Source organism: Arcicella sp. GW821-FHT09D11, assembly GCF_059416265.1.
The window spans coordinates 267399-382741 of record NZ_JBWKOV010000001.1; the positions used below are offsets into that span (position 1 = coordinate 267399).

The 115343-nt window shown below is 35.1% G+C and carries 95 protein-coding genes and 2 tRNA genes (2 of these 97 cut by a window edge); 42 read left to right on the top strand and 55 right to left on the bottom strand.

The window, feature by feature from the left end; genetic code table 11:
- Positions 1-2403, bottom strand: the 5' portion of a protein-coding gene (locus AC07N0_RS01015; RefSeq protein ID WP_492800372.1) for a SusC/RagA family TonB-linked outer membrane protein. Its footprint begins 678 nt before the window's first position; 2403 of the gene's 3081 nt are visible here — the first part of the coding sequence; it begins with the start codon at positions 2401-2403; its stop codon lies beyond the left edge, outside the window.
- Positions 2404-3057: 654 nt separating this feature from the next.
- Between AC07N0_RS01015 and AC07N0_RS01020 the strand changes: the two genes are divergently transcribed.
- Both AC07N0_RS01020 and AC07N0_RS01025 read left to right on the top strand, forming a co-directional pair.
- The gene (locus tag AC07N0_RS01020) at positions 3058-4290 is read left to right on the top strand and encodes an ROK family protein (RefSeq protein ID WP_494587785.1); all 1233 of its coding nucleotides are present in this window, start codon (positions 3058-3060) and stop codon (positions 4288-4290) included.
- Between the two features lie 264 nt (positions 4291-4554).
- Positions 4555-5088, top strand: coding sequence for a hypothetical protein (locus AC07N0_RS01025; protein ID WP_492800374.1), 534 nt, complete (start codon positions 4555-4557; stop codon positions 5086-5088).
- Between the two features lie 83 nt (positions 5089-5171).
- Here the strand turns inward: AC07N0_RS01025 and AC07N0_RS01030 are convergent, their stop codons facing one another.
- On the bottom strand, positions 5172-6044 hold the full coding sequence (locus AC07N0_RS01030) for an AraC family transcriptional regulator (RefSeq protein WP_494587786.1): 873 nt from the start codon (positions 6042-6044) through the stop codon (positions 5172-5174).
- Positions 6045-6167: 123 nt separating this feature from the next.
- Between AC07N0_RS01030 and AC07N0_RS01035 the strand changes: the two genes are divergently transcribed.
- The 3 genes from AC07N0_RS01035 (at position 6168) to AC07N0_RS01045 (ending at position 10004) form a co-directional block, all read left to right on the top strand.
- Complete coding sequence (locus AC07N0_RS01035; protein WP_494587787.1) at positions 6168-7364, top strand: MFS transporter; 1197 nt, start codon at positions 6168-6170, stop codon at positions 7362-7364.
- 242 nt (positions 7365-7606) lie between these two features.
- Positions 7607-8074 (top strand): MarR family winged helix-turn-helix transcriptional regulator, encoded by a 468-nt coding sequence (locus tag AC07N0_RS01040; RefSeq protein ID WP_492800377.1) that lies wholly within the window; start codon positions 7607-7609, stop codon positions 8072-8074.
- Between the two features lie 130 nt (positions 8075-8204).
- Positions 8205-10004, top strand: coding sequence for an acyl-CoA dehydrogenase FadE (locus AC07N0_RS01045; protein ID WP_494587788.1), 1800 nt, complete (start codon positions 8205-8207; stop codon positions 10002-10004).
- 70 nt (positions 10005-10074) lie between these two features.
- Here AC07N0_RS01045 and rplS read toward each other — a convergent pair whose 3' ends face one another.
- The gene (gene rplS, locus AC07N0_RS01050; RefSeq protein WP_309914035.1) at positions 10075-10434 is read right to left on the bottom strand and encodes a 50S ribosomal protein L19; all 360 of its coding nucleotides are present in this window, start codon (positions 10432-10434) and stop codon (positions 10075-10077) included.
- A gap of 376 nt (positions 10435-10810) precedes the next feature.
- On the bottom strand, positions 10811-11893 hold the full coding sequence (gene fbaA, locus AC07N0_RS01055) for a class II fructose-bisphosphate aldolase (protein WP_492800379.1): 1083 nt from the start codon (positions 11891-11893) through the stop codon (positions 10811-10813).
- 310 nt (positions 11894-12203) lie between these two features.
- On the opposite strand from fbaA, the gene AC07N0_RS01060 reads away from it, so the two are divergent.
- Positions 12204-12773 carry a hypothetical protein gene (locus AC07N0_RS01060; protein ID WP_494587789.1) on the top strand — a complete coding sequence of 190 codons (570 nt, stop codon included), beginning with the start codon at positions 12204-12206 and terminating at the stop codon, positions 12771-12773.
- On the opposite strand, the gene AC07N0_RS01065 is transcribed toward AC07N0_RS01060, so the two are convergent.
- Together AC07N0_RS01065 and AC07N0_RS01070 are read right to left on the bottom strand one after the other, a co-directional pair.
- Positions 12757-13665 (bottom strand): sugar phosphate isomerase/epimerase family protein, encoded by a 909-nt coding sequence (locus tag AC07N0_RS01065; RefSeq protein WP_494587790.1) that lies wholly within the window; start codon positions 13663-13665, stop codon positions 12757-12759. The genes AC07N0_RS01060 and AC07N0_RS01065 overlap by 17 nt on opposite strands.
- A gap of 156 nt (positions 13666-13821) precedes the next feature.
- Entirely contained in the window at positions 13822-15537 is a 1716-nt protein-coding gene (locus AC07N0_RS01070; RefSeq protein WP_494587791.1) for a GMC oxidoreductase, read from the bottom strand.
- A 273-nt stretch (positions 15538-15810) separates the two neighbouring features.
- Here AC07N0_RS01070 and AC07N0_RS01075 point away from each other — a divergent pair, with 273 nt between their 5' ends.
- The 7 genes from AC07N0_RS01075 (at position 15811) to AC07N0_RS01105 (ending at position 31149) form a co-directional block, all read left to right on the top strand.
- Positions 15811-17571 carry a T9SS type B sorting domain-containing protein gene (locus AC07N0_RS01075; RefSeq protein WP_494587792.1) on the top strand — a complete coding sequence of 587 codons (1761 nt, stop codon included), beginning with the start codon at positions 15811-15813 and terminating at the stop codon, positions 17569-17571.
- Between the two features lie 274 nt (positions 17572-17845).
- On the top strand, positions 17846-18937 hold the full coding sequence (locus tag AC07N0_RS01080; protein WP_494587793.1) for a carbohydrate-binding family 9-like protein: 1092 nt from the start codon (positions 17846-17848) through the stop codon (positions 18935-18937).
- A 30-nt stretch (positions 18938-18967) separates the two neighbouring features.
- On the top strand, positions 18968-20047 hold the full coding sequence (locus AC07N0_RS01085; RefSeq protein ID WP_492800385.1) for a family 10 glycosylhydrolase: 1080 nt from the start codon (positions 18968-18970) through the stop codon (positions 20045-20047).
- 508 nt (positions 20048-20555) lie between these two features.
- On the top strand, positions 20556-23213 hold the full coding sequence (locus tag AC07N0_RS01090) for a sensor histidine kinase (protein WP_492800386.1): 2658 nt from the start codon (positions 20556-20558) through the stop codon (positions 23211-23213).
- 405 nt (positions 23214-23618) lie between these two features.
- Positions 23619-27044 (top strand): sensor histidine kinase, encoded by a 3426-nt coding sequence (locus AC07N0_RS01095; protein WP_494587794.1) that lies wholly within the window; start codon positions 23619-23621, stop codon positions 27042-27044.
- Positions 27045-27133: 89 nt separating this feature from the next.
- Positions 27134-27508, top strand: coding sequence for a response regulator (locus tag AC07N0_RS01100; protein WP_492800388.1), 375 nt, complete (start codon positions 27134-27136; stop codon positions 27506-27508).
- 89 nt (positions 27509-27597) lie between these two features.
- Positions 27598-31149: a PAS domain S-box protein gene (locus AC07N0_RS01105; protein WP_494587795.1), complete on the top strand. Its 3552-nt coding sequence runs from the start codon at positions 27598-27600 to the stop codon at positions 31147-31149.
- 3 nt (positions 31150-31152) lie between these two features.
- Here AC07N0_RS01105 and AC07N0_RS01110 read toward each other — a convergent pair whose 3' ends face one another.
- The 4 genes from AC07N0_RS01110 to greA form a co-directional block, all read right to left on the bottom strand.
- A complete protein-coding gene (locus AC07N0_RS01110; protein ID WP_492800390.1) occupies positions 31153-32244 on the bottom strand; it encodes a hybrid sensor histidine kinase/response regulator in 1092 nt (363 codons plus the stop codon).
- Between the two features lie 334 nt (positions 32245-32578).
- On the bottom strand, positions 32579-32983 hold the full coding sequence (locus AC07N0_RS01115; RefSeq protein WP_492800391.1) for a response regulator: 405 nt from the start codon (positions 32981-32983) through the stop codon (positions 32579-32581).
- 427 nt (positions 32984-33410) lie between these two features.
- Positions 33411-35486 carry a BatA domain-containing protein gene (locus tag AC07N0_RS01120; RefSeq protein WP_494587796.1) on the bottom strand — a complete coding sequence of 692 codons (2076 nt, stop codon included), beginning with the start codon at positions 35484-35486 and terminating at the stop codon, positions 33411-33413.
- 172 nt (positions 35487-35658) lie between these two features.
- Positions 35659-36132, bottom strand: a complete 474-nt coding sequence (greA, locus tag AC07N0_RS01125) for a transcription elongation factor GreA (RefSeq protein WP_492800393.1) — start codon at positions 36130-36132, stop codon at positions 35659-35661.
- A gap of 507 nt (positions 36133-36639) precedes the next feature.
- Between greA and fmt the strand changes: the two genes are divergently transcribed.
- Positions 36640-37554, top strand: a complete 915-nt coding sequence (gene fmt / locus AC07N0_RS01130) for a methionyl-tRNA formyltransferase (RefSeq protein ID WP_494587797.1) — start codon at positions 36640-36642, stop codon at positions 37552-37554.
- Between the two features lie 169 nt (positions 37555-37723).
- Here fmt and AC07N0_RS01135 read toward each other — a convergent pair whose 3' ends face one another.
- Together AC07N0_RS01135 and AC07N0_RS01140 are read right to left on the bottom strand one after the other, a co-directional pair.
- Positions 37724-38164: a hypothetical protein gene (locus tag AC07N0_RS01135; RefSeq protein WP_494587798.1), complete on the bottom strand. Its 441-nt coding sequence runs from the start codon at positions 38162-38164 to the stop codon at positions 37724-37726.
- A 12-nt stretch (positions 38165-38176) separates the two neighbouring features.
- On the bottom strand, positions 38177-39397 hold the full coding sequence (locus AC07N0_RS01140; protein ID WP_494587799.1) for a sulfite oxidase: 1221 nt from the start codon (positions 39395-39397) through the stop codon (positions 38177-38179).
- A gap of 190 nt (positions 39398-39587) precedes the next feature.
- On the opposite strand from AC07N0_RS01140, the gene AC07N0_RS01145 reads away from it, so the two are divergent.
- Positions 39588-40421, top strand: coding sequence for a fumarylacetoacetate hydrolase family protein (locus tag AC07N0_RS01145; protein ID WP_494587800.1), 834 nt, complete (start codon positions 39588-39590; stop codon positions 40419-40421).
- A gap of 135 nt (positions 40422-40556) precedes the next feature.
- On the top strand, positions 40557-41120 hold the full coding sequence (locus AC07N0_RS01150) for a hypothetical protein (RefSeq protein ID WP_494587801.1): 564 nt from the start codon (positions 40557-40559) through the stop codon (positions 41118-41120).
- Positions 41121-41167: 47 nt separating this feature from the next.
- Here AC07N0_RS01150 and AC07N0_RS01155 read toward each other — a convergent pair whose 3' ends face one another.
- The 9 genes from AC07N0_RS01155 to AC07N0_RS01195 all read right to left on the bottom strand — a co-directional run bounded on the left by AC07N0_RS01155 (position 41168) and on the right by AC07N0_RS01195 (position 48773).
- Positions 41168-41707, bottom strand: a complete 540-nt coding sequence (locus AC07N0_RS01155; protein ID WP_494587802.1) for a DNA polymerase III subunit psi — start codon at positions 41705-41707, stop codon at positions 41168-41170.
- A gap of 12 nt (positions 41708-41719) precedes the next feature.
- Positions 41720-42442: an alpha/beta fold hydrolase gene (locus AC07N0_RS01160; RefSeq protein WP_492800403.1), complete on the bottom strand. Its 723-nt coding sequence runs from the start codon at positions 42440-42442 to the stop codon at positions 41720-41722.
- A 41-nt stretch (positions 42443-42483) separates the two neighbouring features.
- Positions 42484-43833 carry an ethanolamine permease gene (gene eat / locus AC07N0_RS01165; protein ID WP_494587803.1) on the bottom strand — a complete coding sequence of 450 codons (1350 nt, stop codon included), beginning with the start codon at positions 43831-43833 and terminating at the stop codon, positions 42484-42486.
- Positions 43834-44066: 233 nt separating this feature from the next.
- Positions 44067-45209 carry a cysteine desulfurase family protein gene (locus AC07N0_RS01170; protein ID WP_494587804.1) on the bottom strand — a complete coding sequence of 381 codons (1143 nt, stop codon included), beginning with the start codon at positions 45207-45209 and terminating at the stop codon, positions 44067-44069.
- Between the two features lie 159 nt (positions 45210-45368).
- Entirely contained in the window at positions 45369-46760 is a 1392-nt protein-coding gene (gene glmM, locus AC07N0_RS01175) for a phosphoglucosamine mutase (protein ID WP_494587805.1), read from the bottom strand.
- 215 nt (positions 46761-46975) lie between these two features.
- A tRNA-Gln gene (locus tag AC07N0_RS01180) sits at positions 46976-47046 on the bottom strand.
- A 69-nt stretch (positions 47047-47115) separates the two neighbouring features.
- Positions 47116-47186, bottom strand: a tRNA-Gln gene (locus tag AC07N0_RS01185).
- Positions 47187-47360: 174 nt separating this feature from the next.
- Complete coding sequence (gene fabD, locus AC07N0_RS01190; RefSeq protein WP_494587806.1) at positions 47361-48242, bottom strand: ACP S-malonyltransferase; 882 nt, start codon at positions 48240-48242, stop codon at positions 47361-47363.
- 111 nt (positions 48243-48353) lie between these two features.
- A complete protein-coding gene (locus AC07N0_RS01195; protein ID WP_494587807.1) occupies positions 48354-48773 on the bottom strand; it encodes a thiol-disulfide oxidoreductase DCC family protein in 420 nt (139 codons plus the stop codon).
- Positions 48774-49007: 234 nt separating this feature from the next.
- Between AC07N0_RS01195 and AC07N0_RS01200 the strand changes: the two genes are divergently transcribed.
- The 3 genes from AC07N0_RS01200 to AC07N0_RS01210 all read left to right on the top strand — a co-directional run bounded on the left by AC07N0_RS01200 (position 49008) and on the right by AC07N0_RS01210 (position 51822).
- On the top strand, positions 49008-50102 hold the full coding sequence (locus AC07N0_RS01200; RefSeq protein ID WP_494587808.1) for an MBL fold metallo-hydrolase: 1095 nt from the start codon (positions 49008-49010) through the stop codon (positions 50100-50102).
- A 144-nt stretch (positions 50103-50246) separates the two neighbouring features.
- Positions 50247-50867: a MarC family protein gene (locus tag AC07N0_RS01205; protein WP_492800410.1), complete on the top strand. Its 621-nt coding sequence runs from the start codon at positions 50247-50249 to the stop codon at positions 50865-50867.
- Positions 50868-50892: 25 nt separating this feature from the next.
- A complete protein-coding gene (locus tag AC07N0_RS01210) occupies positions 50893-51822 on the top strand; it encodes a hydroxypyruvate isomerase family protein (protein ID WP_494587809.1) in 930 nt (309 codons plus the stop codon).
- A 76-nt stretch (positions 51823-51898) separates the two neighbouring features.
- Here the strand turns inward: AC07N0_RS01210 and AC07N0_RS01215 are convergent, their stop codons facing one another.
- The 4 genes from AC07N0_RS01215 to aroQ form a co-directional block, all read right to left on the bottom strand.
- Positions 51899-52537 (bottom strand): ribonuclease H1 domain-containing protein, encoded by a 639-nt coding sequence (locus tag AC07N0_RS01215; protein ID WP_494587810.1) that lies wholly within the window; start codon positions 52535-52537, stop codon positions 51899-51901.
- A gap of 34 nt (positions 52538-52571) precedes the next feature.
- Complete coding sequence (locus tag AC07N0_RS01220) at positions 52572-53147, bottom strand: MarC family protein (RefSeq protein ID WP_492800413.1); 576 nt, start codon at positions 53145-53147, stop codon at positions 52572-52574.
- Positions 53148-53152: 5 nt separating this feature from the next.
- Positions 53153-54199: an aminotransferase class V-fold PLP-dependent enzyme gene (locus AC07N0_RS01225; protein ID WP_494587811.1), complete on the bottom strand. Its 1047-nt coding sequence runs from the start codon at positions 54197-54199 to the stop codon at positions 53153-53155.
- A 93-nt stretch (positions 54200-54292) separates the two neighbouring features.
- On the bottom strand, positions 54293-54718 hold the full coding sequence (gene aroQ, locus AC07N0_RS01230) for a type II 3-dehydroquinate dehydratase (RefSeq protein ID WP_494587812.1): 426 nt from the start codon (positions 54716-54718) through the stop codon (positions 54293-54295).
- A 148-nt stretch (positions 54719-54866) separates the two neighbouring features.
- Here aroQ and xerD point away from each other — a divergent pair, with 148 nt between their 5' ends.
- On the top strand, positions 54867-55787 hold the full coding sequence (xerD, locus tag AC07N0_RS01235) for a site-specific tyrosine recombinase XerD (protein WP_492800416.1): 921 nt from the start codon (positions 54867-54869) through the stop codon (positions 55785-55787).
- Here the strand turns inward: xerD and AC07N0_RS01240 are convergent.
- From AC07N0_RS01240 to ade, 11 genes are all read right to left on the bottom strand, one after another.
- Positions 55777-56373 (bottom strand): Crp/Fnr family transcriptional regulator, encoded by a 597-nt coding sequence (locus tag AC07N0_RS01240; protein ID WP_494587813.1) that lies wholly within the window; start codon positions 56371-56373, stop codon positions 55777-55779. The genes xerD and AC07N0_RS01240 overlap by 11 nt on opposite strands.
- A gap of 107 nt (positions 56374-56480) precedes the next feature.
- The gene (locus AC07N0_RS01245) at positions 56481-56684 is read right to left on the bottom strand and encodes a hypothetical protein (protein ID WP_309913921.1); all 204 of its coding nucleotides are present in this window, start codon (positions 56682-56684) and stop codon (positions 56481-56483) included.
- A gap of 192 nt (positions 56685-56876) precedes the next feature.
- The gene (locus AC07N0_RS01250; RefSeq protein WP_492800418.1) at positions 56877-57278 is read right to left on the bottom strand and encodes a hypothetical protein; all 402 of its coding nucleotides are present in this window, start codon (positions 57276-57278) and stop codon (positions 56877-56879) included.
- Between the two features lie 199 nt (positions 57279-57477).
- Positions 57478-58698 (bottom strand): alanine dehydrogenase, encoded by a 1221-nt coding sequence (locus AC07N0_RS01255; protein WP_492800419.1) that lies wholly within the window; start codon positions 58696-58698, stop codon positions 57478-57480.
- 55 nt (positions 58699-58753) lie between these two features.
- A complete protein-coding gene (tsaE, locus tag AC07N0_RS01260; RefSeq protein WP_492800420.1) occupies positions 58754-59197 on the bottom strand; it encodes a tRNA (adenosine(37)-N6)-threonylcarbamoyltransferase complex ATPase subunit type 1 TsaE in 444 nt (147 codons plus the stop codon).
- Positions 59198-59336: 139 nt separating this feature from the next.
- Positions 59337-60257 (bottom strand): sugar phosphate isomerase/epimerase family protein, encoded by a 921-nt coding sequence (locus AC07N0_RS01265; RefSeq protein WP_492800421.1) that lies wholly within the window; start codon positions 60255-60257, stop codon positions 59337-59339.
- A gap of 94 nt (positions 60258-60351) precedes the next feature.
- Positions 60352-62067, bottom strand: coding sequence for a GMC oxidoreductase (locus AC07N0_RS01270; protein WP_494588395.1), 1716 nt, complete (start codon positions 62065-62067; stop codon positions 60352-60354).
- A gap of 103 nt (positions 62068-62170) precedes the next feature.
- Entirely contained in the window at positions 62171-63028 is an 858-nt protein-coding gene (locus tag AC07N0_RS01275; protein WP_492800422.1) for a BT_3987 domain-containing protein, read from the bottom strand.
- A 74-nt stretch (positions 63029-63102) separates the two neighbouring features.
- Positions 63103-64572 (bottom strand): SusD/RagB family nutrient-binding outer membrane lipoprotein, encoded by a 1470-nt coding sequence (locus tag AC07N0_RS01280; RefSeq protein WP_492800423.1) that lies wholly within the window; start codon positions 64570-64572, stop codon positions 63103-63105.
- A gap of 64 nt (positions 64573-64636) precedes the next feature.
- A complete protein-coding gene (locus tag AC07N0_RS01285; RefSeq protein WP_492800424.1) occupies positions 64637-67807 on the bottom strand; it encodes a SusC/RagA family TonB-linked outer membrane protein in 3171 nt (1056 codons plus the stop codon).
- 232 nt (positions 67808-68039) lie between these two features.
- A complete protein-coding gene (gene ade, locus AC07N0_RS01290; RefSeq protein WP_494587814.1) occupies positions 68040-69689 on the bottom strand; it encodes an adenine deaminase in 1650 nt (549 codons plus the stop codon).
- Positions 69690-69896: 207 nt separating this feature from the next.
- On the opposite strand from ade, the gene cmk reads away from it, so the two are divergent.
- The 4 genes from cmk to AC07N0_RS01310 all read left to right on the top strand — a co-directional run bounded on the left by cmk (position 69897) and on the right by AC07N0_RS01310 (position 76699).
- Positions 69897-70580, top strand: a complete 684-nt coding sequence (gene cmk / locus AC07N0_RS01295; RefSeq protein WP_494587815.1) for a (d)CMP kinase — start codon at positions 69897-69899, stop codon at positions 70578-70580.
- 31 nt (positions 70581-70611) lie between these two features.
- The gene (locus AC07N0_RS01300) at positions 70612-71670 is read left to right on the top strand and encodes an NAD(P)/FAD-dependent oxidoreductase (protein WP_494587816.1); all 1059 of its coding nucleotides are present in this window, start codon (positions 70612-70614) and stop codon (positions 71668-71670) included.
- A 107-nt stretch (positions 71671-71777) separates the two neighbouring features.
- Positions 71778-75032, top strand: coding sequence for a hypothetical protein (locus tag AC07N0_RS01305; RefSeq protein WP_494587817.1), 3255 nt, complete (start codon positions 71778-71780; stop codon positions 75030-75032).
- 17 nt (positions 75033-75049) lie between these two features.
- Positions 75050-76699 (top strand): CotH kinase family protein, encoded by a 1650-nt coding sequence (locus AC07N0_RS01310; RefSeq protein WP_494587818.1) that lies wholly within the window; start codon positions 75050-75052, stop codon positions 76697-76699.
- A 10-nt stretch (positions 76700-76709) separates the two neighbouring features.
- Here AC07N0_RS01310 and AC07N0_RS01315 read toward each other — a convergent pair whose 3' ends face one another.
- The 4 genes from AC07N0_RS01315 to AC07N0_RS01330 form a co-directional block, all read right to left on the bottom strand.
- Positions 76710-77222 carry a hypothetical protein gene (locus tag AC07N0_RS01315; RefSeq protein ID WP_494587819.1) on the bottom strand — a complete coding sequence of 171 codons (513 nt, stop codon included), beginning with the start codon at positions 77220-77222 and terminating at the stop codon, positions 76710-76712.
- A 75-nt stretch (positions 77223-77297) separates the two neighbouring features.
- Positions 77298-78035 carry a dioxygenase family protein gene (locus tag AC07N0_RS01320; protein WP_494587820.1) on the bottom strand — a complete coding sequence of 246 codons (738 nt, stop codon included), beginning with the start codon at positions 78033-78035 and terminating at the stop codon, positions 77298-77300.
- Positions 78036-78105: 70 nt separating this feature from the next.
- Positions 78106-78807 carry a pirin family protein gene (locus tag AC07N0_RS01325; protein WP_494587821.1) on the bottom strand — a complete coding sequence of 234 codons (702 nt, stop codon included), beginning with the start codon at positions 78805-78807 and terminating at the stop codon, positions 78106-78108.
- Between the two features lie 70 nt (positions 78808-78877).
- The gene (locus AC07N0_RS01330; protein WP_494587822.1) at positions 78878-79300 is read right to left on the bottom strand and encodes a (4Fe-4S)-binding protein; all 423 of its coding nucleotides are present in this window, start codon (positions 79298-79300) and stop codon (positions 78878-78880) included.
- A 98-nt stretch (positions 79301-79398) separates the two neighbouring features.
- On the opposite strand from AC07N0_RS01330, the gene AC07N0_RS01335 reads away from it, so the two are divergent.
- The 10 genes from AC07N0_RS01335 to AC07N0_RS01380 all read left to right on the top strand — a co-directional run bounded on the left by AC07N0_RS01335 (position 79399) and on the right by AC07N0_RS01380 (position 89779).
- Positions 79399-80673: a glutamate-5-semialdehyde dehydrogenase gene (locus AC07N0_RS01335; protein WP_494587823.1), complete on the top strand. Its 1275-nt coding sequence runs from the start codon at positions 79399-79401 to the stop codon at positions 80671-80673.
- Positions 80674-80714: 41 nt separating this feature from the next.
- Positions 80715-81524, top strand: a complete 810-nt coding sequence (locus AC07N0_RS01340) for an RMD1 family protein (RefSeq protein ID WP_494587824.1) — start codon at positions 80715-80717, stop codon at positions 81522-81524.
- 176 nt (positions 81525-81700) lie between these two features.
- Entirely contained in the window at positions 81701-82315 is a 615-nt protein-coding gene (locus AC07N0_RS01345; RefSeq protein WP_494587825.1) for a porin family protein, read from the top strand.
- Positions 82316-82471: 156 nt separating this feature from the next.
- Positions 82472-84193, top strand: a complete 1722-nt coding sequence (locus AC07N0_RS01350) for a DNA polymerase III subunit gamma/tau (RefSeq protein WP_494587826.1) — start codon at positions 82472-82474, stop codon at positions 84191-84193.
- A gap of 60 nt (positions 84194-84253) precedes the next feature.
- Complete coding sequence (locus AC07N0_RS01355; RefSeq protein WP_494587827.1) at positions 84254-85342, top strand: MBL fold metallo-hydrolase; 1089 nt, start codon at positions 84254-84256, stop codon at positions 85340-85342.
- Positions 85343-85476: 134 nt separating this feature from the next.
- Positions 85477-85860, top strand: a complete 384-nt coding sequence (locus tag AC07N0_RS01360; RefSeq protein WP_309913847.1) for a BlaI/MecI/CopY family transcriptional regulator — start codon at positions 85477-85479, stop codon at positions 85858-85860.
- 177 nt (positions 85861-86037) lie between these two features.
- Complete coding sequence (locus AC07N0_RS01365) at positions 86038-86532, top strand: ExbD/TolR family protein (protein WP_494587828.1); 495 nt, start codon at positions 86038-86040, stop codon at positions 86530-86532.
- Positions 86533-86585: 53 nt separating this feature from the next.
- Complete coding sequence (locus AC07N0_RS01370; RefSeq protein ID WP_494587829.1) at positions 86586-88238, top strand: TonB family protein; 1653 nt, start codon at positions 86586-86588, stop codon at positions 88236-88238.
- Between the two features lie 180 nt (positions 88239-88418).
- Complete coding sequence (locus tag AC07N0_RS01375; protein WP_494587830.1) at positions 88419-89255, top strand: energy transducer TonB; 837 nt, start codon at positions 88419-88421, stop codon at positions 89253-89255.
- Positions 89256-89476: 221 nt separating this feature from the next.
- Complete coding sequence (locus AC07N0_RS01380; protein ID WP_492800442.1) at positions 89477-89779, top strand: isoamylase early set domain-containing protein; 303 nt, start codon at positions 89477-89479, stop codon at positions 89777-89779.
- A 210-nt stretch (positions 89780-89989) separates the two neighbouring features.
- On the opposite strand, the gene AC07N0_RS01385 is transcribed toward AC07N0_RS01380, so the two are convergent.
- Positions 89990-91099, bottom strand: a complete 1110-nt coding sequence (locus AC07N0_RS01385) for an acyltransferase family protein (protein ID WP_494587831.1) — start codon at positions 91097-91099, stop codon at positions 89990-89992.
- A 29-nt stretch (positions 91100-91128) separates the two neighbouring features.
- Complete coding sequence (locus AC07N0_RS01390) at positions 91129-92085, bottom strand: alpha/beta hydrolase (RefSeq protein WP_494587832.1); 957 nt, start codon at positions 92083-92085, stop codon at positions 91129-91131.
- Positions 92086-92202: 117 nt separating this feature from the next.
- Here AC07N0_RS01390 and AC07N0_RS01395 point away from each other — a divergent pair, with 117 nt between their 5' ends.
- The 3 genes from AC07N0_RS01395 to AC07N0_RS01405 are packed head-to-tail and all read left to right on the top strand — an operon-like array spanning position 92203 to position 94549.
- On the top strand, positions 92203-92922 hold the full coding sequence (locus AC07N0_RS01395) for a tRNA1(Val) (adenine(37)-N6)-methyltransferase (protein ID WP_494587833.1): 720 nt from the start codon (positions 92203-92205) through the stop codon (positions 92920-92922).
- Positions 92923-92972: 50 nt separating this feature from the next.
- Positions 92973-93923: a glycosyltransferase family 2 protein gene (locus tag AC07N0_RS01400; RefSeq protein ID WP_494587834.1), complete on the top strand. Its 951-nt coding sequence runs from the start codon at positions 92973-92975 to the stop codon at positions 93921-93923.
- A 56-nt stretch (positions 93924-93979) separates the two neighbouring features.
- On the top strand, positions 93980-94549 hold the full coding sequence (locus AC07N0_RS01405; protein WP_494587835.1) for a hypothetical protein: 570 nt from the start codon (positions 93980-93982) through the stop codon (positions 94547-94549).
- A gap of 123 nt (positions 94550-94672) precedes the next feature.
- On the opposite strand, the gene AC07N0_RS01410 is transcribed toward AC07N0_RS01405, so the two are convergent.
- From AC07N0_RS01410 to AC07N0_RS01445, 8 genes are all read right to left on the bottom strand, one after another.
- Positions 94673-95476: a polysaccharide deacetylase family protein gene (locus AC07N0_RS01410; protein ID WP_494587836.1), complete on the bottom strand. Its 804-nt coding sequence runs from the start codon at positions 95474-95476 to the stop codon at positions 94673-94675.
- Between the two features lie 44 nt (positions 95477-95520).
- Complete coding sequence (locus AC07N0_RS01415; RefSeq protein ID WP_494587837.1) at positions 95521-96360, bottom strand: hypothetical protein; 840 nt, start codon at positions 96358-96360, stop codon at positions 95521-95523.
- 114 nt (positions 96361-96474) lie between these two features.
- Positions 96475-96912, bottom strand: a complete 438-nt coding sequence (locus AC07N0_RS01420) for a GNAT family N-acetyltransferase (RefSeq protein WP_494587838.1) — start codon at positions 96910-96912, stop codon at positions 96475-96477.
- A gap of 122 nt (positions 96913-97034) precedes the next feature.
- A complete protein-coding gene (locus tag AC07N0_RS01425; RefSeq protein WP_492800452.1) occupies positions 97035-97823 on the bottom strand; it encodes a hypothetical protein in 789 nt (262 codons plus the stop codon).
- 398 nt (positions 97824-98221) lie between these two features.
- Positions 98222-99070, bottom strand: coding sequence for a prephenate dehydrogenase (locus tag AC07N0_RS01430; RefSeq protein ID WP_494587839.1), 849 nt, complete (start codon positions 99068-99070; stop codon positions 98222-98224).
- A 158-nt stretch (positions 99071-99228) separates the two neighbouring features.
- Positions 99229-100407, bottom strand: a complete 1179-nt coding sequence (locus AC07N0_RS01435) for a pyridoxal phosphate-dependent aminotransferase (RefSeq protein ID WP_494587840.1) — start codon at positions 100405-100407, stop codon at positions 99229-99231.
- A gap of 224 nt (positions 100408-100631) precedes the next feature.
- The gene (locus tag AC07N0_RS01440; RefSeq protein WP_494587841.1) at positions 100632-101087 is read right to left on the bottom strand and encodes a regulatory protein RecX; all 456 of its coding nucleotides are present in this window, start codon (positions 101085-101087) and stop codon (positions 100632-100634) included.
- Between the two features lie 16 nt (positions 101088-101103).
- Positions 101104-101322 (bottom strand): hypothetical protein, encoded by a 219-nt coding sequence (locus tag AC07N0_RS01445; protein WP_494587842.1) that lies wholly within the window; start codon positions 101320-101322, stop codon positions 101104-101106.
- Positions 101323-101486: 164 nt separating this feature from the next.
- On the opposite strand from AC07N0_RS01445, the gene AC07N0_RS01450 reads away from it, so the two are divergent.
- Together AC07N0_RS01450 and AC07N0_RS01455 are read left to right on the top strand one after the other, a co-directional pair.
- Complete coding sequence (locus AC07N0_RS01450) at positions 101487-103556, top strand: S9 family peptidase (RefSeq protein ID WP_494587844.1); 2070 nt, start codon at positions 101487-101489, stop codon at positions 103554-103556.
- A gap of 74 nt (positions 103557-103630) precedes the next feature.
- On the top strand, positions 103631-104434 hold the full coding sequence (locus tag AC07N0_RS01455; protein WP_494587845.1) for an SDR family oxidoreductase: 804 nt from the start codon (positions 103631-103633) through the stop codon (positions 104432-104434).
- 259 nt (positions 104435-104693) lie between these two features.
- On the opposite strand, the gene AC07N0_RS01460 is transcribed toward AC07N0_RS01455, so the two are convergent.
- Positions 104694-106025, bottom strand: a complete 1332-nt coding sequence (locus AC07N0_RS01460; protein WP_494587846.1) for an amidohydrolase — start codon at positions 106023-106025, stop codon at positions 104694-104696.
- A 406-nt stretch (positions 106026-106431) separates the two neighbouring features.
- Between AC07N0_RS01460 and AC07N0_RS01465 the strand changes: the two genes are divergently transcribed.
- From AC07N0_RS01465 to AC07N0_RS01475, 3 genes are read left to right on the top strand one after another with little or no spacing between them, the layout of a single operon-like run.
- Entirely contained in the window at positions 106432-109485 is a 3054-nt protein-coding gene (locus tag AC07N0_RS01465; protein ID WP_494587847.1) for a SusC/RagA family TonB-linked outer membrane protein, read from the top strand.
- A gap of 50 nt (positions 109486-109535) precedes the next feature.
- Positions 109536-110963 (top strand): RagB/SusD family nutrient uptake outer membrane protein, encoded by a 1428-nt coding sequence (locus tag AC07N0_RS01470; RefSeq protein ID WP_494587848.1) that lies wholly within the window; start codon positions 109536-109538, stop codon positions 110961-110963.
- A gap of 27 nt (positions 110964-110990) precedes the next feature.
- Positions 110991-111467 (top strand): DUF4843 domain-containing protein, encoded by a 477-nt coding sequence (locus tag AC07N0_RS01475; RefSeq protein WP_492800462.1) that lies wholly within the window; start codon positions 110991-110993, stop codon positions 111465-111467.
- 64 nt (positions 111468-111531) lie between these two features.
- Here the strand turns inward: AC07N0_RS01475 and AC07N0_RS01480 are convergent, their stop codons facing one another.
- From AC07N0_RS01480 to AC07N0_RS01495, 4 genes are all read right to left on the bottom strand, one after another.
- Positions 111532-112428, bottom strand: a complete 897-nt coding sequence (locus tag AC07N0_RS01480; RefSeq protein ID WP_494587849.1) for a DUF4349 domain-containing protein — start codon at positions 112426-112428, stop codon at positions 111532-111534.
- 155 nt (positions 112429-112583) lie between these two features.
- Entirely contained in the window at positions 112584-113672 is a 1089-nt protein-coding gene (locus AC07N0_RS01485; protein WP_494587850.1) for a DUF4349 domain-containing protein, read from the bottom strand.
- A 172-nt stretch (positions 113673-113844) separates the two neighbouring features.
- Complete coding sequence (locus tag AC07N0_RS01490; RefSeq protein WP_494587851.1) at positions 113845-114789, bottom strand: 3-oxoacyl-ACP synthase III family protein; 945 nt, start codon at positions 114787-114789, stop codon at positions 113845-113847.
- 358 nt (positions 114790-115147) lie between these two features.
- On the bottom strand, positions 115148-115343 hold the 3' portion of the coding sequence (locus AC07N0_RS01495; RefSeq protein WP_494587852.1) for a DEAD/DEAH box helicase. 1067 nt of this gene lie beyond the right edge of the window; only the last 196 of its 1263 coding nucleotides appear in the window; its start codon lies off the right edge, out of view — the gene reads right to left on this strand; it ends in the stop codon at positions 115148-115150.

Genomic DNA, 115343 nt, shown 5'->3' on the forward strand with positions numbered 1-115343 from the left:
TGACTCATCCATTGAAAGTGTTTTCAAACCAGGAGCAATCGTTACTACTTTATTGTCATTGTATGCTAAGTTGTAACTAACATCCCATTTGAATGAACTTGTTCTTACTGGGTTACCAGTTAATAATACTTCAATACCTTTGTTTTCAACGCGACCTACGTTTAACAATACATCTTGGTAACCACTTGCTGAAGAAACAGAAGCTTTAACAGCATCATTAGTAGTAACACGGTTATATAATGTTAAATCGATTCCTAAACGATTGTTCAAAGTTTTCAACTCAATCCCTAATTCAGATGTAGTAGTAGAGTTTGGTTTTAACGTTGAGTTTGGAATTGTGTTGCTACCGATATTCATCAATGGATATGAGAAATATGGATTTGACTGCAAAGTATATGGTAAGTTCAATGCATATTCTTCAGGATATCCACCACCTACAGTAGCCCAAGAAGCACGTACTTTACCATAAGTCAACCAGTTTGGACGTTCAGCTAAAGCGTCAGAGAATACAAAACCTGTACTTACACCTGGATAGAAGATATTATTGTTCTTAGGATCTAATGTAGAGAACCAGTCGTTACGACCTGTCAATGTTAAGAACAAGATATTTTTGTAACCAAAGTCAGCAGAACCATATACAGAGTTTACAGCACGTTTCTTATATTCATAGTTCCAGTTACTTGAAATCAAGTTACTTGGGAAATAGTTGAATGGAACGTTAAACTGGCTACCGCTAATACCTGTAGATTCATTCGTTCTTAACATCTTGTTACCACCAACAAAAGCGTTAATCGATAGGTTACTGATTTCTTTTTGGAATCCTAAAATCACCTCAGCGTTAGTTTCGATAATTTTACGCTCGCTTTGGCTCATGCTACCAAGTGTGCTATATGCAAGACCAGTAGGCTCTATTTGCCAGAACTTCAATTGGTTATAGTCTGTACCTAAACGACCTTTTGCATAGAAATTATCGTTGAAGTTATAACGTAAGTTAAATGAACCCATGAAACGGTTACGATCATCAGTGTTTTTTACTTTAGTAGTAGCAAAATATGGGTTTTGAGAATACACGTTACTATTCCAAAGTGATTCATAACCACGGCTATCAACACCTGGAGCCAAAGTACGAATATCGATACTTGTAGCCAATAATTGAGCCGCTACGTTAGGGTTTTTAGGAGTATCAGACAAGAATGAACGGTTTTCACCTTTTTCAACGTTGTACTGCACAACACTTTCAAATACAATTTTATCAGAAAGTTTTCCGTTCGTACTCAAGTTAAATGATTTACGTCCGAAAGTAGAGTTAGGAACAACACTTTTTGAATCTGCATTTGACATAGAGAAACGGAAATTCAAATTCTGGCTACCACCCGATACTGCAAGCGTGTTAGAGAATGTACTTCCTACATTGTAGAAGTTTTTGATATTATCTTTTTGAGCTACGTATGGACGAGCAACACCATCAGCTTGGATTACAGAAGAGCCATCTAACTTAGCACCCCATGACATTGTACCAGCATCAATAGCTTCGGCAGCAGTTGTTGGTTTTGCACCACGCGTACCAGAACCATATTGATATTGATAATCAGATAGCTTCAATGGCATTTCAGCAGTATAAGTAGAGTTGAAATCAACACCTAAGCCTTTTTGTCCTTTACCACTTTTAGTAGTAATCAAAATTACACCACTACCAGCACGGAAACCGTATAGGGCAGCAGATGCACCACCTTTTAATACTGTAACAGATTCGATATCATCTGGGTTGATTGAGTTCAAACCGTCACCTGTATCGAAACCACCCCACATACCAGCAGAGTTTACGTTAGAGTTGTCCATAGGGACACCGTTGATTACATACAAAGGTTGGTTGTTACCACCCAAAGAACCGTTACCACGAATGATTACACGGCTAGATCCACCAGGGCCAGTAGCAGTACTCGTAGCATTCACCCCTGCAATTTTACCAGAAAGGGCATTACCAAGGTTTAATTCACGAGCTTGCGTAAATTCGCTACCTTTTAACTCACTTACGGCATAGCCAAGCGCTTTCTTGTCTTTCTGAACACCTAAGGCAGTTACCACTACCTCATCAAGACTTTCAGCCGTAGCTTCTAATACAACATCAACAACAGCGCGGTCTCCAACTTCTACTTCCTTAGTAGCGAATCCTAGCGAGCGAAAAATCAATGTACTACCTTTTGGTACATTGAGCGTATAGTTACCTAAAACATCGGTAACTGTTCCTTTGGCAGTTCCTTTGATAAGGACGTTAACACCTACCAATGGTGATTGACTACTGTCGGTTACTTTACCTTTTATAGCCTGAGCAAAAAGCTGTGAGCTTGAAAAGAGTAGTAATGCAGTAATTAACATAGTAAAATTACTTTTGCATGCTTTCATTTTTTTTAAGATTACAGTGAAAAATAGACTTCTTTAATAAACTTGGCCTAGACCAAAAAAATGTAATAATGACTTTAAGGAGGGAATTGGGTTTTGGAGTACATAACTTTATTTATTAATTAATTTGTTGCTCAATTGATTAGTTTTAGTCACACAGCCCAGCCCACTTTTGTTGTTGAGAAATACTATTTATTTAATTTAAATTAGCACAATTCTCTTTATTTGTAAATAAAATTTATATATATTTAATACATAATAAATTTATTTAAAATATAGATTTTCGACACATAATCTAAAAAGTGAATAAATATAAGAAAATACTATAAGTTCTAACCAAAATAATTGAAAAAAGTAAAAAAAAATGTAAAAATTTCTTTTAATCGGAAACATATTACATAATTTAAGATTATTTTACACCAACTGATAAATTTAGAATTTGGGCAATTAGTAAAAATTATTAAAAAGTATTTAAAAAATAAATTAGGTAAAGGATAGCTCGGTTGTAGAGGAAATTATTTTTTTGTTCTTTTGTAATGAAACCCATTTAACTATCGCTTTTATATCAGATAATTCGTTTTAATATGACTATTTATCGAGATATAAAAGCCAAAGATTGATAACCTTATTTTTCACATAAACTCCATTTATTCAAACATGTCTTTTCCTTCCCTAGAATCTTCTGAGATAGAAGTATTTGATAAAGAGTCCATCGTAGATAAGAAAAAAAATAGCTTAAGACGTAAAATATTACAAGACTTATACTTCAATGGTAATAAAACAATTGCTCAGTTAACTAAAGAGATTCATACCAGTGTTCCCTCTGTTACGGCATTGCTCGAAGAATTGATGGTTGAACGTTGGATTGTTGAAATCGGTCCTGCGGAAGCTCAGTTTGGAAGAAAGCCTATTCTTTATACCTTAAATCCTAAACAACGCTATACTATTATCTTAGATATTGCTATTCATGGTTCTAAAGCAGCCATTATCAATTTGCAAAATCAAGTAGTATTTGAACAAGACATTCATTTTTGTTTAGAAGACAACCCAGCTATCTTAGATAGAATCTGTACTTCTATTGATACCATCTTATTAAAATCTGACATTCAGTTACAGGAAATCATTGGCATTGGCATTTCTATGCCCGGATTGATTAATCCAAACAATGGCTATAATTATACCTACAGAAAAATAAATCCTGAAAACCAATCGCTGGTTGAATGGCTCAAAAACAATTTTTCTATTCCTTTTTACCTTATTAATGATACCCAAGCGACTATCATTGGCGAAAACCAATTTGGATTATCAAAAGGAATGCAAAATGTATTGTCTGTCAACATGGATTGGGGTGGAGTCGGATTAGGTATTGTATTAAATGGAAAAGTATTTCAAGGCTCAACTGGTTTTGCGGGCGAATTAGGACATATCCAAGTAAAGGAAAATGGCGAGTTATGTTCGTGTGGCAAAGTTGGGTGTTTAGATACCCTCACCTCGGCGGCATCATTAATTCGGAGGGTAAAAGAATGTTTAAAAGAAGGAAAAGTTTCCAGACTTGCCAAAGCTAACCTGGCTGATATTGATATTGAATTGGTGATTGAAGTGGCCAATGGTGGCGACGCCTTGGCTATTGATTTACTACATGATATTGGGAAGGAAATGGGTAAGGGCTTATCTATCGCTGTACATTTATTTAATCCAGAAGCTATCGTTATCAATGGTATTCTAGCAAAAGCTGGGCGATTCATCAGTAATCCAATAGAACAAGCTATTAATAAATACTGCTTGGTCGATTTCAAGAGTAATTTAAATATAGAAGTATCGTCTTTGGGTGAATCGGCTCGTTTGTTAGGAACGCAAGTTTATTTAATTGAACACATCTTAGTTTCCTAATCTTTTAATAAAGCTGAGATAGCTTACTATATTATATATAGTAAGGATTCATCATAATAAAAAAATAAACCTCTGCCTTAAAAGTACTGTTATAGCTAATTATTTTTTTGAATTAGTTACCTAAAAATATCATTGTATATCACTAATGTTTATTTTTTTCCGATAGCTCATAATTTTCATATTGATAATGATAGGAAATTTGGAATTTAATTAACTTTTTGATTACTTTTATGGTCACGCCTTTTAACTAATTCACCAGAAGCAATGAAAAAGATTCTGTTCATCATTAGTATCCTATCTCTAACAAGCTGTCAAAAAAACGTTTATTTGACAGGTTCATTAATGCACCAACTTCAAGAGAATGAACTTGACCTTACTAGAATTCAATTTTATAACGACAATCCCCTTTATTTAGAAAGAGAAGTGCCATCATCAGATGCCAATATTAAATCTGGAAAGGTGGTTTTCAAAAATGGAAGATATATCAATAGGATTACACTAGAAAAAAACACGCCCGGTTTAGTGCAAGTAGAAAACAACGGACATTTAATGATTGCCTTTGAAAAAAGTAATGAAGAAAGTTCTTTAAGATTTGGCCCAGTAGCTGGCGAAAAAGGAGAATATTACTATCAATTGGTTGATCCTAATGGCAATCCGATGTTTTCTCGTATAGATTACGAAGGTAGCAAATACCTTGTCGTTTATAAAAAACCAAGGGTACGTATTATGCTTTCAAGAAGCGTTTTTACAAACATGAAAGTAAAAGTACGCAGAATGAAAGGAAACAAGATAAAGTAATAGTATAATCCTCTGATTTTAACAATATAGTTTGAAGAGTAAGCTCCAAAGGCTTGCTCTTTTTATTGATACGACATTGGAATCTACTTTATTAAAGACTTCATCCACATTTGCGGACTTACCCCTTTTGCTTTCTTAAAATACCTATTGAAGTAATTGATATCTACAAAACCACATCTCCATGCGGCTTCATTAATTTTTGTATCAGGGAAAGCATCCAATATAGAGCAGACCATCCCTAAACGATATTCATTAAGATAAGTAGTAAAAGTTTTGCCTGTTTCTTTCTTAAAAAAAGAACAAAAGGCTGCTGGACTCATAGAGGCTATTTCTGAAATCTTTTCTAAGGGGATTTTTTCACGATAGTTTTCCATGATATATTTTACAATGGACTCCATACGCTTCATATTCTTGCTAATACCACTTGACACCTTGTTGTTGGGACCAATTATTAAAAAGTCTTCCTGTTTTTCGAGCAAGCTTATCAGTTTCATCAAGGAAATTAATCTTGAAATATTATCTTCATGATACATTTTTTCTAGTATCACAATTATCTTCTCGGCAGTTTCGCCCACTACCCTCACCGCATGCTGAATAGCCCGTAATTTATTAATCAATGCACCCCATTCACTAAAATAAGCTAGTCCACTGCTTAAAAACGATGGATGAAACTGTACAAACAGTACTTCTCTGGAACCATCAGAATGACAAGTCAAAGGATCGAACATCCAACAGTGCGGCAAGTTAGACGGGGCAAAAATAACCTCTCCTTCATAGAAGGATTCGACAAAGTCGCCCACCATACGGTATCCCGCCCCCTTTTTGACATACAGTATTTCGAGCTCTGGATGAAAATGAAGTGAAATCTCTTGCTTATAATGTTTCTTCGAAGATACATAACGATAGGAAGCCTGAAAATCGGCATCTATTTGTTCAAATTTCACCTTATCAGTCATTGTTAAAGCTTTTATTTAGTAATAATACAAAAATAAGACAATAACTGAGTAATTCAGAACAATTTGAATCGCTATGATTTTGGTTGATTTGCATCCTATTTTAAAATCCTTACTTTAATAAAAATGAAAAAAAATATTTTTGCCCTGTCGATGGGTGCATTTGCTTTTGGAATGGCAGAGTTTCTAATGATGAGTATATTGCCTGATGTGGCTAATGGATTAAACATTTCTATATCCAAAGCTGGCAATCTAATCGCTTCCTACGCGCTTGGGGTATGTGCAGGAGGCCCACTCCTGATTACGATTACCCGTAACCTAAAACTGCGTACTATCTTAATAATACTCCTATCCATTTTTATGCTAGGAAGCTTAATCACCGCTGTAAGCAATTTTTATCTTATCACTATTATTGGGCGATTTGTTTCTGGTTTGCCCCATGGTGCATTTTTTGGTGTAGCAGCTATCGTGGCCAACAAGCTAGTACCCACTGGGAAGGGGACTTCTGCGGTAGCTACAGTCATGATGGGCATGACGGTAGCTAATCTACTCGGCGTTCCTCTGGGCAATGTGATAGGTCATTATATCTCTTGGCGAGTGCTTTTTCTTTCAAACGCTATCTGTGGATTGCTTTCTATTTATTTTATTTATCAATGGATACCCGAACTTCCTGCCCTGCCTAGCACAAGGGTAAGAGAACAGTTTAGGTTTTTAAAAAAACTAAACCCTTGGCTCTTGATTATCATCACTGTTCTTATTAATACTGGTATATTTTCTTGGTACAGTTATATCAATCCTTTTATGACTGATGTAACTAAAATAGATGTAAAATTCATGCCCTTACTGATGGTTTTGTCGGGGGGAAGTATGTGTATTGGAAATTATCTAGGTGGAAGGTTATCAGATAAATTTACGCCCAAAACTACAATCATTTATATGCAAATAGTATTAGCAATAGCATTGGGCATACTATATTTATGGGGTAGTCAGCCAATCGTTTCGTTAATAATGCTGTGTATAGCAGCATCTTGTTTTTTTGGACTTTCTGCGCCTATACAACAACTATTTATCTTGAATTCAAAAGGTGGAGAAATGATGGGAGGAGCTCTGGGTCAGCTTGCTTTCAACTTGGGTAATGCTATCGGAGCAATTGTAGGAGGAATTGCCATCGTCAGAGGTGGAGGAATGGAATACACCGCCTATACTGGAGTAGTTTTTCTAGTAATGGGTATCATCGTGTTCTATATTTTTAAGCGTAGGAATCAAAGCGACTCATACAAAATATCAGAAAATGTAGCGAATGATCACTTTTTGATAAGTTAGTCTTTCTTTTAAAGTTATGCTTGTCCCTTCTTCTATGAAATACGTATTCATGGAAGAAGGGCTTTTTTTTAAAATTGTATCTATATTGATTCATTTTCAAAATTATAATATCAACAAAATGATTAATTTAGTAGTATGCTTGCATAATAATTTTTTCCTTCTCATTTTTACAATATTATGCAAAGCATAACAATAAGTAAATATCCAAAACAGAACCCATTCTTTATAAATAATTAACCAATATGAAAGCAGACAAAACTGTAGATTACCACATCAAATCTGGTTGGCACGCCATTAGCAGGATGTACAATTCATTTGCCGCACCATTCGACATGACGATGGCAATTGGTTATGTATTATTGAATATTGATAAAAAGGGAACTCCTGCGACCAAAATCGCTCCTGCTTTGGGTTTAGAACCCCGTAGTTTAACAAGAATGTTAAAATCTTTAGAGGATAAAAAATGGATAAGAAGAGAAACCGACGAAGAAGATCGTAGGGTAGTAAAAGTGTATCTAACCGAAGAAGGAAAAAGAAAAAGAGATAAAGCACGAGAAGGAGTATTAATTTTCAATAATGCTATTTATGAAAAAATAGGGGCTGAAAAATTGGAGATTTTCTTTGAAGTAATGCAAAAAATAAGTGAAGTAGTAGATATCGATACTGCTGGTTATAAAGCTGATAACATTGGCGAAGATGAGTTTATTTAAAGAATTAGAGAGCACAAAAATAATTTTAAATGTTATGCTTGCATAACATTTTTTTTATTGCTTATCTTTACATAAAATAGTATGTAAGCATCATATTTTAGGCTTTTATTCAGAATAAATTTATAAAGACATGACAATCACAGCTAATAAAGCTTCCATCAAAGGGGGTGAGTTTTTAATTAAAGACATTGACGCTTCGCAAATTTTCATTCCTGAAGATTTTACAGAAGAGCAACAAATGATTGCACAGACTTGCTTGGATTTTCTTCGTACAGAAGTGCATCCACGCCTAGATGATATCGATTATGCCAAAAATACTGATTTAATGGTATCACTAATGGACAAAGCTGGTGAGCTTGGTTTATTAGGGACAGCTATTCCTGAAGAGTATGGCGGATTCGGAATGAATTTTAATACTTCGATGTTGGTCGCTGAGGCTTGCGGAGGTGGACATTCATTTTCGGTAGCTTTATCAGCACATACTGGTATTGGTACATTACCTATTTTATACTACGGAACTGAAGAGCAAAAAACTAAATATTTGCCAAGGTTAGCCTCGGGTGAATGGAAAGCGGCTTACTGTTTAACTGAACCAGATGCGGGCTCTGATGCTAATTCAGGGAAAACAAAAGCTGTGTTATCGGAAGATGGAAAACATTATATCATCAATGGGCAAAAAATGTGGATAACCAATGGTGGCTTTGCCGATTTGTTTATCGTTTTTGCCAAAATTGATAATGATAAAGCTTTAACAGCATTTATTGTTGAAAAAGATTTTGGTGGTATTACGATGAATGAGGAAGAACGCAAGATGGGAATAAAAGGCTCATCTACTCGTCAGATTTTCTTCAATGATTGTAAAGTACCTGTTGAAAATCAGCTATATACGCGTGAAGGTGGATTCAAAATTGCTGTAAATATTCTGAATATTGGTCGTATTAAATTGGCTTCTGCGGTGGTGGGTGCGGCTAAGGGTATTATTGGCAAGGCAGTTAATTATGCCAACGAACGTAAACAATTTGGTACTTCTATCAGCAATTTCGGTGCAATAAAATATAAAATTGCCGAAATGAATGTTAAAATATTTGCTTCTGAATCAGCTTGTTATCGTGCTGGACAAAACATTGATGACGCCATTGAGGATTTATTAGCATCGGGTGTAGAGTCGGCTCAGGCAAAACTAAAAGGTGTTGAGCAATTTGCCATAGAATGCGCTATGTTGAAAGTACATGGGTCGGAAGTATTAGACTATGTTGTTGACGAAGGCGTACAAATTTATGGTGGTATGGGCTTTTCGGCAGAAGCACCGATGGACAGAGCTTACAGAGATTCTAGAATTAATAGGATTTTTGAAGGTACTAACGAAATTAACCGCTTGCTTGCTGTAGGAACAGTTGTGAAACGTGCGATGAAAGGCGAAATCAATTTGATGCCTGCTGCAATGGAAGTTGGCAAAGAAATTATGTCAATTCCAGATTTCAGTGTTTCGGATGACGAAGGTATTTTTGTAGCAGAAAAAAAGGTAATCAAAAATCTGAAAAAGGCCATCTTGATGGTGGCTGGTGCTGCCTTACAGAAATTTATGATGAAGTTTGAACACGAACAAGAAATTATCATGAATTTGGCAGATATGATGATTGAGCTTTACATAGCTGAATCAACATTATTAAGGGTTGAAAAGTTGATTGCTGTGCGTGGAGAAGCTGCGTGTGCTTTACAAAAAGATGCCGCTTTAATTTACTTACACACTGCCGTAGAGAAAACAAATAATGCTGGTAAAGCAGCGATTACAAGTTTTGCTGAAGGCGACGAACTTCGTGTGATGTTGATGGGATTGAAACGTTTTACTAAAATAGAACCTATCAATTTAAAAGAAGCACGCAGAAGAGTTGCAGAAGCGGCTATTGAAAAAAACAGTTATGTATTTTAGTATTTTTTGGTTAGAAACAAAAAGGTCGTTCAATATTGAACGACCTTTTTTTATTGAAAAATCAGTATGATTATTTTTTCTTAACCAATTCTCTAACTTTTGCAGCTCTACCTTGTTTTCCGCGTAGATAGAATAATCTAGCACGACGAACTTTACCTCTACGCAATACTTCGATTTTCTCGATGTTTGGTGATAATAAAGGGAAGATTTTCTCTACACCAATACTGTTTGAAATTTTACGTACTGTAAACATTTCACCAGCACCGCTATTACGACGTTGGATTACAGTTCCTTGGAATACCTGAATACGTTCTTTAGCTCCTTCACGGATTTTGATGTAAACATTGATGGTATCACCTGCTGAAAACTCGGGCAATTCTGCACGGCGTGCAGCATTTTCAGCTTCTACGAATTTAATTAACTCGTTCATTTCTTGATTATTTTGCTGTTAAATTCTTAAATAATTTATCCAAAAGACAACCAGCGGTAACTTTAAAGGTCTGATAAACAATTGCTTGCTTCATACAGATTGCCCAGCCACATAATTGCTCTTTAATTGGGGTGCAAAGTTATGAATATTTTTCTAAATTTCAATAATGAAATTCAAAAATTATCCATAAAAAAAGAGTCAGACTTCATTATGATGAAGTCTGACTCTTTTTTGAGTTTAAGGTTTATGAGTTAAAAGTTTAAAGTACAATAATGCAATAGAATTATTTAATATAGCTTTTCATAAGCTTTAAACTAAATGAATACTAAAACTAAACTTTTCAATCCTAAACTTTAAACTCATGAACTCTAAACTACTATAAATATTGATTAGCATTCGCTGCGTTCAAATCTTCAAAAGCTAATTTCAAACGGCTAACAAAAGTTTCCTCACCTTTACGTAACCATACACGTGGATCGTAATATTTCTTGTTTGGTGAATCTTCGCCTTCTGGGTTACCGATTTGTCCTTGTAAATAACCTTCTTTTGCTTTGTAGTATCCTAAGATACCTTCCCATAATGCCCATTGTAAATCTGTATCAATGTTCATTTTGATAGCTCCATAAGAAAGTGCCTCACGGATTTCTTCACGAGATGAACCTGAACCACCGTGGAATACAAAGTTGATTGGTTTCTCAGCAGTTAAACCATATTTTTCTTTCACAAATTCTTGAGAATTATGAAGAATAACTGGAGATAACTTTACGTTTCCTGGCTTGTAAACACCGTGTACGTTTCCGAAAGCAGCAGCAATCGTGAAACGATGAGAAATTTTGCTCAATTCTTCATAAGCATAAGCTACTTCTGAAGGCTGAGTATATAATTTTGAAGAATCTACGTCTGAATTATCAACGCCATCTTCTTCTCCACCTGTTACCCCTAATTCTATTTCAAGCGTCATGCCTAATTTAGCCATTCTCTCAAGGTATGTTTTACAGATTTCGATGTTCTCTTCGATTGGCTCTTCAGAAAGGTCAATCATGTGTGAAGAAAACAATGGCTTACCATGTAGTTCATAAAACTTCTCGCCAGCGTCTAACAAACCGTCTAACCAAGGTAACAATTTCTTAGCACAGTGGTCAGTGTGTAAAATCACTTGAACACCATAAACCTCTGCTAATTGGTGTACATGATGAGCACCTGAAATAGCACCTGCGATAGAAGCCTCTTGTTTACCGTTTGGTAACGATTTACCTGCATAAAACTGAGCTCCACCATTTGAGAACTGGATGATTACTGGTGAATTTACGGCTTTTGCTGCTTCTAAAACGCCATTTACTGTATCTGTTCCTGTAACGTTTACGGCTGGTAAAGCAAACTGGTGCTTTTTAGCGATTTCGAAGAGCTCTTGCACTGCATCTCCATGCAATACGCCTTTTTGAGAAGATAAACTTGACATAGTTTAATTTTTTCTTGTTAAAAACTTATTTCAACTGATTTTTTGGATAAAAGAACCCAAAAATAATTATTTTAATTGGCTTTCTTAGGTTTTACAGAATAATATTCGGCACTGACCCAATAGACCAAATATTATAAAAACTAATCTAATAACATTTAGACAAAGATACAAATTGAATTTTCGATTTTATAGTTTTCTACTAAGTACTTCATTATCAATTATCAAATGTTAAAAAATCTTAATATTTATCATTTTAAAAATACAAAATCAAGTCGGTCGTTCTCACCAAAACATTAATTGCACACATAATATGAAAACTAATTTTTTACTTATTTTTTTCTTCTTACCATTAACTATTGCATTTGCTCAGAAACCTCCTGAGGCAAAAAAACCTTTTCGTTGTCTTACCCTACAAATGACAGGCAAAACACGCAATATTCATTTTCATGAAGGCAGCGATATTATTTTCAAAACGTTTGGCAATAGGAAAAAGCAACACCTCACAATCGTTCAGTTAAGCGATAGCTCATTTTTTTATTTTCCTTATGAAAACCAACATAGTATTTTTGATCTTCAAGAAATAAAATTCAGGAATATTAAAAAAATATACTCACAAGGGCAAAAACAGCTATTTGCCCTAAAGGGTGTGGGTGCATTGGGCGGAGCAGGCGTTTTTTTATTTTCATTTGATGTACTAAACCAACTCAAGAGCCCTCCTATTGTTATTAATCCCGCTATTGTGGCAATTAGTACAGGCTTTATAGGACTTAGTTTTGTCATCAATAAATTTCAACATCCTGTTTACAAAATTTCAAAACGCCATTATTTACGGTTGTATCATATTGAAAATCCAAAATGGCATACTAAAAGTACTTTTTAATGGCTATCGGAAAATCAGGAATCGCAATTTCTGGTTCTTGAATTTCTGGATGCCACAGTTTTTCCCATTCAAAACTATAATAACCTTTATATCCACCCTTTGTTAATACTTTTATCGCTTCTGCAAGGGGCGTTTCGCCCTTACCCAACAGTACGTATTCTTCTTTGCCATTGACCAAATTGGCATCTTTGATATGCGTATGGCGAATATATTGATGCAATTGTTGGTAAACAAAAGTAGGACTTTCTTTGGTGACAGACCACATATTAAAAATATCCCAAATCATCCCAATATTCGGGTGTTCGGATGCTTTCATTATCTTTAATAGTATATCAGCCTGAATAACTTTCCCGTGAGATTCTAACAGAACAGTAACCGACGAGCCTTTGGCATAGTCGCCAAGTTCCAATAATCCCTTGATGATTAAATCTATCGTTTCGTCATCATTTTGGTCTTTGGGTAAATCATTAGGGAATACCCTTATAAAGGGACAATCTAGCTTTGCAGCTAAATCGATAAATCGTTTAGCATCGTCTAATTGTGCCTTGCGTTTGATAGGATTGGCATGGTGTAATTCCGTAGAAGAACCCAAGTCTATAATTTTCAACTTATTATCAGCAACCTTTCTTTTAGTCGCTGCAATATTTACGGCACTAAACTCAGGGCATTTTGTCAAATCCAATTGCTTTTGAATTCCCCTGATTTCAATACCATCATAGGCATTTTCTACGGCATATTTCAAAATGGTATCAAAAGACCAATTAGGACAGCCTAAGGTTGAAAATGATAATAAGGGTTTAGCTTTCTTGAAATCTAAAGAAACTTCAAGCATAGCCAATCCTGCTATAGCGAGTGAATTAATAAGAAAATCCCGACGGGTATTTGTATTCATAAGTTGTGAATTAGTGAGTTGTGAATTAGTGATTGAGTGATTTTTCAAACTATGAAAGAATTTTCTTATCACAATTCACAACTTGTCATCCCCTAATTTCTTGCGTCTTGTATTTTATGTCTAATTTCTTGCTTCTTACGTCTAATCTCTTGCTTTTCACAATTTTTGAGCTTTCATCTGTTTTACCGCATAATCAACTGCCCTAGCAGTCAGTGCCATATACGTAAGTGATGGATTTTGAGTAGCCGTAGAGGTCATACAAGCGCCATCAGTGACAAATACATTTTTACAAGTATGCAACTGATTCCATTTATTGAGCAACGACGTTTTAGGGTCTTTCCCCATCCTTACTCCGCCCATTTCATGATTCTCTGAACCTGGCATTCTGTGGGTTTCATGCAACTGAATATTACTAAAGCCTGCCTTCGTGTACATTTCGGCAAATTGCTCATGAAAATCCTTCATCATTTTGCGGTCGTTTTCATCAAACTTCACTGATATTCTCAATTGTGGAATCCCATATTTATCTTTCAAATGTGGGTCTAACCTCACTGTACTTTCTTCTTTAGGAATGGTTTCGCCCATCATGTGTGAGCCTATTTTCCACGGTCCTAAATCATTCTTCAACAAGGCACTTTTTAGGTTTTCGCCCATTTCATCAAAAGATTGAATAGGACTTCTAGAAGCAGAAAAGCCAGCAGCATAGCCTCTCAGGAAATCAGTTTCTTGTTTGAATACATTTCTGAACCTTGGTATATAGCTTGAATTTGGTCTGCGACCGTCAGTCGTAGCATCTAACATTCCATCATATTCTGCTGAAATTCTGCCTTGATAGGTATGAAAAGCAATGTATTTACCCAACAGTCCGCTATCATTCCCTAAGCCGTTTGGAAAACGCTTTGAAGTGGAGTTCAATAAAATTAGATTAGAATTGATGGCAGAAGCATTCAAGAAAATGATGTTCGCATAATATTCCGTCATTTCTTGGGTAATAGCGTCAATTACTCTCACCCCTTTGGCTTTTCCTTTTTGCTCATCATAAATAATAGAATGTACGACCGAATGCGGACGAAGCGTAAGATTCCCTGTTTTCTCTGCCCAAGGAATAGTGGAAGCATTACTACTAAAATATCCACCAAACGGACATCCTCTTTCGCATAAAGTACGGTTTTGACATTTCCCCCGTCCTTGCTTTACATAAATCGGCTTGCTTTCGGTAATGTGGGCTGCTCTTCCGATAATTACATGCCTGCTGGTCGCATAGTTTTTAGCCACTTGTTGTTTAAAATGTTTTTCAACACATGACATTTCGTGAGGTGCCAAAAATTCGCCATCTGGTAATTCTGGCAATCCATCTTTATTACCAGTAATACCTGCAAATTTTTCAACATAGCTGTACCAAGGGGCAATATCTGCATAGCGAATGGGCCAATCTACGGCAAATCCATCACGAGCAGGCCCTTCAAAATCAAAGTTGCTCCATCGTTGGGTTTGTCTAGCCCATAAAAGCGACCTCCCTCCTACTTGGTAACCTCGCATCCAAGTAAACGGATCATCTTGAATATATTCTTGTTCTGCATCTTTCACCAAAAAATGTAAAGTACTTTCTCCGAAAATATAATGGTCGCGTGGAATTTTATATTCGTCGTGCAGTGCCAATGGTACTTTCCCATGATGTTCAAACTCCCACGGGTTCATCATTGTAGTTGGATAGTCGGTTACATGTTTTACATCTCTCCCTCGTTCTAAAACCAACGTTTTTAAGCCCTTCTCTGTTAATTCTTTTGCAGCCCACCCTCCACTGATTCCAGAGCCAATTACGATGGCATCAAAAGTTTGTTTTTTATTACTATCAATATTAAAGTATGTCATATTTTAAATTACACTTGATGAGTCTATAGCCTAGAAAGCTAAATTTTTAGTTCAATTACTTAAATTAATCAATAGATTTTTTAACTTTATCCTGATTAGTAAATCTAATTCCTCAATGCAACGCTTTATACTGCTTTACCTGTCTATATAATTACTACACACCAACCCTTTTTATTAAGATTTATACCTCCTCTACAGCTTACATTAATCATCATATTTCTTATAAATTCATGAGTTAGAATTCATGTTGGATTATTTCATAACCTGATTGAAATGCAAAAATTTTTACTTGTCAGCATATTTTTTGTTTTATCAACTATTTGCAGTTTTGCACAAACAGACTGTACAAATATTGGTTTTGAGCTTGGTAATATTAGTGGTTGGACTATTACTTCAGGAACCATCACAGATAATGGCGCAAAGACAGAGTATGGTCCTGAACAATCTGGAGGAATTTATAAGATTACCAGTAGTTCAAGTGGTTTTGACCCTAAAATAACAAATGAAAGAATTGCGATGGTAGCACCGGGCAGTAGCTATTCGATTCAACTAGGTAATACGACTGAGACTAACCCAGGAGGGGTATATCATCGATTAAGAACTTCGTTTATGGTTACGCCAGACAATACTTTGTTTCAATATAAGTTTGCGGTTGTGCTTCAAAACGATAATAATAACCATACCGATGCACAAAAACCAGCCTTCAACATCAGTATTACGGATGAAAACGGAGACCCGCTGACTTGTAGTAATTTTAATATCCAACTTTCAAGGTCTGGAACAGCGTCTAATTTTAGTGTACAAAATTATACAAGTGGGGGTAATATTGAGTATCGTAACTGGACAGTTGGGTCTATTAACTTGTTAAATTATATTGGAAAAAGGATTAATATAGAAGTGACGGCTCATGGTTGTACCAAACAACGACATTTTGGCTATGCTTATTTTGATGCACAATGCTTGAAATCCGAGGTCAAACCTGTTTCTGCCTGTCCAGATGCAGATGGTTATATGGTATTGAGTGCTCCTGATGGGTTTGAAAAATATACTTGGAGTAATGGAGCGACAACACCGTCTATTAGAGTGTTGGCGAAATTAGGCGATAAATATTCTGTAAAAATATTGCCACAGTCTAGCTTAGATGCTTCTTGTGAATTGAATTTAGATTACACCATTAAATACCAACACCCCTATAATACTATTAATGCTACCATTTGTGAAGGGGAAAAATATACGCTAGGAACTGATGTTTACGAGACTAGTGGGACCTACATAAAAAATATACAAAGAACCAATGTCTGCGATAGTACCATCACATTGAACCTTACCGTTACTCCTTTAGCACGAAAGAAACAGGATATTGTCATTTGTGCAGGAACAACTTTCAAAGTTGGTACGGAAGTATATAATACGACGGGGACGTATATCACCAAGATTCCGAGGGCTGGTCAGTGTGATAGTATCGTAACGACAAATCTGAAAGTGATTGACTTTGATGTCACGCTACAAAACAAGGATTTTAATATCCTCTCGGGTGATAGAGTATTACTCAAAGCCATTGTATCCACTACGGGGAATTATTCTTATTTATGGCAACCTGCGACTGATTTAAGCTGTGCTAATTGTGCGGAAACGTGGGCTAGCCCCACATCAACCAGACAATATTCTGTCTATGTAAGTAGTTTAGATGGCAAAGCATGCGAAAAAATAAAAGTAGCCAATATTTCTGTAAGGAGTTGCGGACTGGTTTTTCTACCAGATGCCTTTTCTCCTAATAACGATAATAACAATGATACTTTTTATGCTTTTGCTTCTGGCTGTGTAAAGCAAATAAAAACCATGAAAGTGTTTGACAGATGGGGAGAAGTTATTTTCTGGAAAGAAAACATCGCTCCTTCACAAGCTAGTTACGGGTGGGACGGCACGCATAATGGTTTGCCTTCAGACGCAGGCATATACGCCTATGAGGTAGAGGTAGAACTAAACGACGGCACCACTTATAACAGTCAGGGAAGTATTACGCTATTGCGATAATCGTTTATTGTCAAGAATTAGCAAACACCAACTAATCACCACCAACAAGCAATATAATACCGAATTTGATTTTTAAATTAAACCACACCCTCTTATTTTCTAGTCATTTATGCCTATTTTACTAGTTTATTGAGTATTTATAGGCTTTTCCTTCCCTTATAATTAGTAATTAGAAGTAATTAATCCTTACTTTGTTTAACTAATTATTACAAGCGATGCGTGATTTTGTATATCCAATGAGGAAAATCGCGACAATTATCCAAATTTAAAGTATATGAAAAAATTATTCCTTACTGGAATAATTGGGTTGAAACTGTGCTCTTCGTTCGCCCAAGTTATTCCTGAACCTCTTCAATACCATTGTTTTCGAACTACAGAACCCTTAAAAATTGACGGTAAGCTCTCTGAACCAGCATGGCAAAAAGCTAAGTGGACAAGCCTTTTTGTAGATATTGAAGGAGATAAAAAACCGAACCCTTTGCAAACTACCAGAGCTAAACTTTTATGGGATGATACACATCTTTATATAGCTGCTGAACTGGAAGAAAAAAATATCTGGGCGTATCAAAACAAAAAAGACCAGGTTGTATTTTTAGAAAACGACTTTGAAGTTTTTATTGACCCAGACGGAGATGCCCATAACTACTTTGAATTAGAGATAAACGCTATCAACAATACCTTTGATTTGTTTCTGCCAAAGCCCTATAGAAATGGTGGCAATGCCTTAATCAATTGGGATATTAAACAACTTAAAACGGCGGTAAGCATAGACGGAACGATAAACAATGCTACAGATACGGATAAACGTTGGGTAATAGAAATGGCAATTCCATTTGCTTCAATCAGTTTGGATAATCATTTAAACAAACCTGAAGATTTGTCGATTTGGCGAATAAATTTTTCAAGGGTTGAATGGAATCATGAGGTGCAGGCAGGTAAGTACAGTCGCAAGAAAAAGGAAGATGGTCAAGGTGTGCTTCCAGAATACAATTGGGTTTGGTCGCCACAAGGCAAAATTGATATGCACATGCCCGAAAATTGGGGCTACTTAGTGTTTTCTGATAAAAAAGTAGGAACAGAAGATTTTGATTTCCCTATCCCTGACATTGAGAAGGTAAAGCAAATAGCATGGGATATTTATCATAAACAAAAGGAGTACTTTGCTAAAAATCACCAGTATGCCAAAGAATTGTCACTTTTGGCGATAGACCCTACTGTTTTTAAAACTAGCGAATTAACCCATAGCATCGAAATAGAAGCTACTAGTCAAACTTTTGTGATAACGATTATTGACAAAGCCGAAAACAATAAAATATCCCTCAATCAGGACAGCCTCCTCAAGATAAGCAAATTGAAGTCTTTATAATTGTAACAATCTTCAACAAAAAACAAAGCAATGGAAAAACGTACTTTCTTAAAACAAATGGGCTTAGGAGCATTAGCTGTTGGGCAAAGTGCTAATTTACTGCAAGCACGCCCTTTAGTTCCTGAGAAAAAAAGCACTCAACTAAAAAACTGGGTTTGGATAAACCCTGACCATAAGGAAACAGAAGACGTACTTACTGAACGTTATAAAAAATATAAAGCACATGGCATCACAGGTGTTTTCTTTGAAGCCGACGATGAAAAACATTTTACGATTGCCAAAAAGCAAGGATTGACTACGCATCGCTGGATTTGGACCTTGAATAGAGGCGAAGAAAGTCTTTTGAAGGCCCATCCAGAATGGTATGCTATTAACCGAAAAGGGGAATCGTGTGCGACTAATCCTCCTTATGTCAATTATTACAGATGGCTTTGTCCGTCTCGTCCTGAAGTAAGAGACTATTTGGAGAAAGCTGTTAAAACAGAATTAAGCAAGCCTTATGTAGATGGTATTCACTTAGACTATGTACGTTACTGCGATGTGATTTTAGCAGTAAATTTATGGCAAGTATATGGTATCAAACAAAATCAAGAATTGCCAGAATATGATTTTTGTTATTGTGAAGTTTGTCAGGCTAAGTTCAAAGAATTGAAAGGGATTGATATCAAAACGGTAGAGAATCCTGACCAAAATTTATCTTGGCGTAAATTCAGGTATGATAATGTTACTCGTCTGGTAAATCATTTAGCCAAAACAGCAGCAAGTTTCAAAAAGCCTATTACTGCGGCCGTTTTCCCTACGCCAGAAGTAGCCAAAAGAATTGTAAGACAAGACTGGGTAAACTGGAATCTATCTGCCATCTGTCCAATGATTTACCACAAATTTTATAAAGAAGATGTAAGGTGGATAGGCGACGCCGTAGAAGAAGGCGTAAAGGCATTACATGGTAAATTCCCATTATATGCAGGTTTGTACTTACCCGATTTTGATAGTAATGACGAAATCGTACAAGGTATTAAATTAGCGTTGAAAAACGGTGCTGCTGGTATTTCTTTATTTGGCAATGTAAATGATGATGTGTTAAAAGCATTAGTGAAAGGCACAGCTTAAATAGTTGTTTTGTTCACAACGCCATAAAATTTGAATTTATTCTTAGGGAGCGATATAAGTCTCTCCCTAAGAATAAATATTTAACCTAACAGCCCTGCTTTCAGCAAGGGATTGTAAACAAGTATAAGTTCATAATTGTCTTATCCAAAACAATACCCCCCTATTGTCTATTCTCCATAAAAACAGATTTAAGAATATATTACTGACACCCATCAGGTTATTGGAAGTATAATTATTTTTAACGTAATTTGTATTTAAACAATAGCACACTCCATCAAAAAGCTTGATTTCTACCAAGTCACATCAATACTGTTTTTACCCAAAACTTACCATAGAATAAGATTGCTTTAATTTATTATTATATAAATCACTCTATCTGTATAAATTAACAGTATATTTAAATTACAATTAATATTATTAAACCAATTTACCTCCTTGTTTTTTCACTCTTTCTAAGCGATAAGAGGTGACAAAACTGTATTCCTTACGACAAGATATTTTTAATGTTATGACAAACTATTTAAAGAATGAATTAGAACTTCATTTAAAAAATGATGAAGAGCTTTATGATTTTGTTCAAAAAAATGCAAAAAACGGTTTATGGTTTTGGGATTTGGAGGTATCAAATTTCTGTTGGATAAGTTCAGAAATTGAATTGATATTAGGTTATAATGCTATTTTCGAGTATTCTGCTTTTGTCAATCAATTAATAAGTATTTTTATTGGTAATGATTTATTAAATACTACTAAACTAACTGCTACCAATACTCCGCATCCTGAGTATTTATTAAAGTATATTCACCAAAATGGCTCGACAGTAGCCATGAACTGTATTTGTAAGATTTTCTATGATGCTGAAGGAAATCCTCACAGAGTTTTAGGTGCTAATACGCTTGCCCAACATTATGAATTTCCACAGGTAACTTCCGACGCAACCTATAAAGCAATAGGCACATCTATCAACAATAGTAATGTCTTGTTTGTTATTAAAACTGACATTCATGGAAATTATAATTTCATTAATGATAACTACCACCGGTTTTTTGGTACTGATAAAGAATCCTTGCTAGGCACAAACTCTATGATATCTGTTATTAAAGATGATCATGAAGTATGCAGAGAAACCGTCATGAAATGCTTTAGGAATCCACTTACTCCTTTTGAGGTCTTTCTAAGAAAAATAAATAAAAAAGGGGAAATTATTACTAATCAATGGGAATTTACAGCCCTAATTGATGATGAAGGTAAACCTTTTGAGGTGCTGTGTATTGGCTATAATGTTTCTGATCATGTCAAGGTAGAAAATGATTTATCGGTATTGGTGGCAAACATGACAGATTTATTAATTTCTGTCAACAATCGTGGCATTATTACGTACGTTTCACCCAATATTACTAAGCTATACGATTATGAAGTAAATGAAATAGTGGGGAAGTTTTATGCAGATTTTATCCATCAGAAAGATTTAGAAACAGGCATACATGCTATAAGACACGCATTAATTTCGGGAGTGCCATTTAAAAATCTAGAAATTAGGTTAAAAGAAAAGCATGGTTCTTATTACTGGACAAATATCAATTCGAGTGTCAATCCGCTGAACAAGGAAACCATTATGGTACTCAATGATATAACAGCTAGAAAACACGCTGAATTAGAGCTAACCCGAACAAAGGCTCTCTTGCAAGAGACTAATCAGGTAGCTAAAATCGGTGGGTGGGAACTTAATATTAGCACAGGAGCGCTTTATTGGTCTAAAATCACGAAAGAGATTCATGATCTTGATGAATCGTATCAACCTACGGTTGATGGTGGTATTAATTTTTATAAAGATGATAAAAATAGAAAGGTTATAGCCACTGCCGTAGAAAACTGTATCCATTTTGGAACTCCCTATAATGTTGAGCTTGAACTCATTACCGTCACTGGTAGAGAAATTTGGGTGAGAAGCGTAGGTAAACCAGACTTTTCAGATCCAAACAAAAAAAGAATCTATGGTACTTTTCAAGATATTACAGAATCAAAACGAGCGGAGGAACAACTAAAGAAAACAAAAGCTTTATTAGAACAAACCAATAAAATAGCCAGAATTGGGGGCTGGTCATTTGATGTAGCTACTAGGGATATTTATTGGTCTGATGTAATAAAAGAGATTCTTGAAGTAAACCTAGATTTTTACCCCACTTTAGAAACAGGACTTGCTTTTTATAAAGAAGGCTATAGCCGAGAATTAATAGAAAATGCCCTTCAGGACTGTATAGAATATGGAATACCCTTTGAAGTAGAAACTAAAGTAACTACTACTACACAGAAAGAAATTTGGGTGAAGCTAATAGGGAAAGCCGAAATGGAGGACAATCAAATAAAACGGATTTTTGGGACATTTCAAGACATTCACCAGTCTAAAATAGCAGAAGAGAATAACAAGAATATACAGAATTTAGAAATCCTCTTGACCAGAGAAAAGCAATTGAATCAACTAAAATCAAGGTTTATATCTTTAACCTCTCACGAGTTCAGAACGCCGTTATCAGTTATTTTGGGGAGTACAGAACTACTAGATGTTTATATTAGCAAAATAGAAGATACTCAACTAAAAGATAAAACGACTAAACAATTAGATAATATTATTACGCAGGTTAATAGACTAACAGGGATTATAACCGATATATTAAATTTAGAAAAAACGGCAGAAGGCAAAATTATCTTACAAAAACAGCCTTTACTGATTAAAGAGTTTCTGGAGAAAATGGCTCAGGAATTTCAATATCAACCCAATGAACGTCGAAGTTTAGCATTATTTCTTCCGACTGACGAAAAAGAAATAATTTCAGACGAATCTATCTTACGGCACGTCATGAATAATCTTATTGGGAATGCCTTTAAATACTCAAGAGGGATATATCAAAACCCGGAAATTCATTTAACTTATTTCGATAATCATTTTTGTATTAACGTAAAAGATTATGGGATAGGCATTCCACAAACGGAGCAAAAATATTTATTCGAAACCTTTTTTAGGGCTAGTAATGTCATAAAAACCGAAGGAACAGGCTTAGGATTGAATATTGCCAAAGAATTTACGGAAAAACTACAGGGCGAAATCAGTTTTGAAAGCGAAGAAGGAAAAGGGTGTAATTTTACGCTAAAATTTCCTTATAGTATTTGAATATAGGTCATGGTATTTTTTATAAGACGTTACTCTCTTACCCTTAGGGATAAGAGAGTAAAACTACCAATAAATCTAGTATTCCTTCTTTTCAGAAGAATAAGAACTTTTTGACGTTTCTAACTGAAAATCAATTATTTAATTTTTATTTTTTAGTCTTTTAACATACTTTTTCTACACTCTATTGCCCCTACCAACAGCTATCACATAAATGGGCAAAAAGAGCAATTATAATTTCATTTTCGTCATTGTAAATAGCATTCCTTTTAATTAAATTGCCGAGTATAAGCCTCTATTTTTAATATTCGAATAATTTATTGTGTTTTCTTACTTAGTATAAAAACATTTTATCTTATGATAAGATAATCTTTGTCATAAATTTAGCAGTAATATAAGTTTACAAGTATGGCAAATTATTTAAAAAATGAGCTTATAGCACTTATTAAAGCTGATTCAACACTTTTTGACTTTATTCAAGAATTTGCACTTGATGGATTTTGGTTTTGGGATGCCAAAACTCTTAACGATTGTTGGGTAAACCCTAAGCTAGCGTCTATACTTGGTTATCATACAGATACGGAATACAACATCCTACAAAATCAGTGGTTAGATATTTTCAAAGAGAAAGAGCTTTCCTTCCTCTCGTCAAACAATCATGATACTATATATTGTGTTGATGCCATTACTACCTATTATATTCATAAAGATGGTAGTATTATCAACATGGATTGCTCGTTAAAATATATATATGATACGGATGGAAACATTAGTAAAATATTAGGTGCAAACATCATACAGCATGACGTTAGTTCTCCGCAAAAAATAGATGATAATTTTTATACTCCTATAGGCGAATCTATTATAAACAGTGAGTTTTTGTTTGTAGTCAAAACAGACTTATATGGGAATTACACCTATATTAACGATTATTTTCATAAAGTTTTTGGGGTTGATAAAACAGCCATTTTAGGTACAAATAGATTATTATCTATCATCGAAGAAGACCGTGTTGCTTGTCAGGAGACTGTCTTAAAATGCTTTTTGTATCCTTCAAAACCTTTTAAAGTAATTCTTCGAAAAAAAAATAGACAACAAGAAATAATTACGAATCTATGGGAGTTTACAGGGCTGATAAACGATGAAGGAAAAACAATTGAGATACTTTGCGTAGGTCATAATGTCTCTGACCAAGTAAAGACAGAGAACGATTTATCAATTTTGGTTTCTAACATGACCGATTTACTCATTTCAGTAAATCACCTTGGTATCATCACATTTGTATCACCAAACGTTACCACACTATATCAATATACCATTGATGAAATAGTGGGTAAACTGTACTTAGATTTTGTACTAGATGAAGATATTGGGTTAGCACTTGGGGCCGTTAGAAAAACAATTGCTACAGGGGTTGCCTTTATTAATCTTGAATTAAGACTAAAAAGAAAAGATGGTTCATACTATTGGACAAGCATCAACTCTAGTATTCATCCCTTTAATAAAGAAACAATTTTGGTGATTAATGATATTACCGCTAAAGTAGAGTCCTTAAATCAACTTACACAAACTAAAGAATTATTAGAAGAAGTCAGCGAAGTATCAAATATAGGTGGTTGGGAATATTTTCCTGCCAACAAAATCTTGTTCTGGTCGGATACCACTCGTAAAATCTATGACCTACCGCCTGAGTTCTCACCAGATTTAAGGAAAATTCTTGAGTTTTTTAAACCTAAAAGCAAGAAAGCTTTTTTGAATGCTATTAAAAAAGGGATTCAAAAAGGGACTTCGTCTAACTTAGAATTAGAAGTTATAACAGCTAGTCAACAAAATATTTGGCTAAGGTGTATTATTAAAGCTGATTTTATGAATGGCGTTTGTAATAGAGTATATGGTACTTTTCAAGACATAGACGAACTAAAAAAAGCAGAAATTGCGAGAGAGAAATCATCAAATTTACTGCAACATTTAGCTAAACAAGTACCTGGAGTTTTGTTCCAATTTCAACTTTTTGATACTGGACGTTACTTTTTCTCGTATGTTTCTCGACAGCTAGTCAACTCTCAGGAATTAGAGCCTCTCAATCCTGAAGAAAGGACTAAGGCGTTGTTTAAACTTATCCATCCAGATGACTATAAGATGGTTATCCGTGAAATTCAAAAAAATAGCAAAACATTAGCCCTGACTGATATTGAGTTTAGACTAATGTTGCCTTCACAAAAAGAAATATGGTTGAAGGCGATATCAACACCTGAGCGTTTGAATGATAGCGTAATCTGGCATGGCTATATGAGTGACATTACAGATAGGAAAATAGCAGAGGAGGAATTGAAGCAAACCAAAAACTTTTTACAAGAAACAAATCAAGTTGCCCGAATTGGTGGTTGGGAAGCAGATATCAATACCAATGTTGCCTCTTGGTCGCAGATTACAAGAGAGATTCATGAATATAATGACGAATCTCCCACAGTGGATGTTTCAAGTGGCATAAATTTTTATAAAGAAGGTTATAGTAGAGATAAAATCAATAAGGTATTCAATGATTGTATTCTATATGAAACACCATTTGACGTTCAAGTACAGATAATTACGGCCAAAAACCGAGAAATTTGGGTAAGGGTAATAGGTAAAGCCGATTTTAGTATTCCAACTAAAAAAAGAATATATGGTACATTTCAAGATATAAGTGATATTAAGGTAGCTGAGGTACAATTAAAAAGAACGACAGATTTATTGGAAGAAACCAATAGAGTAGCACGTGTGGGTGGATGGTCTATAGATGTGGTTTCTAATACAATTTATTTGTCTAAAGTAATTAAAGAAATTGTTGGGATACCCTATCATCTTCAACCGACTATTGAAGAGAGTTTGTTGTTTTATAAAGAAGGAATTAGTCGGCAGTTTATCACCGACGCTGTTCAAAATTGTATTCAACTAGGAACGCCATTTGAAATTGAAGTACAAATTGTGAATGCTCAACAGGAAATAACTTGGGTAAAAGTTATTGGAAAAGCAGAGCTAGAAGGTGAAAAAGTAAAAAGAGTATATGGTATCTTTCAAGATATTAATCAGTATAAAATAGCGGAACAAAATGCGAAAAATCTTCAGAAATTGGAAGTTTTGTTGACCAAAGAAAAACAATTAAATCTTCTTAAATCAAGGTTTATTTCTTTAACATCGCATGAGTTCCGCACACCTCTTGCAGGTATTTTAGGAAGTGCCGAATTACTAAACTTGCACAGTGAAAAAATTGTGAGTGAGGTATTAAAAAACAAAATGCAAGAACACATTAGCCATATAACCTCGCAAGTGGACAGGCTAACGGGCATTGTAGCAGATGTACTGACGCTGGAAAAAACGGCCGAAGGCAAAATTGTTGTAAAACTTAAACCAGTAGCTATTAAAGCCTTTTTAGAAAAATTAACCAAAGAATTATATATTAATCTTCGTGAGGAAAGAAAGCTAACAATGATTTTACCGGAAGAAGAAAAAGAAATCTTTACTGATGAATCCTTATTGCTTCATATCATGAATAATTTAATCAGTAATGCCTTTAAATATTCACGCGGAATAGATAAAAGTCCTGAGGTTCAGTTACTATACGATAAACAATGTTTTATTATTATTGTTAAAGACTATGGGATGGGTATTCCATTAAAAGACCAAGAACATTTATTTGAAACCTTCTTCAGAGCAACGAATGTAATAAGCACAGAAGGAACGGGGCTTGGACTGAGTATTACCAAAGAATTTACCGAAAAATTAGGTGGAAAAATAGATTTTGAAAGCGAGGAAGGAGTTGGAAGTATATTTACATTAAAGCTTCCATATTAAAATTTGCAAACTCTTTCTTTGAAGAAGACAAAAATTATTGTAAATTAATTAGCCATTTGTTTATAAAAACTTACTTTATAAATCCCACAATGAAAACTAAAATATTATTTGTTGAAGACGACGTTGTTCTTAGGAATAATTATGTTGAGATTTTAGAGTTATTTGATTTTACCGTTATCCCTGCTGAAGATGGTGAAGAAGCAATGGCAATTCTTCAAAATGAAGAGATAGATGTAATTGTTTCTGATATAAGAATGCCCCGCATGAATGGTTTACTATTTTTGAAAAAGGTTCGTTCCGAAGAAAAATGGCTTAATTTACCCTTTATTTTACTATCTGCCCATGCTGAAAATACTGACTATGAAAACGGAATAAAAAGCGGAGCCAACGAGTATTTAACGAAGCCTATCAGAGGGAAAGATTTGGTCAATGCTATTCAAAATGTAATTGCTGAAGTACAATAAATAATATAACTGCTAAAAACCCATCCCAGTAAGATAAAATTAAAGATTAAATCATAAGATGATTTAAATAACCTACATAGATAATAGTAATGGAAGATAGGCAAATTCCTTCAAATGAAATCCTTCGTTTAGCCGCCCTGAAGGAATTGAATATACTTTATACTCCCGCCGAACAAGATTTTGATGATATCGTTACCTTAGCTACCCAAATAAGCGGTGCCTCTATTGCTTTGATTAGTTTGATGGATTCAGATCGACAATGGTTTAAAGCAAAAATTGGTATTGACTTTTGTGAAGTTTCCAGAAACGATTCTTTCTGTGTGCACATGATTCAAGAAGAATCTATGTTAATCATAGAGGATGTTACCCTAGATGACCGTTTTAAGCACAATTCTTTTGTAACAGGCGAACCTTATGTACGTTTTTACATGGGTATTCCTATTACAACGCCCAAAGGGTACATTCTAGGTTCATTATGTCTTTTTGACTCAAAAACCTTAAAGTTAAGCGATCAACAAATTAATAGCTTACAGATTCTTGCTAGGCAGGCTCAATCTTTATTTAATAAAAAATCAGCACAAAATCATGCTGAAAAAATCCTTTCAACCTATGCCAACATTACGCAAGATTCAATCATTATTCTTGATTTAGACAAATACATTATCGATTCGAATACAGCTTTTCAAGAAAGGCTTGAGCTATTTTTAGGCAAAAAATATCAAAATGGTGTGAGCATTTATGAGTATTCACATCCTTCCACTCATACTTTTATTGATACCTACTTTCCTAAAGCTGTACTTGGGGAAGACATTATTGATGAATTGTTTATACCATTTTCAAAACAAGGCAATTGGTACAAAGTACGTTTTATCCCATTAAGAGACCCTCAACATAATATTCAGGGTGTAGTGATTACCCTTACTAATATTACTGACCAGAAAAATTATGAAAAAGAACTCCAATCCCTAAACAGGGAACTCAATTTTCATTACACAAACTCACCGTTAGCAGTAATTAATTGGGATAAAAATCTAATCATAAAAAGTTGGTCTGAACAAGCTGAAGTTATTTTTGGTTGGAAAGCCCACGAAGTGTTAAATAAATCATATTTTGATTTATCCCTTGTTCCTGAAAATGATTTTGATAGAGTAAGGGAATATTCAAATACGATGATTAGGGATAATATTAATAGGCTAACATCTAAAAATAAAAACTTAACAAAAACAGGCAAAATTATTTATTGCAATTGGCATAACTCCATCTTAAAAGATGAAAATGGAGAAGTAATTTCGATTTTGTCATTGGTAGAAAATGTTACTGACATCATCAAAATCACCAAAGATTTAGCCACAAAAACAAGTAATTATGAAGCCTTAATTAATAGTACCGACGATTTAGTTTGGAGTGTTGATACAAACTATCATTTAATGACGATGAATAATTCCTTTCTTAATACTTGTAATACTGAAAGAGGAATTAAATATGAGGTTGGTAGTCCTGTTTTTGTACCATCATTGTCAGTATCACTAACAACATTTTGGAAGCAAATTTACGATAGGGCCTTTCAAGGGGAAAGTTTTACAACTGACTTTTCTTATGCGGCTATAGACCCAGAAATTACTTCAGAAATATATTATGAAGTGAATGTAGACCCTATTTTTAAAAATGAAAATATCGTTGGGGCAGCGATGTCATTGCAAGATATATCTGAAAAAAGAATTGCTGAACAAAAATTATTGGAGTCAGAAGCTAACCTTCAAGCTATTTTTAATACAACTGATACTGGCTACATCCTTATCAACAATCATCTGGATGTAGTTTCGTTCAATAAAATTGCCAGTGATATTTCTTCTCAGAATTTCTTTAATGCCAATAAAAAAGCTGAAATAGGGAAACCGATTTTAGACTATTTCCCCGAAGAAAGAAGACCAATATTGCAGAAAATGATGCTGACCGTTTTGGATGGCAAAAAGCTTGAATATGAAATTAACTTTCCTCAACCCAATGGTACAACAAATTGGTATTTTGTAAGATTATACCCTATAGAAAACAAAACCAATCAGAACTATGGGCTAGTGATGGCGTTGTCGGATATTAGTAATCAAAAGCTTTCTGCTATCGAGCTACATATCAGTAAAGAAAGGTTTGATCTTGCTGTGAAGGGCTCTAGTGATGGTATTTGGGACTGGGATATTACCAACAATGTCACTTATTTATCCCATAGATTCAGAGACATGTTGGGTTTTCCTCATGATGAAATATACCTCAACATTCCATTTCTTACTTTTTTGAATGAGTTAAGCCATGAGGACGATGTAGCTCTAGTTACTTTAGCGATTAACAAACACCTTGAACAGCGTGACATTTTTCATCATGAGTTTAGGTTGAAGACGAACACAGGAATTTATCGATGGTTTTTAATTCGTGGACAAGCTACGTGGGATGAAGAAAACCGCCCTTCAAGGATGGCTGGCTCATTAACAGACATCACTGAACGTAAGCTAGCAGATAAGCAATTGCAACAAAGCGAAACGATGTTTAGTGATTTAGCTAAAAACTCGCCCGGTATTGTTTTCCAGTTTTGTGTTGAATCTGACGGCTCTTCCTACTTCTCATACTTAAGTGATAAAGGCAACGACATATTTGGTCACTTGATAAATGATAAAAATTGGGCATCAAAAATAAAAATTCCTCATAAAGAAAAAAGCGCTTTCTTTAACTCTATCGCATTGGCTATTGTCAACAAAAAAGAATGGACCTATGAAGGAGAAATAGAAACAAAAGATGGCAAGAAAAAATGGTTTCATGGACTAGCAAGTCCGATTATCAAAGAAGATAAAATTACGTATAACGGTATATCTTTTGATATTACTGAAAGAAAAATTGCGGAGGAAGACCGTAAGAATTTACGAAAATTAGAGATTTCTCTGGCCAAAGAAAAGGAAGTAAGCAACTTGAAATCAAGGTTTATTTCACTGACTTCTCACGAATTCAGAACACCCATTACTGCCATTGTTACAAGTGCTGATTTATTAGATCATTACACGCTAAATGTCAGTGAAAAGGCTCTTCAACATAAAATCAAAACCCATATCGACAAGATAATATTTCAGGCAAATCGGTTAGATGATATGCTGAAAGATATTTTACTTATCGGAAAAACAGCTGAAGGGAAATTGTCTGTTAAACCTCAGCCTATCGATATTAATAGATTCTTGAATGATATTAATAATCAATATTATACGAACAGAAAAGATGGTAGGAAGTTAAACCTATTCTTAAGTGAAGAACGCCATGAAATCTCTACTGACCCAGTTTTATTAAGCCATATTATCAGTAATTTAGTAAATAATGCCTTTAAATATTCTGCTGATGCCAAAGAACCAGAGCTTTATTTAAAGTATTATCCTTCGTTTTTCTCCATTATCGTAAAAGATTATGGCATTGGTATTCCCTTAGAAGATCAGGAACATTTATTTGAAACTTTCTTTAGGGCAAACAATGTATTGAATATTGAAGGTACGGGATTAGGGTTGACTATTACCAAAGAATTCACCAAGAAATTAGGTGGTGATATCAACTTTAGTAGTAATCAATCCAAAGGCAGTACATTTACTATCAGACTTCCCTATACGTTGTAAATTTTAATCAATTTGTAATGCTGGAATTTTTAAAGTAACCTCAAAAATATTATTGTTTGTTTTCACTTCTAAACTTCCTCGTTGTTTAGTAGCCCATTCCTTTACAATATATAAACCCAACCCAGAACCATTCATATCTTTAGAGTAATGTGCCTGAAAAAAGGGTTTTATTAACGCTGTACTCATAGCATATGAGCCTTTGTAATGGTTTTGTATCTTCAACACAAACATATTATTTTCTGAAAAGGCTTCTGAGTGTATTTCGAATTTAGCATCAGAATATTGAATTACATTTTGAAGTAATTCTGTAAGCATTTGCTCTAGCAATTCTCTGTCACAGCCAAACAAAAAAGAGCTTTCACCTTTAATCTGAATATTAAATTGTGTGCTTGTACTATTCTTTAAGAAATCAAAAATGATTTTCTGTAACTCAGCAATATTCACGTTAGCTTTACTAGTAGCATTTCCCCAAGGGTCAATCCTATGTGCTAATTGATTATACCACAATAACTTACGAGTAACCCTAAGCATTCTTTGTCCAGAAACTTGTATGGCTTTTACAATACTATTCGCATCTTTTAAATCATTTTGGTTAATCATCTCTTCGAGGAGCGTACCAAAATTGATGATGCCATTCAAAGGTGTCAGGTATTCGTGTGTAGAAATTTGGTAAAAAACATCAATAGCATTTTTCCTTGTTTCAATCGCAGCATTTACTTTTTTAGCTGAACTTATCTCTATCCTTGCCTGAATAGTTTCAATTAAATCTTTTGACGAATAGGGCTTTGTTAAAAAGTCGTCTGCTCCAAGATTCATCCCTTTCCTTTTGTCTGTTAAATCCGCTAAACCCGAAAGGAAGATAAAAGGCAAATTAATAAATCCCTTGTCTTGCCTTATTATTCTCAGGACGTCAAATCCATCCATTGAGTCTAGCATGATATCACAAACCACCAAGTCTGGAATAATCTCTTCTATAAGCAAAATTCCCTCTTTGCTACTATTAGCTACAAAACATTCATAGCCATTCAGCGATAAAATTAAACTGGTATTTTCAGCAAGAAGTAAATCGTCTTCAATGAGCACTATCCTAGACATGTCTTTATCGTTTAGTCGGTAGATTATTTCAAATATAAGAGCCTTAATATCTTGATTTTGGCTACCTTATATTTATCACGTTCATAAATTTCAACATTATTCCTACTACATAATACATTAAAAATAAGCAAATTATCAGTCTTTTCATACAAGAAATATATTCTATTTCTCAAAAACAAGATTATACGTTTGTCTTAAAAATCATTTCAATACAATTTAATGTTTTTATAGTTAAATTTTAGCATATTTTTTTTGAAAACTAGCTATCTTTAAAAGAAAATCCCTTTTAGCATTCCTGCTAAAAGGGATTTTCTTTTAAAAACACTTTTTAGTGTTATACAATAGCATTAAAATATTCTTGTGCTTGTAAAATAGCTTCCTGAAGCGCATCTTTTCCTACTGGCTTAGAGAGGTATTTAATGATTTCAGCATGGGGAGCATTTTTTCTAAAAACGGTATAATCAGATGCTGAAACGACAATTGTTAATATCTTTTTTTCTTTGAATTCAAAATAGTTATCTACTGTATATTCCAAAAATTCATATCCATCCATCACAGGCATATTTAAATCAAGCAACACGATGATTTTATCATACTCAGTGCGTTTAATCCATTCTATAGCCTCTTGTCCATCTGTAACTTCGTCATAAGGAATATTACAAGACTGTAGATATTTTCGCATCAAAAAGCGATTAAGGTGTTCATCGTCAACGATTAAAGCTATAGAGTTATTTGGCATTTTACTAATGTGTTAGTTCTTACTTGGAATATTGAATCTAGTTATGTTTAAAATGATGACAAGCCAACGCTTTTATGTTAATAAGTAAAATAACTTTATCAAAGTTAATCATACTCATTGCACTGAATCAGGATATTTGATTGAAATAAAGCTAACAAAAGTCAGTTTTTTTATTCCTAACCTAAAGATTAATTATTCATTTATAAAGACTTTTTGACGAGTCAGATAATGAAATTTATTCAAAAGCTCAACCTTATCTTTTAAAGATAAAACAATCGTGATTACAAATTGTCAAATATTTAAAAAAATATAAAATATTATATAAGTACACTTTTTAATAATATTTTCCCCTAAAAACCTATTCTTTCACTTATGCAAAATTAACATTTGCTAATTCAAAAGCAACTTATTATTGATTTATGAAAAATTATTTCATCATTTTTATGATAACAATCTCAATCAATAAAAAGGCTAATGCGGCTATTAAAAAATACTTCCACAACGATATTCCGAAGTTTTGTTCTTTAAAGGTATCTACTAAATCTGCATCATCTATTTTATCAAAAACCTCAATATTTTTGTTTTTACTAAAAATATTTTTCAATTCATTTACACTATAAAAATCCATGATTGATTCATTATGGTCATGATTGAATGCCAATACTTTCTGTAATTGTCCGTCTAACAACAATTCATAATATCCCGACTCTAACACTTGGTTATCATTCAATTGATTGGCTTTGGGTAGTTCAACAGTAAGTGTATTGCCAACTAAATTCTGTACAGGAATAAATTCCATCTTATTCCTTTTTAGCGTAAACAGCGACTTCCGTCCATTCACATCAGCTTTGCCGCTGTTTAAAACGATAGCAATCGTATTAGACTCAAAAGAAAAGGCTGCTTGTTCCTGTATGACGCTCTGAGCCGCTATCTTATACATGATTGGTACAAACAGTGCATTTCGGGCAAACTCGCCAAACTGAATAGCTAGGGGTGCCGCTAATAAATATACTTTGCCTTTTTCAACGGGCGAAACCGTTAGGAAAGCTTGATTGTTTCTAAAACTCAATAATTTGTCTCCAACTGCTTGCCAATTGATTACTGCTTGCTGATTAGGCATTTGCATCATTTCTTTTTGAGTAGAATTATCAAAAATATCTGCAAAGAATAAAGACGACTTGGCAGGTTCAGTCAACGGTGTGGATTCCGTATTAATATTTTTATCCTGAATATTCCGAATATTGAACGCACTTAAAAAAGCATTGTAACTATTCAAATCAGGAGATTGATTAGGAATCACCATTAAGCTCCCTCCTGCCCTTACAAAGTCTGTCAGGGCAGTCTTCATGCTCCCTTCAATACTTTGTAGGCCTTCTAAAATAATAAAGTCTACTGTTTTGAAACTCCCAATATCTACGTTAGATGCCCCATAGCTTTTAAAAGCAAAAATGCTATCGTTAGCAAAAACTGCGGGTAAATACTTATCTCCACTGTTTTGACCAAACAAATGTAATACCTTGATTTTGGGAGCAACATTCAACACAAAGAAATAATCATTATCAAAAGTAATGGGCGTATCATCAAAAGAGATATTGGCTTTTTTAAAGCCCTTGCCTTGAATATTGAAAGAGAAGTTACTAACAGTTGATGATTTTGCTGGAATGGTGGCAATCGTAGATGAAACCTGTAAGCCATCAATTAATAGTTTTACAGGTAGGTTTTCTACTGCTTTCTCGCCTGTATTAAATAGCTTTACTGATAATTGGTTTACCTGCATTTCACGCACAAAAGGCGTATTCAACCAAACAGAATCTACAAAAACATTTTGTAGTGCTTTAGCCTGTACAGGGACAACAAAAAGGTGTGAGTTGGAATCTAACGCAAGCTTTGACAGGTTTCCAGCAGTTGATTTTTGAAAATCTGAAAACCAAACATATTGATTACCGCCCTGTGAGTTATGTTTAGATGCAAGGTTTTTTTGTCGATTCAAAACCTGTTCTAACGTACGTGGACTATGCGTAAACTTGATTGAAGTAGTTCGCTCTTTGATTTGCTGAGTATTACCAATGGCGTGTTCGTCAGCAGAGAAATCATTGGTAACTAACTGTAGCTTTGAGCCTTGCGGAAAGGCAAGTAACAACTCTTCGGTTTTACTGATGGCTTTATCCAGATACGTTTTTTTATCCAGCTCGTTTTGCATGGATAGTGAATTATCAATGTACAAGCTCGTTATTCCTCCTATTTTCACCTTGCTCCCACTTTTTGAGGGAATAAATGGCTGGGCAAATGCTAAAACCAATGCTATAATAAAAGCCATTCTAGCGGCCATAATCAATAGGTGCTTTAACCTACGAAATGACGATGTAGTAGTATTGACTGTCCGCAAAAAAGCAACATTCGTGAAGTATACTTTTTTGGTTCTTCTAAAATTAAAAAGGTGAATAATTAAGGGAATCGCTGCGGCTAAAAGTCCCCAAAGAAAAAACGGATATAGAAATTGCATGAAAATGTTCCTTCGTTTTTGTTCAAGTCACAGCCTATTACTACTGAGCCTGAAATTTCATTAATGTATAAAACTACAAAAAAAAGCCATCATTGATTAAATCAACGATGGCTAATTCAAGATTTGTATAACAATCTTTTATAGAAAGATAAAATCAAAGAATAGACAGTGTCTAGCGACTGATTTCAAGAATTTCAAATTCAAGTTTTCCAGCAGGTGCTTGGATTTCTGCCACGTCGCCTACTGATTTACCGAATAGTCCTTTTCCGAAGGGCGATGAATTAGAGATTTTACCCGCTTTCAAGTCTGCTTCCTCTTCCGACACGATGGTATAAACCACTTCCATGCCACTTTTCTTATTCTTGATTTTTACTTTTGATAAAATAGATACTTTAGACGTATCAATGTTAGTCTCGTTCAACACGCGTGCATTGGCCACGATTTCTTCCATTTTAGAAATCTTCAATTCCAACAAACCTTGTGCATCCTTTGCGGCATCATACTCCGCATTTTCACTAAGATCACCTTTATCACGAGCCTCCGCAATTTGCTTGGCCATATCCGAACGACCCTGCAATTTTAAATATTGCAATTCAGCTTTTAATTCCTCTAACTTCTCTGGAGTATAATACTGTACTTTTCCCATTGTTTTATTTTTTACAAAGTATTAATGTAAACTGACCCAAAACCTTAGCCTAGATTTTTGTCGTTTCTATTCATAACTTCTTTGAGTTGATACAAAAAAAATTACTGACATCGCTGCCAGCAAGTGTTATATCAATTCTGAAAATAATAAACTTCAATTCTTTACAAACAAAAAGAACGGCTTTCGACCGTTCTACAAGATTTTTTATGACCTTTGCAGAAATTTCGAAGCTAATTAACTTTGCTTGATTGAGTCTTTCGTTGCATATTTTACTGAATTGAGTTAGCAAAGATAATAAAACGTATTTCGATTTCAAAGAGAAATTTCAAATTGTGTTTTTTTTAGAAATTTTGTATTCAATTAAAGAAGCGAACAGCTTTGAGCCTTTAGCTATGAGCTAAAAACTATTACAATGAAAATCATTTCTTTCTCTGAAATATCATTTTTAAAGGACAATTTTAGCATTCTCAATGCCACATTAATCGTGGTATAAAAAATATTAATCTTATGAAAATAATCTTTATGGGTACTCCCGACTTTGCGGTTGAGAGTTTAAAAACTTTAGTTGAAAATAATTGTAATGTGGTAGCGGTAATTACGGCACCAGATAAACCGATTGGACGTGGATTAAAAATGGGTATGTCGCCTGTAAAAGAATATGTATTAGCCAATGCATCGCATATACCCATATTACAGCCTGAAAAGTTAAAAAATCCAGATTTCTTAACTGAATTAAAAAGTTATGAAGCCGACCTACAAATAGTAGTGGCTTTTAGAATGTTGCCCGAAGCTGTTTGGACAATGCCACGTTTAGGAACGTTCAATTTACATGGTTCGCTTTTACCACAATATCGTGGTGCTGCCCCTATCAACTGGGCGATTATTAATGGCGAGACTGAAACAGGTGTGACTACTTTCTTTTTAAAGCATGAAATAGATACAGGGTCAATCATCTTTCAAGAAAAAGAACCGATTGCTGAGACCGATACCGTGGGCGATGTCTATGTGCGTTTGATGCAGATTGGAGCGAAATTGGTTTTAAAGACTGTTAGAGCGATTGAAGGTGGTAGCTATCCTCAAGAACCTCAAATAGAATCGGATGAAATAAAACACGCTCCTAAGATTTTTAAAGAAACTTGTGAGATTGATTGGACGAAATCTACTAAATCAATTTATGATTTTATCAGAGGGCTATCTCCCTACCCAGCCGCTTGGACAACCTTGAATGGTAAAGTTTGTAAAATATATCGTACTTCAAAAGTAACGGACGAGACTATTCAATTTGAAGAGGCTTATAAAAGTGATGGTAAAAAGTACCTGTATTTTAAATGTGCTGATGGTTATTTAGCCATTGAAGAGCTACAATTAGAAGGCAAAAAACGCATGGGGATTGAGGAGTTTTTGCGGGGGTATAGGTTGTAGTTTGGACTTTAGGACTAGAGGACTTTAGGACTAAAAATGACTTATATATAATTAAATAGTGATGTATTAATGATTTAAATGGGGTAAAATAATCCTTCAAATTGGGCTTTCAACCCTTATCACTAGCCCGTGACTTAAGTCACGGGCTAGTGATAAGGTGGGATATTCCTCAACGATTCTCCAATTTATACCACTGTATAGTCTTCAATAATTCACGTCTGTTCTGAATCTTCTGTGAAGCCATCTTCGGTGAATAGTATTTCTCTAAATAATCAAGTACTACTTTTTCTGATTCCCCTAAATCCCATAATTTATGGTTCTTCTGCATCCATCTGATTTTATCTTTCCAGCCTTCACGAGTAAATCGATGTTGTTGAATCAATTGAGTATTATGGCAAGCAGTGCACTGTGCTTTTACCATTATCAAATTAGCATCGTTGATTAATCCAGTTTCTGAATCAATCGTCAATGAATCAGATAGGCTATGGTGTTGACTTTGTAGTACTAAGTTTGATGTATTGATGCTGATGTTACTTTCTTCTGATTGTTTGAAGGCAAGAAAAACCATCATTATCGTTCCGACAAATAAATATATGTTGATAACTTTCATCTCGATGTTGGTTTATACGACTTTCACCGCAATTCTGTGACAAGCATTATTCAAATATCCCCCCGGATTCCACTGAGGAATTACCATTGGCTGCGTAATTCCTTTGCTATCGGTTGCCTTTACCCATACTTCAAAGTAGCCCTTTTGTGAAAAATCTAAGACTAAAGACCAATGTTGCCAAGCTAAACGATTTTTAGGAACTTCCAGATTACACTTTTTCCAACTAACACCATAATCAAGCGAAACGGCTACTTCCTTAATGGCTAAATCTCCCGCCCAAGCGTGTCCACGCAAGGTAATCGTTTTTCCTGTATCAATTACAGCGCCCGTTTTAGGGTAAGTAATTAAAGACTTTACAGGCATGGCTTCGATAATTTTAAAATTCTCGGGAATTTCGGCTAATTTCTCTCCTGGTTCAATCGGATTAATCGGTATTCTATAGCTATGCCCACTCATTTTTTCGCCATCATGCTCTTTGTTTCTGACCACAATCTTATCCAACCACTTTCCAGAAACAGAAGCAGGCCAACCACCAATGACTAAGCGTAGGGGAAAACCATGTTCCAAAGGAATATCTTTACCATTTACAGCCCAAGCAATCAAAGTTTCATCTTCCAAGGCTTTTTTAATCGGTACCCCCCTTGAAATAACTGATTTATTAGGCGTTCTGCTCAAATGAATATCTTTTCCGTAATAACCAATATATACGGCATCGTCTTTTAACCCGACATCCGTTAAAATATCCTTCAATCTAACGCCTGTCCACTCTGCACAACTTACTGCCCCTTGGTCCCATTGATTACCCGAAGTTTGTGGAAAATAGCCCGAACGTCCATTTCCTCCACATTCCAATGTAAGCTGATAGGTATAATGTTTAAATTTTTCCTTTAAGTCTTTGAGTTTATAAGTCTTTGAAGTCTTTACCGATTCACCACCAATGGTTAACGTCCAAGTATTAACGTCAATATTGCCTTCTGGCACCAAGCCGTTGTTGCGAATAAACATTTTTTCAACAGGCGTTACTTTATCGTCAAGTAAATGTGGAGGCGTTTCTACGTTCCAAGGTTTATCAGAAAGAATGATTAATTCTTTGTTTTTCCAGTCGGGTAAACCGCCTTCTACTGGACTTAAAATTGTTGGAGAAGACTTTGCAAAAGGGATGTTGGGAATGACTAATCCCAACAAAGTAGAATAAGTACTTTTCTTTAAAAAATCTCGTCTGTCTTGAATCATTTTTTTATTGTTAATTTGTCTTTCAATAATGTACAAAAAATTAAATCGACATTTTTAGCCAATCAGGTGGTTTGATTCCTCACTACAAAGTTGACTTATTTTAACATACTACAAGCAAGATATTCAGTAAAAATACTATTTCTATCTGCTTTTAGGATTTGAGTCTCCCAAAATAGAAAAAACATTTAATATGAAAATATACAAAACCAAACAAGGAATTATCGTAGAATCGGCTGACAAGTTTTATTTATCTGCTGAAAAAAATTGGGATATTTATGTAAATCGTGATGATTTATATGAACAAGTAAGCAAGGAAATCACCACACTTTCAAGCATTGAATGGGCTGGAAACGACATCCTTGCCCCCATCAGTCAACAAGAAATTTGGGCATCTGGCGTAACCTATATGCGTAGCCGTGAAGCCAGAATAGAAGAATCTAAAGATGCGGGCGGTGGAGATTTTTATGCACGCGTATATGATGCAGAACGTCCCGAGATTTTCTTTAAATCATCAGCGAGCCGTTGTGTAGGTACAAATGATTTTGTACGCATCCGTAAAGATTCAGCATGGAATATTCCTGAACCAGAATTGACACTCTTTGCTACTTCAAGTGGAAAAATTGTAGGTTACACCGCAGGGAACGATATGAGTTCAAGAGATATTGAGGGCGAGAATCCTTTGTATTTACCGCAGGCTAAAAGTTACGATAAGGCGGCCGCTATTGGTCCATGTTTGTATGTAACTGACGGAGAAATTAGCCCAGATACGTTGATTTCGCTAGAGATTTTGAGAGAAAACGTTTCACAATTTCAGGGAAGTATTGCGATTAATCGTATGAAACGCCAGCACAATGAATTGATTTCATTCTTATTCAGAGAGATGTCTTTCCCACACGGAGCTTATTTGATGACTGGAACGGGTGTAGTGCCACCGAATGAATTTTCGTTAGCCATTGGCGATGTCATAAATATTTCTATCGAAGGTATTGGAACACTTACTAATACTGTAGAGCAGAAAGCGTAAAATTAAATAATAACTAAAAAGTAAAATAGTCACTGGTAAAATAATACTAGCGACTATTTTATTTTATAAGCATATATCGATATATTTAACTATAAATACTACTCTTAATCTATTCTTCACTAAATAAGTTACCTTATGAAAAAGCTCCTATTACTATACATCCTTTTTTTATCCCTTTCAATCAACAGCCATGCACAATGCGAGCTAATGAAAGTAGAAATTAAGGATACTACCGTCAAGAAAGCACTAAAAGAATATATTGGTCTGGGCTATAAGTACAATAAGCTTCCAGGGGATAAAGGTATTGTTTTATTACAAATTAGTAGAGGTATGAAATATATGGGAAATAACATATATGAGATGAGAACTTCGCTGGATGTATGTATCACTTGGGATAATCATTATAAAGAGTACAAAACACCCTATACCAATTATACCATTATTGATGATGAGATTATTTTGATACAGTATGAAGGACAAGGGGGCATAATAACATCTTCTGAAGAATGTTCAAAGTGTATAGATAAAATTGTTGGTAATAAAGTAAAACAATTCCCTCCTATTGAAGAATACTGGACGACTATACCTTATTCAAATATAAGAGCAAAAAAGAGAAAAGATCGTAAAGCAGAGATTTATATGGGTGGTTCTTATTGGATAGATAGTAAAGGAAATTACACCTTTGGGTATGGTATTTAATATTTCAATTTTGAGTCATAGCTTTAAAAGCTATGACTCAAAAAAAACTACAAAAACATCTCCTGCAAAGCCTTCCACAAGGCTTTTTTCTTTTCTACATCATGCTGCAATTCACTCAATGCATGAGAAAACAAAAAACGAATATTTTTGATCTCTTTGGTTTGATATGGATTGAGTGGAATTTCAAGCTTTATCTTTGGCAGAGCTACTCCAAAAGTAATAAAATGGCTAATAAGATTTTGCGAGAAAGCAGTTCTGGCATTCATCTGGCTCAAATCTGCCAAGCGAACTAAGTCTATCTGATTAAGATTGAGCTTTACAGCTGTCAAGATTTTAGCTAACAATGCTTGGTCTGCTTCGCTATATTCATCTACCAAAATAACTATTCTGTGATTAGGCACAAAATGTAAAACTTTTACCTCTTCTACTTTGGTGTCAGCTTTTACTATTGTTTTTTCCTCAACAGGTGTTGCAATTTGGCTATTTTCAACAGCTATTTCTTCTTTTTGCAAACTTTGTTCAGGAATTACATACAATTGTTCTCCTGCAAAAAGTTGTTGAAAAAGGATGGTATTATTCTCGGGCATTATCTCTTACAATTAACATTTCAATAAAAACTTCCCTACAAATTTCAAACAATCTTCTGGTTCTTCAATCATCCCCATGTGTCCTACTTCATCAAGAATAGAAGATGAGAAAAATTTAGGTATCATAATTTGTGCTTTGGCATCTGCTGGAGCTACACTTTTATCTCTTTCGCCAATAATAAACATTACTGGACAACGCAACGACTTCAACACGTGCTTGCGGTCGGGACGGTCGCGCATGGCTTCCATTCCAGCAATAAGAGCCTTGACAGGTAAAGACGAAGAAGCCTCAATGTGTTTTTGGATGATTTCAGGGTGTTTTTTGGCAAAAGCCTCAGCATATAAATTAGGGGTTGAAACTTTGATAAAAGCTTCCGCACCATGCGTTTTTATGAACTCCACATTTTTATTTCTAGCTGCCTTTTTCTCATCTGAATCAGCAAAAGCTGTAGAATGAAAAAGCCCAAGCCCTAATACTTTGTCAGGATATTTTTCGGCAAATGCCAAAGCAATATACCCGCCCATTGAATGCCCAATGATTACACATTTTTCAAAACCGCTTTCGGTAACACTTTTTTCTACAAAATCTGCGTAATCATCAATCGTCTTTAGATTACTCAATCGTGCATATTCTGGAACAATTATATAAAAATCCTTTTGTAAAAAAGGTACATAACCGCTCCAAATGGTAGCATCCTCACCAAAACCATGTAATAATACAACTGCTTTTTTCATAATATTGATACCAGAAGTCAAGTCTAAACACTTGCTTCATTTTATTTAATGATAGTTTTCGGAGCTATTTTTCCTCCAAACTTTAATACGAACCCAAGCAAACACACAATCAAACTTCCAAAAAATAAAACACTTAAATACTGATTATAATACACAATAGCAACCATACATACCAAAGACAACACCAAGGCAATAATAGGAAAATATGGATAAAAAGGAGCAATAAAAGGTCTGTCTAGCTGAGGTTCTTTTTTACGCAAAGCTAACAAACTTAGCATACTCATGGCATACATTACCACAGCCCCCAAGCCCGACATAATAATGATTTTATTGGTCGTACCCGTAAAAATAGCAATTGCTCCTACTATACCGCCCGCTATCAATGCCCAATGGGGCGTTTGATACTTTTTGTTAACAACCGATAAAAATTTAGGCAAATAACCTGCCCGAGCCAACGCAAAGATTTGTCGAGAATAACTAATCGTATTACAATGAAACGAAGCAATCAAGCCAAATAGTCCTAAACTAGCAAACACTTTTGAAAGACTATTGTTTTTTCCTAAGGCCATCGAGAGTGTTTCGGGCAAAGGATAGTCAATATTACTCAATGTTCGCCAATCGCCAACGCCTCCGCTCAGAATCATTACGCCCAAAGCCAATATTACCAAGGTAATGATACTAGAAATATAGGCTTTTGGAATAGTAGTACGGGGTTCTTTCACTTCCTCTGCTACCATGGCTACGCCTTCAATCGCTACAAAAAACCATATTGCAAAAGGTATACCAGCAAAAACACTATCGACCGTAATAGTAGGCGGATTGTTGGCAATAAAGTTTTCTGTTTTGTAAAAAGGAAAGATAACTGCTATAAAAATGATTAATTCTAAAACCGACAAAATGGTAACAAACAATGAAAATCGAGCAGATTCTTTGATACCGAAAAGGTTTATCGTAATAAATATCACATACATGCTTATTGCCGTAGGTACTACAGGAATAGCAGGATGTAAGAAATTGACATAACTCCCAAGGGCATAGGCAATGGCAGGGGGTGCTAATAAAAAATCTACTAATGTGGCAAAGCCTGCAATAAAACCGCCCACTTGACCAAATGCTCTGTTGGCATAATCAAAAGCTCCACCAGCATGAGGAATAGACGTTGTAAGCTCGGTATAGGAGAAAATAAAGGTAACGTACATGACAGTTACCAACAATGTTGCTATTAAAAAGCCAATTGTTCCAGAGGAAGCCCACCCATAATTCCAGCCAAAGTACTCTCCTGAAATAACAAGTCCTACTGCAATAGCCCACAATTGGGTGGTATTAATAACTTTTTTAAGGGTTGGCTGATGGTTGTCGGCTGTCGGTTCTCGGCTGTCGATTGTCTGCATAAGTTTATAGTATTAATAAGGATTAAAATGCTGATGAATTGATAATGCTATATATTTTAAATTAAGACGAAATCCACAAACGCTACTAAAACCCATTCCAAAAAACCCAAACACTAAAAAAACTGATAGTCGAATTCCGACGACTTTCAGCCTTTTTCAAATTCGCTAATAAACAAATATACAAAAGGCTCAGAGAATCTCTGAGCCTTTTGTATTAAATTCTAAATTGATCACTAAGCTGTTACTTTCAGTATACTTACTAATTTATCTACTACATAATCAATCTCTTCTATCGTATTATACTTTGAAAACGAGAACCTAACCGATGGTCTTTCAGGCGAAACATTCAAGGCTGTTAATACATGCGAGCCAATATCTGAGCCACTCGTACAGGCACTTCCGCCTGATGCTGATATTTTATTAATGTCTAAATTGAACAAAAACATATCTGCTTCTTCAGATGGTGGGAAGCTTACATTTAGCACCGTGTAAAGACTTGTCTCTAAATTGTCAGAGTCCCCATTGAATTCAATATCATCTAATTCACTGCTCAATCTAGCTATCATTCTAGCTTTCAGCATTTCAATATGCTTTCTGTGTTCGTCCATGTCCGCATAGGCAATTTCTAACGCTTTAGCCAACCCTACGATACCATATACATTTTCGGTTCCTCCGCGCATATTTCTTTCTTGCGAACCGCCATGAATAAAGGGTGTTATTTTGCTCTTGGCATTGATGTACAAAAAGCCAATGCCTTTAGGACCATGAAATTTATGAGCTGCACCTACCATGAAATCAATTTTCATTTGTTGTAAATCATGGCGATAATGTCCCATTGTTTGTACGGTATCTGAATGAAAAATAGCACCGTAGTCTTCGCACAATTGCCCAACCACTGCTAAATCCAACAAATTACCGATTTCATTATTCCCATGCATCAACGAAACCAATGTCTTCGGGTTATCACGTAGTAATTCCTCTAAATGCTTTAAATCTACATGACCTTTTGCATCTAATTCAACATAACTTAGCTTGATTTTCCCTTTTTTAGCCATGTATTCCAATGTATGAAGTACGGCATGGTGCTCAATGGGTGAAGTAATGGCATGAGTGATGCCGAAATCTTCAATAGAACGGACAATCGCAGTGTTATCAGCCTCTGTTCCACCAGAGGTAAAAAAGATTTCCGCAGGTGAAGTATTTAATAATCCTGCAATCGTTTTTCTGGCACGCTCAATGGTATTACGAACTTCACGTCCGTGAGTATGGATAGAAGATGGATTTCCAAAATTAGATTCCATCATGGGTAACATAGCTTCGATTACTGCTTTGTCCATTGGAGTGGTGGCAGCATTATCTAAATAAATTCTATTCATTGAATTAATTTGGAGATTAATGAAGTGTTTTGGCTTTGATGATAAACAAAATTCTTTTAAAAGTCTATCACTTCTGTATAACAAATGGGTATTATTGAAAACTAAAAATGCCAGACAAACTGCCTGACATTCTTTTAACAAGTATTTATCTTTTTGAGTTTATCTTGAAGAAACTACTTCCTTAATATCACTCATCAATTTCTTAGCTAAATTATCAGCCTTGGTGATTGAATCTGATTCAGAATATATTCTGATAATAGGTTCAGTATTCGATTTTCTTAAATGAACCCACTCTTTATCAAATTCAATTTTTACACCATCAATCGCATTGATTGGGTTTTTAGCGTATTTTTTCTGAATAGCTTCCAACACTCCGTCAACGTCAATATCTGGCGTAAGTTCAATTTTATTTTTTGAAATATAGTATTCAGGATAGCCTTTTCTCATTACAGAAATTCGCTTGCCTGATTTGGCTAAATGTGTCAAAAATAAAGCAATCCCTACTAAGGCATCACGCCCATAGTGTAATTCTGGATAGATAATACCACCATTGCCTTCGCCACCGATTACAGCCTTAGCAGATTTCATCAAGGTAACTACGTTCACTTCTCCAACGGCCGAAGCATAATATTTACCGCCAGCTTTCTCTGTTACATCGCGTAAAGCACGTGTTGAAGAAAGGTTTGATACCGAGTTTCCTTTATGATTCTGTAAAATATAATCTGCCACTGCTACTAAGGTATATTCTTCTCCAAATGGCGAACCGTCTTCACACATAAAGCACAGTCTGTCTACATCTGGGTCAACTACTATCCCTAAATCAAATTTACCCTTTTCAATAGCCTTGGTAATATCGGTTAAATTTTCAGGGAGCGGTTCTGGATTATGTGCAAAATGCCCTGTAGGCTCACAGTGTAACTTTGTAATTTGTGTTACGCCTAATGCTTCAAGCAACATTGGTACAGCTATCCCACCTGATGAGTTTACAGCATCAACAATTACTTTAAAGTTTTTATTTTTGATAGCTTCAACATCTACTAATGGTAAAGCCAAAATCAAATCAATATGCTTTTGAAGCCAAGTGTCGTCTTGGGTATAGCTACCTAATTTCTTGACGTCCACAAAATCAAAATCTTCATTTTCAGCAATAAGAAGCATTTCTTCTCCATCATTGCCAGAAATAAATTCACCTGCAGCATTCAATAACTTTAAGGCATTCCATTGAATAGGATTATGGCTTGCCGTTAAAATAATACCTCCTGCGGCATTTTCGGCAGGTACGGCCATTTCGACGGTTGGTGTTGTAGAAAGTCCTAAATCAAGTACACTTAATCCTAAACTTTGAAGTGTACCTACTACCAATTTAGAAACCATGTCTCCAGAAAGACGAGCATCACGTCCAAGTACAATCTTAAGTGTCTCAGGTTTTCTTCTTTTTAACCAAGTGCCGAAAGCTGCTGTAAATTTAACAACGTCTAAAGGTGTTAAGGATTCTCCTGCTTTGCCGCCGATAGTCCCTCTGATGCCTGATATTGATTTGATTAGTGTCAATTGCTTAATAAAATTTTTAAAGATCGTTTAATTTTCAAAAACTAAAGTTAAATATAAAAATGCTTGTCTGCTATGATAAACCTAAATTGTATCAATTTAATTGTGCATAAATTTATCTGGCGGTATTATTTAAGTTTCTTTAACGATATTTTGGTACGTGTACGAAATGATATTAACATAAAAGCCTTCAAACTAAATAGCTTGAAGGCTTTTTGTTAACCGACATGGATTCGAACCATGAATGACGGTACCAAAAACCGTAGTGTTACCATTACACCATCGGTCAATATAATTCTTTTGTGAGTTGACTTGTTAATTAAAAATCTCTCGAAACAATTGTTTCAAGAGATTTTTGTTAACCGACATGGATTCGAACCATGAATGACGGTACCAAAAACCGTAGTGTTACCATTACACCATCGGTCAATCACATTTGAATTGTGGTGCAAAATTAGTCGTATAATTCGGCTTTGTCAAGTCATTTTTTCAAAAAATAAAAAAATGACTTGACAAAATTTTATAAGTTATTGACTAATTGACCTTTATATTTCAAAAAAAACATCATTCCGACCTTACTATTGGTGGTAGAAGTAAGCTATTTTAAACAGCTACACCACTAGTTTCAACAGTTGGAGCAATCTTTTTCACTAATCCTTGCAATACTTTACCTGGGCCACACTCTACAAAAACTGTTGCACCATCTTCAACCATATTACGAACTGATTGTGTCCAACGAACAGCACCAGTCAACTGCGAAATAAGGTTAGCCTTAATCGTTTCAACATCCGTTGAAGGCTGAGCATTTACATTTTGATAAATAGGGCAAGCAGGCTGTGCAAAAGGTGTTGCCTCAATAGCAGCAGCTAATTCTTCACGAGCAGACTCCATCAATGGCGAGTGGAATGCACCACCTACAGGCAACAATAAAACACGCTTCGCTCCTGCTTCTTTTAGTTTTTCACCAGCTTGAGCAACGCCTTCATTTGAACCCGAAATCACTACCTGACCTGGGCAGTTATAGTTAGCCGCTACCACTACTTCATCCGTAATAGAAGCACAAATTTCTTCAATTACTTCGTCTGATAAGTTTAAAACCGCTGCCATAGTCGAAGGATTGTTTTCACAGGCTTTTTGCATGGCTAACGCACGTGCAGAAACCAATTTCAAGCCATCTTCAAAGCTCAATGCACCTGTAGCTACCAATGCCGAGAACTCTCCTAACGAATGTCCCGCTACCATTTCTGGGTTAAAATCTGCTGTTTCTTTGGCTAAAATAACTGAATGCAAGAAAATAGCTGGTTGAGTAACTTTGGTTTGTTTAAGTTCCTCGTCTGTACCTTCAAACATAATATCTGTAATACGAAAACCTAAAATTTCGTTTGCTTGCTCGAATAATGCCTTGGCTGATGCTGAATTATCATAAAGGTCTTTACCCATGCCCTTGAATTGAGAGCCTTGACCCGGGAAAACGTATGCTTTCATTTTAATAATTAAATGAATGTGAGTAAAATAAGTAAAAGAGCATAGTATCTCTATTGCTCTTGTGCTAAAGTCCGCAAAATTAACTATTCAATTCAACTATTTACTATCCGTTCAGAGAAATCTTTCTTTTAACTCAGGCGTTGGCATTCGGCAAGAATCTGATTTTCCAAAAATTTTATAGCGATTCTTGGCTATCAAATCATAAAAAAAATCGAGGATTGAACTCGGTAATATGCTAAAAAGAGACAAATACTTCCAAAAACCACATAAATCTTTGGCAATTTCTAAGGCTGCTTCTGATTTGGTGAATATTCTATTATTTTTCAATAAAATTATCGAATCAAAATCTATTGTATTTCTTTGATATTTTTGCAAAACGGCATTTCCTAACTCAGATTGCAACGAAGCAAATTTGAAACGCTTGTTGGGGTCATGGTCAATCACAAAATTGATTGAAGCATTGCAAAAATTACAAACGCCATCAAATAATATCACATGCTGGCCTTTGATTAATTCATCTATATTTTCCATTTAAAATCAATTATTAATCTCAGATAATTCCTCTTACTAGTTAAACAAAAATATTGGCATAAAAGTCTTCTTATTTAAGAATATAGCAATAGATTGTATTAACTGCTTTAGTAATGATGTTTGGATTGACGAATACCAGCAGAAATGAACAAAATCAGCAAGAATAGGTGTTAGCAAGGTAATTGTTCAAATAACTACTCATTAAAAGTGATCCTAACATATTTACGCAAAATTATGCTACTAATTATCCTTGTTTTTGCCTTTCTCGGAATGGGCTTGTATGTCTTTATGCAACAGAAAGTTTTCGGGAAAGACCCCTCAGGCACTCGCCTAGCTCGTATTGAAAAGTCACCTAATTATTCAAATGGATCATTTCAAAACCTCTCGCTTACTGAAGTAATGCCAAAGGATGCTTCCTATTGGGGATTGCTTAACGATTTTTTGAATAAGCCCAAAACAGTTGAACCAGACGATGTCCTTCCCTCTATCAAAACTGATTTAAAAACATTAGCTTCTGAGAAGCCAACCATCGTTTGGTTCGGTCACTCTTCCTACTTAATCAAATCAAAAAAAACCACGGTTTTAGTAGACCCTGTGTTTAGTGGAGCAGCCTCTCCTGTTTCCTTTTTTGGAAAAGCTTTCAAAGGTGCTGATGTGTACAACGTCGAAGATTTTCCTGAAATCGATATGCTAGTACTTTCACATGACCATTACGACCACTTGGACTATGTGACCATCAGTAAATTAATCCCCAAAGTAAAGAAATTCTATACCGCTTTAGGAGTAGGTGCGCATTTAGAAGAATGGGGAGTAAGTCCTGAAAACATTGTCGAGTTCGATTGGTGGGAAGGTAAAAAGATTAATGATGCCTTAGAGATTACTTCAACGCCTGCAAGACACTTTTCGGGACGAGGTTTTACCCGTGGCAAAACGCTTTGGTCTTCTTTTGTTTTGAAAATTGATGGCTACAGCATTTTTATTGGGGGAGATTCTGGCTATGACTATCATTTCAAAACCATTGGAGAAAAATTTGGACCATTTGATATTGCCTTATTAGAGAACGGTCAGTATGGTAAAGATTGGCCATTGATACATACCTCACCAGAGGAAACGGCCAAAGTAGCTGCAGAACTCAACACCAAAGTATTGATGCCCGTACACTGGGCAAAATTTGCCTTGGGTTATCACCCTTGGGACGAGCCTATCAATCGTTTAGTAAAAAGTTTGGAGCATTCAGATATAAAACTAACAACCCCTCTTATTGGCGAACCCGTTGTTTTAGACAGTATTTATCCCCATAAAGTATGGTGGAATTTTAAAAAGCCATAGTCCTATAAGTACGGGCATATTTTCTATTTAGCATGAGTATATTTGAGCAGTAGCAACTTAAAGAAATACGTGGTTCAACAAATATATCAGGTCTAAAATAGCGTAAAACCTTACTAAATCTCTTTTTTGAAGCGATACAATTTTATGACAGATATAATCAATGACTTTCTAAAATCTTTTGTGCTGATTTTTGCTGTAATTGACCCCGTTGGTTCAATCCCAATTTACTTAGATGCTACCAGTAAATACAGTGATAAAACGAAGAAAAAAATAGCTATCAGGGCATCATTGATAGCGGCATTGGTGCTTATCTTTTTTATCGTGATAGGTCAAATCTTATTAGAAGCCATGCACATTTCGCTGGCAGCTTTTCAGGTTTCTGGTGGAGTGGTTTTATTTTTATTTTCGTTATCGATGATTTTTGGTCATGGCAAATCAAATGAAAAGCTAGACAAAGTGGAAGACTATAAGCATGTTGCTGTTTTTCCGATTGCCATTCCATCCATTGCTTCGCCAGGGGCTATTATGGCCGTTGTTTTATTAACAGACAACCATCGCTTTACGGTCTCTCAACAATTTTTAACCACTTTAGTCGTAATATTTACACTACTGGTTACGATGTTTTTGTTGCTTTTGGCAAAGAGTATTCAAGATAAAATTGGGCAAATTGGCATATTAGTGATTACCAAAGTGATGGGGCTAGTCTTGGCAGCTTTCGCAGTAGAAAGTATTTTAGCGGGTGTAAAAAATTACTTTAAAATCTAAATATTACTCAAAATTAATTTAAACTATGAAAAGAAGAGATTTTACAAAAAACATCATTGCTGGCACAGGCTTAGCGACGTTGCCTACTTTGGCAAAATCGGCTGAAAAAGTAAATGTAGCTAGTCCTCAACCTGTATTTAAATTAAAATATGCTCCGCACTTTGGGATGTTCCAAAATTCGGCTGGCAAAGATGAAATTGACCAATTGAAGTTTATGCATGAAATGGGATTTCGTGCTTTAGAAGATAATGGAATGATGGGTAGAACCCCAGAATTGCAAAAGAAAATAGGCGACACTATAGCTAAGTTGGATATGGCTATGGGTGTTTTTGTGATTGATGGTGGCGACAACTGGAAAACATCTTTAACCACAGGCAAACAAGAATTTAAGGATGTTTTTTTGAAAACTTGCAAAAATGCCGTAGAAGTAGCCAAACGCTGTAATGCAAAATACATGACGATTGTTCCGGGTTATTTTGAACGCAACTTACCGATAGGTGTACAAACGGGGAATGTAATTGATGCTTTTAGAAGAGGTGCCGAGATTTTTGAGCCACATGGTTTAGTGATGGTAATGGAACCACTTTCTGATAATGCTGATTTATTCCTTCGTAATTCTGACCAATCTTATATGATTTGTAAGGCCGTAAATAGCCCCTCTTGTAAAATTTTATTCGATATGTGGCACATGCAACGCAACGAAGGACGCATGACACAACACATGGATTGGGTTTGGGATGAAATTGCTTATTTCCAGATTGGTGATGAACCTGGTAGAAAAGAACCTACTACGGGCGAAGTGAATTATAAGTTTTTGTTCAAACACATTAACGAAAAAGCCAAAGCAACCAATAGAGGTGAATTCATTTTAGGAATGGAACATGGCAATTCTATCGGTGGAAAAGAAGGAGAAATGAAGTTGATTGAAGCATATCGTGCTTCAGATTTAGCTTAAATATATCCCTTTATCACTAGCGAGGGACTTAAGTCCCTCACTAGTGATAAAGATTAAAACTTAGCATCGACAAACACTATTTCCTACCATAATCAGCAGGGTTTTCGCCCCAAAATTCAGTTTCCCATTTCAGAATTTTATTAGGGTACTGATTATTTTTTAACCAAAGTACTCCTCTTTCCATGAGCTGGAATAGTTCTTCATTTTTGGCATTTCGCTCTAGCTTCGTTTTTACGGCTTTGTTCTTGACCCAACTAATGGCTGTTTTAGAATCTGAATAAATGGGTAAAGTTGAATGATGTTTTTGCAAAAAAGCTAATCCATGAACGATGGCTAAAAATTCACCAATGTTTACTGTACCTTCTGGAAAAGGTCCCATCGAAAACAATACTCTTTTTGTACCTGTTTCTACACCCTGATATTCTAACTTGCCCGGATTACCCGCACAGGCTGCATCTACAGAAATGCTTTCTGAAATAGGTTTGCCAACCAATGCCGACGACTTGCTCGACTTACCAGTAGTACCACTTTGTGTTTTTTGTACAGATTGCCAATAATTACCTTTGAAGGCATCGTCTGCCTCTTTTCTACTTTCAAAAGATTTATATTGGGCGGTCTCAAAACCTTTCACTTGTTCCTCTGCCTCTGCCCAAGTTTCAAAAACGCCCGTTTTTCGTCCTTTCCAGACTACATAAAATTTTGCTTTCTTTGCCAATGTTAATAGATTCTTTTAATGTCGTCAAAAACAATTATCCAATTCTCGACTTAATTATTTTAATAGAGATAGCTAAGAGAATTACGCCAAATACCTTTCTCAGCACGTTAGCACCTACTTGTCCTAAACGGTTTTCAATCCATTGTGAAGCCCTCAAAACAGTGTAGATAAATACAAGATTCAGTAAAATGCCGACTAGAATATTGATTTCATCAAACTGAGATTTCAAGGAAAGAATAGTAGTCATTGTTCCTGCCCCAGCAATTACTGGAAAAGCCAATGGCACAATCGAAGCCGCTTTGGCTCCTCCTGTAGATTCCTCTGATTTAAAAATACTTCTACCGAGCGTCATTTCCAATCCTATCAAGAAAATGATTAAAGCCCCAGCAATAGCAAAGGAGTTGATATCAACACCAAAAAGGTTGAGGATTGACTTTCCCACATATAAAAAGCCGACCATAATTCCACCTGAAACCAAGGTAGCTTGTTCTGCGTGAATATCTCCTGTTTTCCTACGAATATCAATAATGACAGGAATTGAGCCTAGAATATCGATGACTGAAAAAAGAATGAGTGAAACCGAAATGATTTCTTTAAAATTTAATTCCATCTATTTTAATATAAAATTTCTTTTAGTTTACTAATTTCAAATGCTTCAATTGCTGGAAAATTAGCAATCCTAAAAGTTGTATTTTTCCAAGTACCGTAGCCATTTCCCAACGTTATCCCTGCTATTTTAGTTCGCTCTTTTATCGCTTTAATTTGCTCTTCTGCCCCTTGGATAGCAATTACAGTATCTGACTGTATATCAATATTTTGCACTAAACAATTTACACCAAATTTATCAGTATCATTGAAGAAATTATACCAATCTTTTGCTTGTTTTTTAATTTTTTCTGAAATCTCAGAAATATTTGAAATATCACTTAAAACTTTATTCAACAAATAGATACTTAGTACATTTGGCGTATAATGAGTCTGATATTTGGCAAAATTTTCTTGCATAAATAGCAGACTATTGTAATATTTTCTATCATTAATTTGCTCGGCTTTTTGCAAAGCTTTCGGCGAGCAAATCACAATGCCCATCCCCGCAGGCAAGCCTAAACATTTCTGGACTGATGCAAACCAGACATCACTGTTGTGCCAGTCTAATTCAATTCCTCCTAAGGATGAAGTTACATCTACTGCAATCATACTCTCTGGAAAAGCCTTTCGGAAAGGACTGAAATCTCTGATTTGTGTACCGTTTGATGTTTCGTTTTGTGTTAAACAAAGTACTTCTACCTCCGCATTCAGTGCCAAATTTACCGATGGTATTTCTTCTACAGCAAATGATATTCTATCTACATTCTTTACGATTTTACTAGTATAGTCTGCCCATTTTTCACCAAAAGCGCCATTGTAAAAATGCGTTGAGCTTTTTGAAGTAAGCGACTGGGCGATAATCTCCCACGCCTCTGTTGCCGAAGAAACAAAGTAAATGCTATAATCGGGAGGAATATTCAATTTTTCATGCAAAAGCTGAATGGCACTTTTTGTAATTTCCATACATTCAGCACTGCGATGATTGATACTCAAAACGCCTTCCTCAAAAGCCTCTTGCATATATCTAGCTACTTGCGGATATACTTTTGAAGGTCCAGGATAAAAAGTAATCATTGACTTAATGTTAGTCGAAATCGGCTAACTGTTAACGGTGTTGATATAGTATTAGCCGTGATTTTTATGATGATGCCTCACGCCTACCCAATCTTATAAAAATGTTTGAATCGCAAAATCATAACCACGCAAGCCAAAACCAATGATAATACCAATTGAATTTTTACTGACATAACTATGGTGACGAAACTCTTCACGCTTATGAACATTTGAAATATGTACTTCTACCACAGGCGTTTTTACTCCTGCAATAGCATCAGCCAACGCAATTGATGTGTGTGTAAAAGCACCTGCATTCAGCACGATACCCTCGTACGAAAAGCCTATTTCATGAATTTTATCAATCAAAAAACCTTCGTGATTCGACTGGAAATATACTAAATCTACCTTATCTGAGTACTTATCTTTTAATACTTCAAAATATTGCTCAAAAGTTTGGTGTCCATAAATTTCTGGTTCACGCTTGCCCAATAAATTCAAATTTGGGCCATTGATAATGATAATTTTTTTCTTTGACATTGTTTTTTAAATGAATGGTTATTCCAACCCTGTAAAGCAATGCTTCACAAATGGTTTTTGAGTATCTTTGAGTTAATTCTGCGGTATTAAAATCAACATTTTTATTTTTACCGACTTTCTATTCAATAAATCCCAACCGATATTTCTTATGGTATGGCAAAGCTATCTAAAAAATTTCAAAAGCTATCTTACTTTAGAACGTTCTCTTTCTGAAAATTCCATCGAAGCTTACCTCCGTGATGTTCAAAAGTTGTGGGAATATCTTGATATTGCTGGTGAAAATGACATTAACCCGACGACGGTTACCGATACCCACATCTTTAATTTCTTTACTTATCTAGGTGAATTAGGCTTAGAGACTACTTCACAAGCTCGGATGTTATCTGGTCTTAAAGCTTTTTTTAAATATCTTTTACTAGAGGATGTCATCAAAACCGACCCTATGGATTTGATTGCTTCTCCTAAAATCGGACGGAAGTTACCCCCTACGCTCTCTTTTCCTGAAATCGAGGCAATATTATCTATCGTCGACCTTTCTACACCCGAAGGTGCGAGAAATAGAGCCATACTGGAAGTACTTTACAGCTCAGGTTTAAGGGTTTCTGAATTGGTAGAAATGCAATTAACAGAGTGTTTTCTGGATATTGGTTTTATCAGAATTATCGGTAAAGGCAACAAAGTTAGGCTTGTTCCTATTGGTAAAGATGCGATTCATTATCTTCAAATTTACCTAGAAGAAATCCGAAAATATCAGGTTATCAAAGAGGAAGCAGGCAATTATGTTTTCTTGAACCGCCGAGGCAACAAGCTAACAAGGGTAATGATTTTCCTGATTATCAAAGATTTAGTGGCACAAGCTGGTATTCAAAAAAACGTTAGTCCTCATACTTTTAGGCATTCATTTGCTACGCACTTAATTGAGGGTGGTGCCGACCTTCGCGCCGTTCAAGAAATGCTTGGACATGAATCTATTACTACTACGGAGATTTATACCCACCTCGACCGAGAATATTTACAACAAACCATTGTTGATTTTCATCCTAGAAGTAAAAAACACCTTAAAGTTTGATATGATGACGTATACGGCTCAAACTATCTGGATGAATGCCCAAATAAGAAGCCAAATCTTTTACAGCAATTAGCCTGAGGGCATCTGGCTGATTTTCTAACAAATATAAATATCGCTGTTCGGCATTTTTTGAAATCAGTGAATAAGTGCGTTTGCTCTCTCGCACATACAGTTGTTCTGCAATCAATCGATGAAAACGTTCTGCATTCTTTGATTGCTCCATCAACTCCAACACTTTAGGATAATACAACCGAAAAGCATTCACAGCCGTAACTGCCTGAATTGAAATATTTGAAACTTGTTGTGATAAACAAGAGGCAAATGAACTAACAAAGCTTCCTTTAAAACCTAAATCAACACAAATACTTTTGCCATCGTGCGTATAGGCTTCATATTTTACAGCCCCTTCTATGATAAAATAAGCATATTTTTCTACCTCTCCCCTCATTGTCAAAAAGGTTTTTTTAGAAAATGTAACTTCTTCAAGTATTTGTTTATAATACTCCCATTCTTCCGTGGAGAAATTAGCAAGTTTAAAAATCGACTCTTTGACCAGATTAGTTTTATCAAAAGGAAAAGCTACCATACATATTAATCGTCTTAATGTATTACAAATAAAAAATGCTGAGTTTAGTTTAATAACTATACTCAGCATCTAACAAAGTTAAAACATTTTAGATTTCAAAATAACTATTAGTTCCACATTAGATATGTAACAAGGTCATTATCTCTCTCTACTTCTTCAATGATTTCAAGCGGATAATCGAATTTGATTTCTTTTGAATCCGTTTGTGTAAATGTAATTACGTAGCCTGTAGATTTCAAATTTACAACTACGCCGTCTCCATAGTCCGTATGGCGGATACGAGAGCCGATGCCTAAGATTGGGTTTAACATAATGGTTAATATTTTAAATGATTATACATGCTTATTTCTTTATACAACCTTCCAATTATTGTACCAAAAATAAGCTTTAGTGGTTGAGGTTGTAAAATTAGTAAACGTAGTTTAATAACCTACATTATTTGTATAATTATTTTTTTTATTTATATAGTTATATTTTCCATTATGCTAACAAATTCCCTATAATCAGTCTTCAGGGAAGGGAATATAAATAAAACTGGCAAAATCTCTGTCTAAAACAAAAAGGCAACAATACTCATCTGGGTCTTTATAGCTGCTTTGAAAAACTTCTACATTTTCCTCAGCAATAATTCCCCTTTGTAGAAATTCTTCTACAAATGAGGCATGATAATTCCATGTATTATTGTTCATCTCATGGATTCCAATTAATTTCTGACCCACTTGCACAGGGTTTTGTGAAACGGCAAAAATTGGAAACTTAGAAAAACCTCTAGTCCTGATTTGATAAGACGCTTCTTTTAAAAATTCAGAAACTAACGCAAAATCTGCTGAAATAATACCCAGATATTTTCCATTTAAATCAGGAGAATTCGGAGCATTGGATATGGCTGTGTAATCTTCTATCATTGTTTTTTTCTTTGTTAGACTTTAGGATTGTGGGACTTGAAGATTTTTTCTTTTGGACTAGAAGACTTTAAGACTGGAGGACTTTAGGATTTTTAGCGTTGAAGATTTAAGAGCTTCTCTTAAGCATAAAGTCAAAGTCTAAAAGTCTTCTAGTCCTAAAGTCAAAAAATCCTAAAGTCTCAACCCCTAAATTCCAAAATCAAAATCTCGCTGCGGATAGCAAACTTAAATCTTTATAATTTAAACCAAATTTCTTAGCGATAGTAGCATTTGTTAAACTTCCTTTAAAAGAGTAAACCCCTTTCATAAATGCTTTGTTCGCAAAAATGGCTTCTTCAATTCCTCCTGTCTTACCTGTTTTTAGCAAGAAAGAAGTAAAAATATTACTCAACGCCTGACTAGCGGTGTGAGCTACCCTTGAAGGAATATTAGGAACACAATAATGAATTACATCATGTTTCCTAAATATCGGTTGGTCGTGTGTAGTAATTTCAGATGTTTCAAAACATCCTCCACTATCAATGCAAACATCAATAATGACCGAATTAGGCTTCATCATCGATACCATCTCTTCTGTGACGATACAAGGCGTAAAGCCATCCTCCGCACGCAAAGCACCAATTACCACATCAGCATCACGAATCGCTTGCGTTAAAACATTCGAGTCGATAATACAAGTATAAATATTTTGACCTACCGAGTATTTCAAGCGTTGTAGTTTAAAAATGTCTTTATCAAACACTTTTAAATCTGCTCCTAAGCCAATGGCTATTCTGGCGGCATATTCTGAAACTGTTCCAGCACCCAAAATCACTACTTTAGTTGGTGGAACTCCCGTGATACCTCCTAGAATAACGCCCATGCCATCATTACCACTGCTCAAATACTCAGCAGCAATCAACATCACTGTACTTCCTGCTATTTCAGACATCGCCCTAATAATCGGAATTCCGCCAGCGTTGTCTTCGATATATTCATAACATAGCCCTGTTATTTTTTTTCGGTTTAGCTTCTCGAAATATTCTTTCGTTAGTTTCGACATATTTAAGGAAGAAACCACCGTAGCACCATGTTGTAAATATTCGATTTCGAGGTCTGTTAATGGCTGAACCTTTACAATAACATCAGCTTTATACAATTCTTCGGTTGAATAAACTACCTGTGCGCCAGCCTCAGAGTATTGGCTATCTGTAAATTTTGCACCATTCCCTGCCCCAGTTTCAATAACCACTCTATGCCCATTCCTGATTAATAAACCAACGGCATCTGGTGTAAGTGATATCCTATGCTCTTGCATAGACACTTCACGAGGAAGGCCTATAAACAGGCTTTTTGCATTTTGTTTTGTCCAAACTAATGCCTCTTGTGTCATTAAGCCTGTCTGAGCAAGTACTTCTTTAAATCCTGAAGGTTGAGCCATTTTGATTGCTGAATTTCATTTATCAGAATGAACTAGTCATTCATCAATGATAATCTTAAACTTTTAACAAATTTATTACTCTTTTACCATTTTCATCTACTTCTATATTCACTTTCAAGTGCTTAGATGGCAAGAGGTTTTCTATTCTTGATGGCCATTCAATAAAACAATAATCACCAGAGTATAAATAATCATCGACACCTATGTCCATTGCCTCCTCCTCATTTTTGATTCTATAAAAATCAAAATGGTAAATGTTTTCGCCACGCGTAGTAGCATATTCATTCACCAATGAATAAGTTGGACTCTGTACATGGCTATTTACCAACATACATTCGCAGATGGCTTTTATCAACGTGGTTTTTCCAGCACCCATTTGCCCTTCAAAAAGCCAAATTGGTGTGCTTTTCCCAAAAGCCAAAATCGCCTGTGCTGCTTTCCTAATATCTTTCAGTGACGAATATTCTATGGTTTTGCTGTTGCTTACGTTTTTACTCATTGTTATGGCTTTAAGCTAAGAGTAGCGAGCTTTAAGCTTTTATTGATGTTGCTTTTAAGCTCAAACTGAATACTTTAGACTTATTGATTTATATAGTAGCAGTCATCGCAAATGATTACTACCACTAAATTACTTATTATTAACCTAAAAACTGACTCAAATAGTTTCTTGCTGTTAAGATGGCCGTCTCTACATCTTCGGCAGTCCCTTCATATGCTTTGTCTTCCACCTCAATAACAACTGGCCCACGATAGCGCGCATCATTCAGTGCTGAAAAGAATTTTCCCCAATTAATATCTCCAAGGCCTGGTAATTTTGGTGAATGATATTCCAAAGGATTACCCATAATACCTACTCTATTTAGTTTTTCAGGATATACTTTCGCATCCTTTAAGTGAATATGATGCAGGCGGTCACGATAATCATATAGTGGACGCGTATAATCCATCATTTGCCAAACCAAATGCGAAGGGTCATAATTTAAACCTAATGTTGGAGAAGGAATAATGTCAAACATTTTGTCCCAGATAGCTGGTGTCGTAGCTAGATTTTTACCTCCTGGCCATTCGTCATTTGTAAAAAACATCGGACAGTTTTCAATCCCAATCTTTACTCCTACTTCCTCTGCCACCTTTACAATATCTGTCCAAGTCTCCTTGAATTTATCTAAATTATAAGTGATATTTTTAGAAGGGTCTCTACCAATGAAAGTATTCATCACAGGAATATCTAATTTGGCTGTTGCCAAGATGATTTTCTTGATATGATCTACATAAAAATTGGCTTTATCAATATCTGGGTCAAGCGGATTAGGATAATACCCTAATCCAGAAATAAGCACACCTTTTTCGGCTGTATAGTTTTTAATATGCGCAATCTGTGCATCGTCTAGGGTGTCTACATTAATATGCGTAACCCCTGCATACCTGCGGGCATCAGCATTTCCAGCTGGCCAGCACATTACTTCTACACATTTAAAGTTTTTCTCTGAAGCAAAATCTATTACTTGTTCAAAAGTATGATCCGCTAAAATAGCACTCACAAATCCTAACTGATGCATTGTATGATAATATATTTATTAAATTGGCTTTAGTAATTTTAAGTAAAATTAGAGAATCCATTGAAGAGTTTATACTATATAGTAAAATTACTTATCATAGCATCCCCTTCTTCATCTCTTCTACAGCATGATTTACCGCACGCGCTGTAAGTGCCATAAAAGTAAGCGATGGATTTTGGTTACCCACAGAAGGCATACAAGCACCATCTGTTACAAATACATTTTTACAGGTATGTAATTGATTAAACTTATTCAATAATGATGTTTGGGGGTCTTTTCCCATGCGTACTCCACCCATTTCATGAATATCTAATCCTGGCGCTTGCTTGCTATCCGACATATAAATATTTTCACATCCTGCCTTTTCTAGCATTTCTGTAGCTTGCTCATGAAAATCTTTAATCATTTTCTCATCGTTTTCAGTATCGTACCCAATCGATGTAATCAACTGTGGAATGCCCCATTCATCTTTCTTTTCGGTACTTAGTCTAAGATGATTTTCTTTTTGAGGAACTGTTTCTCCTTGCATCATGATAAATACTCCCCATTGTCCAGCTTTGGTAACTTTTGCTTTATAATCTTCTCCAAAAGTAGGCTGATTTATATCTTGTTGCCAACCTGCTCGTGAGGCTGAAAATGCTATCATGTATCCACGCTGAAAATCCATCTCTTGCTTTTCAAGGTTCCGGAATGATGGCATAAAAGCAGAAGTAGGTCTTCGCCCTAAGTAATATTGGTCTTCAAAACCATCGAAAGTAGCTCCGCCTGAACCACGATAATTATGGAAAGCTACGTATTTACCCATTAACTCGTTATCATTTCCTAAACCGTTTGGAAAACGATTTGAAGTAGAATTCAACAAAATCAAGTTAGTATTTAAAGTAGCGGCATTCACAAAAATGATTTTTGCATAAAATTCCAATATTTCCTTTGACTGTGAATCTACAACTCTTACACCTTTGGCTTTTCCTTTTTGCTCATCGTAAATGATTGAATGCACCACTGAATATGGGCGAAGCGTTAGGTTACCTGTTTTTGCAGCCCAAGGGAGCGTTGAAGAATTCGAACTAAAGTACCCACCAAAAGGGCAACCTCTATAACACAGATGCCTCGCCTGACATTGACCACGCCCTTGTGCTAAATGAATAGGATTGGGCTTAGTAAGATGTGCGCAACGTCCAATAATCACCTGTCTGTTAGCATAATTTTCCTTAACACTCTTTTGAATATGTTTTTCCAAGCAATTCAGTTCCCAAGCAGGTAGAAATTCACCATCGGGCAGACTCTTAATACCATCTTTATTACCACTAATCCCTACAAATTTTTCAACCTTACTATACCATGGAGCGATATCTTTGTAACGAATTGGCCAATCTACAGCAAAACCATCACGAGCAGGCCCTTCAAATTCATAGTCACTCCAACGTTGTGTTTGTCTTGCCCATAACAAAGATTTCCCTCCTACTTGGTAGCCTCTAATCCAGTCGAAAGGTTTTTCTTGGATATAGGGATGCTCTTTATCTTTCACAAAGAAATGTTGAGTAGCTTCATCAAAAGCATAGCAACGGTCTGCGATAGGGTTTTCGCTGATAACTACCTGAGTTAATTTACCATGATGTGGTAAATCCCAAGGATCAGTCATCGCTGTTGGATAATCCTGAATATGTTTTACGTCTCGTCCACGTTCCAATACAAGCGTTTTCAGTCCTGCCTCACACAATTCCTTTGCAGCATATCCCCCACTGATTCCAGAGCCAATTACGATGGCATCATACGTTATTTTTTTTGAAGCTATTCCGTTTAGATACATGGCAAGTTGGTTGATTTTATAAGTCAATTTAGCATAAAAATGATAAAATGCCATAAAAAAAGGGTCGCTGTTGGGCGACCCTTTTCTAGTAAAATAAAAAAAATTATTTTTTCTTAATTACTTCAGATATAACACGTGTTCCAGTACTATACTGATAATTCAATGTAAATGTTTTAGTAACAGGGTCATATTTGTTAACACCAGTTTGCTCAAATGGTCCTGCTAATCCTGTTGCAGTTCCTTGAGGAATGATTGTTACAGTGTTATCCTTGTTTACTTTTAACCACATGATATACCCTAAATCTGCAAATTCAGTTTCAGAAGTAGCTTTATCAATAGTTTTCAACGTTTTATCTCTATCGATATCACGTGGTGATGTTGGGTGAGAGAAATATCCACTAGAGTGATAAGCACCATCATACTTGTTAGGAGTACCTCCAACAAAGATGTTCATAAAACCTAAGTTTGAGCTAATTTTAACACCACTAGCATCAGCAATTCCCACTGGAATAACATATTCTTTAGAGAAATCAAGTGTTGTAGGAAGCTTTACTTTGATTGAAAAATCAGCATCTCTAGTTCCTGCTTTAATAACCACAGGATTTACAAGTGTATATGCAGATGTTGGTAAAGCCTCATAAGGATCATCCCCTGCTGCTACTCTCTTTGCGTTAGTTGATTTCAAGTAATCAGTAGCTGCAGTAGTAACTCCCATTGTTAATGACAAATCTTTGTCTAATGTATTTACTGAACCAAGGTTTACTTGATATTTTACTTCAACAAGAGTATCTATTTTAAATTTTCCTGTTTGTAATGATCCACCTGCATTTCCAAAAATACTAACGATTGGATCTGCTCCGACACCATTGATGATGTCTGTATAGCCTTTGTCCTCTAAACAACTGCTTAGCCCGATAATTGAAGCGAAAAGTATCAGACCTGTTTTTATTATTTTTTTCATTTTGTAATTGCTAATGTTAAAATTGAGTAAATGTGACTATTTGAGTAATAATTCACTCAAATGTTCAAATTAATTTATTTCTTAGCCCAGAAGATTTTGTTATCAAATTGACTAGTAACATTTTGTGCTGCTACGTTTTCTGAATTTGTTGAAATTTCAGAAGTTGGGTAGAACAAACGTGCTGGAGCTTTTGCTTGGATAGCTTTTGTAGCTAAAGGTACCTTAGGGAAACCTGTTCTACGGAACTCACTCCATGCTTCAAAACCTGTCAAACTAAACATTGCAACCCATTTCTGAGTAATAATTGCCTCAATTTTATCTGGTGAACTAGCCCAACTTGCATTTACAATGCTAGAACCATAATAAGCAGCAGCATCAGCAGCTGTTAAACCAGCAGCAGTAAATGCTTCAGTGATACCAGCTTCATATGTTGCTTTAGCATCTCCTGTCATATAACCTCTTTGAATAGCTTCTGCTTGTAAGAAGAAACTTTCTCCAGCTGTCATTAAGACCATTGGTTGATCAAACGACTTGATAATTGCTGGACCAAACCATGAGCGTTTAGGAAAAAGGTTAGCATCGTTTCCTTCTCCAAGTGGTACCCCTACATAAATACCAGCATTATTTTTAGCTGCCAAACGAGGTAAACGTGGATCTTTCAACACATCTTGAATAGTAGTAATAAAAAAGTCTGAAGTAACATAAGCTTGTTTAGTTCCTGCATCACTACCAGCAGCAGTCTGAACGTAGTTTTCCCAGAATGGATTTTGCTTACCAGCAGTTTTCAAATAACCTGGTGTTGAAGTTACAGTACCACCAGCACCTAAGAAACCAGCACCTTCAGCAACAACTTTACCAATTTCAGTTTTTAAATCTTTACCTGCAACATTTGTTTGACGTATTAATAGTCTCAATCTAAGTGTGTTAGCAAACTTTCTCCATTTTGTCAAATCACCTTTAAACACGATGTCTTGACCAGCAGGGCTAGGGTTATCACCAGAAATAGCTACTTTCAAATCAGCAGATGCTGCATCTAATAATGTTACTAAAGCATTATAAACTGCTTGAGCATCATCATATTTCGGACGAATTGATGCTGTTCCTTTCAAAGCATCGCTGTAAGGAATATTTCCATAAGCATCTACTAAGATTTGATAATTGAACGCTATCATTACTTTAGCAATTCCTGAAACTGCTTTCCATTTCTGTGCCTCTGCTTTATCTACAATATACTGATAATCAGTTAAGTTATCATAGCAACTATTCCAAACACCTGTACCATAAGTAGCACCGTAATCAAATTGACGTTCTTCAATAAACCCAGAGTAACTACCTGACGGCGCCCAATAACCTCCGAAGAAATTACCGATTTGATTGTGTGTTAATCTACCAGCAGTAGTATTTAATGCACTTGATAATACTAGTTCTGGTGTTGAAGATACCGCCGAGTTAGGGTTATCATTAATATCTAGATAATCACCTGTACAGCTACTTAAAAATAGTAGAGCTGTTGCGGTAAGGATTGAATATATTCTTCTTTTCATCTTGAATTTCTATTTAATGTAAAATATTTATCTGAATGACAAGTATTTAACTTAATATTTTGATTTAGAATCCTAAATTAACAGTAAAACCATAAGTACGAGTTGGAGGCGTCTGTCCTGTATTATTCAAACCAACTGCATTAGAAGTTGTATTAGCAAATTCTGGATCAGTATAAACGTTTTCTTTAGGAAGTAAAGTAATTAAGTTACGACCTACTAAACCAACTGAAGCACTTTTAATAAATTTAGTACTTGATAAAACTTTCTTAGGTACATCATACGTCAAAGCAATTTCACGAAGTTTCCAGAAAGCAGCACTTGTTACGAAGTTTTCACCATAACGACGAAGGTTACTATCCCATACACCTAAACCACCATCTTTTACTGTTACAGTTGTATTTGGAGTATATGAACCATCAGCATTTTGAATTACAGAATTAGGGAATACAAAACGTTCACGACCGTAAGCTGCAGTAGCATCAGCAACTCCTGTAAACCACATAGTACTTGCTAAACCATGATACACATAGTTTCCACCACGATATTCAGCAACTGCATTAAATCCAAATCCTTTGAATCTCAAGCTTGTTGTTAAACCTAATCTGTATTTAGGGTTAGCCTGACCAATAGTTTTCAAACCAGTAGCAACTGATGGATAACCTGTTTCAGAGTTAACAATAACACGACCTTGTGGATCACGCTTATAAGCAATTGCTTTAATTAACGGATATTGTTCTCCAACTGTTGCAAATACTTGTCCTAAAGCAGCATCAGTAGTTAAACCATAATAGTTAGACAAGTTAAGTTCGTTAATACCTTGGTATAACTCAAGCACTTTATTATCTACTTGGCTAAAGTTGATGTTGAAATCCCATTTGAAACCATTTGCCAATTTAATAGGAGTAGTTTTCAAATCTAATTCAAAACCTGTATTTTCCATTGTTCCAGCATTAATCAAAGCTCCATTATAACCTGTAGCTTGTGAAGTAGAGATTGTAACCGTCTGACCTGTAGTCTTCTGAGTATAATAAGCTACTTCTAAATTCACTCTGTTATTCAAGAAACCAAACTCTCCACCAATTTCGTATGAAGTTGTAAATTCTGGCGTTAAGTTAGGGTCAGGTAATGTATTACCTACTGAATAACCAGCTAAGCTACCATAAGGGAAGTTACCTGTACCAAATGTTGTTTGAAGCGCATAAGGCCCAACATTAATACCACCCACTTTAGTTGCAGCTCCTCTAATTTTAGCAAAATTCAAGAATGTTAATTCTTTCATTGAAGGAATTGCTTCTGTTAATACTAAAGAAACGTCAGCACCTGGGTAGAAGAATGAACGGTTTTGTTTGCTCAATAATGAAGACCAGTCGTTACGACCTGAAACGTGAACTGAAAGGAAATTATTGTAAGTAATAGACAAGTCACCATAAGCACCAAATAAACGGCTTTTGAAATCACTTTCACCTGCACCAGCTTCTCCGATACGGTTACCTACGTTATATAAACCTGGAACAACTAATGAATTGGCTGTTGTACTTACGTTTTTAACAGTCATTTCTTTATTATTGATACCAGCAATAAATACTCCAGCAAATTTACCAACTTTTTTGTCTACTGTTAAGAAGAAGTCAGAGCTTAAACGTGTCTCACTTGAATTATAGTCAAATGCATTACCATTTAAGTCATTCTGAGCTTCAGAGAAATCTGCTACGCTTTTTGCATAAGCACTATATTTGAATTTCTCTTGGTATGCTTTACCATTATAGTCTTTTTTAGTAATACCAACACGACCTAAGAAACTTAACCAAGAAGTAGCTTTATAAGCAAGTTCAACGTTACCTGTTAAGTTAGTGTTAACTTCTTTTCTACGGTTTACATCTTTGAAGAAGAATGGTGAGTAGAAATAAGCATTATAATAGTTATTTGGATTAGCATAGTTTAATGAACCATCTGCATTTTTAAAATCTCTCCAATTTCTATATTGATCAAGTGGTACTTGTCCACCTGTATTTAAGATATTGTTATAAAAATCAGAAGTAGTGAAATCAATCGTGTTAGTAGTATAACCAATGTTGAAAGCACCTTTAAACTTACCATATTCATGCGAAGCATTTGTACGGATAGTAGTTTGATTCTTTACATCACCCGGAACAATCGCTTTAGTATTGTTTTGTTGAGCAGAAATAAAGAAAGTACTTGATTTATCACCTACTGAAAGAGATACCGCACTTTGAGTGGTAACACCTTTATCATAAGATTTCAATTTTGAATCTTTTTTGTAAGAATAAGGAGTTTTTTGGATTGTTCCATCTTCTAAAGGCATACCTAAGTCAACACCTGTACCTGGTTGTGTACCACCTGGGCTAACAAATACTGAACCTGAAGTATATTCTGGACCATAAGATTGGTTTTCGAAAGGGATATAAGTACGGCTATAAGATTCTGTACCACTACCAAATCTTTCTTGTAACTTAGGCATAAAGCTAATATCCTCAATGAAAGTAGTGTTTGATACTGAAATTTTTGGAGCTCCAGCAGAACCTTTCTTTGTAGTAATAATTAAAGCACCATTTGATGCATCAGAACCATAAAGAGCAGCAGCGTTAGCACCTTTCAATACAGTTACATCATCAATATCATTTGGGTTTAAATAATTTAAAACATCAGAAGGAGCAACTGTACCATCTACTACGATAAGCGCCTCGTTATTACCTAACAATGAACGGTTACCACGTAAAACAACACGGTTTGAAGGGTTAACACCGTTGTTAACAGTATTGATTTGAAGACCTGATACTTTACCTTGTAAAGCACTTGCAACAGATACTGCTTTAGCTTGATTAAGCTCTCCACCTTTCACACTTGTTGTACTATAACCCAAAGATTCTTTTTGGCGAGTAACCCCAAGGGCCGTAACAACTACTTCTTGAAGTTGTGAAGTATTTGCACCAAGAGAAACATTAAGCGTGGTTTGAGTACCTACTGCAACTGTCTTTGAGTCGAAACCGATGAAAGAGAAAGTTAGAGATGATGTATTACTTACACTGATTTTAAAAACACCTTCAGCATTTGTAGTAGTACCTCTTGAAGTCCCTTTGACAGTAATGCTTACTCCTGGTAACGGAGAACCATCTTCTGTTGCTGTCACTTTTCCTGTGATTAGCCTATCTTGAGCATAGGTTTGCCCGATTAAAGCCAACAGAAACACGGAGGTAATGAGTAGAAATTTTCTCATTTCTTTGATTAGTTTTGGTTGATTAAAAAATAGAAATATTACAAAAAGATTGTAATCAAACTTCAGCAACCCCACAAAGGGGTGATTTTAAATAATAGCTAAAAAAACAAAGAAATGCTTGGAAAAGACCATAATAATGAGGTTCTGTTCCTTAAAAGAAGCAAAGAGAAATAGTTTTTTTAGTTTTGGTTGATGATGTAATAACCTTTACGAGTTTATTACAATGTTAAAATTAGTTAAATTTTTCAATAAACAAGCTAGTTAGTGAAAAATTTTCTCCATCGAATAATCCAATGTCTGATAATTTAATATTAGGTATCACTAAAAGTGCCATAAACGATAGACTCATAAAGGGTGAATTCAATGTACATCCTAAATCTTTTGCAAATTTGTCAATCGCAGAATATTCTTTGGCAACCAAATAACCATCTTCGCCTGTCATAATGCCCGCTATCGGCAATTTAAGTAACATTTTGGCTTTATTTTCATCAATTGCGGCTACTCCACCCTGTGTTTCAATAAGCATATTTACTACTGTTACAATCGACTCATCATCTGTTCCTACTACGATAATATTATGAGAGTCATGAGCCACAGAAGATCCTATTGCACCTTGTTTTAATCCAAAATTCTTGATAAATCCAACGGCCGGAGGGGCATCATGATAACGATTAACAACCGTAATTTTTAAAATGTCATTTGTTAAATCTGACACAACCATATCGCCTTTAACCATAGCTGGGTGTTCAGACTTCAAAGTAATCAATTGACCATCCAATACTTCTATTACTTTAATAGTTTCCGTTTCAGCCTTTACTTGAAATTGTTCAATTGTTTTAAAATTACAATCAAAGTGATTTACAATGTCACTAGGCAAATTAGGAATCTTCGAAAAACCATTTTCTGCAACAATTTCGCCAGAAATATATGTTGCTAATACTTTAAAATTCGCTAGGTTTTCTACTACCACAAAATCAGCAGTATCGCCTTCTTGTAGTAAGCCCACTGGTAAATTGTAATGCTTAACGGGGTTCACACATGCCACTTGCAAAATTTCAAATAATAATGAGGGGAATTTTTCCAAGGCTCTTAACACAAGTAGATTAATGTGTCCTTCTACCAAATTATCTGGATGTTTATCATCCGAGCAAAACATTAGTTCATTATAATATTCAGGCAATAGCTCAATTAAAGCATCAAAGTTTTTAGCCGCAGAGCCTTCTCTTATTAATATTTTCATGCCATACTTTAGCTTGTCCAAGGCTTCGTCTGCCGTAAAGCACTCATGGTCTGTCTGGCAACCAGCTTCAATGTATTTCTTGGCAGCTTCGCCCCTCAATCCAGGAGCATGCCCATCTACGGGCTTATTGTAGGTTTTTGCCAAGGCAATTTTAGCTAGCATATCTGCATCCCCATTCAATACTCCGGGGAAGTTCATTACTTCAGCTAAATAGCCTATTTCTTCATATTGTTGAAAGAGTTCTTCAATATCGGCTGGTGTGATGGTGGCGCCTGCTGTTTCAAAAACTGTTGCAGGCACACAAGGAGGTGCGCCAAAACAAAATTTGAAGGGAGTTTGTCTAGCATTGTGAATCATGTATTCTACGCCTGCTTTGCCCAACACGTTGCCAATTTCATGTGGGTCTGAAACGGTTGAAACTGTTCCGTGTACTACTGCCAAACGAGCAAACTGTACGGGTGTAAGCATCGAGCTTTCTACATGAACATGAGCATCTACAAAACCCGGCAAAATGTAAGGTGAGTTATGCTCGATGTTTTCTCCTAGTATTTCTATTTTACTAATGTTGCCATTTTGCACTTCGATACTTCCATATTTTATTGTTTTATCAAAAATGTTGATGATATTTCCTTTTACTTGCATGATTTATATTTTTTTGAAAGTCAATTGTTTAACTTAAAATGAGTTTTATTCGAAATTTTAATCTATATATTTAAACATTTAGAAGCTATCTGTACTGCCCATTTAAGTATCTTTGTTTATATTTAAATGTTGTTCAATTGAATTTTTCTAGCGAATAAAGCTATTTATATTATCATTTTATTGTTTTATCCTCAAAATTATCTTTCAATGAAAAAAGTTATTATTGCTCTTGATGGGCATTCGAGCTGTGGGAAAAGTACCACTGCAAAACGAGTTGCTGCTAAATTAGGGTATGCTTTTATTGATACAGGGGCAATGTACCGTGCAGTTAGTCTTTATTTTCATGAAAATCATGTTACGTTAACTAATCCAAAAGAAGTAGAAAAGGCACTTGCTGAAATTCATATTAGCTTTCAATTTAATGAACATCGAGGAGCAAGTGATGTTTATCTGAATGGCTTGAATGTTGAAGATGAAATCAGGAAAATGTATATTTCTGAAATGGTGTCAGAGACTAGTGCTATTACTTTAGTAAGAAAAGCAATGGTGGCTCAACAACAACAAATGGCGAAGCACCGTGGTGTAGTAATGGATGGCAGAGACATTGGCACTAAGGTATTTCCTGATGCAGAGGTGAAAGTGTTCATGACAGCCGACCCTGTGATTCGTGCTGAAAGAAGACAAAAAGAATTGCTTGATAAAGGAGAATTGGTTGATTTAGATGAAATCATTGATAATTTAAAGAAAAGAGATATTCTGGATTCTACTCGTGCCGAAGGGCCGTTGGTACAAGCGGAGGACGCTGTATTGATGGATACTTCTTTTATGACATTGGAAGAACAAGTGGATTTTGTATTACAATTACACCAAAACGTATTGGAAAGGCTTTAATTAGATTGCCCGCTCAATACTAATATATCTTATGAGTAAAGAATCCGCTGAAACAGATTTTATAATTGTTGGACAAGGTCTGGCAGGCTCTTTATTAGCTTACTTACTTCTTCAAAGAGGGAAAAAAGTGCAGATTTTTGATGCACCCGAAATTCCTTCTTCATCAAGGGTGGCCGCTGGTATTTTCAATCCTGTTACTGGTAGAAAACTAGTTAAAACTTGGATGGCGGATGAATTATTTCCCTTTCTTGAACACTTTTATCTTGAATTAGAAGATGTTTTACAAGTAAAGTTTTTTCATCAAGTTCCCATTTATCGCCCATTTCCTAACGAAGAAGTACAAGAATATTTTAAGAGTGATAAAGTACCTGAGAATTTCGCTGATTTTGCTACTATTGAATTTGAAAACATCGCCTACCAAGACCTTGTCAATAGTCAGTTGGGAGGAGTAACGACCAAACACTCTGGCTGGGTAGATTTAAAAATATTATTAGATGCTTTCAGAGCGTTTTTTAAACAAAAGGGTATCCTTTTTCAAGAAAACTTTAATCCTGAAAGTGCGTTATCTAATAATTGTAAGACTATTTTTTGTGAAGGCTTTCAAGCGAGATTAAATCCTTATTTCAATTACCTTCCTTTCAATCCTGTAAAAGGAGAAGTGTTAGAGGTAACCATTGAAGATATCAGTTTAGATACCATCATTAATCAAGGAGCTTTTGTGGTTCCTTTATCCAACAATACGTTTAGGCTCGGAGCAACTTATAGCTGGCACGAACTTGATTTTATACCAACACATCAAGGTAAAGAAGATTTATTAATGAAGTACCATAAATTAATGAAACCAGATTTAGAAGTAATCGGTCATTTGGCTGGTGTACGCCCTGCTACTAAAGACCGTCGCCCATTCATAGGAATGCATCCAGAGCTTAAAGAAATAGGAATTTTTAACGGTTTAGGGTCAAAAGGCGTGTCACTTGCGCCCTATTTTGCTACCCAATTTATAGAATTTTTACTCTTTGGAAAAGAACTTTCTCCGGAAGTCAATATAAATCGTTTTACTTCGTTATATTTAAGAGCTGGGAATTCGTGATTGCTTATTCGTTGTTCATTAGGGAATTGGCTTAAAATGCACTTCCCATTTTCTATATAGCAATGATTAATATACGAAGAAACGCCCTTTAACTTCGTCCTAAAACAATGAGAAAACTATTACCAATAATATTTATTCTGACTACTTTTTGTTCATTAGCTCAGAATTTTTTACCTACACAAGAACCTTTCGGTAAAAACCGTATTCAATACCGTCCGTTCAAATGGAAGGTATTGGCTTCGCAAAATTTTGAAATTTATTTTTACGAAGGGGGTCAGCAAACCGCTACTTTGGCCGTTCAATTGGCTGAATCAGAATTCGATAGAATTACTGAAATTCTAGGCTATTCGCCATTTACAAAAACTAAGATTTTTGTGTATAATGCCACACAAGACCTCAATCAAAGCAATGTGGGGCTAAATCTTTCAAGCGAAAGAGAAATTCGTGAGGAAAATTTAGCAAAATCGAGAATCGAAATTGCGTATTCTGGCAATGCTGAGAGCTTCAAAAAGCATATTACCAAAGAGGTAGCCCATGTTTTTGTGCATGATATGTTATATGGCGGGAGTATCAAAGAGTCTTTACAGAACTCGTTGTTGCTTAGTGTCCCTGAATGGTATATGAGCGGGATTACAGCCTATATTTCTGAAGGTTGGAATACCGAAGTGGACACTTATATGCGTGATGCTATTAACAACAAATATTTAAAAAGACCCAACTTAGCGAGTGGCAGAGAGGCTGAACTAGTTGGACAGTCTATCTGGAATTATATTGCTGAAAAATATGGAAAAGATAATATTGCTAATATCCTGAACTTAACCAGAATCATCAGGAATGAACAAACGTCTATTTCTAGTACTATCGGTGTTCCTTTTTCTAGGTTCTTGAAAGATTGGCGTGAATATTATTCAGTAATGAATGATGCTATCAATAATAGCAACTATCAGGCGCTGAAATACGATTTAAAAATAGACGAAAGTAAATTCAATAGTTTTGATAAAATCAGTAAATTCAAAATAAGTCCAGATGGTGCTTTTATTGCTTATTCAAGAAATGAACTAGGCAAATCGAGCATTGAAATACTAGATGTAAAAACTAAAAAGAAAGCCTTGTTGCTTACGGCTGGCTATAAAACACTTAAACAATCTGTAGATTATAATACGCCTTTGCTTTCATGGACTAAAGGTGGGTCGTTGGCTGTTATTTATGAGAATCAAGGAGACGTAGTGCTGAGTGTATTTACTGATATTACGGATAAAGATTTGACAGGTAAGTTTTTTACCCGAAAAGTATTGAGTGATTTTGACCAAGTTCAAGATTTTGATATTTCTGACAATGGTAATACTGTAGTACTTAGTGCCATCAGTAAAGGACAAAACGATTTGTTTCTTTATGACATTGCGAGGGGGAAAGTACAGCAATTAACGAATGATTTATATGATGATTTAAGCCCACAATTTGTAGGCAGTGCGGGTAAAATTATTTTTACCTCAAACAGACTCAAAGATTCTTTAGATGTTGATAAAGGAACTTACAAGCAAGTAAATAATCATTTTAATTTATTCTTACACGAAGGCAAACCAAAGCAAGAAACGGTAAAGCGTTTGGTTGATTCACTAGGAACTATTACCAGACCTATCGTATCAGATGGAAGTACGGTGTATTTCTTAAGTGATGAGCGTGGTATCAAAAACATTTATCGCTTAACTGCTGGAGACTCTACTGTAACACAAGTAAGTAATTTCAGAAATGATATTGAAGACTTCGACTATACAGCCAGCACTAATAGTTTGATTTACAAATTTTTAGAAAAAAATCAGGATATTATTGCCTATCAAGCACAAGCTGATTTTAGTCCTAAAACTAATGTTCCATATACGCTTAGAAATGTGAGGCTTTATGGCATTAATCAGGCGGCGTATAATCCTGTAAAACCCGCTACGCCATCATCAACACCTACTACTGAAACAGCAAATACTGCTGTTAAAACGCCAAAATTAATACTTGATAAAGGAGAAATAGATACAAACGATTATACGTTTGATATTACTTCTATTTCAAAAAATTCAGGACAAAATGGTACTGAAGCTCCGAAAAATGACAAAAGGAACAAGGTTGAAAAGATAATCTTAGCGAAGCAGAGTCGTAAAGAAAACATTAAAATAAAACCTCCGACAGATTATAACAACCCTTTTGTTGTCAATAATACTGACCTTGATTTTATGGTTGACCCGCTTCCACAAAGAGGTTTTGGGCTGAAAGGAACGATTAATATGAACGACTTGCTTGAAAACCACCATCTTCAAGGAGGGATATTTATTACGCCAAATTTGAAAAACTCTGATTTATGGGGCGAATATTCGTATTTAGCTAATAGAATAGATTATAGTATAAGATTTGACCGTCGTTCAATTTCAGAAGAGACATCATCGACTATCAATAAATATCATTTTAATAGAGTTTCAGTAGCGGCTTCTTATCCAATTAATACGAATACACGCATTACGGCAACACCTTCATTTACCGCAAATAGGTTTTTGAATTTGGTAGATTTGACTACGCCAGATGGTTTTTCTTCTTATCTAGGAGGTAAAATTGAACTTGTTTACGACAATACCATCAGTCATGGCGTAAATATGTTAGAAGGAACTAGGTTCAGAGCCAGAATTGAACATTATACTGGTCTAACAAATTCGATGGATGGGTATAATAGAATCTATCTTGATTTACGTCATTATCTAAAACTAGGAAAAGGTACTATCATCGCTGGAAGATTGTCGGGAGGACATTCTTTCGGAAATTCTCCGAAACAAACTGTAATGGGAGGTATGGATAACTGGCTTGGTATTCAGTATCAAGATAGAAGTGGTGATACTAAAAACCCTTTTAATCCTTTAACAGCCAATACTAAAGAACCACAAATTGATAATAAAGATATATTTTTATTAGATTATGCTACCTCTTTGCGTGGCTTTAATGTAAACAAGTTATCAGGAACAAGTCACTTATTATTTAATTTAGAGGTAAGATTACCGATTGCTAAATATTTATACAGTGGCCCGATTTATAATAATTTCTTCAAAAACCTTCAATTAACAGGCTTTACTGACGTGGGGTCTGCTTGGACGGGTGCTAGTCCATTCTCTAGAAGAAATGGCTTTAATACCGTAGTAAAGGGGCCTTCAACCAATCCATTTCAAGCGACAGTAACGGATTTTCGTAATCCATTCTTGGTGGGCTATGGCGTAGGTGCTAGAACTACCATACTAGGATATTTTGTAAAGTATGACTTGGGCTGGGGGCTAGACAATAAAGAGATACAAAGTCCAATTTCTTATATAACTTTGGGATATGATTTTTAAAATATCCTAAAGTTTATATGAATAAGTCAATTTGTGTATTATCTGTTTTATTATCGCTTAGTTTCTATTCAGGAAATAGTCAAATTTTGACGACGTCAAATCTTCCTATTTTAAAAGTCAATACTAAAGGGAGAAATATTGTTGACGAACCCAAAATATTAGCGACAATGGAGCTAATTCATAATGAGAAAGGTTCACTAAACAATGTAAATGATATTCCTAATATTTACAACGGACTTATTGGCATAGAACTGAGAGGGTCTTCTTCAAAAGACCTTTTCCCTAAAAAGCCTTATGGCTTTGAAACATGGGCGGATACCACTGGTAAAAGTCGTAAAATTAGTTTTCTCAATTTTCCCGAAGAATCAGATTGGGTGCTTAATGCCACTTATAATGATAAGACGTTGATGCGTGATGTATTGACTTACGACTTAGTCAATAAAATGGGGCGATATGCTACACGCACTCGCTACTGCGAAATGCTTTTGAATAATGACTATCAAGGTTTGTATATTTTGATGGAAAAAATCAAAAGAGATAAAAGTCGGGTTGATATTTCTAGTTTAAAAACAACCGATAATACTGGCGATGATGTGACGGGTGGTTATATTTTGAAAATAGATAAAACATCTGGCTCTCCTTCTAAAAACTGGACAAACAATACTACTACCCCTTTCGGTAACTACAAAACATTCTTTCAGGTAGAATATCCAAAATATACTGATATTAGCCAACCTCAATTCGACTACATCCAAAAATATGTCAATGATTTTGAAGCAGCTTTGCTAGCACCAGATTTTAAGAGTCCAGAAGCAAAATGGCGTGAAATGTGCGATTTAGATACTTTTATCGACTATTTCTTGATTACTGAATTTGTCAAAAATGTAGATGGATACAGACTAAGTACTTTTTTTTATAAAGAAAAAATCACAAAAGGCGGTAAGTTGAAAATGGGACCAGCGTGGGACTATAATCTAGCCTTTGGTAATGCTGACTATTATGATGGTTATAAGTCTACGGGGTGGCAATATAAAATCAATGACATTTCGATTCCTAAAAATGACCTTTATCCTGCACCCTTCTGGTGGCAACAATTAGCTCAGGATTCTATCTTCAAAACCAGAACAGTAAAACGCTGGGAAGCACTTCGTAAAACTACCTTCAAAACAGAAAACATTAATAAATGGATTGATTCTACTGCCATTGGCTTAGAGCCAGCCATGAAAAGGAATTTCAATAAATGGCCTAATGTTTTGGGTAAATATGTATGGCCCAACTATTATGTAGGTTCTACTTATCAGGATGAAGTAAATTGGTTAAAAGAATGGATTAGAATACGGACATTGTGGCTAGACACCCAATTTCAAACATTTGCCTTAACATTAGGCAATGAAGATATTGCAGAAAAAGAAAAACCTATTAGGGTATTCCCCAATCCAATAGAGAGCCAAACGACGATTGATTATCAGGTATTTAAGAAAGGAAATGTTTCAATCATTTTGTATGACATCAATGGAAAAATGATAAAAACCTTAGTAGATGAAATACAAAACAGCAATACTTATCAGGTATCAGCAAGCTTAGAAAACCTTTCTGCTGGCACTTATATATTGAATTATCTATTAGATGGCATTCCTGTTGAAAGAGTGAAATTGCTCAAAAAATAAACAGCTACTTTCAACTAGGTTTATAAAAAGCGACGGATAAACGAGGTTGTAATTTAAACAACATGGTAGAAAGTCCTTCGCTAAGATTTTGAAGATTTTCATCTAAAGAAATCAAATAGTGACCATCCCAAATATCAATTAAAGAAACCAAAGGAGTATAAAACGTTATGCCTATTTCATGTGCCTTGATATCTTTAATATTAGAATCGATAATATCCATTTGGTAATTATTGAAGGGCATAAAATTATTACCAAGGTTATCAGCCAAGTGATATATTTTACCCTTCCATTGTAGGATATAGGGATGCGCTGCCATGCTTATCAAAAAATGCAATTTTTCAGCGTTTTCGTCTTTGCTGAGTATTTCTTTGAAGGTAAGGAGTGGCTCGTTCTTATTATTATATAGCTGAGATTGCATCAAAAATTCTTGATAGGTACTCTCCCAGATATATTTTTCCCATGCAGTACGCGAATGTTGGTTAATAACTATCCTAAAAGCAAATCTTACTTGTCCTTGTGGCATTATTTGATATAATTTAAAAAGAGGTCTGGAAAGTATTATCCAAAACCTCTTTCATGAATATGAATAGTTAATTGCCTAAGCCTTTACATAAATCGTGTGAACCAATACATATCCCTCTGCCGCACTGCCTGTTACTGTTGACATTTCATTAGTAAAACCATCTCCAAAAACATTATCTGTAGCATTTTTAGTATCAGCTTGTCCATGACTAGCATAAACGCCTTGGGCATACACTACGGCACTAACATTCTCAGGAAATGCAATTTGTGTAACCAATAAAGAAGTACCCGAAGCATTATATACATGGACATGGATATGCGGCGCTCTTCCCGAATACCATCCTGGATAGATACTCTTGAAACTTGCCACACCTGTACTATCAGTAGTTTGTCTTCCTCTTAAAAAATGTACAGAAGTATAATTCGTTTTTTGCATACCAGTTCCTCCGTATTCTGAATACTCACCTGCGGCATCACAATGCCAAATATCTGTAATAGCGTTGGCTAAAATATTACAACTATTGTTTACATTTCTGATAATAATATTGATAGTAAGCGGGGTACCTGTTCTATCAGAAGTAATGTCTTTAGTAATTAATGTAGCAGGAGACTTTGTAGGAAAAGGGCCTTCTGTTTCAGCATTTGTAACTGAACAGCTTGATGGTGTAATAGTAGTATCTACGCTTCCACCTGTAGTTGTGGTAGTTGTATTAGCAACGATATCATCTTCTTTACAGGCTGTTATTAAGGGAACGGCTATCGCTACAGCACCTAAAGAGCCAAAGCTTTTTCTTAAAAAATCTATTCTTTTCATTTGATCAACATTTAAGGGGGTTCATCACAGAATACACCATTTAAGAAAGCTTTATTGGCTGGCTTTTAAATTAATTTAATCGGACTTCAATAAATAAGATAATTGCATTGTTTGAAAGAGCCTCAAATTCTATCTCAGCATTAGCGGCAAGTGCCCATAAAGCTAGTCCGTCTTTCTTTTCTAAAAGCCTGTTTTGTACTTCAAAAGCTCCTTCGATTATGAAAGCAAACAAGCCATTTTCAGGAGTTTTCAATTGATAAACACCCTCATTACGTCCATCATATTGCCCAATAGCCATTGAAATATTGGCAGACCCAAAATTTGATAATTGATTGTTGTTTTCAAGTGAAAGATTAATAATATCGTCAGTACCAGCTAGTGAATCAATATTATTGATGCTTAGTTGTATCTGTAAAAAGTTTACTGATTTATCAGCATAAGGGTTTTCAAGGACAACGACATCGCCCATTTTTCTTGTAAGCACGGCTACTTGCCCAGCAACAATGTATTCTGTCTCTTCATTACCTCTAATAGCCAATCCTCCAACAATAGGAAGAAGGATTAAGATTGAATTTTCTTTGAGAAAAAATATAAAATGTGTCTGCTCAGCCCCAAGCACTTCATCATTCAATACTTTTAAGTTTCCAAAAGGAATACTACTTTTCTCAGCATACGGCTCATCATTGAACGTATGAAATCTTCTGGAATTTGTTCCAATCGTAAGTCCTCTTTTTTCTGCAAGAAATATCCTAGCTTCGTTTTGTTCTAGCATGATTCATGAAAATTTATTTTTCCTTTCTTTAAAAGAGAATACATCAAATTGAGCCCTCCTATTGCTTTACCTATCCTTCAAAAGTAATTTTCACATGTGTGCCATCACAATAAGGTTTGGTGCTTGATGCCCCGCAACGACAAAAGGCAGTTTTCTCGCTTTGCGTGGATTCGTTACCTTCGTTATCCTTTACCTTTAAATTTCCATAAACTACCAATGGACCGTTTCGTAGCACCTCTACTAAAGTAGTTTCTGTGGAATGGCTTTCTTGTTTACTTTCATTATTCATAAAATAGCTTAAAGCACTAGATGGACAAGCTTTTACTTGTTCAACAATCGTATTAGTATCCTCATTTTCTAGCGTTACCCATGGACGTTTCCTAGGATTAAAAACAGTAGGCAGGCTTTTGAAGCAAATAGTAGAATGAATACATTTTGAAGGTTGCCAAACCACGGTTACTTCACCGTTTGTATATTTCTTCGTGATTTCCATGAATATATTGGGCTTTGTTCAAACGATATTACAAAAAATCTAAATACATTCTAAAAACTTTGCGAACTTTACGCTGAATTTTGTTAATCAGAAAAACAATGGAACTTGAAACTTTAGCACTTCCAAAAACAATCATTCCTCTTTTAGAGAAAACCCATGCGGCATCTGGAGAAATGAGACGTTTGACGGATGAAAAGAAAAAAGCAATTCTGGAGCGTTTGGCAGTGGTTTTATTAGAAAACAAAGCTCAAATCATCGCTGAAAATTTGAAAGATTTAATCCGTATGGATTTATCTGACCCTAAGTATGATCGACTGGTATTAAATGAAAGTCGTATTGAAGCGTTGGCAGAAAGCATTAGAGAAATAGCGGTACTCCCCGACCCTTCAGGTGCAACTTTACTAGAAAAAACGTTAGATAACGGTTTAAAAATCAAAAAAATAGCTGTTCCGATGGGCGTAATCGGAATTATTTATGAAGCACGCCCTAATGTAACAGTTGATGTAACGGCACTGTGTATTCGTTCTGGAAATGCAGTAGTTTTGCGTGGCGGTTCGGATGCTTTTGATACCAATTCGTACTTATTGAGCTTGATTCATCAGGTTTTACAAGAATTTAGTGTCAATCCTGCTTGTATTACGCTCTTACCAACCGACAGAGAATTGGTAAAAGAATTATTGACAGCTACTCGTTTTGTGGATTTAATTATTCCAAGAGGTTCGGCATCTTTGATTCAGTTTGTTCGTAAAAACTCGTTAGTACCTACTATTGAAACAGGTGCAGGTGTTTGTCATACTTATGTAGAAAGCTCGGCAGATTTAACAAAAGCGAAAGAAATTGTAGCCAATGCTAAAATATCAAGACCATCGGTTTGTAATTCATTGGAAACCATCATTGTTGATGAAACCATTGCTCCTACATTCTTGCCTTTAATTGTTCAAGATTTTGCCAAAGCTGAAGTAGAGATTTTTGCAGATGAAGTATCGTTCGAGGTATTGTCAAAAAGCAATTATCCTTATTTGCAAAAAGCTCAAGAGGATGATTTTGGTAAAGAATTTACTGATTTCAAATGCTCTATCAAAACTGTAAAAAACATTGAGGAGGCTTTGGAACATATCCGTAAACATTCTACCCGTCATTCAGAGGCTATTCTCACTACTAATGAAGTATTGGCAGAACAATTCACGACTGAAGTAGATGCTGCTGCGGTTTATACCAATGCATCTACCCGTTTTACAGACGGCGGACAGTTTGGCTTGGGTGCTGAAATCGGAATCTCAACTCAGAAATTACATGCACGTGGTCCATTTGCTTTAGAAAAATTAGTAACTGAGAAATGGGTGATTACAGGGGACGGGCAAGTAAGATGGTAGTGTGTATATAAATTGGCATTTCGAAGAAAATAAATAAAGGGATGGCTCGTCCATCCCCTCTCATTATCATTATGAAAATTGAAGCCTACCAAGTATCAGAAGTAATCAATTTAAAAAAGTTTAGAAACGAATATACCAACGAACCTTTGTTGTTTAATAATTCTGAACTTTTTTATAAACAAGAAGAAAATAAATACTGCTACTTACTGAGTTATGGTGTGGTTGTATTTGGCGGATTTAATGATTTAGAGAAAAGTGCGTTTCTGAAATTTGTAAAAACCTTTGCCGAAGACCTTGTCACTACCAAGTTTGAAGAAAACTTTCATCTTCAAATGGAGGCTCAAACAGCCCTTATTCTTCGTCATAATTCTATTACTATTCCCGAAATTACAGAAGATTCTATTAGAATTGTAATGCTTAATATCGGGCAGTCGGTGGCTTTAGATTATTATGAATTTTTGACGTTAGAAATCTTTCAGGATTCTCAGAAATTTACTGACGAACTTGAACAAACTGGAACGTTCAGTCATTCAAAAAAAGATTTACTAAAATTTATCGGCAGAACCCTCAACATTAAGAATAGTATTATCGATAATCTGTACATTTTTGATGCCCCAGATATCGTGTGGGAAAATGAAGACTTAGAACGTATAGACAAGGGGTTAAAAAGAAACCTTGATTTAAAGATGCGTTATCAAGATATTGACTACAAACTAAAGATTGTTCAGGAAAACCTAAAGCTCTTCACCGATTTACTACAGAACCGAGAAAGTACGCGATTAGAGTGGATTGTAATCATCTTGATTCTGATAGAAGTTTTTGATATTTTGGTAAAGAAGTTTTTTGATTGAGTTACCGTATAATAAAAAACAAACAAAACAAATAACTGATTATCAATAATTTATAAAAATATATTTATTTTCTTTTTTCAATATTTTTTTGTTGATTATTTTTTCTCCTTTACCTTTGTACCGTATTAAAATATTTTATAACACCATAATTTAAATAACTTACACTAATAAAAAAAATGAACAAAACGTTTCTACTCATCCTAAGCTTAATCGCTTTCTCTTACGCCACTAAAGCTCAAATTCGTTTCGGTATCAAAGGTGGTGGTAATTTGGCTAATGGTTCCGTTACCATTAGAGGTACTTCCACTGATTCAAAGCCAGTCATATCTTTTCATGTAGGAGCTGTATTAGAAGCTCAATTGGCTGATAGATTATATCTTGAACCTAATTTGTTATTTTCTCGAAAAGGAGCTAGTATAGATATGACTTCAACGATATCTCAAAAAGTTACTTATAGTTACCTTGAGCTTCCTGTAAATGTAGTATATGAAGTGATAGATTATTTAACAATTGGAGGTGGTCCATATTTGGGGTATGCATTAGGTGGCAAAACTACTATAACTGATAAAACTAATAATCTAGAAGTATCACAAGATATAAAAGTAGAAGAGGGTGGTATGAAACGTTTAGACTATGGTTTAAATTTCACTGCAGGCTATGAAATAATTGATGGATTAACAATTAGTGCTAATTACTCATTGGGTCTAGTAAATATTGTTGATAATAATAGCTCAACTACAAAAAATAATGTAATTGGCATCTCAGTTACTAAGTTTTTCGGAGCTAGATAATTCTAATAATTTTATTTTCAAAAGCTCAGCAAAATCAACTTTGCTGGGCTTTTTTATTTACTGATGGCATGACTTGAAGTCATGCCATCAGTATTTTCAAATAGACATCCTCTTATTCCTATTTGAAATATCGTACGCTTGTACTTACATTTGTATATGGAAAACTTTGTCGTTTCAGCCCGAAAATATCGCCCGCAATTATTTGATTCCGTCGTTGGTCAGTCGCACATTACCACTACGCTCAAAAATGCTATCCGCACTAATCACTTAGCTCAAGCTTTCTTGTTTTGTGGTCCTCGTGGAGTAGGAAAAACTACTTGTGCCAGAATTTTAGCTAAAACTATTAACTGCCAGAATCTTAGCGAAGAAGCAGAAGCCTGTGGCGAATGCGAATCATGTCGTTCGTTTCAAAATAATGCCTCTTTTAATATTCATGAATTAGATGCTGCCTCAAACAACTCTGTGGATGATATCCGTAGTTTGATTGATCAAGTGCGTTACCCTCCGCAATCTGGTAAATACAAGATTTATATCATCGATGAGGTCCATATGCTTTCAACGAGTGCATTCAATGCCTTTTTGAAAACATTAGAAGAACCGCCATCATATGCTATTTTTATTTTAGCTACAACCGAAAAGCATAAAATATTACCAACGATTCTTTCACGTTGCCAGATATTTGATTTTAATAGAATTCAGATTCATGACATGACACAGCATTTATCTAAAATTGCTGTGCAAGAAGGCATAGAAGCTGATAATGATGCACTGGAATTAATTGCCCAAAAAGCAGATGGAGGTTTAAGAGATGCCCTTTCGATGTTTGATTTGAATGTTACTTTTTCAAAAGATAACATTTTGAGGTATTCGGAAGTATTGGATAATTTGCATATTCTGGATTATGATTACTATTTCAGAATGACGGAGGCTTTGTTAAATAGTAATATCTCGGAGTCATTCTTACTTTTTGACGAAATCTTGAAAAAAGGTTTTGATGGCCATCAGTTTACTGTAGGTTTACTAGAACATTTCCGTAATCTATTGGTCTGCAAAGACCCCGTTACAGTCAGATTATTGCAAGTTTCTGAATCTGTACAAGCCAAGTATTTGGCACAGTCTGCCAAAGCTCCTTATTCGTTTTTAGCTTCTGCTCTAAGCATCGGGTCTGCTTGTGATTTAAACTATAAAGCGGCTAAAAATCAAAAGCTACATGTTGAAATTTGCTTATTGAAACTAGCCAATATTTCAAAAGTATTGAACTTAGCCACCTTACCAGCTACGGAGGGCGAAGGCCTGGGAAAGGATTTAGGGAGTAAGGAAAACGAAACTAAGGCAAATGAAGTTGTTGCAAACACCAATGTGCAAACTTCAAACCCAGTAAGTATTCCCCAAACCCCAACTATCGCTCCACCAATTGGTAAATTAAGAAGTACAGCTACACTAGGTAAACCTGTTAATGTAGCTCAAGAACCTATCAATACTATCGCTCAGCCTGCTTCTATTCAGCAAAATAAGGTTTTTACCTTTGAAGAATTACAAACAGCATGGGATGCCTTGGTTAAGCATTTAGAAGAAAAAGAACGTTTTAGCGAATTCGTAATTTTAAACAGACCTTTCACGCTAAAAGGAACAACCATTCATATAGAAGTGGATAATGATATTCAAGTAGATTTATTAACGACTACTTTACGAACAGAAATCCTTAATCACCTTAGAAAGGTTCTCCACAATACTACAATTCATCTGGAAGTTGTAGTGGCTGAGGTAGAAAACAAAACGTTGATTTATACCCAAGCAGATAAATTCAGGTTTTTGGCAGATAAAAACCCTGCCCTTAATGAATTAAGAAATACATTAGGATTGGATTATGATTATTAATACATTGCTTTAAGCATCAAGCAATAAGCTTTAGGCTATGCTTGAATTTCGAAGAAAAGTATGAAACGCAGAAAGTTCATTCATAAATTTTTTACCCTCGCTACGATGTCAAAATCTGGCGGGGGTATTCTTTTTACACAAGTTGAAAAAACACAAGTCATGAAAACTCGTACAAATAATCCTAATTTAAAAACTATTCTGAACTCTTGGGAAGGCACTCCAGTCGACGATGAAGGACGGTTTATGAACCATGAATTTCCTTTTCTGCCTAAATTTGGGAGTGTCTTTAAATGGATGACCACTAAGAATCCACAGAAACAATTTAAAAAAGAAGATACTTGGCGATTACCTGTTATAAAAGATGATGCTTTTTTGAAGGACACCAAAGATATGATTGTATGGCTTGGTCATGCTTCGTTTTTTATTCGGTTGAATGGCAAGCAAATCTTGATTGACCCAGTACTTGGTAAAATACCTGCTACAAAACGCCATTCTGAATTACCTATTTCTCCTGAAAAGCTTACCAATATTGACTATATTTTAGTTTCTCATGCCCATTACGACCATTGCGATAAAAGTAGTTTGAAGTTATTACAAAGCCAAAACCCTAAAGCAATTGTTTTGACGGGACTGAAAATGACTTCTTTACTTAGCAAGTGGATGCCTAATAACGAAATCCAAGAGGCTGGCTGGTATCAGCAATATCAAACCCATGATGACTTAGCCTTTTATTTCTTACCTTCAAGACATTGGTCAAATCGTTCTTTAGGCGATGCTAATAAGAGACTTTGGGGAGCATTTGTAATAAAAAGTAATGATAAGACTATTTATTTTGGTGGAGATTCAGGGTATGGAAGTCATTTTAAAGAAGTAGCTACCTTGTTTCCTAGCATCAATGTAGCCATGGTTGGCGCGGGTGCTTATTCGCCACGCTGGTTTATGTCGCCAAACCATCAAGACCCTGAGCATGCTGTGCAGGCATTTAACGAAACTAAAGCCAAAATAATGGTTCCATTTCATTATGGCACTTTCGACCAAGCTGATGAGCCCCTATCAGAACCAGAAAAGATTTTAACGCAATTGGAAAGCGAAGGACAAATTAATAAAACACTGAAAATTTTAAAAGTTGGTGAAGTCCTTCCTGTCTAAAGTGGCTTCTTTTTTACATTCGCTAAAAAAAAATTAACAAAAACTAAGAAAATAGTTTGTAAACTAAAAAATTAGTTTTATATTTATATCAAGAATTCAAAGAGGTATCTATCATAAATAAATTCATAGAAAAAATGCAATCAGTAGAAAGAGAATTAACCAAAGCTGAAGAACAAATTATGCAAGTACTTTGGCAGATAGAAAAAGGTTTTGTTAAAGACGTTTTGGATGAGTTGCCAGAACCTAAACCAGCTTATAATACGGTATCGACCATTATTAGAATTTTACAAGAAAAAGGGTTTGTTAGTCATAACTCTTATGGTAAATCACACGAGTATTTTCCAATTATTAGCAAAGAAAGTTATAGCTCGTTTGCCACTGAAAAATTAGTAGAAGGTTATTTTGAAAACTCGTTTTCTAGTTTGTTTTCATTCTTTTCTAAAAAAGGGAAAATTGATGTAAAAGATGCCGATGAAATTTTGAGTATGATTAACAAAATGAAAGAAGAAGGGCAGTAAAAGCTTTAAGTCAGGGTCATTGAGTAAGTTTTTAAGGTACATCTATTAAATATTAAACATATCCAGTTCTACCACAATTAGTTGATAAGTATGATAAAACAAAAACATGATAATTCTACACCTTATATTTTAACTTTTGAAAATTAATGTTCTATCAATCAAAACACAATTAATACGATGGCTGAAATAGCTGCACCCGAAAACAATGGTTCTAAAAAGAGAAGTCATAAATTATCGACCAAGATTGATATGACTCCAATGGTAGATTTAGGTTTTCTACTCATTACTTTTTTTATGTTAACCACTACGCTAGCAAAGCCTGTAGTGATGGAGCTAGCTATGCCTGAAGACAGTCGTGTTAAATCCGATATTCGTTGTTCAGAGTCTTTGACAGTTGTATTAGATGACCATAATAAGGTTTTCTATTATCAAGGGCTAGCTTGTGACCCAAAAGTTAGAAGTACTGATTTCTCTGACCGAGGAATCAGACAAGTATTATTTGATTATAAACGCAAGATTGGAGACAATTTCACGGTAGTGATAAAGTCTACCAACAAGGCAAAATATCGAAACATGATTGATTTATTAGATGAAATGAAAATTACTAATAATAGACGATATGCCATCGTTAATATTACACCTGAGGACGAAAAACTATTGAGTATTAAATAATTACAACAATCTCTTTAATCATTAAGCTATCCGAAAACCAAACTTGTATCGCTATGAATTGGCTAAGCTATCTCCTTCAAGTAAATCTGTATTTAATACTTTTTTACGGTTTCTATCGATTATTATTAAAGACAGAGACATTTTTTAACCTTAATCGAGGCTACTTGGTCGCATCGGCAGCATTAGCATTTTTCGTACCATTGATGCAGTCAGAATGGGTAAGGAGCTGGTTCGTTACTGAGCAAGTATCACAAACCTTTAGTACATTTTATTCGCCAGAGGTCTTTTATATTCCTACTCAAAAGATGTCAAAAGGTAGCTTAACAGTGGGTGACATGCTTGCTTTTTCTTATATCATAGGTATTATTTTGGGCATTTGTCGCTTCGGAGGGAACTTAGCATACTTAGGCAAAATGATGAAAAGAAAGATTGATGGGGATAAAAATCAAAGAGCCTTCTCTTTTTTTAATGTAGTATTTGTTAGCAGAGAGTTGAAAAATCGCTCTACTATTATGAAACATGAGTTTGTTCATATCCGACAATTACACTCTGCCGACATTATGTTGTTTGAACTCATTGCTATTTTCAACTGGTTCAACCCTATTGTGTATCTCTACAAAAGTTCAATAAAACAAATACATGAGTTCATAGCCGACGAAGTAGCTAGTCGCCATGAAGCCTCCAAAGCTGATTATGCTATGTTACTTTTTCAAGAACAATTTGGTGTTCAAGCTATTCCTTTAACTAATAATTTTTTCAATAATTCACTTCTAAAACTACGCATTGATATGTTACAAAAACAACGTTCGACTAGCACAGCATTATTAAAATACGGTTTGACAGCACCATTATTTATGGCAATGATAGTGGTTTCATCAGCTACTTTAGCTCATAAATCTATTACTAAGATTGATGATAAAATTGCAGAAGTAAGCAAGCAGGATTTAAAAGAGATTGAAAAAATCAAACTCAATACTCCCTCAACAAAATCTGCCAAACAAGTATTGTTAGAGTCTGGTATTGATGTTTCAGACGCTTTAATCATCAGTCCTACTTTGGCAAAAGAGCTAAAAGAAAGTAAAGAATCGAAAAGAGATACCAATCAGGTTTTCTCAGCAGTTGATATACAAGCTGAATATCCAGGTGGTATGGAGGCTTTTGTAAAATATCTTCAAACTAATTTAAAATACCCTGAAGCTGCTAGAAAAGCGAATGCAACAGGCAAGGTATATGTATCGTTTATCGTGAATCAAGATGGTACTACTTCTAATTTTAGTGTCCTTAAAGGTGCTGGTTATGGCATGGATGAAGAAGCTGTTAGGGTTTTAAGAAGTGTTCCAAAGTGGGAAGCGGGTGAACATCAAGGACAAAAAGTAAATAGTCGTTTTACTGTTCCAATCCATTTTGCATTAAATAGCAAATATGAAAATCCTACTATTACATTATCTAATAAAGGACAAGGTACTATTCAGTTGAAAGGAAAAACGAATGGTATAGCTATTTCATTAGCTAAGGGAGAAGAAAATTTATTTACAGGTAAGCCTGCACCACTCTATATTTTAGATGGATTAGAAATACCAGTAATTAATGATATTGACCCTAATACTATAGAGAAAATAGACGTCTTGAAAGATAAAACCGCTACTGAAAAATATGGTGACAAAGGGAAAAATGGTGTGATAATAATAACCTCAAAAAAGAAGTAAATAAAAGACTTTATTAGGCATTATCAGCAATAATCTATAAACAGATTTTATAAGTCATTGCTGACAACAAAAAATATTTATTTCATAATTATAAGTACTTAAAACCTCAATGTAGCATTGAGGTTTTTTAAAAATCAAATCAACTAAAAAATTAGTTTTAACATCCAAACAAAAACAATCATGGAAAATAAAATAGTATTACACGAAGAAGATGAAACATTGGAAGACATTGTTTTCCAAAACCGCAACAAAGCTTATGGTGCTTACCTTTTACGCACTGGATACCAAAAATCCATCAAAATTGCACTTGGGATTGGTATTGGTATATTTTGCTTAGCGGTAGCTGCTCCTATGATTTTAGCAAATATTAAGCTTCATGATAAAAGAGAAATAACTGTAGCTCCAATAATGGTTCAAATTTCAGAACCACCTAAAGATATCCCTATTGAGCCAGAACAGGCACCTCCTCCACCCGAAAAACCAGTTGCTCACAAAACGATTACTTTTGTCCCACCTGTAATCGTAGAAGACGATAAAGCAACAGAATTGCCCCCTGACCAAGAGACACTTAATAATACAAATGCTCAGATTAGCTCAGTAACACAAGATGGAGAAATAGGTGAAATACCCGTAGATGACCCTGACAAATTTAAAACTGGCGAAGGTTCAGCACCTGTAGAAGTGAAAGCAGAAATAGAGACAACATTTATTTCAGTAGAAACAATGCCTGAATTTGCTGGTGGAAATGCTGAATTAGCAAAATTTCTTCAAAAGAACTTACGCTATCCTCGAAATGCCTCAGATGCTGGTATTGGAGGTAAAGTATATGTACAGTTTGTAGTTGGTAAAGATGGAAACATTTCAAACATTGATATTCTGAAAGGCTTAGGGTTTGGATGTGATGAAGAAGCCCAGAGAGTAATAAAACTTATGCCACGCTGGAATCCGGGGAAACAATCGGGTAGAAATGTTACTGTAAAGTTTACGTTACCAATTGTTTTCCAGCTTGACCAATAAACCAAGGGCTTATCCTTATAATAAAATAAAAATTGTTTTAGTAAAAAGCTTTGTTAAAGTATGATTATTTCAACTTTATCTTAATTTAATCATTTGGTAGTTAGGATATTATAAAATATTTTTTTGAATATTTGTGTTAACTTTGGTAATAATAACATCAAAGTATCGACCTGAATTATTTCATAAAATAAAAATATTAATCTTAAAACCCAATTACGATTATGGCTTTAACGAAACAGTATTCTAAAAGTAAACCAGTTTGTAAAGTAACTTTTGTTCTTCCTGCAGAAACAGTAAATGGTGCAAAAAAAGTAAGTTTATTAGGTGATTTTAACGAATGGAATCCAACAGCTTTTAAAAAACAAAAAGATGGCACATTTAAAGCATCTGTTGAATTAGAAGTAGGTAAAGAATTTGCATTCCGTTATTTAGTTGATAATGACCTTTGGTTGAATGATGAGGAAGCAGATAAATTCGTTCCAACTGGTGTGTCTTACGACGAAAACTCTGTTGTAGTACTTTAAGTAGGAGTTGTGAATTGTGAGTGATGAATTGTGAATGGTTTATTTTACACAGACACTTAATTAAAAGACGGTAGAAAATTAAGTTGATTAAAATCACTATAATTTTCTACCGTATTGGCAAACATACAACACTTTTGTACTGAACTTAGGTAATTTAGATTATTGCTTGTCTTTATCCTTAGTTTTTGATTTCTCCTCGGATGCTTCTATTTATACTTTTACTACCATTTTCTTCTCGTACATAATCCACAAAATTCCCAACCAAATCAGTACAAAAGTGATTGCTCCTGCCAAGGAGGCATTTTTAGGTTCACTAAAGAAGGGGACAATGAATGATTTATACAACCACGTAATCGAGCTTACTTTTTCGCCATCGGGCATAGCTATTTTTATCATGTTCATAATGCGTGGAATTAAGCCTGATAAAAAGAATACTGTAATGGCATTTACACCATATACGACGAAAGGCTTTGTCCAGAAGGTATATTTTTTAACATCTATCAACCAGTAAAAGCTAGCCAGAAAAATCATTGCCAAGCCAATCGTCCAAAGGGCATAAGAACTTGTCCAGAGTGACTTATTAATTGGAAATCCTGCGGCATCCCAAGCCCATGCTATTGCTAAAGAAATACTTCCATAGAAATAGATATACATCAACTTCTCGGTTACTTCTTTATCTTTTCTTTGCAACCAAGTACCTACTAATACGCCAGCTAGGCCATTGGCAATAGCAGGAATTGTACTTAATATTCCTTCTGGGTCCCATACTTTTACGGCTTTGTACAAATGAGGAATCCCTAAAATTAGCCTATCCAAATACGCTCCTAAATTATGTTCTGGTTCTAAATTGGCTCCTCCAGCATCAGGAACAGGCACGAAAGTCATCAATAACCAATAGCCTATCAGTAGTGACGCAAAGATGATTTGTTGTGTTCTATTTTTAGTAGTTAAAAACACAATAGAGCTTACTAAAAACACCAATGCTATTCTTTGTAAAACACCGGGGATTCTAACTACTGAAAAATCAAATTTAGGAAAAAGTGAAAGAAAAAGTCCTAATCCAAAAAGCTTAGCACTTCTTTCAATAATCTTTAGAATAGTCTTACGGTCGGCTGTTTTTCCTTGAAAAGCAAATGAGATGGACACGCCTACGATAAACAGGAAGAAAGGGAAAACTAAATCTGTGGGTGTACAGCCATTCCATTCGGCGTGTTCCAGCGGTGCATAAATATGCCCCCAATCGCCTGGGTTATTGACAAGAATCATCATGGCGACCGTCATTCCACGAAATACATCCAAAGAAAGTAAGCGTTGTTTCATATTGTTGATGAATAAGTTTCTCTAATTTATCATTTCTTTATAAATTCTACAATTCCTTCTACTAAACCTTTTGAAAGCGGTAAATCGGGATTGCTATATGTTTTTAAATTTTCTTCTCTTTCCAGAGGTGCATCTTTTAAGGTATGGTTCATGCCTTTAATCATCAATAATTTTGCTTTGGGATTAGCTTCTGCCAATAGCTTTGCTTCGTTTTCTTCTACCTGAATATCTGTTGTTCCTTGAATGATAAGTGCTTTAGATTTTACCTTTTTGATTTCCTCAGAAGGTACATATTTCAACCAAGAAATCATATAAGGTTGAATGCTTGGTCTAAAAAGTGAAAAGATATAGAAAACCTGCATCAATTTTGGTAGCTTCTGTCCGCTTTTTAATACGGCAAAATCTTTCTTTACTTCATTTTTAACAGAATCTGGCAAAGCTTGTTTGTCTGTTTGCTCAATGATGATGTCATCTATTCCTCTGGCAGGGCCAGCCACGGAAATATAGCCATCTACAGTCCCTCTTTGTGTTGTAACCATCCCTATTAAAGAACCTTCTGAATGACCTAAGATTATTATTTTCGAAAAACGATTGCTCTTCTTTAACGTATCAATCCACTGTTCAGCATCTTGTATATAGGTTTCAAAGGTTAAATCACTTTCTTTCATCATAGCACCCATACTTTTGCCTACGGCTCTTTTGTCATATCTAAGTGATGCTATTCCATTATTTGCTAAACCTTCTGCTAATAACTGGTAAGAATTGGCTTTTATGTTCAGCATGCTGTTGCCATTTCTATCAGTAGGCCCAGAACCTGCGATGATTAATACAACTGGTATTTTTTTCTTTGTGTTTTGGGACAACAACAATGTGCCATCTAACACGCCTTTAGCTTGTTTCAAAACGATGTTTTCTTCCTGATTTTGAGCAAAAGTTTGAGTGAATAAACAAAGAGAGGCAAAGAAAATAATGAATAGAGACTTCATGAGCATGATTTTTAGTGATATTAAATCACTACTTTAAAAGCAGAATGACTAATATCAGTACTTAATTTATTGTAATTTTGAAACTGTTTCAAAGATGCAAATTATCCACAATATTCAATGTCAAAAAGTATAAACGGCTTTCAGTTTAAGCAATTTACGGTTCAGCAACAAAATACTGCCATGAAAGTGACGACTGATGCCTGTATTTTAGGGGCTTACACTGATGTAACGGAAACAAAAAATATTTTAGATATTGGTACAGGCACGGGCTTACTTTCATTGATGTTAGCACAACGAACAAATGCTAAGATTATGGCCGTGGAGGTTGATGATAATGCTTATCTACAAGCCTTAGAAAATGTTCAAGACAGTATTTTCAAGGAGCAAATAGCGGTTTTTCATCAAAGTATTCAGGATTTTGCTGAAAGCAATAAAGATTTATCTTTTGAGTTAATTATTAGTAATCCTCCTTTTTTCCAGAATCATTTAAAGTCTCAACAAGACAAAAGGAATACGGCTTTGCATACTGATACGCTTTCTTTTGAAGATTTAATAGCATCCGTTATTCAATTGTTAGCATCGTCAGGTCGGTTTGTGGTTTTACTTCCTGCTTATGAAAGTAGTGTTTTAGAGATATTGGCTTTAGAGAAAGGACTTTATCCTCAGAAAAAATTACAGATAAGACATAGAAATGGGTCGAAAATATTAAGAATTATTACGACCTTTGGGCTTGCTAAAAAAGAGCTTGTCCAAGAAGAATTAATTATTCGTAATCTTGACGAAAGCTATACTGCTCAATTTGAAACGCTACTAAAAGCGTATTACTTAATTTTTTAGACATACAACGGAGGACATTCCGTTAGTTATCCCGAAATCGTATTCACAACATGTTAGATATTTCTGTTATTATTCCGCTATATAACGAAGAAGAATCATTACCTGAACTTTGCAATTGGATAGAAAAAGTGATGAAAGAACATCATTTTAGCTACGAAATCATTTTCGTAAATGATGGCAGTCGTGATAATTCTTGGCAAGTTATAAAGGGTTTGTCTGAGCACAACAGCTTTGTAAAAGGTATTTCCTTTAGTAGAAACTACGGAAAATCGGCGGCTTTGCATGTTGGTTTTAAAGACGCTTCTGGTAGGGTAGTTATTACGATGGATGCTGATTTGCAGGATAGTCCAGAGGAAATTCCTGAACTATACCGCATGATTACCGAAGACAATTATGATTTAGTATCGGGCTGGAAACAAAAACGCTTTGACCCTATCACTAAAACCATTCCTACAAAATTATACAATGCGGCTACCCGTTCGATGTCGGGTGTATATTTGAATGATTTTAATTGCGGGCTAAAAGCTTATAAAAACGAAGTAATTAAATCCATTACACTTTATGGGGAAATGCACCGCTATATCCCTGTACAGGCAAAATGGAATGGTTATGACAAAATCGGAGAGAAAGTAGTGCAACATCAATCCAGAAAATACGGAACAACCAAGTTTGGCATTGAAAGATTTTTGTATGGTTTCTTAGATTTGCTTTCAATCACTTTTGTTCAGAAGTTTGGCAAACGACCAATGCACCTTTTTGGTGGTTTTGGTATTTTGTTTTTTATGATTGGGAGTTTTATAACTGTTTATCTGATTGGCGACAAGGTTTATGCTATTGCTAATCACCTAAAATTCAGAAATGTAACCGATAATCCCCTTTTCTTCATGGCCTTGGTTTCCATCATCATAGGTGTCCAATTATTTATGGCTGGTTTTATTGGTGAATTAATGACTAGAAATTCTGAGAAGACTACTGATTATCAGATTCGGGAGAAGGTGTAGTGTAAAAATATTTGAATACTAATTGCTAAACTATAATTTTCAAATTTAACACTACTATGAAAAAAATACTCTTAATCTTAGTTAGCACTATAATTAGCTATCACCTACAAAGTCAAAAAAGAACAGAGTCGGAAGGAACTATCATTGAAAAAAAATCTAGACAAACTTTTGAGAATGACGAACAAATAAAAAAAGAATTTTATAAAAGAAGAAATAATCTAGATAAGTTTGAAAAGAAACTTATAAATAAAAAACAAAAAGAATATACACTTAGGGAGCTTTTAGAGTTTGAAGCCCCTACGTATAAAAATAACTTATTATCAGAAAAAGAATTAACAAAGGATTTGAAAAATAATAATTTTAATTTTTTAGTTTACAAGATTGGTGACATTACTATTGGAAAAACTCATTCAATAGTAAGTATTGAAATACTTAAAGAAAAATTTCCAATAGGATTTGGTATTGGTGAAGTGAAAATTCATATAGTTATTGTTGATAACATTGTTCATTGCCCAATACGAGGAGAGTTAACTCTTAACTATATTCTGGATACCTCATCTAACTCTTGGTTGTTATTTACTGAAGAATACAGCTACAATAATTTTAGTAAATTTAATTGTAATTAAAATTTTATTTCTTGATTTTAGATACACTAATCAGGCAATCATAATAAATATTACTTATAAAATGTGATTCAAACAAAATGATGGCATGACTCAAAGTCATACCATCAGTATTTATAGATACCTCTACTTCTTTGCCTGCAATTCTTTAATATGTTCTGCTACATCCAACATGGGTGCTATCCAAATGTCTTTTTCGTTTTGTTTTAGGTAATTTAACAATTCTCGATGGGCTTTTAGCGAAACGTCTATATTATGCTCCCCGCCTACTCCATGAAATAAGAAAACTAAAAGTTTGCCTGATGTTACTGCTCTTTTTACTAAGTCAACCATCTGCTCACCTGTCTGTCCATTAATGGCATAACAATCTGTGGCATATAAGTCTACTTCCTGTAAATTATGCATATCTGACCTTACACCTCTGGCAGCTACAAAATCATTCTTTAAATCGTTCATGAAGTAGGTATCACCAATTTTCATATCGCCACAGGTATAAGCAAAAGTTCGTTTTGATTTACCATCTAATGTTTTTAGCAATACATTATTCATCTTAATTTCATCAATCATTCTCCTGACAGAATATTTACTCATGTCTTTTTCAGGACTAACCCATTCTCTACCTTTTAAGGAAGCATCGCAGGGATGAAAGAGGGTATGATTGCCCATTTCATGTCCATTCTTAGCCGCAACTTTCCAATCTTCAATGCGATTTTTAAATCCGTCTGCATAGCCTATTAAGTAAAATGTTCCTTTGAAACCTAGAGAATCTAATAGAGGAATGGCGTTATCTAAATGTACATTTAGGGCATCATCATAAGTCAATACAACAGCACATTTTTTACCATTCCAAACTTGTTGGGAGCTTTGGGCTAAAGAAATAGAAAACTGAATAAGTGTCAAGAATAAAGCGAGTATAGCTTTCAATTTCATATTTGTGGATAATTATTTTGAGATTTTTATTGATTTGGACAAGCTTACTGACGAACAATTTTAAATTTAACTTTATTGATTTTCGAAGTTCCCTCCTCCTCATTATCTATCGTAGTGTACAAATAAGTAGTATCGTTTACTATTTTAAAAGCAAATTGGGTTGGCTTGCCAGTTGCAAGGTTAAAACTTATCAAGTCAAGATTATTGTTGGGTTCACCCATAAAGTCTGTAAAAATATGGAATGTCTTAAACGTAGGATGTCCTGTTAAACTACCGTCAGGATTAAAATTTAGTTTTGTTGTATGATTGTCAGTATCAATCAATAAATTATTCCCAGTTAATAATTTATCATTTACCATGTATTGAAGCCCCCATGCTACATCTTTCTTGTTATCTGACAAATCAGTTACTTTAGAGAATTGTGTTTTCTCTAGGAGTTCATTCGTTTTATTAAAATGATACAAAAAAAGAAAAACCTCTTTATTAATCACCTCATAGCCAAGCTCATAATAGTTTGCTTTATCTTGATAATCTAGGATATTGGTTTTAAAACTATTTTTCTTCCTCTTATTTAGATATACATAGAAATTAAGCCCTTCGTGATTATTCCAACTTGCCTGAACTTCCAAGCTATCGCCTTTCACAGCACCACCAATGATTATGGCAACAACACCTTCAAGTTTATTGGATGATTTTACAGGAGACTTAGTTTTTCCTATCTCATTGATATAGTCTGTTAAAACCCAATTACCTTTAAAATCTGATGGGAAATTTAGCGTCAAAGTATCGTTATGAACTGGCGTTTTTTCAATCGTCTGTTTCTTTTCATTTGAACAACTTGTCAAAAAGAAGCCTGTTATTAGTATAAAAATTAATATCTTCATAGTTAATCTTTGATAGTTAAATTGATATTACAAGAAGATAAAATTTTCATACCAACCACTTATAATAATTATGTAAAAAATTGGTCTCCGATAAAAACGAGATAAAATCTCGTTCTACAGTTGTTTTTTCATTTTCCAATGCTGTATTTCTCCAAAGAGTAAATATGAATCTGCATAGATTTCATACCCGATAGCTTTATAAAAATCAAGGGCATTAATGCGGGCATCAAGAATAATTTCCTCTAAGCCTTTTGCTTTCCCTAAATCTTCTAAATACTTCATCAAAAATTTCCCAACGCCTTTACCTTGGGCATTTGTAGACACCGCTACACATCGTACTTGTCCTTGCGTAGCTGAATTCATTTGTAAACGGGCTACTCCTAGCAGTTCATCTGTTTCACTATCAACCGCCATCACATGGTCTGCTTCGTTTTCATCTGTTAATACCTCGCTCCCTTTTTTCTGGTGCCAAGGTTCACGCAATACTACGAACCGTAAATCATAATATTTTTCCCATTCTGCTGGCGTACTTGGTATTTTAGCAATAAGCATATTTTGGCTGTAAGCTTTGAGCAATGAGCTTTGAGCTTTTTTTAGTTTTTTTAATAATTCTCTACAATGACTTAGCTTACCCCTTAAAGGCTCAACGCTGATAGATCACAGCTTAAAGCTAATTACAATTCTTTCACTTCTGTAGAAACACCTAATTCAGAAAATAGGCGTTGCCAATAGGTAGAAATCGCTGGATTGTTAAGTTTTCTAGATGCTGTGGGTTCAAAAGGCTTAGCAATAAAAATTTCTGCCATGCTAATGTTGGGTAACACACTTTGTAAACGAGCAGCATCTTCCCTAGCCCAGCCTACCGCAGCAGCATCATCAACTGGAGGTGTTTTGTGGAAATCTCTGCGATTAGTCCCCGACATACTTTCTACCATATCAGAAAGGAAATATGCCTTTACTTTAAATCCTTTACCAATTTCATGGTCAATCAAGGGTAATGCAGCCTGAATATCAGTATTATTTTTACTAGTAGACGTGTTTTGAGAGGTTAAGTGAGTAATTACTACTTTCTTGAAAATGCTTCGCTCTTTACCGATTTCCATTGCGAATTCTGTCTTTTGTGCTTCCGCATCTGTAGCACTTGTTCCTTCGGCTATTTCCATTTCTGATCGTGCAACCAATTCAGCTACTTTAGCTTTTGCTGTATTTTCATGGATAAAAAACACTTCTATTTTATCGCCTTTTACTTTGATATTTTCATCAATCAATTCATTAATAATCTTAGTGTATTTTTCATAAATAAACTGCTTACTTGGATTTACACTAACGGATTTATCGATAAAAATCATTGAGCAGGTCTTACTTTCGTCGACAGCATTTTCATATTTTGTAGCGGGACTCGAACAGCAAAACAATATGGTACTAGTAATAACAAACAAAAAATATTTCAATTTTTTTCTCATGGTTTTTAGGGTTATTATATATTGTGACGGCCGTTAAAAGGTTGGTTTACTGCTTAGTAATTCAAAACTTTTGCAAAATAATCAGATTTGCTTTAGAATCCATCATTACGACAAACTTATCGTTTATCAATATGTTATTATCTTTGAGGCATTATTTAATTTTGACGACTCATGAACAAAAATCAAAAAATATTTCGCTGGGTTTTTATCATTTTCACCTTACTAATGGCAATTCTAGCGTTACAGATGGGCATGAATACCACCGCTCCATGGAATAAGAAAAAGAATAAAACACAGGTTGAAATCGAGAAGGATATAAAATTATTTTCTTTTTAAACAGAAAAACTTTCCAAACACAGTGTTTGGAAAGTTTTTAAATGCTGTCGTTTAACAACTTTTTACTTATTCAATATTCGCTTAATATCATTTGCCTGTGTAAGGTATTCTCCAAACTTCTCGTAGCTGTCCGAAATCATTAATCCCTTAAATTTCAACAAAGTAGTAATATAAGCATCTAGTACATCGATGATATTTTCTTGATTTTGTCTGAAAATTGGAATCCAAGTTTCGGGGCTTGACTTAGCCAAACGAACCGTTGATTCAAAACCAGTACTTGCCAAATTGAAAATACTTTCTTCGTCTTTTTCTTTGGCTAACACCGTTGATGCCAACGCAAAAGAACAAATATGCGAAATATGTGAAATATAGGCAGTATGTATGTCGTGAGCAGTAGAATCCAAATAAGTAATTCTCATTTTTAATCCTTCCACATACATTTTCTTGATTAATTCTACCAATTCAGGTTTAGAATCTTCAATATCGCAAAGCACGCAGTTTTTATGATCAAACAGGTTTCTAATAGCAGCCTCTGGCCCAGAGAATTCTGTACCAGCCATCGGGTGAGTAGCGACAAAGTTTTCCCTATTCGGATGGTTTTTCACGGCATCAATCACCGCCTTTTTAGTAGAACCTACTTCTATCACCACTTGGTTTTCAGTAACCTGATTTAATACCTCTGGCAATAAAGTTAGCAAGGCATCTACAGGAACAGCCAAAATAATAATATCCGACTGCTTTACAGCATCTTGCAAAAGTGCGATACGGTCTATTAGTTTTAATTCTAATGCCTTAATAATGTGTTCGGTTTTGTTATCAACACCGATAATGGTATCAGCAAAACCATTTTCTTTTAAGCTTAAAGCCATTGAACCACCAATAAGCCCAAGACCAACTACTGAGATAGTCATAATTTTGTATTTGGCTTTGAGCTTTAAGCTTTGAGCAATGAGCCGTGAGCTTGGGGCTTTGAGCCTTTATTTTTAAAATTCTCTTTTCCTATATTTTTTTATACTAAAAAACTTTCAAGTCATACCCTTGCTTCTTTTTTCTTACTTCTAACAAAAGCTCAAAGCTCATTACTCAAAGCTAAAGAGCTAACAATCCTTGTAATCGCCTCCTCAAAAACAGAAACTTCTGCACATAAAGAAGTACGAATATAGCCATCTCCTGCTGAGCCAAAGATTCCCCCAGGCGTGATAAATACGCCTGTTTTCGCTAGAATTTCGTCAGATAATTCATATCCTGTTTGATAGTTAGCTGGAATTTTAGCCCATACAAACATTCCTGCTTGATTATGGTCATATTCACAGTTCAGTAAATCCATTAATTCAAAAACCTTCTTCTGGCGTTCTTTATAGACAGCATTTAGTTCCTCAAACCAAACAGGTGGGTTTTCTAATGCTTTTACTGCTGCCATTTGCAAAGGCAAAAACATACCAGAATCCATGTTAGATTTAAAGCGTAATACTGGATTGATAAACTCAGCCTTCCCCACTAAAACTCCTAAACGCCAACCTGCCATATTATGTGACTTCGACAATGAGTTTAATTCTAGGGCTACTTCTTTCATTCCCTCAACGGCCAACATACTTTGTGGGTCGTCGTTTAGGATAAAACTGTATGGATTGTCGTTTATGATTAAGATATTATTCGCTAAAGCAAAATCCTTAAGCTCTTCAAAAAAGGCTTTATTCGCTTTCGCTCCCGTTGGCATATGCGGATAGTTCACCCACATCAATTTCACTTTTGATAAATCTTGTTCAGCTAGTTTCTTTAAATCGGGCAACCAACCATTTTCTTCCGAAAGGTCATAAGCCACTACCGTGGCCCCTGTCAACAATGAAGCAGCACGATAGGTTGGATAACCGGGGTTAGGTACTAAAACTTCGTCGCCAGCTTCCAAATAGGCCATAGAAATGTGCATAACACCTTCTTTTGAACCTATTAACGGCAATACTTCATTGACAGGATTCACACTTACCCCATAGGCATTTTGGTAAAAAGTAGCAAAACCTTCACGCAAAGCAGGAATACCTACATAGCTTTGATAGGCATGGTTTTTAGGATTCTGAGCAGCCGTTGCCAATGCTGAAATAGTTTCAGCAGAGGGTGGTAAGTCGGGACTACCGATGCCCAAATTCAATACGTCAATACCTGAGGCACGCATTTCTGCGATTTGTTTTAGCTTGGTCGAGAAGTAATACTCCTGTACCAAATCCATTCGGGAAGCTGGTTTTACATTCATTGGTTAAAAAACCTCATCGAACTTGCGAAAAGGCACAAAAAAAACCGACTTTTTCAAGTCGGTTTGTGTATATGTATTTTTTGAATTTCAAAAAGATTAGTCAAAACACAACCGACTGCTACTGCGCGTAGTAGTAATAATAAGTACGGTATGTGTTCGCTGAATTATTCATGGCTTCAAAGGTAATGTGATTTTTTTATTTTGACAAGTGTTTCAAAACAAGTTTATTTTTCAATAGCATCTTTTATCAAATCAAACACCAAATCAGATTCAAAACCTTTGCTTAATGCATAGCTTACTAGCTTCTGTTTGCGTTTTAGGGGATTGCTTTCTTTGATTTCTCTTGATTTCTTTTCAAGGATTTCAGCGAGTGTTTGGATATAATCTTCATCATCTATTTCGCTCATGCCTACTTTCAAGCAATATTCAGATACGCCACGCATTTTTAGCTCTTGGCGAATCTTTAATCTTCCCCAGCGTTTTTGGCGGAATTTGCTTCCTGCAAATATTCTGGCGAAACGTTCTTCGTTGAGGTAATTATTCTCAATCAACCAAACAATCATCTCTTCGGCTTCATCGCCTATTACTTCCAATTCTGATAACCTTTTGCGTACTTCCTGTTGGGTACGTTCTTGATAGGCACAAAAATTGGCGACTTTCACGAGGGCTTCTTTATTCATGTTTAATAAGGGTACTCTATTTTCGTAATTTATCTTTTTTGAAAGAATCCATTGCAACAAAAATCACTCTAGCAATAAGTCCAAAACCAGACAAACCTAGTATAACAATAAACCAAAGTTGCTTTCTATGATTATCAGAAGTAATCGCCCCAAAAAACCAAACTAAAAATAATATAAATAAAGCTGTTAACATCAATCCTGCAACAATTAATAATACATAAGCTATCGTTTTCATTTTTTTATTAGGGTTTAATTTATGTTTTTATGGAAGGCAAATAACTTTTTTACAAAGATGAAAGTTTCAAAGATAAAAGTCTCATTTATCTGTGAAAAACTTATCTTTGAGCATTGGCGTTTCCACTTTGAGGGTAAGTTGATTGAAAGTAAAAAATTAAAATAATGAATCCAGATGTAATGCAAGCTCCTGTGGCAGCGATAAAGCCACATCCCATGACGCTACACGGCGACACTCGTCAAGATAATTATTATTGGTTGAATGAACCCGAAAATCCAGAAGTTATTGAATACCTTAATGCTGAAAATGCCTATACAGATGCCGTAATGGCACCTACTAAGACCTTGCAAGAAGCCCTTTTCAACGAAATGAAGGGCAGAGTGAAGGAAAACGACGAGTCTGTTCCAGTAAAAGATGGTAATTATTATTACTATTCTAGGTATATTGAAGGAGGAGAATACCCTTTGTATTGTAGAAAAAGGGGTTCTTTGGATGCAGCAGAACAGATTATGTTAGATGGAAACGTAATGGCAGAAGGCTTGTCTTACTTCAGTATCGGCGGTTATGAAATATCAGATAATGAGCAAATAATAGCGTATGGAATAGATACCGTTAGTAGAAGAAACTATACTTTGAAGTTTAAAGATTTAACAACAGGTGAAATATTAGCTGACGAAATTCCTAATACAGAAGGCGGTGCTTATGCTTGGGCGACTGACAATAAAACCATTTTCTATATGGTACGTGACCAGCAGACTTTGCTGGCATCAAAAGTATATCGCCATGAAATAGGCACGCCGATAGCATCAGATGTTTTGGTTTATACCGAAGAAGACCCACAGTTTTATATGGGCTTGGGTAGAATGAAATCTAAGAAATACATCATTTCGGTTTCAGAACAAAATGGTGTCTCTACAGAATACCGTTTGTTAGAAGCCTCTAATCCAACAGGACAATTTGTTCCTTTTTATCCACGAGAAGAGGGCTTAGAATATTCTATTGAACATTTTGAAGATAAGTTTTATATCAGAACAAACGTTGATGATGCTATTAACTTCAAACTAATGGAAGTATCGGAAGGTGAAAGTGCTGATATAACTAATTGGAAAGAGGTAATCCCACATCGTGAAGATACTTATTTGGATGGCATGGAGGTTTTTAAAAACCATTTGGTTTTACAGGAACGAAGCAACGCTTTGATACATATTCGTATTATCAATCAAGCTACGCAGGTAGAACATTATATTCAATTTAATGAAACGGCTTATGATGCTGGGGTGTCTTCAAATCCAGATTTTGAAACGAATATTCTTAGGTACTCATACACTTCGCTGTCTACGCCCTCTTCTGTGTATGATTATGATATGGATAATCAAACTCAAACCCTGATGAAGGAGCAAACGGTTTTGGGCGAGTTTGATAAAGATGATTATGCCAGCGAACGCTTGTATGCTACTGCTAGAGATGGCGTTAAAATACCCATTTCTATTGTGTATAAAAAAGGATTCAAAAGAGATGGTTCGCAACCGTTACTTCAATACGCTTATGGTTCGTATGGCTATTCGATAGACCCTTATTTTTCTGCTGCCCGACTAAGCTTGCTAAATCGTGGATTTGCTTTTGCCATTGCGCATATCCGTGGCGGACAGGAAATGGGAAGGCAATGGTATGAAGATGGCAAATTGTTAAAGAAGCTCAACACTTTCAATGATTTCATCGATGTTTCGGAATATTTGATAGCAGAGCAATGGACATCCAAAGATAAGCTTTTTGCCAATGGTGGCTCTGCGGGCGGTTTATTGATGGGAGCTGTAACCAATATGCGACCAGATTTATACAAAGGTATTTTGGCAGCAGTGCCATTTGTCGATGTAGTAACAACTATGCTCGATGAAAGCATTCCTTTGACTACCGGCGAATGGGAAGAATGGGGAAACCCCAAACAAAAAGAGTATTACGATTATATGAAATCGTATTCACCTGTTGATAATGTAGAAGCGAAGGATTATCCGAATATGTTGATAACAACAGGCTTGCACGATTCCCAAGTACAGTATTTTGAACCTGCCAAATGGGTAGCGAAATTACGTGCCTTAAAAACCAATAATAATCTATTGTTGATGCATACAGACATGGAAGCAGGTCATGGTGGAGCATCAGGCAGATTCAAGCGTTTTCATGATATAGCGTTAGAGTATGCTTTTATGCTCAATTTGATGGAAATCCATTCTTGAGTGATGAGTTTGGAGTTTGGAATGAGGAGTTGTTTGAATTGGGAATTTTGAGTTTTGAATACTAAGTCATTATCATGAATAAATTCCATAATAAAATAGTCTGGATTACAGGGGCTTCGTCAGGAATTGGCGAAGCTCTTGCTTATCAGTTTGCTAAGGAAGGAGCAAAATTGGTGCTTTCAGCCAGACGAGAACAGGAATTACAAAGGGTAGCTAACACCACGGGCTTGACTCCCGAAAACGTTTTGGTTTTACCAATGGATATGCTACATTTTGAGCTATTCCCTGAAAAAGTAAATACTGTACTGGCTTATTTCGGACAAATTGATGTGGTTGTTCAAAATGCGGGTATTACCCAGCGTTCATTCGTAAAGGACACCGATTTCAAAGTTTACCGAGACATTATGGAATTGGACTTTTTCAGTACAGTGGCACTAACAAAAGCTATTCTTCCACATTTTAGTGAAAGAAAAACAGGTCATTTTGTAGCGATAAGTAGTGTAGCAGGAAAAATTGGCACGCCTCTCAGAAGTGGTTATTGCGCAGCTAAACATGCCTTAATTGCCTTTTTTGATTCATTAAGAGCGGAGGTCTGGCAAGAGAACATACTGGTGACAGTTGTTTGTCCGGGCTACATCAATACGCCTATTTCACTGCATGCCTTAGATGGAAAAGGAAATGTTCACGGCAAAATGGATAGTAACCAAAGTCGTGGAATGAGTGCAACAACTTGTGCTCAAAGAATTGTTAAAGCTGTGAAGCATAACAAAAAAGAAGTATATGTAGGGGGAATGTTTGAAGTAATGGCTGTATATTTAAAACGATATTTCCCTACCATCGTCTATAAAATGGTTCAGAAAGTAAATACTGCGAAATGATTTGAAGATTTGAGAATTTGAAGATTTGAAAATGAGTTAATATTATTGAAGATATTCAAATAAAACAATTGAAGATTTAACAATGGATTAGTATTATTTCAAATAAATATTTGAAGACTGGAAATTGAATTAATATAATATTAATAGATTCAAATAAAACAATTGAAGATTTGAAATAGAGCAATATTATTTGATAAGTTCAAGTAATATAATTTCCTCATTTTCAAATCTTCAAATTCTCAAATCTTCAAATTTACTCCTATTTCCCTACACTAATCTTTCCCACAGGATTCATTTCCATGTAATCAACAACCAAACTAGCCATTGATTTCATGCCTAAGACAAAGCCACCCTCGTCTATATAAAAATCAGGCGTATGGTGTGCGGGTGTCTGTGCTGGCGATTTACCTTTAGGTGCTCCTCCTAAAAAGAAGAAAAGACCCGGTACTTTTTGTTGATAGAAGGCAAAATCTTCAGCACCAGTAACGGCAGCAGTAATTGAAACATTTTCTTTACCAGCTACTCCATCCAAAGTAGGAATCATTTTCTCAGTCAAAGGAATATCATTATACGTAACAGGGCACATTCTGGTAATGCTTACTTCAGCCGTAGCACCTGCACTTTCTGCGATATTAGTTGCAATCTGTGAAATACGCGCATGAATCATATCTTGTACGCCTGTATCCAAGGCACGAATAGTACCGTTCATATTTACCTCTTCAGGAATAATATTACTTCTGACACCTCCATTGATTTGCCCTACAGTAACAACGGCTGCCGATTCTGTCACAGGTGCGTTTCTACTGACGATGGTCTGTAAACCCATAATCACTTGCGAAGCCGTCACAATTGGGTCGATACTTGACCAAGGATAAGCACCATGCGATTGCTTACCTTTGATTTTGATTTTAAACCAATCAGAACTAGCCATTGTACCCCCAGGACGATACTTTATTTTCCCAATTTCTGTTTGTGAATTAATATGCAACCCAAAGATGGCATCTACTTTAGGATTTTCTAACACGCCTTCTTTAATCATCAAAGGCGCTCCTCCTTCTTCGCCTTCAGGTGCTCCTTCTTCGGCAGGTTGGAAGATGAATTTTACCGTACCTTTTAATTCACTTTTCATCGAAGCTAGAATTTCTGCTGTTCCCATCAGAATAGCTACGTGTGTATCGTGTCCGCAAGCATGCATGATACTTACTGGTTGTCCGTTATATTCACCTGTCGCTTTTGAAGCAAAAGGAATATCAACTCTTTCCTTGACAGGTAAGCCGTCCATATCTGCACGTAAGGCCACTACTGGGCCAGGTTTGCCACCTTTTAATATCCCTACTACTCCCGTTTTGCCTACGCCTGTTTTTACTTCTATACCTAATGCACGTAAATGCGTAGCTACTTTTTCAGCCGTTTTAAATTCTCGGTTTCCTAATTCTGGATTTTGGTGAAAATCTCTTCTCCAAGTAATTACTTTAGCTTCTAGCGATTCCGCCTTTTGCGCAATTTTAGATTTTAAAGCCACAGCACCTTGTCCAAATGATGTTGATAAGGAAAGCATCAACAATGCAACAGGCAGTATTATCTTTTTCATATATAGTAGTTTGATTTTAAGATGAAATGAATTTTAACTAAATCTACTATTTTAATAACCATCTGCCAAATCTTTAATACCTGTTTAACTATTTTTACTATATAAAATAGGGCAAATTCACGTTTAATGATAGCTTTTACTCATATTGTTGCTAATAATCCCAATAATATTATTAAACCCTATTTTCTAGCAATACCCCTATTGCTTTAAAAGGCACATCTACTATTTTCACCAAACTTTTATCTTCAATTTCATCATTTAACCCAACAAAATATTGTTTATTAGCCCTCTTTGTTTAAATAATTATTGTTTAAACAAATAAAAATTTGGGAACGCAATATATTTCCTATTATTTTTGTTGTAATAAAAAATTAACAATTTTTAACATTCATACAAACTAAAAAAAATGAACAAAAAACTACTACTTAGTTTTGTGTTTCTGCTTGCACTTATATTTCAAGTAGCGGCTCAAGACAGAACTATCACAGGGAAAGTTACATCTGCCGAAGATGGCTCTGCACTTCCAGGAGTAAGTGTTGGTGTAAAAGGTTCAACAAGAGGTACCGTTTCAGCTGCTGACGGTTCTTACAAAATCAATGTTTCAGGTAATGCTACACTTACATTCACATTTGTAGGTTTCAAAAAAGCAGAAATCGCTGCTGGAACAAAATCAATTGTTAATGTTTCTTTATCATCTGATGTTTCAGATCTTGAAGAAGTTGTAGTTGTTGGTTATGGTACTCAGTCACGTCGTACATTAACAGGTTCACAAGCATCTGTTAAAGGTTCTGATATTGCGAGTATTCCAGTTCAAACTTTTGACCGTGCTTTACAAGGACGTGCTGCTGGGGTTCAAATCAGTGGTTCAAATGGTGTACCGGGTGGTCAAGTACAAGTGCGTATCCGTGGTGTAGGTTCAATCAAAGGTGGTACAGATCCTCTGTATGTTGTAGATGGTGTGCAAATTAACACTACTAGTAGCTCTGTTTATGCTTCTACAAACCCTTTATCATACCTTAACCCGAATGATATTGAGAACATTGAAATCTTGAAAGATGCGGCTTCTGCTGCTATCTATGGTGCTGCTGCTGCCAATGGTGTTGTTTTAGTAACGACTAAAAAAGGTAAAGCTGGTAAAACAAGTATTACTTTAGATTATAACACTGGATATGTAGAACCAACTAAGTATTTAGATGTTTTAAATACGCAAGAATGGATTAAACTTCGTACAGAAGCGCTTATGAATCAAACTGGTTCAACAGAATCTGTAGCTAGAACTAGTGCTTTAACAGGGGTTAGATTAAGCGGAACGCTTTCTGATGCTGAAATTGCTGCGCTTCCTACTTACGACTGGCAGAAAGAAGCTTATCAGAGCGGTAAAACGAACAACTATAATTTCTCGATGAATGGTGGTAACGACAAAACAACTTTCTTTTTGTCGGGTGCTTATAACCAGTCTGATGCGAACGTTAGAAATATCGACTATAAAGGCGGTAACTTTAGTGCTAAAATCAATAACAAAGTAAGTTCTCATGTAAGTGTTGATGCTTCGATTAACTTGAGTTCATTCAACCAAAGAGGTACTTTTGGTGGTCCAAACGGAGGTAGTTTCTTAGGTTCTCCTTCTTTCTCGTCTCCATTGATTTTACCAATGAATCGTATTTATAATGACGATGGTTCATATTTCGGAACACCAGCAGATGGTGGTATTGCTGGGGTTTTAAACCAAAACGTTTTGATGGTAAGTGATTTGAATAAAATCAATTCTAGAACAAATCAGTTGATTTCTTCATTAGGATTAACATTCAAAATCATTGATGGTTTAACATTCAGACCTTATGCTAGTTTGGATTACCGTACTATCAACGGATACAACTTCCAAGACCCACGTACTGCTGATGCATTCAACGTAAAAGGTCGTATTGCTAGTCAACAATTTGAATTAATCAACTTCTTGACAAATGCTACTGTAATGTATGATAAGATTATTAAAAACGATCATAAAATTGGTGCATTAGTAGGGGTTGAATATCGTCAGAATACACAAGAGAACTATCAGGCAACTGCTGAAGGTATTCCAACACCTCAGTTTACTACACAGTCGTCTGCAGCAAACCCTATTTCGGTATTTAGCTCATGGACAGGTTTCAAAAAAGCTGGGGTTTTTACTCGTTTGAGCTATGACTATAAGAATAAATATTTCTTAGGACTTACTGCACGTTATGATGGTTCTTCTCGTTTCGGTGCTGATAATCTATATGGTTTCTTCCCAGGAGTTTCTGCTGGTTGGGATATTTCTGGAGAAGATTTCTTGAAAAACAATGCTTCAGTTTCTCAATTAAAACTAAGAGCTAGTTACGGTACTTTGGGTAATGACCAAATCGGTAACTTTGACTCAAGAGGTTTGTATGGTGGCGGTGCTAACTATAATGGACTTTCTGGTATTTCTCCTTCAAGCTTAAGTAATGCTTCTTTAAGATGGGAACGTAACACAACTTCTAACTTCGCTTTAGACTATGGTTTCTTTAATAGCCGTATCCAAGGTTCTGTTGAATACTTCGTTCGTACAAGTAGTGATTTATTGTTAGATCAACCTGTTCCTCAAACGAGTGGTTTTAGTACAATCTCTAACAACTTAGGAGAGTTACAAAACAAAGGTCTTGAATTCAGCATTAAAACAATTAACGTTGACAGAGGAGGCTTTAAATGGACTACTGACTTTAACATCACTAAAATCAGTAACAAAATCACAAAGCTATACGATACTTTAACTACTTTACCAGGACGTGCTGTTGACGAGCAAATTAAAATCGGACAACCTTTGAACTCGATTTATGTAGCTCAATATGCAGGTGTTAACCCTGCTACTGGACGTGCAATGTGGTATGATAACGCTGGTAATATCATTTATCGTCTTGCTGGTAGTGTTGACTCATATTCAAAAATTATCGGTAGCCAAATTCCAAACTTGTATGGTGGTTTTACCAATGATTTTTCTTACAAAGGATTTGACTTGAACATATTATTTACTTACGAATATGGTCGTACAGCATTTAATAACCAGTCGTCATTTATGTTTGAAAACGGAGGACGTACTTTCAACACCTTACGTTCTGTATATGAAAGTAGATGGACTACTCCTGGACAAATTACAAGTACCCCAAGACCAATCAATGGTAATGCTGAAACACTTGGTGCTAGTATCGTAGCGGGTTCAAGAGTATATGAAGATGCTTCTTATATTCGTCTAAAAACTATCTCTCTAGGTTATAATATTCCAAAATCAGCTCTAAGCAAATTTGGTTTAGCTTCTGCTAGAGTTTACGTACAAGGTTATAACTTATATACTTGGACTAAATGGTCTGGTTTTGATGCAGAATGGACAAACTTAGGTAGTGGTAACACAGGTATCGTTCCACAACCACGCGTTGTAACTGCAGGTGTAAAATTAGGATTCTAATCATTTATCAGAAAACCTGTGTTTAGAAACATTAAAAGAGAAAAAATCAAATGAAACTAAAAAATATATTTAAACCACTTGCACTTGGTCTAGTACTAGTGGCAAGTTCATGTAGCAATCTTTTGAATGTGGAACCACGTCAATCAATTGATTCTGCTACTGCCCTTACAAGTGAAGACGCTATCCGTGCTGCCGTAAATGGTGTGTATGATGTATTGCAGTCGACTAGCTTGTATGGTCGTGATTTAATTGCTATTCCTGAGGCACTAGCTGATAATGGTAGAGCAACCAATAAATCTGGCCGTTTAAATGCAGAATATTTGAACCAAGTTAACGCTCACTTTCTTATCTGGGAAAGAGCTTATTTTGCAATCAACGAAATAAATTTAATTTTAGAGGCACTCCCTAAAGCAACTGCAGTACCTGTAGCTACTAGAGATTCTTTTGAAGGACAAGTAGCGATGCTTAGAGCTTTACTTTATTTTGAATTGGCTCGTTGTTATGGTTATGAACCAAAAGTAGCTATTGCGCAGTCTGACAGAGGTACTATTCCTCTTCATAAAAAAGGTGTACTTGACCTTTCACAAATTGAAAGATTACCACGTGCAACTATTGCTGAAACGTATGATTTTATTTATGCTGACTTAACAAATGCAGTAGCAAAATTATCAACAGTTACTCTTGGAACAGCTTATGCAAACAAAGGTGCTGCTAATGCGCTTTTCTCAAGAGTAGCGTTGTATCGTGGAGATTACGAAAATGCTATCAAATATGCTAATGCTGCTTTGGCTTCGGGTATTGGTAAATTCCAAACGAAAGATGCTTATGTAGGGGCTTGGCGTACAGCTAATCACCCAGAATCTATGTTTGAAATTGTATATCAAACAAATGAAAACATCGGTGTAAACTTATCTCTTCAAACTACTTTCACTACCTTATCTCAACTAGGTAATACTTCTACAACCGCTGGTTTTGGTGACTTAGTTCCAACAGCTGCTTTATTAGCTGCATTCGAAACTGGAGATGTAAGACGTAATTTATACGAAAGAGGAACTGCTGGTAGAGGAACTGCTGAAATTGAATGTACTAAATTCTTCGGTAGAAGTGGTGCAGTAAACTTAGATAACATCCCTGTAATTCGTATTTCTGAAATGTATTTAAACCGTGCTGAAGCTTATGCTTTAACAGGAAAACAAACTGAAGCATTGGCTGATGTTAATACTATCCGTACGCGTGCTGGATTAGATGCTAAAGTAGGATTGACTGGACAAGCGTTAATTGACGAAATTGCGAATCAAAGACGTATTGAGTTTGCTTTTGAAGGACACCGTTTCTTTGATTTAAAACGTCGTGGTGTAGATATCGTGAAAGCTTCACCTGCTCAAACTATCGCATTTACAGATTTCCGTATTTTGTCATTCATACCAACTCGTGAGATTCAAGCAAATTCAAACTTGAAGCAAAACGTTGGATATTAATATTTTAAATATTTAAAGAAATTTCAAATGAAAAAAATAATCAATATATCATTGCTTTTACTTGTGATGACTACTTTGTTTTCATGTTTTGATGAAAACAAGCAGTTATTCGACAAAGTAACCCTTGTAGAGTTTCAAGATGCCGTTGTGAACTCTCCAGCTTTAGGAAAAACATTTCCTATCCTAGCTTCAACGAATGCTGTACAAACCAAAACATTAAGAATCAACTTAGTGGGTGCACAGCGTGATAAAGATGAAGTAATCAAGTTTTCGGTTGATCCAGCTGAAAGTAATGCTGTAGCAGGTACTCACTACGATTTAGCAGGAGCTACTACCATCACTATTCCAGCAAAGTCTAGCTTTGGCGAATTAAAAGTAAATATCCTTAAAGCACCTGCACAGGCTGGACAAACAGCTACTGTTGTTTTTGTTTTAGAAGGAAACGGAAGTGATATTGGTCCAAATGCTAACTATAAAAAAGTAGGGTATAGAATTACTTTATAATAGTAGCATTCTTATTTTTATACAAACAGCCTTCTTGGATATTCCGAGAAGGCTGTTTGATTTTCTACTCTTTTATTGACTTTCGATAAGTTTTATAAAGCCAATATGTACCAATACTAATTAGTATAAACAACCAAAGTTTGCACACAAACACTATTACTTCTTCAAAAACATACCATCCAATTTTTAAGCTACTCCAAATTCTAAGAAAAAGATTGGGTTTAAAAGCAAATCTATTATCCATATTAAGAGAAGTTTCAATGGCATTAGTAACAGGCTGATACACTTCAATAGTAAGATTGCTATAGTTAACTTGGTCTTTCAAACTCAGGGTTTGTACTTTGTTCATGTCTGCTTGTGTCTGAACATCTAACAGATTTTCTTCTGCTTTTGTAGTTTCATCTAACTTTTTACCTTTTTCAGCAATCCCTTTTTTATAACGTTTTTCAAAATCTGTAAAACGCTTTTTAGATAAATCTTTTGCCATTAAAGAAAAGCTTACATCTTCTGCTGTAATGTTTTTATAATCCACAAATGTCATAATTGGCTGAATTTCCCTTATTGCTTTCTCAAAATATTGATTAGGAATTCTCATAGAAAGTTGGTTAACCACTACATAAGCTTTATTATGTAAAACCGAATCTTCGCTGATTTCAACGTCATTGATTTGAATTACCCTGTTTTCTAATTTAGCGTTTGTCACAAAACCATCATACTTTTCTACAATATCTTCAATCTGATTTGTAGCTTCTTGTACATTCTTAACTTTCCCTTTTAAATCGCCTGTTTTAATAAATTTTCTGTCTTTAGTGGACTCTGACTGTAGACCTGCTAAAGCATCATTAATTATACTATCAGCACTTTCTACTGACTTATGTTCAGCCTTTTGTTCTGAACAACCTGTAAACATCATCATTGCACTGATGGCAATGGCAAAAAGAGGTAATTGGTAAGTTTTCATCGTAATGGGATTTAGTTTCAAATGAAACGCCTACAATTACTCAAGTATTGTTAATACTTAAAAACTTATTAAAAAATAATTAAAAACTTATTAATATATTTATAAAAAGCAGAGGCTATCCCACAAGGATAGCCTCTGCTTGATTATCAACTATTCTACTCTTTTACTGATTTAGCATAAGTTCTATAAATCCAATATCCTGCTAACGCAATCAATATAAAAAACCAGAATGTCGTAAAGAAAATAAATATGTCCTCAATAAAGAACCATCCAGTTTTTAAGCTATTGAAGAATCGATAAGAGAAAGTAGACCTATTATCCTTATTAGCAAGAACTTCTACCGTATTTGCCATAGGCTGATATAGTTCAATCGTTAGCGTGCTGTAATTTATTTGATCTTTTAAACTCAAAGCCTGTACTTTGTTCATATCTGCTTGAGTTTGTAAATCAAGTAGTTTTTCTTCTGATGTAGTGATGTCTTTTAGTTTTTTACCTTTTTTATCAATCTCTTTTGCATAACGGTCTTCAAATTTCGAAAAACGCTTTTTGCTTAATTCAGTAGCTAATAATGAAGCACTTACATCATCTGCGGCAATATTTTTATGATCGATATATACCATCACAGGTTGAATTTCCCGTAATACTTTCTCAAAATATCGACTTGGAACTCTTATCGTAATTCTATTAGTGATTTCGTATGTTCTATTGTGCAAAACCGAATCTTCACTAATTTCAACTTCCTCATTTTGAAATGTTCTGGTCTCCAACTCAGCATGCGTTACATAACCATCATACTTTTCTACAACATCCTCAATATGATTTGTAGCATCTTGTACATCCGTTACTTTACATCTCAAATCTGCCGTTTTAATAATTTTCTTTTTTTCAAGACCTATTGTTGGTTCTTGATTTGGTACAACTTCTTCTTTTTTTGGTTTTTGCTTTGAAGCAACTCCTTCTTTTGATTTTTCATCAAACGTAACATCCTCTTCTTTAGGCTCTTGACCTAAAGCAAAGTCTTCTTCTGACTTTGGCTCTGAAATAGTATCTTCTGCTGGTTTTTGGTCTGAAGCCACATCTTCTTCGGACTTCTGGTTGTAAAAGTCATTTTCCGATGCATACAAAGCTGTAGTATCAGCAGTTTCGGATGAACTGATAGTCGTTTCGGCCTTTTGTTCTGAACAACTTGTAAACATCATTGCACTTATAGCAATGGCAAATAGAGATAATTGGTAAGTTTTCATTGTAATGGGATTTAGTTTCAAATGAAACGCCTGCAATTACTCAAGTATTGCAAATACTTAAAAACTTATTAAAAAATACTTAAAAACTTATTAATATAAATTTAGAATTATAAAAAAAGCCTCAGAATTATATGACTAATCCTGAGGCTTTTTAAGTATTATATAAAACTTTTTAAATCGTAATCAACATTGCTCCGTATGAGTATCCACCACCGAATACAGTTACGATGATATTTTCTCCTTTTTTAAATTCAGTTTTGTGCTCGTCTAATACAATGGCACAGCCAGCACAACCTGTATTGCCTAAGTATTGAATATTAGAAAGCATAATGTCTTCTGAAACACCCAAAGTGCCTGCTACATTTTTAGAAATTCTAAGGTTTGCCTGATGTGGAGCGATATAGGCTACATCCTCAATGGTAAGATTATTTCTTTCTAAAATTTGTAAGCTCGCCTTTGGCATATAAGTACAAGCATTGATAAATACATCTCTACCAAAAGGCATAATTAAGCCTTTCTTAACGAGTTTTAAATTAACACTTTCAGATGCTTTACCTACATTGGCAGCTCCGCCAGTTAATAAATCCTTAATCTCCCAGTTGCTATCTGCTGTACGTTCCTTAGAAATAGACACTACCACGGCTCCATCACCCCAAAGATGCCCAGCTTTGGTATCATCTTCGTTGTTATAAGCAGTATTGTGTTCAGAAGCTACTACCAAGGCTTTTGTAGCTTTGCCAAGTGCAAAATATCCTTGAACAATCTCAATAGCATTTAACAAAGATGAACAAGCAGAAGAAATAGTAACTACTGGTATTTCACTAACATTAATATGGTGTTGAATAGCATGTGCTAATGTGAAAATACTATCATAAGGAGTGTAAGTTGCACCAACTATTAAATCAACTTCAGCAATATCATAAGGTAAACTCTCTTTAATTTTATCAACAGCTTGAATGGCCATTGTATGCGTATTCTCATCGGCTGAAGCTTTACGACGTTCGCGAATGCCAGTACGTTCGGTTATCCAGTCGTCACTCAATCCATTTAATTCTTCAAAATAAGCATTGGTAATAATTTGTTCGGGCAAATAACTTGCGATAGCGTTTATAAACATTTGGGTTATTTTGGTCTTTTCTTGTAAATATCAACGTAATCACTTGACAATGAACTTGGTATAACTTTATGAGTATTCCGATTTCATTGATGACCACAAAAAAATAAATTTTGGGTCTAAATCTAATACAAAGGAACTCAATGTTTTTTCATAGTACAACAATTTATTAGAAATAAACAATTATTACTTAATAAAATCCTGTATTTTTTTGTACTATTTCCATGTTTTTTGGATAAATCTCATAAAACTAAAGTTAAATGCTATATTCAACAAGTTTTATGCATTTGAAGGCTCAAAATGATGATTCTCTCAAAAAATGATGTATATCATTGCGTTGTCAATATTTTGCATCATTTTTCTACCTTGATTCAGCCTTTTTCTTGAACCAAACTTTTTTACTTTTATTGCTTACCTCACTTGATTTTGCAGGTGCTTTTTGAGAAGGTTGAGTACGTGCTTGAATCGGGGTTGATATTTTCGGATTACTATTTTTAAAGGCATGGTCTTCAATTACTGGAATGTTTTTAGCAATCAGCTTTTGAATATCCCTCAAA

What these genes read in the sequence shown, in the direction of transcription:
- AC07N0_RS01020 (WP_494587785.1), top strand. Translation starts at nt 3,058, where the DNA reads ATGTCTTTTCCTTCCCTAGAATCTTCTGAGATAGAAGTATTTGATAAA.
- AC07N0_RS01025 (WP_492800374.1), top strand. Translation starts at nt 4,555, where the DNA reads ATGAAAAAGATTCTGTTCATCATTAGTATCCTATCTCTAACAAGCTGT.
- AC07N0_RS01030 (WP_494587786.1), bottom strand. Translation starts at nt 6,044, where the DNA reads ATGACTGATAAGGTGAAATTTGAACAAATAGATGCCGATTTTCAGGCT.
- AC07N0_RS01035 (WP_494587787.1), top strand. Translation starts at nt 6,168, where the DNA reads ATGAAAAAAAATATTTTTGCCCTGTCGATGGGTGCATTTGCTTTTGGA.
- AC07N0_RS01040 (WP_492800377.1), top strand. Translation starts at nt 7,607, where the DNA reads ATGAAAGCAGACAAAACTGTAGATTACCACATCAAATCTGGTTGGCAC.
- AC07N0_RS01045 (WP_494587788.1), top strand. Translation starts at nt 8,205, where the DNA reads ATGACAATCACAGCTAATAAAGCTTCCATCAAAGGGGGTGAGTTTTTA.
- rplS (WP_309914035.1), bottom strand. Translation starts at nt 10,434, where the DNA reads ATGAACGAGTTAATTAAATTCGTAGAAGCTGAAAATGCTGCACGCCGT.
- fbaA (WP_492800379.1), bottom strand. Translation starts at nt 11,893, where the DNA reads ATGTCAAGTTTATCTTCTCAAAAAGGCGTATTGCATGGAGATGCAGTG.
- AC07N0_RS01060 (WP_494587789.1), top strand. Translation starts at nt 12,204, where the DNA reads ATGAAAACTAATTTTTTACTTATTTTTTTCTTCTTACCATTAACTATT.
- AC07N0_RS01065 (WP_494587790.1), bottom strand. Translation starts at nt 13,665, where the DNA reads ATGAATACAAATACCCGTCGGGATTTTCTTATTAATTCACTCGCTATA.
- AC07N0_RS01070 (WP_494587791.1), bottom strand. Translation starts at nt 15,537, where the DNA reads ATGACATACTTTAATATTGATAGTAATAAAAAACAAACTTTTGATGCC.
- AC07N0_RS01075 (WP_494587792.1), top strand. Translation starts at nt 15,811, where the DNA reads ATGCAAAAATTTTTACTTGTCAGCATATTTTTTGTTTTATCAACTATT.
- AC07N0_RS01080 (WP_494587793.1), top strand. Translation starts at nt 17,846, where the DNA reads ATGAAAAAATTATTCCTTACTGGAATAATTGGGTTGAAACTGTGCTCT.
- AC07N0_RS01085 (WP_492800385.1), top strand. Translation starts at nt 18,968, where the DNA reads ATGGAAAAACGTACTTTCTTAAAACAAATGGGCTTAGGAGCATTAGCT.
- AC07N0_RS01090 (WP_492800386.1), top strand. Translation starts at nt 20,556, where the DNA reads ATGACAAACTATTTAAAGAATGAATTAGAACTTCATTTAAAAAATGAT.
- AC07N0_RS01095 (WP_494587794.1), top strand. Translation starts at nt 23,619, where the DNA reads ATGGCAAATTATTTAAAAAATGAGCTTATAGCACTTATTAAAGCTGAT.
- AC07N0_RS01100 (WP_492800388.1), top strand. Translation starts at nt 27,134, where the DNA reads ATGAAAACTAAAATATTATTTGTTGAAGACGACGTTGTTCTTAGGAAT.
- AC07N0_RS01105 (WP_494587795.1), top strand. Translation starts at nt 27,598, where the DNA reads ATGGAAGATAGGCAAATTCCTTCAAATGAAATCCTTCGTTTAGCCGCC.
- AC07N0_RS01110 (WP_492800390.1), bottom strand. Translation starts at nt 32,244, where the DNA reads ATGTCTAGGATAGTGCTCATTGAAGACGATTTACTTCTTGCTGAAAAT.
- AC07N0_RS01115 (WP_492800391.1), bottom strand. Translation starts at nt 32,983, where the DNA reads ATGCCAAATAACTCTATAGCTTTAATCGTTGACGATGAACACCTTAAT.
- AC07N0_RS01120 (WP_494587796.1), bottom strand. Translation starts at nt 35,486, where the DNA reads ATGCAATTTCTATATCCGTTTTTTCTTTGGGGACTTTTAGCCGCAGCG.
- greA (WP_492800393.1), bottom strand. Translation starts at nt 36,132, where the DNA reads ATGGGAAAAGTACAGTATTATACTCCAGAGAAGTTAGAGGAATTAAAA.
- fmt (WP_494587797.1), top strand. Translation starts at nt 36,640, where the DNA reads ATGAAAATAATCTTTATGGGTACTCCCGACTTTGCGGTTGAGAGTTTA.
- AC07N0_RS01135 (WP_494587798.1), bottom strand. Translation starts at nt 38,164, where the DNA reads ATGAAAGTTATCAACATATATTTATTTGTCGGAACGATAATGATGGTT.
- AC07N0_RS01140 (WP_494587799.1), bottom strand. Translation starts at nt 39,397, where the DNA reads ATGATTCAAGACAGACGAGATTTTTTAAAGAAAAGTACTTATTCTACT.
- AC07N0_RS01145 (WP_494587800.1), top strand. Translation starts at nt 39,588, where the DNA reads ATGAAAATATACAAAACCAAACAAGGAATTATCGTAGAATCGGCTGAC.
- AC07N0_RS01150 (WP_494587801.1), top strand. Translation starts at nt 40,557, where the DNA reads ATGAAAAAGCTCCTATTACTATACATCCTTTTTTTATCCCTTTCAATC.
- AC07N0_RS01155 (WP_494587802.1), bottom strand. Translation starts at nt 41,707, where the DNA reads ATGCCCGAGAATAATACCATCCTTTTTCAACAACTTTTTGCAGGAGAA.
- AC07N0_RS01160 (WP_492800403.1), bottom strand. Translation starts at nt 42,442, where the DNA reads ATGAAAAAAGCAGTTGTATTATTACATGGTTTTGGTGAGGATGCTACC.
- eat (WP_494587803.1), bottom strand. Translation starts at nt 43,833, where the DNA reads ATGCAGACAATCGACAGCCGAGAACCGACAGCCGACAACCATCAGCCA.
- AC07N0_RS01170 (WP_494587804.1), bottom strand. Translation starts at nt 45,209, where the DNA reads ATGAATAGAATTTATTTAGATAATGCTGCCACCACTCCAATGGACAAA.
- fabD (WP_494587806.1), bottom strand. Translation starts at nt 48,242, where the DNA reads ATGAAAGCATACGTTTTCCCGGGTCAAGGCTCTCAATTCAAGGGCATG.
- AC07N0_RS01195 (WP_494587807.1), bottom strand. Translation starts at nt 48,773, where the DNA reads ATGGAAAATATAGATGAATTAATCAAAGGCCAGCATGTGATATTATTT.
- AC07N0_RS01200 (WP_494587808.1), top strand. Translation starts at nt 49,008, where the DNA reads ATGCTACTAATTATCCTTGTTTTTGCCTTTCTCGGAATGGGCTTGTAT.
- AC07N0_RS01205 (WP_492800410.1), top strand. Translation starts at nt 50,247, where the DNA reads ATGACAGATATAATCAATGACTTTCTAAAATCTTTTGTGCTGATTTTT.
- AC07N0_RS01210 (WP_494587809.1), top strand. Translation starts at nt 50,893, where the DNA reads ATGAAAAGAAGAGATTTTACAAAAAACATCATTGCTGGCACAGGCTTA.
- AC07N0_RS01220 (WP_492800413.1), bottom strand. Translation starts at nt 53,147, where the DNA reads ATGGAATTAAATTTTAAAGAAATCATTTCGGTTTCACTCATTCTTTTT.
- AC07N0_RS01225 (WP_494587811.1), bottom strand. Translation starts at nt 54,199, where the DNA reads ATGATTACTTTTTATCCTGGACCTTCAAAAGTATATCCGCAAGTAGCT.
- aroQ (WP_494587812.1), bottom strand. Translation starts at nt 54,718, where the DNA reads ATGTCAAAGAAAAAAATTATCATTATCAATGGCCCAAATTTGAATTTA.
- xerD (WP_492800416.1), top strand. Translation starts at nt 54,867, where the DNA reads ATGGTATGGCAAAGCTATCTAAAAAATTTCAAAAGCTATCTTACTTTA.
- AC07N0_RS01240 (WP_494587813.1), bottom strand. Translation starts at nt 56,373, where the DNA reads ATGGTAGCTTTTCCTTTTGATAAAACTAATCTGGTCAAAGAGTCGATT.
- AC07N0_RS01245 (WP_309913921.1), bottom strand. Translation starts at nt 56,684, where the DNA reads ATGTTAAACCCAATCTTAGGCATCGGCTCTCGTATCCGCCATACGGAC.
- AC07N0_RS01250 (WP_492800418.1), bottom strand. Translation starts at nt 57,278, where the DNA reads ATGATAGAAGATTACACAGCCATATCCAATGCTCCGAATTCTCCTGAT.
- AC07N0_RS01255 (WP_492800419.1), bottom strand. Translation starts at nt 58,698, where the DNA reads ATGGCTCAACCTTCAGGATTTAAAGAAGTACTTGCTCAGACAGGCTTA.
- tsaE (WP_492800420.1), bottom strand. Translation starts at nt 59,197, where the DNA reads ATGAGTAAAAACGTAAGCAACAGCAAAACCATAGAATATTCGTCACTG.
- AC07N0_RS01265 (WP_492800421.1), bottom strand. Translation starts at nt 60,257, where the DNA reads ATGCATCAGTTAGGATTTGTGAGTGCTATTTTAGCGGATCATACTTTT.
- AC07N0_RS01270 (WP_494588395.1), bottom strand. Translation starts at nt 62,067, where the DNA reads ATGTATCTAAACGGAATAGCTTCAAAAAAAATAACGTATGATGCCATC.
- AC07N0_RS01275 (WP_492800422.1), bottom strand. Translation starts at nt 63,028, where the DNA reads ATGAAAAAAATAATAAAAACAGGTCTGATACTTTTCGCTTCAATTATC.
- AC07N0_RS01280 (WP_492800423.1), bottom strand. Translation starts at nt 64,572, where the DNA reads ATGAAAAGAAGAATATATTCAATCCTTACCGCAACAGCTCTACTATTT.
- AC07N0_RS01285 (WP_492800424.1), bottom strand. Translation starts at nt 67,807, where the DNA reads ATGAGAAAATTTCTACTCATTACCTCCGTGTTTCTGTTGGCTTTAATC.
- ade (WP_494587814.1), bottom strand. Translation starts at nt 69,689, where the DNA reads ATGCAAGTAAAAGGAAATATCATCAACATTTTTGATAAAACAATAAAA.
- cmk (WP_494587815.1), top strand. Translation starts at nt 69,897, where the DNA reads ATGAAAAAAGTTATTATTGCTCTTGATGGGCATTCGAGCTGTGGGAAA.
- AC07N0_RS01300 (WP_494587816.1), top strand. Translation starts at nt 70,612, where the DNA reads ATGAGTAAAGAATCCGCTGAAACAGATTTTATAATTGTTGGACAAGGT.
- AC07N0_RS01305 (WP_494587817.1), top strand. Translation starts at nt 71,778, where the DNA reads ATGAGAAAACTATTACCAATAATATTTATTCTGACTACTTTTTGTTCA.
- AC07N0_RS01310 (WP_494587818.1), top strand. Translation starts at nt 75,050, where the DNA reads ATGAATAAGTCAATTTGTGTATTATCTGTTTTATTATCGCTTAGTTTC.
- AC07N0_RS01315 (WP_494587819.1), bottom strand. Translation starts at nt 77,222, where the DNA reads ATGCCACAAGGACAAGTAAGATTTGCTTTTAGGATAGTTATTAACCAA.
- AC07N0_RS01320 (WP_494587820.1), bottom strand. Translation starts at nt 78,035, where the DNA reads ATGAAAAGAATAGATTTTTTAAGAAAAAGCTTTGGCTCTTTAGGTGCT.
- AC07N0_RS01325 (WP_494587821.1), bottom strand. Translation starts at nt 78,807, where the DNA reads ATGCTAGAACAAAACGAAGCTAGGATATTTCTTGCAGAAAAAAGAGGA.
- AC07N0_RS01330 (WP_494587822.1), bottom strand. Translation starts at nt 79,300, where the DNA reads ATGGAAATCACGAAGAAATATACAAACGGTGAAGTAACCGTGGTTTGG.
- AC07N0_RS01335 (WP_494587823.1), top strand. Translation starts at nt 79,399, where the DNA reads ATGGAACTTGAAACTTTAGCACTTCCAAAAACAATCATTCCTCTTTTA.
- AC07N0_RS01340 (WP_494587824.1), top strand. Translation starts at nt 80,715, where the DNA reads ATGGCTCGTCCATCCCCTCTCATTATCATTATGAAAATTGAAGCCTAC.
- AC07N0_RS01345 (WP_494587825.1), top strand. Translation starts at nt 81,701, where the DNA reads ATGAACAAAACGTTTCTACTCATCCTAAGCTTAATCGCTTTCTCTTAC.
- AC07N0_RS01350 (WP_494587826.1), top strand. Translation starts at nt 82,472, where the DNA reads ATGGAAAACTTTGTCGTTTCAGCCCGAAAATATCGCCCGCAATTATTT.
- AC07N0_RS01355 (WP_494587827.1), top strand. Translation starts at nt 84,254, where the DNA reads ATGAAACGCAGAAAGTTCATTCATAAATTTTTTACCCTCGCTACGATG.
- AC07N0_RS01360 (WP_309913847.1), top strand. Translation starts at nt 85,477, where the DNA reads ATGCAATCAGTAGAAAGAGAATTAACCAAAGCTGAAGAACAAATTATG.
- AC07N0_RS01365 (WP_494587828.1), top strand. Translation starts at nt 86,038, where the DNA reads ATGGCTGAAATAGCTGCACCCGAAAACAATGGTTCTAAAAAGAGAAGT.
- AC07N0_RS01370 (WP_494587829.1), top strand. Translation starts at nt 86,586, where the DNA reads ATGAATTGGCTAAGCTATCTCCTTCAAGTAAATCTGTATTTAATACTT.
- AC07N0_RS01375 (WP_494587830.1), top strand. Translation starts at nt 88,419, where the DNA reads ATGGAAAATAAAATAGTATTACACGAAGAAGATGAAACATTGGAAGAC.
- AC07N0_RS01380 (WP_492800442.1), top strand. Translation starts at nt 89,477, where the DNA reads ATGGCTTTAACGAAACAGTATTCTAAAAGTAAACCAGTTTGTAAAGTA.
- AC07N0_RS01385 (WP_494587831.1), bottom strand. Translation starts at nt 91,099, where the DNA reads ATGAAACAACGCTTACTTTCTTTGGATGTATTTCGTGGAATGACGGTC.
- AC07N0_RS01390 (WP_494587832.1), bottom strand. Translation starts at nt 92,085, where the DNA reads ATGAAGTCTCTATTCATTATTTTCTTTGCCTCTCTTTGTTTATTCACT.
- AC07N0_RS01395 (WP_494587833.1), top strand. Translation starts at nt 92,203, where the DNA reads ATGTCAAAAAGTATAAACGGCTTTCAGTTTAAGCAATTTACGGTTCAG.
- AC07N0_RS01400 (WP_494587834.1), top strand. Translation starts at nt 92,973, where the DNA reads ATGTTAGATATTTCTGTTATTATTCCGCTATATAACGAAGAAGAATCA.
- AC07N0_RS01405 (WP_494587835.1), top strand. Translation starts at nt 93,980, where the DNA reads ATGAAAAAAATACTCTTAATCTTAGTTAGCACTATAATTAGCTATCAC.
- AC07N0_RS01410 (WP_494587836.1), bottom strand. Translation starts at nt 95,476, where the DNA reads ATGAAATTGAAAGCTATACTCGCTTTATTCTTGACACTTATTCAGTTT.
- AC07N0_RS01415 (WP_494587837.1), bottom strand. Translation starts at nt 96,360, where the DNA reads ATGAAGATATTAATTTTTATACTAATAACAGGCTTCTTTTTGACAAGT.
- AC07N0_RS01420 (WP_494587838.1), bottom strand. Translation starts at nt 96,912, where the DNA reads ATGCTTATTGCTAAAATACCAAGTACGCCAGCAGAATGGGAAAAATAT.
- AC07N0_RS01425 (WP_492800452.1), bottom strand. Translation starts at nt 97,823, where the DNA reads ATGAGAAAAAAATTGAAATATTTTTTGTTTGTTATTACTAGTACCATA.
- AC07N0_RS01430 (WP_494587839.1), bottom strand. Translation starts at nt 99,070, where the DNA reads ATGACTATCTCAGTAGTTGGTCTTGGGCTTATTGGTGGTTCAATGGCT.
- AC07N0_RS01435 (WP_494587840.1), bottom strand. Translation starts at nt 100,407, where the DNA reads ATGAATGTAAAACCAGCTTCCCGAATGGATTTGGTACAGGAGTATTAC.
- AC07N0_RS01440 (WP_494587841.1), bottom strand. Translation starts at nt 101,087, where the DNA reads ATGAATAAAGAAGCCCTCGTGAAAGTCGCCAATTTTTGTGCCTATCAA.
- AC07N0_RS01445 (WP_494587842.1), bottom strand. Translation starts at nt 101,322, where the DNA reads ATGAAAACGATAGCTTATGTATTATTAATTGTTGCAGGATTGATGTTA.
- AC07N0_RS01450 (WP_494587844.1), top strand. Translation starts at nt 101,487, where the DNA reads ATGAATCCAGATGTAATGCAAGCTCCTGTGGCAGCGATAAAGCCACAT.
- AC07N0_RS01455 (WP_494587845.1), top strand. Translation starts at nt 103,631, where the DNA reads ATGAATAAATTCCATAATAAAATAGTCTGGATTACAGGGGCTTCGTCA.
- AC07N0_RS01460 (WP_494587846.1), bottom strand. Translation starts at nt 106,025, where the DNA reads ATGAAAAAGATAATACTGCCTGTTGCATTGTTGATGCTTTCCTTATCA.
- AC07N0_RS01465 (WP_494587847.1), top strand. Translation starts at nt 106,432, where the DNA reads ATGAACAAAAAACTACTACTTAGTTTTGTGTTTCTGCTTGCACTTATA.
- AC07N0_RS01470 (WP_494587848.1), top strand. Translation starts at nt 109,536, where the DNA reads ATGAAACTAAAAAATATATTTAAACCACTTGCACTTGGTCTAGTACTA.
- AC07N0_RS01475 (WP_492800462.1), top strand. Translation starts at nt 110,991, where the DNA reads ATGAAAAAAATAATCAATATATCATTGCTTTTACTTGTGATGACTACT.
- AC07N0_RS01480 (WP_494587849.1), bottom strand. Translation starts at nt 112,428, where the DNA reads ATGAAAACTTACCAATTACCTCTTTTTGCCATTGCCATCAGTGCAATG.
- AC07N0_RS01485 (WP_494587850.1), bottom strand. Translation starts at nt 113,672, where the DNA reads ATGAAAACTTACCAATTATCTCTATTTGCCATTGCTATAAGTGCAATG.
- AC07N0_RS01490 (WP_494587851.1), bottom strand. Translation starts at nt 114,789, where the DNA reads ATGTTTATAAACGCTATCGCAAGTTATTTGCCCGAACAAATTATTACC.